117 protein-coding genes, 1 other RNA gene and 1 pseudogene (2 of these 119 cut by a window edge) are annotated in these 110,251 nt (G+C 61.3%); 58 read left to right on the top strand and 61 right to left on the bottom strand.

Annotated features, from left to right (window positions below; translation table 11 throughout):
• From crtI to fabI, 5 genes are all read right to left on the bottom strand, one after another.
• Positions 1 to 675 carry the 5' end (the start) of a phytoene desaturase family protein gene (crtI, locus tag SPICUR_RS05620; protein WP_023366944.1) on the bottom strand. The gene continues 798 nt to the left of window position 1, outside the view, so only the first 675 of its 1,473 coding nucleotides appear in the window; it begins with the start codon at positions 673 to 675; the stop codon falls past the left edge of the window.
• Positions 676 to 692: 17 nt separating this feature from the next.
• Positions 693 to 1,526, bottom strand: coding sequence for a polyprenyl synthetase family protein (locus SPICUR_RS05615; RefSeq protein ID WP_257719855.1), 834 nt, complete (start codon positions 1,524 to 1,526; stop codon positions 693 to 695).
• A gap of 234 nt (positions 1,527 to 1,760) precedes the next feature.
• Positions 1,761 to 2,585 (bottom strand): bacteriorhodopsin-like, encoded by an 825-nt coding sequence (locus tag SPICUR_RS05610; protein ID WP_023366940.1) that lies wholly within the window; start codon positions 2,583 to 2,585, stop codon positions 1,761 to 1,763.
• On the bottom strand, positions 2,548 to 3,975 hold the full coding sequence (locus SPICUR_RS05605) for a bifunctional enoyl-CoA hydratase/phosphate acetyltransferase (protein ID WP_077176388.1): 1,428 nt from the start codon (positions 3,973 to 3,975) through the stop codon (positions 2,548 to 2,550). Before SPICUR_RS05605 ends, SPICUR_RS05610 begins: the two co-directional genes overlap by 38 nt.
• Entirely contained in the window at positions 3,962 to 4,750 is a 789-nt protein-coding gene (fabI, locus tag SPICUR_RS05600) for an enoyl-ACP reductase FabI (protein ID WP_023366936.1), read from the bottom strand. The genes SPICUR_RS05605 and fabI overlap by 14 nt, the downstream gene beginning before the upstream one ends.
• A gap of 117 nt (positions 4,751 to 4,867) precedes the next feature.
• On the opposite strand from fabI, the gene ade reads away from it, so the two are divergent.
• The 3 genes from ade to SPICUR_RS09910 are packed head-to-tail and all read left to right on the top strand — an operon-like array spanning position 4,868 to position 7,403.
• Positions 4,868 to 6,526 carry an adenine deaminase gene (gene ade / locus SPICUR_RS05595; protein ID WP_041382311.1) on the top strand — a complete coding sequence of 553 codons (1,659 nt, stop codon included), beginning with the start codon at positions 4,868 to 4,870 and terminating at the stop codon, positions 6,524 to 6,526.
• A gap of 9 nt (positions 6,527 to 6,535) precedes the next feature.
• Positions 6,536 to 6,838: an alcohol dehydrogenase catalytic domain-containing protein gene (locus SPICUR_RS10125; RefSeq protein ID WP_041381742.1), complete on the top strand. Its 303-nt coding sequence runs from the start codon at positions 6,536 to 6,538 to the stop codon at positions 6,836 to 6,838.
• Positions 6,822 to 7,403: a zinc-binding dehydrogenase gene (locus SPICUR_RS09910; protein WP_041381740.1), complete on the top strand. Its 582-nt coding sequence runs from the start codon at positions 6,822 to 6,824 to the stop codon at positions 7,401 to 7,403. Before SPICUR_RS10125 ends, SPICUR_RS09910 begins: the two co-directional genes overlap by 17 nt.
• A gap of 15 nt (positions 7,404 to 7,418) precedes the next feature.
• On the opposite strand, the gene SPICUR_RS05580 is transcribed toward SPICUR_RS09910, so the two are convergent.
• Positions 7,419 to 8,072 carry a hypothetical protein gene (locus tag SPICUR_RS05580; RefSeq protein WP_023366932.1) on the bottom strand — a complete coding sequence of 218 codons (654 nt, stop codon included), beginning with the start codon at positions 8,070 to 8,072 and terminating at the stop codon, positions 7,419 to 7,421.
• An 86-nt stretch (positions 8,073 to 8,158) separates the two neighbouring features.
• Here SPICUR_RS05580 and SPICUR_RS05575 point away from each other — a divergent pair, with 86 nt between their 5' ends.
• The 4 genes from SPICUR_RS05575 to SPICUR_RS05560 all read left to right on the top strand — a co-directional run bounded on the left by SPICUR_RS05575 (position 8,159) and on the right by SPICUR_RS05560 (position 10,704).
• Positions 8,159 to 8,686: an HD domain-containing protein gene (locus SPICUR_RS05575; protein ID WP_023366930.1), complete on the top strand. Its 528-nt coding sequence runs from the start codon at positions 8,159 to 8,161 to the stop codon at positions 8,684 to 8,686.
• A gap of 32 nt (positions 8,687 to 8,718) precedes the next feature.
• Entirely contained in the window at positions 8,719 to 8,937 is a 219-nt protein-coding gene (locus SPICUR_RS05570) for a hypothetical protein (RefSeq protein ID WP_023366929.1), read from the top strand.
• Between the two features lie 142 nt (positions 8,938 to 9,079).
• Positions 9,080 to 9,922, top strand: a complete 843-nt coding sequence (locus SPICUR_RS05565) for a methyltransferase domain-containing protein (RefSeq protein WP_023366927.1) — start codon at positions 9,080 to 9,082, stop codon at positions 9,920 to 9,922.
• Between the two features lie 128 nt (positions 9,923 to 10,050).
• Positions 10,051 to 10,704: a hypothetical protein gene (locus SPICUR_RS05560; protein WP_148291323.1), complete on the top strand. Its 654-nt coding sequence runs from the start codon at positions 10,051 to 10,053 to the stop codon at positions 10,702 to 10,704.
• Between the two features lie 63 nt (positions 10,705 to 10,767).
• On the opposite strand, the gene SPICUR_RS05555 is transcribed toward SPICUR_RS05560, so the two are convergent.
• Positions 10,768 to 11,259 (bottom strand): hypothetical protein, encoded by a 492-nt coding sequence (locus SPICUR_RS05555; RefSeq protein WP_023366923.1) that lies wholly within the window; start codon positions 11,257 to 11,259, stop codon positions 10,768 to 10,770.
• Between the two features lie 98 nt (positions 11,260 to 11,357).
• Positions 11,358 to 11,696: a tRNA-binding protein gene (locus SPICUR_RS05550; protein WP_023366920.1), complete on the bottom strand. Its 339-nt coding sequence runs from the start codon at positions 11,694 to 11,696 to the stop codon at positions 11,358 to 11,360.
• 235 nt (positions 11,697 to 11,931) lie between these two features.
• Here SPICUR_RS05550 and SPICUR_RS05545 point away from each other — a divergent pair, with 235 nt between their 5' ends.
• Positions 11,932 to 12,804 (top strand): hypothetical protein, encoded by an 873-nt coding sequence (locus SPICUR_RS05545; RefSeq protein WP_023366918.1) that lies wholly within the window; start codon positions 11,932 to 11,934, stop codon positions 12,802 to 12,804.
• Here the strand turns inward: SPICUR_RS05545 and SPICUR_RS05540 are convergent.
• From SPICUR_RS05540 to SPICUR_RS05530, 3 genes are all read right to left on the bottom strand, one after another.
• Positions 12,791 to 13,186 carry a phasin family protein gene (locus SPICUR_RS05540; RefSeq protein WP_023366916.1) on the bottom strand — a complete coding sequence of 132 codons (396 nt, stop codon included), beginning with the start codon at positions 13,184 to 13,186 and terminating at the stop codon, positions 12,791 to 12,793. The two genes, SPICUR_RS05545 and SPICUR_RS05540, sit on opposite strands and share 14 nt — an antisense overlap.
• 93 nt (positions 13,187 to 13,279) lie before the next feature.
• Positions 13,280 to 15,007, bottom strand: coding sequence for a gamma-glutamyltransferase (gene ggt, locus SPICUR_RS05535; RefSeq protein WP_051373244.1), 1,728 nt, complete (start codon positions 15,005 to 15,007; stop codon positions 13,280 to 13,282).
• Positions 15,008 to 15,032: 25 nt separating this feature from the next.
• Positions 15,033 to 15,776 carry an SIMPL domain-containing protein gene (locus SPICUR_RS05530; protein WP_023366912.1) on the bottom strand — a complete coding sequence of 248 codons (744 nt, stop codon included), beginning with the start codon at positions 15,774 to 15,776 and terminating at the stop codon, positions 15,033 to 15,035.
• A gap of 198 nt (positions 15,777 to 15,974) precedes the next feature.
• On the opposite strand from SPICUR_RS05530, the gene SPICUR_RS10120 reads away from it, so the two are divergent.
• Positions 15,975 to 17,018 carry a YecA family protein gene (locus tag SPICUR_RS10120; RefSeq protein ID WP_023366910.1) on the top strand — a complete coding sequence of 348 codons (1,044 nt, stop codon included), beginning with the start codon at positions 15,975 to 15,977 and terminating at the stop codon, positions 17,016 to 17,018.
• Between the two features lie 109 nt (positions 17,019 to 17,127).
• On the opposite strand, the gene SPICUR_RS05520 is transcribed toward SPICUR_RS10120, so the two are convergent.
• Positions 17,128 to 18,006, bottom strand: a complete 879-nt coding sequence (locus SPICUR_RS05520; protein ID WP_023366908.1) for a hypothetical protein — start codon at positions 18,004 to 18,006, stop codon at positions 17,128 to 17,130.
• A 34-nt stretch (positions 18,007 to 18,040) separates the two neighbouring features.
• Entirely contained in the window at positions 18,041 to 18,592 is a 552-nt protein-coding gene (locus tag SPICUR_RS05515; protein ID WP_023366906.1) for a histidine phosphatase family protein, read from the bottom strand.
• Between the two features lie 54 nt (positions 18,593 to 18,646).
• Here SPICUR_RS05515 and SPICUR_RS05510 point away from each other — a divergent pair, with 54 nt between their 5' ends.
• The 4 genes from SPICUR_RS05510 to SPICUR_RS09740 all read left to right on the top strand — a co-directional run bounded on the left by SPICUR_RS05510 (position 18,647) and on the right by SPICUR_RS09740 (position 20,590).
• Positions 18,647 to 19,069 carry a secondary thiamine-phosphate synthase enzyme YjbQ gene (locus SPICUR_RS05510; protein ID WP_023366904.1) on the top strand — a complete coding sequence of 141 codons (423 nt, stop codon included), beginning with the start codon at positions 18,647 to 18,649 and terminating at the stop codon, positions 19,067 to 19,069.
• 98 nt (positions 19,070 to 19,167) lie between these two features.
• On the top strand, positions 19,168 to 20,031 hold the full coding sequence (locus SPICUR_RS05505) for an alpha/beta fold hydrolase (RefSeq protein WP_041382301.1): 864 nt from the start codon (positions 19,168 to 19,170) through the stop codon (positions 20,029 to 20,031).
• Positions 20,032 to 20,109: 78 nt separating this feature from the next.
• Positions 20,110 to 20,343: a glucose-6-phosphate isomerase gene (locus SPICUR_RS05500; protein ID WP_023366900.1), complete on the top strand. Its 234-nt coding sequence runs from the start codon at positions 20,110 to 20,112 to the stop codon at positions 20,341 to 20,343.
• Positions 20,330 to 20,590 (top strand): type II toxin-antitoxin system RelE family toxin, encoded by a 261-nt coding sequence (locus tag SPICUR_RS09740; RefSeq protein WP_076742139.1) that lies wholly within the window; start codon positions 20,330 to 20,332, stop codon positions 20,588 to 20,590. The genes SPICUR_RS05500 and SPICUR_RS09740 overlap by 14 nt, the downstream gene beginning before the upstream one ends.
• Before the next feature lie 107 nt (positions 20,591 to 20,697).
• Here SPICUR_RS09740 and SPICUR_RS05495 read toward each other — a convergent pair whose 3' ends face one another.
• Positions 20,698 to 21,036 (bottom strand): tRNA-binding protein, encoded by a 339-nt coding sequence (locus tag SPICUR_RS05495; protein ID WP_023366896.1) that lies wholly within the window; start codon positions 21,034 to 21,036, stop codon positions 20,698 to 20,700.
• A 34-nt stretch (positions 21,037 to 21,070) separates the two neighbouring features.
• Here SPICUR_RS05495 and SPICUR_RS05490 point away from each other — a divergent pair, with 34 nt between their 5' ends.
• From SPICUR_RS05490 to SPICUR_RS05480, 3 genes are all read left to right on the top strand, one after another.
• Complete coding sequence (locus tag SPICUR_RS05490; protein WP_023366894.1) at positions 21,071 to 21,457, top strand: gamma-glutamylcyclotransferase family protein; 387 nt, start codon at positions 21,071 to 21,073, stop codon at positions 21,455 to 21,457.
• 139 nt (positions 21,458 to 21,596) lie between these two features.
• The gene (locus tag SPICUR_RS05485; RefSeq protein WP_148291321.1) at positions 21,597 to 21,878 is read left to right on the top strand and encodes a hypothetical protein; all 282 of its coding nucleotides are present in this window, start codon (positions 21,597 to 21,599) and stop codon (positions 21,876 to 21,878) included.
• 265 nt (positions 21,879 to 22,143) lie between these two features.
• Positions 22,144 to 25,311, top strand: coding sequence for a DUF3427 domain-containing protein (locus SPICUR_RS05480; RefSeq protein WP_051373298.1), 3,168 nt, complete (start codon positions 22,144 to 22,146; stop codon positions 25,309 to 25,311).
• An 18-nt stretch (positions 25,312 to 25,329) separates the two neighbouring features.
• Here SPICUR_RS05480 and SPICUR_RS05475 read toward each other — a convergent pair whose 3' ends face one another.
• Positions 25,330 to 27,051, bottom strand: coding sequence for a class I SAM-dependent methyltransferase (locus SPICUR_RS05475; RefSeq protein ID WP_023366888.1), 1,722 nt, complete (start codon positions 27,049 to 27,051; stop codon positions 25,330 to 25,332).
• 83 nt (positions 27,052 to 27,134) lie between these two features.
• On the opposite strand from SPICUR_RS05475, the gene SPICUR_RS05470 reads away from it, so the two are divergent.
• Both SPICUR_RS05470 and SPICUR_RS05465 read left to right on the top strand, forming a co-directional pair.
• Positions 27,135 to 29,549 carry a DNA/RNA helicase domain-containing protein gene (locus tag SPICUR_RS05470; protein ID WP_023366886.1) on the top strand — a complete coding sequence of 805 codons (2,415 nt, stop codon included), beginning with the start codon at positions 27,135 to 27,137 and terminating at the stop codon, positions 29,547 to 29,549.
• A 25-nt stretch (positions 29,550 to 29,574) separates the two neighbouring features.
• A complete protein-coding gene (locus SPICUR_RS05465) occupies positions 29,575 to 29,835 on the top strand; it encodes a hypothetical protein (protein ID WP_023366884.1) in 261 nt (86 codons plus the stop codon).
• Between the two features lie 206 nt (positions 29,836 to 30,041).
• Here the strand turns inward: SPICUR_RS05465 and SPICUR_RS05460 are convergent, their stop codons facing one another.
• Genes SPICUR_RS05460 through SPICUR_RS05440 form a run of 5 tightly spaced genes read right to left on the bottom strand, consistent with a single transcriptional unit; the run spans position 30,042 to position 35,438 of the window.
• The gene (locus SPICUR_RS05460; RefSeq protein WP_041381735.1) at positions 30,042 to 31,634 is read right to left on the bottom strand and encodes a gamma-glutamyltransferase family protein; all 1,593 of its coding nucleotides are present in this window, start codon (positions 31,632 to 31,634) and stop codon (positions 30,042 to 30,044) included.
• Complete coding sequence (locus tag SPICUR_RS05455; protein WP_023366880.1) at positions 31,631 to 32,476, bottom strand: sulfite exporter TauE/SafE family protein; 846 nt, start codon at positions 32,474 to 32,476, stop codon at positions 31,631 to 31,633. Before SPICUR_RS05455 ends, SPICUR_RS05460 begins: the two co-directional genes overlap by 4 nt.
• Positions 32,477 to 32,479: 3 nt before the next feature.
• Positions 32,480 to 33,805, bottom strand: coding sequence for a TRAP transporter large permease (locus SPICUR_RS05450; RefSeq protein WP_041381733.1), 1,326 nt, complete (start codon positions 33,803 to 33,805; stop codon positions 32,480 to 32,482).
• Entirely contained in the window at positions 33,802 to 34,314 is a 513-nt protein-coding gene (locus tag SPICUR_RS05445) for a TRAP transporter small permease subunit (RefSeq protein ID WP_023366876.1), read from the bottom strand. Before SPICUR_RS05445 ends, SPICUR_RS05450 begins: the two co-directional genes overlap by 4 nt.
• Before the next feature lie 20 nt (positions 34,315 to 34,334).
• The gene (locus SPICUR_RS05440; RefSeq protein WP_023366874.1) at positions 34,335 to 35,438 is read right to left on the bottom strand and encodes a TRAP transporter substrate-binding protein; all 1,104 of its coding nucleotides are present in this window, start codon (positions 35,436 to 35,438) and stop codon (positions 34,335 to 34,337) included.
• A 358-nt stretch (positions 35,439 to 35,796) separates the two neighbouring features.
• Here SPICUR_RS05440 and SPICUR_RS05435 point away from each other — a divergent pair, with 358 nt between their 5' ends.
• Positions 35,797 to 36,243: an Lrp/AsnC family transcriptional regulator gene (locus SPICUR_RS05435; RefSeq protein ID WP_041382296.1), complete on the top strand. Its 447-nt coding sequence runs from the start codon at positions 35,797 to 35,799 to the stop codon at positions 36,241 to 36,243.
• 267 nt (positions 36,244 to 36,510) lie between these two features.
• Here the strand turns inward: SPICUR_RS05435 and SPICUR_RS05430 are convergent, their stop codons facing one another.
• From SPICUR_RS05430 to SPICUR_RS05420, 4 genes and pseudogenes are all read right to left on the bottom strand, one after another.
• On the bottom strand, positions 36,511 to 37,092 hold the full coding sequence (locus tag SPICUR_RS05430; RefSeq protein WP_023366868.1) for a Spy/CpxP family protein refolding chaperone: 582 nt from the start codon (positions 37,090 to 37,092) through the stop codon (positions 36,511 to 36,513).
• A gap of 23 nt (positions 37,093 to 37,115) precedes the next feature.
• Complete coding sequence (locus SPICUR_RS10245; protein WP_418064544.1) at positions 37,116 to 37,460, bottom strand: NAD(P)/FAD-dependent oxidoreductase; 345 nt, start codon at positions 37,458 to 37,460, stop codon at positions 37,116 to 37,118.
• Positions 37,443 to 38,493, bottom strand: a pseudogene (locus tag SPICUR_RS10240) (FAD-dependent oxidoreductase); the annotation flags it as partial. The pseudogene SPICUR_RS10240 and the gene SPICUR_RS10245, both read right to left, overlap by 18 nt.
• A gap of 5 nt (positions 38,494 to 38,498) precedes the next feature.
• Positions 38,499 to 39,596 carry an acyl-CoA dehydrogenase family protein gene (locus SPICUR_RS05420; protein ID WP_023366864.1) on the bottom strand — a complete coding sequence of 366 codons (1,098 nt, stop codon included), beginning with the start codon at positions 39,594 to 39,596 and terminating at the stop codon, positions 38,499 to 38,501.
• A 185-nt stretch (positions 39,597 to 39,781) separates the two neighbouring features.
• Between SPICUR_RS05420 and SPICUR_RS05415 the strand changes: the two genes are divergently transcribed.
• Genes SPICUR_RS05415 through SPICUR_RS05400 form a run of 4 tightly spaced genes read left to right on the top strand, consistent with a single transcriptional unit; the run spans position 39,782 to position 43,262 of the window.
• Entirely contained in the window at positions 39,782 to 40,585 is an 804-nt protein-coding gene (locus tag SPICUR_RS05415) for an ABC transporter ATP-binding protein (RefSeq protein ID WP_023366862.1), read from the top strand.
• A gap of 39 nt (positions 40,586 to 40,624) precedes the next feature.
• Complete coding sequence (locus SPICUR_RS05410; RefSeq protein WP_023366860.1) at positions 40,625 to 41,881, top strand: ABC transporter substrate-binding protein; 1,257 nt, start codon at positions 40,625 to 40,627, stop codon at positions 41,879 to 41,881.
• 47 nt (positions 41,882 to 41,928) lie between these two features.
• Positions 41,929 to 42,684 (top strand): ABC transporter permease, encoded by a 756-nt coding sequence (locus tag SPICUR_RS05405; RefSeq protein ID WP_023366858.1) that lies wholly within the window; start codon positions 41,929 to 41,931, stop codon positions 42,682 to 42,684.
• A 29-nt stretch (positions 42,685 to 42,713) separates the two neighbouring features.
• Positions 42,714 to 43,262, top strand: coding sequence for an OsmC family protein (locus tag SPICUR_RS05400; RefSeq protein ID WP_023366856.1), 549 nt, complete (start codon positions 42,714 to 42,716; stop codon positions 43,260 to 43,262).
• A gap of 64 nt (positions 43,263 to 43,326) precedes the next feature.
• Here SPICUR_RS05400 and tenA read toward each other — a convergent pair whose 3' ends face one another.
• Positions 43,327 to 44,007: a thiaminase II gene (gene tenA, locus SPICUR_RS05395; protein WP_023366854.1), complete on the bottom strand. Its 681-nt coding sequence runs from the start codon at positions 44,005 to 44,007 to the stop codon at positions 43,327 to 43,329.
• Positions 44,008 to 44,016: 9 nt separating this feature from the next.
• The gene (locus tag SPICUR_RS05390) at positions 44,017 to 44,283 is read right to left on the bottom strand and encodes a DksA/TraR family C4-type zinc finger protein (RefSeq protein WP_041382291.1); all 267 of its coding nucleotides are present in this window, start codon (positions 44,281 to 44,283) and stop codon (positions 44,017 to 44,019) included.
• Positions 44,284 to 44,460: 177 nt separating this feature from the next.
• Here SPICUR_RS05390 and SPICUR_RS05385 point away from each other — a divergent pair, with 177 nt between their 5' ends.
• The 5 genes from SPICUR_RS05385 (at position 44,461) to SPICUR_RS05365 (ending at position 47,975) form a co-directional block, all read left to right on the top strand.
• Positions 44,461 to 44,730 carry a hypothetical protein gene (locus SPICUR_RS05385; protein WP_023366850.1) on the top strand — a complete coding sequence of 90 codons (270 nt, stop codon included), beginning with the start codon at positions 44,461 to 44,463 and terminating at the stop codon, positions 44,728 to 44,730.
• 85 nt (positions 44,731 to 44,815) lie between these two features.
• Positions 44,816 to 45,724: a VOC family protein gene (locus SPICUR_RS05380; RefSeq protein WP_023366848.1), complete on the top strand. Its 909-nt coding sequence runs from the start codon at positions 44,816 to 44,818 to the stop codon at positions 45,722 to 45,724.
• A gap of 323 nt (positions 45,725 to 46,047) precedes the next feature.
• Entirely contained in the window at positions 46,048 to 46,368 is a 321-nt protein-coding gene (locus SPICUR_RS05375) for a DUF423 domain-containing protein (protein ID WP_023366844.1), read from the top strand.
• A gap of 22 nt (positions 46,369 to 46,390) precedes the next feature.
• Positions 46,391 to 47,086 (top strand): aspartate/glutamate racemase family protein, encoded by a 696-nt coding sequence (locus SPICUR_RS05370; RefSeq protein ID WP_041381728.1) that lies wholly within the window; start codon positions 46,391 to 46,393, stop codon positions 47,084 to 47,086.
• Entirely contained in the window at positions 47,079 to 47,975 is an 897-nt protein-coding gene (locus SPICUR_RS05365) for a hypothetical protein (protein WP_148291320.1), read from the top strand. Before SPICUR_RS05370 ends, SPICUR_RS05365 begins: the two co-directional genes overlap by 8 nt.
• Positions 47,976 to 48,065: 90 nt before the next feature.
• Here SPICUR_RS05365 and SPICUR_RS05360 read toward each other — a convergent pair whose 3' ends face one another.
• The 14 genes from SPICUR_RS05360 to cysG all read right to left on the bottom strand — a co-directional run bounded on the left by SPICUR_RS05360 (position 48,066) and on the right by cysG (position 63,009).
• Positions 48,066 to 48,536 (bottom strand): hypothetical protein, encoded by a 471-nt coding sequence (locus SPICUR_RS05360; protein ID WP_023366838.1) that lies wholly within the window; start codon positions 48,534 to 48,536, stop codon positions 48,066 to 48,068.
• A complete protein-coding gene (locus SPICUR_RS05355; protein ID WP_023366836.1) occupies positions 48,461 to 49,249 on the bottom strand; it encodes an ATP-binding cassette domain-containing protein in 789 nt (262 codons plus the stop codon). Before SPICUR_RS05355 ends, SPICUR_RS05360 begins: the two co-directional genes overlap by 76 nt.
• A 5-nt stretch (positions 49,250 to 49,254) precedes the next feature.
• Positions 49,255 to 50,337 carry an ABC transporter permease family protein gene (locus SPICUR_RS05350; RefSeq protein WP_023366834.1) on the bottom strand — a complete coding sequence of 361 codons (1,083 nt, stop codon included), beginning with the start codon at positions 50,335 to 50,337 and terminating at the stop codon, positions 49,255 to 49,257.
• A 165-nt stretch (positions 50,338 to 50,502) separates the two neighbouring features.
• Complete coding sequence (locus SPICUR_RS05345; RefSeq protein WP_023366832.1) at positions 50,503 to 51,711, bottom strand: ABC transporter substrate-binding protein; 1,209 nt, start codon at positions 51,709 to 51,711, stop codon at positions 50,503 to 50,505.
• Between the two features lie 5 nt (positions 51,712 to 51,716).
• Complete coding sequence (locus tag SPICUR_RS05340; RefSeq protein ID WP_023366830.1) at positions 51,717 to 52,340, bottom strand: CDP-alcohol phosphatidyltransferase family protein; 624 nt, start codon at positions 52,338 to 52,340, stop codon at positions 51,717 to 51,719.
• A 3-nt stretch (positions 52,341 to 52,343) separates the two neighbouring features.
• Positions 52,344 to 53,207, bottom strand: a complete 864-nt coding sequence (locus SPICUR_RS05335; protein WP_076742165.1) for a Brp/Blh family beta-carotene 15,15'-dioxygenase — start codon at positions 53,205 to 53,207, stop codon at positions 52,344 to 52,346.
• A 93-nt stretch (positions 53,208 to 53,300) separates the two neighbouring features.
• Positions 53,301 to 53,984, bottom strand: coding sequence for a histidine phosphatase family protein (locus SPICUR_RS09550; RefSeq protein ID WP_023366826.1), 684 nt, complete (start codon positions 53,982 to 53,984; stop codon positions 53,301 to 53,303).
• A gap of 33 nt (positions 53,985 to 54,017) precedes the next feature.
• A complete protein-coding gene (locus SPICUR_RS05325) occupies positions 54,018 to 55,730 on the bottom strand; it encodes a bifunctional protein-serine/threonine kinase/phosphatase (protein WP_023366824.1) in 1,713 nt (570 codons plus the stop codon).
• Between the two features lie 80 nt (positions 55,731 to 55,810).
• Positions 55,811 to 56,629, bottom strand: a complete 819-nt coding sequence (locus tag SPICUR_RS05320) for a formate/nitrite transporter family protein (RefSeq protein ID WP_023366822.1) — start codon at positions 56,627 to 56,629, stop codon at positions 55,811 to 55,813.
• A gap of 72 nt (positions 56,630 to 56,701) precedes the next feature.
• Positions 56,702 to 57,160, bottom strand: coding sequence for a cyanase (gene cynS / locus SPICUR_RS05315; protein WP_023366820.1), 459 nt, complete (start codon positions 57,158 to 57,160; stop codon positions 56,702 to 56,704).
• 9 nt (positions 57,161 to 57,169) lie between these two features.
• Positions 57,170 to 58,771: a sulfite reductase subunit alpha gene (locus SPICUR_RS05310; protein ID WP_023366818.1), complete on the bottom strand. Its 1,602-nt coding sequence runs from the start codon at positions 58,769 to 58,771 to the stop codon at positions 57,170 to 57,172.
• A 21-nt stretch (positions 58,772 to 58,792) separates the two neighbouring features.
• A complete protein-coding gene (locus SPICUR_RS05305) occupies positions 58,793 to 60,565 on the bottom strand; it encodes a NirA family protein (protein ID WP_076742138.1) in 1,773 nt (590 codons plus the stop codon).
• Between the two features lie 148 nt (positions 60,566 to 60,713).
• Positions 60,714 to 61,550, bottom strand: coding sequence for a uroporphyrinogen-III synthase (locus tag SPICUR_RS05300; RefSeq protein WP_041381726.1), 837 nt, complete (start codon positions 61,548 to 61,550; stop codon positions 60,714 to 60,716).
• Positions 61,519 to 63,009: a siroheme synthase CysG gene (gene cysG / locus SPICUR_RS05295; protein WP_023366812.1), complete on the bottom strand. Its 1,491-nt coding sequence runs from the start codon at positions 63,007 to 63,009 to the stop codon at positions 61,519 to 61,521. The genes SPICUR_RS05300 and cysG overlap by 32 nt, the downstream gene beginning before the upstream one ends.
• A 61-nt stretch (positions 63,010 to 63,070) precedes the next feature.
• Here cysG and SPICUR_RS05290 point away from each other — a divergent pair, with 61 nt between their 5' ends.
• Positions 63,071 to 63,832, top strand: coding sequence for an SDR family NAD(P)-dependent oxidoreductase (locus SPICUR_RS05290; protein ID WP_023366809.1), 762 nt, complete (start codon positions 63,071 to 63,073; stop codon positions 63,830 to 63,832).
• Positions 63,833 to 63,848: 16 nt separating this feature from the next.
• Here SPICUR_RS05290 and SPICUR_RS05285 read toward each other — a convergent pair whose 3' ends face one another.
• Both SPICUR_RS05285 and SPICUR_RS05280 read right to left on the bottom strand, forming a co-directional pair.
• Complete coding sequence (locus SPICUR_RS05285; RefSeq protein WP_023366807.1) at positions 63,849 to 64,286, bottom strand: SufE family protein; 438 nt, start codon at positions 64,284 to 64,286, stop codon at positions 63,849 to 63,851.
• A 91-nt stretch (positions 64,287 to 64,377) separates the two neighbouring features.
• Positions 64,378 to 65,088 carry an SDR family NAD(P)-dependent oxidoreductase gene (locus SPICUR_RS05280; protein ID WP_023366805.1) on the bottom strand — a complete coding sequence of 237 codons (711 nt, stop codon included), beginning with the start codon at positions 65,086 to 65,088 and terminating at the stop codon, positions 64,378 to 64,380.
• 170 nt (positions 65,089 to 65,258) lie between these two features.
• On the opposite strand from SPICUR_RS05280, the gene SPICUR_RS05275 reads away from it, so the two are divergent.
• Positions 65,259 to 66,203 (top strand): sulfurtransferase, encoded by a 945-nt coding sequence (locus SPICUR_RS05275; RefSeq protein WP_237220315.1) that lies wholly within the window; start codon positions 65,259 to 65,261, stop codon positions 66,201 to 66,203.
• A 2-nt stretch (positions 66,204 to 66,205) separates the two neighbouring features.
• Entirely contained in the window at positions 66,206 to 67,414 is a 1,209-nt protein-coding gene (locus tag SPICUR_RS05270; protein ID WP_051373242.1) for a YeeE/YedE family protein, read from the top strand.
• Between the two features lie 253 nt (positions 67,415 to 67,667).
• On the opposite strand, the gene gloA is transcribed toward SPICUR_RS05270, so the two are convergent.
• The 3 genes from gloA to SPICUR_RS05250 are packed head-to-tail and all read right to left on the bottom strand — an operon-like array spanning position 67,668 to position 70,389.
• The gene (gene gloA / locus SPICUR_RS05260; protein ID WP_023366797.1) at positions 67,668 to 68,207 is read right to left on the bottom strand and encodes a lactoylglutathione lyase; all 540 of its coding nucleotides are present in this window, start codon (positions 68,205 to 68,207) and stop codon (positions 67,668 to 67,670) included.
• Between the two features lie 19 nt (positions 68,208 to 68,226).
• On the bottom strand, positions 68,227 to 69,813 hold the full coding sequence (locus SPICUR_RS05255) for a GMC family oxidoreductase (RefSeq protein ID WP_023366795.1): 1,587 nt from the start codon (positions 69,811 to 69,813) through the stop codon (positions 68,227 to 68,229).
• A gap of 12 nt (positions 69,814 to 69,825) precedes the next feature.
• Complete coding sequence (locus SPICUR_RS05250) at positions 69,826 to 70,389, bottom strand: hypothetical protein (RefSeq protein WP_041381723.1); 564 nt, start codon at positions 70,387 to 70,389, stop codon at positions 69,826 to 69,828.
• Between the two features lie 165 nt (positions 70,390 to 70,554).
• Here SPICUR_RS05250 and SPICUR_RS05245 point away from each other — a divergent pair, with 165 nt between their 5' ends.
• Positions 70,555 to 70,857, top strand: a complete 303-nt coding sequence (locus SPICUR_RS05245) for a ribbon-helix-helix domain-containing protein (protein WP_023366793.1) — start codon at positions 70,555 to 70,557, stop codon at positions 70,855 to 70,857.
• 44 nt (positions 70,858 to 70,901) lie between these two features.
• On the opposite strand, the gene SPICUR_RS05240 is transcribed toward SPICUR_RS05245, so the two are convergent.
• The 8 genes from SPICUR_RS05240 to SPICUR_RS05205 all read right to left on the bottom strand — a co-directional run bounded on the left by SPICUR_RS05240 (position 70,902) and on the right by SPICUR_RS05205 (position 79,988).
• Positions 70,902 to 71,177 carry a circadian clock KaiB family protein gene (locus tag SPICUR_RS05240; RefSeq protein ID WP_023366791.1) on the bottom strand — a complete coding sequence of 92 codons (276 nt, stop codon included), beginning with the start codon at positions 71,175 to 71,177 and terminating at the stop codon, positions 70,902 to 70,904.
• A gap of 35 nt (positions 71,178 to 71,212) precedes the next feature.
• Positions 71,213 to 72,928, bottom strand: coding sequence for a DUF7125 family protein (locus SPICUR_RS05235; protein ID WP_041381721.1), 1,716 nt, complete (start codon positions 72,926 to 72,928; stop codon positions 71,213 to 71,215).
• Positions 72,929 to 72,943: 15 nt separating this feature from the next.
• Entirely contained in the window at positions 72,944 to 75,004 is a 2,061-nt protein-coding gene (locus SPICUR_RS05230) for a putative bifunctional diguanylate cyclase/phosphodiesterase (protein ID WP_023366787.1), read from the bottom strand.
• Positions 75,005 to 75,102: 98 nt separating this feature from the next.
• Positions 75,103 to 75,906, bottom strand: coding sequence for a carbohydrate ABC transporter permease (locus SPICUR_RS05225; RefSeq protein ID WP_023366785.1), 804 nt, complete (start codon positions 75,904 to 75,906; stop codon positions 75,103 to 75,105).
• Positions 75,903 to 76,793 carry a carbohydrate ABC transporter permease gene (locus tag SPICUR_RS05220; protein WP_202951822.1) on the bottom strand — a complete coding sequence of 297 codons (891 nt, stop codon included), beginning with the start codon at positions 76,791 to 76,793 and terminating at the stop codon, positions 75,903 to 75,905. Before SPICUR_RS05220 ends, SPICUR_RS05225 begins: the two co-directional genes overlap by 4 nt.
• Positions 76,794 to 76,814: 21 nt before the next feature.
• Positions 76,815 to 78,095 carry an ABC transporter substrate-binding protein gene (locus tag SPICUR_RS05215; RefSeq protein ID WP_023366781.1) on the bottom strand — a complete coding sequence of 427 codons (1,281 nt, stop codon included), beginning with the start codon at positions 78,093 to 78,095 and terminating at the stop codon, positions 76,815 to 76,817.
• A 26-nt stretch (positions 78,096 to 78,121) separates the two neighbouring features.
• Positions 78,122 to 79,231, bottom strand: coding sequence for an ABC transporter ATP-binding protein (locus SPICUR_RS05210; protein ID WP_041381719.1), 1,110 nt, complete (start codon positions 79,229 to 79,231; stop codon positions 78,122 to 78,124).
• Positions 79,224 to 79,988 (bottom strand): DeoR/GlpR family DNA-binding transcription regulator, encoded by a 765-nt coding sequence (locus tag SPICUR_RS05205; RefSeq protein WP_041381717.1) that lies wholly within the window; start codon positions 79,986 to 79,988, stop codon positions 79,224 to 79,226. Before SPICUR_RS05205 ends, SPICUR_RS05210 begins: the two co-directional genes overlap by 8 nt.
• A gap of 351 nt (positions 79,989 to 80,339) precedes the next feature.
• On the opposite strand from SPICUR_RS05205, the gene SPICUR_RS05200 reads away from it, so the two are divergent.
• Positions 80,340 to 81,302, top strand: a complete 963-nt coding sequence (locus SPICUR_RS05200; RefSeq protein ID WP_023366775.1) for a glycine betaine ABC transporter substrate-binding protein — start codon at positions 80,340 to 80,342, stop codon at positions 81,300 to 81,302.
• A gap of 57 nt (positions 81,303 to 81,359) precedes the next feature.
• Here the strand turns inward: SPICUR_RS05200 and SPICUR_RS05195 are convergent, their stop codons facing one another.
• Both SPICUR_RS05195 and SPICUR_RS05190 read right to left on the bottom strand, forming a co-directional pair.
• The gene (locus tag SPICUR_RS05195) at positions 81,360 to 82,421 is read right to left on the bottom strand and encodes an NAD(P)-dependent alcohol dehydrogenase (RefSeq protein WP_023366773.1); all 1,062 of its coding nucleotides are present in this window, start codon (positions 82,419 to 82,421) and stop codon (positions 81,360 to 81,362) included.
• A gap of 41 nt (positions 82,422 to 82,462) precedes the next feature.
• Positions 82,463 to 82,915 carry a DUF411 domain-containing protein gene (locus SPICUR_RS05190; protein WP_041381716.1) on the bottom strand — a complete coding sequence of 151 codons (453 nt, stop codon included), beginning with the start codon at positions 82,913 to 82,915 and terminating at the stop codon, positions 82,463 to 82,465.
• Positions 82,916 to 83,036: 121 nt separating this feature from the next.
• On the opposite strand from SPICUR_RS05190, the gene msrB reads away from it, so the two are divergent.
• Both msrB and SPICUR_RS05180 read left to right on the top strand, forming a co-directional pair.
• Entirely contained in the window at positions 83,037 to 84,194 is a 1,158-nt protein-coding gene (msrB, locus tag SPICUR_RS10235) for a peptide-methionine (R)-S-oxide reductase MsrB (RefSeq protein WP_041381713.1), read from the top strand.
• Complete coding sequence (locus tag SPICUR_RS05180) at positions 84,194 to 84,925, top strand: SDR family NAD(P)-dependent oxidoreductase (protein ID WP_023366767.1); 732 nt, start codon at positions 84,194 to 84,196, stop codon at positions 84,923 to 84,925. The genes msrB and SPICUR_RS05180 overlap by 1 nt, the downstream gene beginning before the upstream one ends.
• A gap of 32 nt (positions 84,926 to 84,957) precedes the next feature.
• Here SPICUR_RS05180 and SPICUR_RS05175 read toward each other — a convergent pair whose 3' ends face one another.
• Entirely contained in the window at positions 84,958 to 85,167 is a 210-nt protein-coding gene (locus SPICUR_RS05175; RefSeq protein ID WP_023366765.1) for a hypothetical protein, read from the bottom strand.
• A 69-nt stretch (positions 85,168 to 85,236) separates the two neighbouring features.
• Between SPICUR_RS05175 and SPICUR_RS05170 the strand changes: the two genes are divergently transcribed.
• Entirely contained in the window at positions 85,237 to 86,535 is a 1,299-nt protein-coding gene (locus SPICUR_RS05170) for a glycerate kinase type-2 family protein (protein ID WP_023366763.1), read from the top strand.
• A gap of 79 nt (positions 86,536 to 86,614) precedes the next feature.
• On the opposite strand, the gene SPICUR_RS05165 is transcribed toward SPICUR_RS05170, so the two are convergent.
• Positions 86,615 to 87,661, bottom strand: a complete 1,047-nt coding sequence (locus SPICUR_RS05165; RefSeq protein ID WP_023366761.1) for a LacI family DNA-binding transcriptional regulator — start codon at positions 87,659 to 87,661, stop codon at positions 86,615 to 86,617.
• A 138-nt stretch (positions 87,662 to 87,799) separates the two neighbouring features.
• On the opposite strand from SPICUR_RS05165, the gene ltnD reads away from it, so the two are divergent.
• The 10 genes from ltnD to SPICUR_RS05115 all read left to right on the top strand — a co-directional run bounded on the left by ltnD (position 87,800) and on the right by SPICUR_RS05115 (position 96,564).
• Positions 87,800 to 88,729, top strand: coding sequence for an L-threonate dehydrogenase (gene ltnD, locus SPICUR_RS05160; RefSeq protein ID WP_041381710.1), 930 nt, complete (start codon positions 87,800 to 87,802; stop codon positions 88,727 to 88,729).
• A 2-nt stretch (positions 88,730 to 88,731) separates the two neighbouring features.
• A complete protein-coding gene (otnK, locus tag SPICUR_RS05155) occupies positions 88,732 to 90,018 on the top strand; it encodes a 3-oxo-tetronate kinase (protein ID WP_023366757.1) in 1,287 nt (428 codons plus the stop codon).
• On the top strand, positions 90,015 to 90,650 hold the full coding sequence (gene otnC, locus SPICUR_RS05150; RefSeq protein ID WP_023366755.1) for a 3-oxo-tetronate 4-phosphate decarboxylase: 636 nt from the start codon (positions 90,015 to 90,017) through the stop codon (positions 90,648 to 90,650). The genes otnK and otnC overlap by 4 nt, the downstream gene beginning before the upstream one ends.
• The gene (gene otnI / locus SPICUR_RS05145) at positions 90,650 to 91,471 is read left to right on the top strand and encodes a 2-oxo-tetronate isomerase (RefSeq protein ID WP_023366753.1); all 822 of its coding nucleotides are present in this window, start codon (positions 90,650 to 90,652) and stop codon (positions 91,469 to 91,471) included. Before otnC ends, otnI begins: the two co-directional genes overlap by 1 nt.
• Entirely contained in the window at positions 91,468 to 92,466 is a 999-nt protein-coding gene (denD, locus tag SPICUR_RS05140) for a D-erythronate dehydrogenase (protein WP_023366751.1), read from the top strand. The genes otnI and denD overlap by 4 nt, the downstream gene beginning before the upstream one ends.
• Before the next feature lie 91 nt (positions 92,467 to 92,557).
• Positions 92,558 to 93,529 carry a TRAP transporter substrate-binding protein gene (locus SPICUR_RS05135; protein ID WP_041381708.1) on the top strand — a complete coding sequence of 324 codons (972 nt, stop codon included), beginning with the start codon at positions 92,558 to 92,560 and terminating at the stop codon, positions 93,527 to 93,529.
• Positions 93,530 to 93,600: 71 nt separating this feature from the next.
• Positions 93,601 to 94,119, top strand: coding sequence for a TRAP transporter small permease (locus tag SPICUR_RS05130; RefSeq protein ID WP_023366747.1), 519 nt, complete (start codon positions 93,601 to 93,603; stop codon positions 94,117 to 94,119).
• Positions 94,120 to 94,121: 2 nt separating this feature from the next.
• Positions 94,122 to 95,399, top strand: coding sequence for a TRAP transporter large permease (locus SPICUR_RS05125; RefSeq protein WP_023366745.1), 1,278 nt, complete (start codon positions 94,122 to 94,124; stop codon positions 95,397 to 95,399).
• A gap of 37 nt (positions 95,400 to 95,436) precedes the next feature.
• Entirely contained in the window at positions 95,437 to 96,183 is a 747-nt protein-coding gene (locus SPICUR_RS05120) for a glucose 1-dehydrogenase (RefSeq protein WP_023366743.1), read from the top strand.
• 6 nt (positions 96,184 to 96,189) lie between these two features.
• Positions 96,190 to 96,564 (top strand): YajD family HNH nuclease, encoded by a 375-nt coding sequence (locus SPICUR_RS05115; protein ID WP_023366741.1) that lies wholly within the window; start codon positions 96,190 to 96,192, stop codon positions 96,562 to 96,564.
• Positions 96,565 to 96,571: 7 nt separating this feature from the next.
• Here the strand turns inward: SPICUR_RS05115 and SPICUR_RS05110 are convergent, their stop codons facing one another.
• Positions 96,572 to 97,510, bottom strand: a complete 939-nt coding sequence (locus SPICUR_RS05110) for a LysR family transcriptional regulator (RefSeq protein WP_023366739.1) — start codon at positions 97,508 to 97,510, stop codon at positions 96,572 to 96,574.
• A 105-nt stretch (positions 97,511 to 97,615) separates the two neighbouring features.
• On the opposite strand from SPICUR_RS05110, the gene cuyA reads away from it, so the two are divergent.
• The 11 genes from cuyA (at position 97,616) to SPICUR_RS05055 (ending at position 108,441) form a co-directional block, all read left to right on the top strand.
• A complete protein-coding gene (cuyA, locus tag SPICUR_RS05105; RefSeq protein WP_023366737.1) occupies positions 97,616 to 98,632 on the top strand; it encodes a D-cysteate sulfo-lyase in 1,017 nt (338 codons plus the stop codon).
• Positions 98,633 to 98,639: 7 nt separating this feature from the next.
• Positions 98,640 to 99,848, top strand: coding sequence for a DegT/DnrJ/EryC1/StrS family aminotransferase (locus SPICUR_RS05100; RefSeq protein WP_023366735.1), 1,209 nt, complete (start codon positions 98,640 to 98,642; stop codon positions 99,846 to 99,848).
• A complete protein-coding gene (cuyB, locus tag SPICUR_RS05095) occupies positions 99,845 to 100,636 on the top strand; it encodes a cysteate racemase (RefSeq protein WP_023366733.1) in 792 nt (263 codons plus the stop codon). The genes SPICUR_RS05100 and cuyB overlap by 4 nt, the downstream gene beginning before the upstream one ends.
• Before the next feature lie 32 nt (positions 100,637 to 100,668).
• A complete protein-coding gene (gene tauA / locus SPICUR_RS05090; protein WP_023366731.1) occupies positions 100,669 to 101,622 on the top strand; it encodes a taurine ABC transporter substrate-binding protein in 954 nt (317 codons plus the stop codon).
• 63 nt (positions 101,623 to 101,685) lie between these two features.
• Positions 101,686 to 102,477, top strand: a complete 792-nt coding sequence (locus SPICUR_RS05085) for a taurine ABC transporter ATP-binding protein (RefSeq protein WP_023366729.1) — start codon at positions 101,686 to 101,688, stop codon at positions 102,475 to 102,477.
• Between the two features lie 83 nt (positions 102,478 to 102,560).
• Positions 102,561 to 103,373 carry an ABC transporter permease subunit gene (locus SPICUR_RS05080; RefSeq protein ID WP_023366727.1) on the top strand — a complete coding sequence of 271 codons (813 nt, stop codon included), beginning with the start codon at positions 102,561 to 102,563 and terminating at the stop codon, positions 103,371 to 103,373.
• A gap of 14 nt (positions 103,374 to 103,387) precedes the next feature.
• The gene (gene hisD / locus SPICUR_RS05075; RefSeq protein ID WP_023366725.1) at positions 103,388 to 104,710 is read left to right on the top strand and encodes a histidinol dehydrogenase; all 1,323 of its coding nucleotides are present in this window, start codon (positions 103,388 to 103,390) and stop codon (positions 104,708 to 104,710) included.
• Positions 104,707 to 105,765, top strand: a complete 1,059-nt coding sequence (locus SPICUR_RS05070) for a YeiH family protein (protein ID WP_023366723.1) — start codon at positions 104,707 to 104,709, stop codon at positions 105,763 to 105,765. Before hisD ends, SPICUR_RS05070 begins: the two co-directional genes overlap by 4 nt.
• Positions 105,766 to 105,803: 38 nt before the next feature.
• Positions 105,804 to 106,379, top strand: coding sequence for a cytochrome b (locus tag SPICUR_RS05065; RefSeq protein ID WP_041381704.1), 576 nt, complete (start codon positions 105,804 to 105,806; stop codon positions 106,377 to 106,379).
• 52 nt (positions 106,380 to 106,431) lie between these two features.
• Complete coding sequence (locus SPICUR_RS05060) at positions 106,432 to 107,676, top strand: NAD(P)-binding protein (protein WP_023366719.1); 1,245 nt, start codon at positions 106,432 to 106,434, stop codon at positions 107,674 to 107,676.
• 105 nt (positions 107,677 to 107,781) lie between these two features.
• Positions 107,782 to 108,441, top strand: coding sequence for a type 1 glutamine amidotransferase domain-containing protein (locus SPICUR_RS05055; protein WP_023366717.1), 660 nt, complete (start codon positions 107,782 to 107,784; stop codon positions 108,439 to 108,441).
• A 267-nt stretch (positions 108,442 to 108,708) separates the two neighbouring features.
• Here SPICUR_RS05055 and SPICUR_RS10205 read toward each other — a convergent pair whose 3' ends face one another.
• From SPICUR_RS10205 to smpB, 3 genes are all read right to left on the bottom strand, one after another.
• Complete coding sequence (locus SPICUR_RS10205; protein ID WP_335324067.1) at positions 108,709 to 108,888, bottom strand: HepT-like ribonuclease domain-containing protein; 180 nt, start codon at positions 108,886 to 108,888, stop codon at positions 108,709 to 108,711.
• Between the two features lie 195 nt (positions 108,889 to 109,083).
• Positions 109,084 to 109,441, bottom strand: a transfer-messenger RNA (tmRNA) gene (gene ssrA / locus SPICUR_RS09725).
• Between the two features lie 52 nt (positions 109,442 to 109,493).
• A complete protein-coding gene (gene smpB / locus SPICUR_RS05050) occupies positions 109,494 to 109,982 on the bottom strand; it encodes an SsrA-binding protein SmpB (RefSeq protein ID WP_023366715.1) in 489 nt (162 codons plus the stop codon).
• Positions 109,983 to 110,099: 117 nt separating this feature from the next.
• Here smpB and SPICUR_RS05045 point away from each other — a divergent pair, with 117 nt between their 5' ends.
• Positions 110,100 to 110,251: the 5' portion of a type II toxin-antitoxin system RatA family toxin gene (locus tag SPICUR_RS05045; RefSeq protein ID WP_041381702.1), read on the top strand. 286 nt of this gene lie beyond the right edge of the window; the window shows 152 of its 438 coding nt (coding positions 1–152); its start codon is at positions 110,100 to 110,102; the stop codon falls past the right edge of the window.

Below are 110,251 nucleotides of genomic sequence, written 5' to 3'. Positions count from 1 at the left end.
GACGTCGACCAGTGCGCCGGTCCCGCCCATCGCGAAGTGGACGCCCCACTCACGCTCGAGATAGTGGATCAGGCCGTAGATGCAGGTGGTATCAAACGGGTTGCCGCCGACCAGCAGGGGCTGTAATGACAGCGCCCGCCGGAGGTAGGGGTGCTTGATGTGCCGCGACACCATTGTCCAGACGCTGCGATCGAAGCGCAGACGCAGAAGCCGGGGGGCCTGACGCGCCATGAACGAGGCCCGGTGGAACGGCTGATCGCCGAGTTCGCGGAAACCGATCTCAAACAGCTCGCGGGACTCGGCGAGTAACCCGTGATACCCGGCGACATCATCCGGATTGAAGCGTGCGATCTCCGACTCCATCCGCTCCATGCCGGGGGCATAGTCGAACTGTGAATGGTCCGGGAAACGGAACCGGTACCACGGATCGAGCGGGCGCAGCTCGAGGTGATCATGCAGTGATTCACCGAAAAGCTCGAAGAGTTCAGCAAACAGGAACGGGGCGGTAATGACCGTCGGGCCGGCGTCGTGTCGATAGCCGTCGCGCTCGAAGACCTGAGCCCGTCCGCCCAGTCGCGGACAACGATCGATAAGCGTGACGTCGTGACCGCGTGCCCGCAGCCGCAGTGCAGCGGCGATGCCGCCGAAACCGCCGCCCATGATCAGGGAATGCATTCGGGCTTCACCCCTTTTTAGCGTGTCAGGGCTCGATCGGAGACTATCCGCGATTGGCGGGACAGTCGATGGATCAGTTGCAAAACGTCGGTTGCGAGTGGTTCGGGGAGTCGACCGGCCAGGCGTTGTGCCCGCGCCAGTGCGGCCTGGACATGCGTCAGGCAGCGCTGGCGGGTTTTCCGGTGATGCCCCTGGCGGACGAGTGGACGAGGCTGATGCTGCCACCAGGCGTGCAGTGGATGCAGGTGCTCCAGATCCTCCACCGCCTCCAGATCGTCGAGATCATCAAGAATCTGGTAGGCAAGCCCAATCGCTTCCGCGAGCTGTCGGCCCAGCGCTGCCGGGTAGGGTGCCTCAGTCGCGTTACTGATCCCGACATTCAGCGCCAGCTCGATGAGCGGTGCCGTTTTCTCGCGGGTGGCGGCAAGGTAGTCAGCAACGCCCATCCCCCGACGGTTGCTGCGAGCGTCGAGCTCAACGCTCTGCCCACCGATGACACGCGCGGCTGTGTCAGCCATGAAGCCGGTGAGTCGCTGGGCGACACCCGGTTCATGGATACCTGCGGCGGTCTGGAATGCCGCCGTGAGGAGCAGATCCCCCGCGCAGAGGGCGACATCGTCGCCATACAGGGCACGCACGGAGTGCTGGCCCCGGCGATACTGATCGTGATCGCTGATGTCGTCGTGAATAAGAGACGCGTTATGCAATAACTCGCAGGCGGCGGCCGCCGCTCTGCCGTCACCGACGTCCATCCGGCCGGCGCTACTGGCCAAGGCCAGTTTCGCACGCATCCGATGACCGCCGGTTTGAAGATGATAGATCGCAGCATCCCGAGCCGGTGTGGCTCGCATGCCGGCGAGGCAGTCGATCATGAGTTGGTCGACTGATGAGAGAGACGGGAGGGTGACCTCGGGCGCCAGACTGGCCTGCCAGGCGTTCGCGCCTGCGCTAGGTATCGGTGATTGACTGACGTCGGCTGCGGCCACGGAGTTGTTCCTCACGCTTTTCCGGTGAAGTGGATGCCGGACGGCGCCCGGCATCCACGGGTTCAGCACTGGCAATGCCAGCTGATCGGTTCAGACCGATCAGGCGCTGGCGTTGCTCTCAGCCTCTGACTTACGCATGGCGATCGTCAGGATGAGGATACCGAACACGGCCTTGGCGACGATGTCCGCGACCGTATAGCCCACCTCGACTGCCGTGACGGCGGCGCCGCCGGTCAGGCCGATGAGCGGGAACAGATAGACGATCGGGTAGAACAGCCAGGACACGACAACGAGCGTCGCCGCACCGTTGATCAGTCCGCGCACGTTTTCAGGCTGCTTGCTGATCGAGCCCTTCAGGCCCACCACGAGCTGGTAGACGATGTACACGAACGGAATCATCGACAGAACCCAGAAGAGGAAGCGCGTTGCGCCGCCTTCAGCGACCTCACCCGGATAACCGAGGATGATCATGAGGGCTGCCGCACCACCGAGCGTGACGCTCTTGGACACGGTCTCGCTCCGCGAAAGCCGCATGACGAGGATCAGCTCAACGAGCAGCAGCGGCACGGTCAGCAGCCAGTCGACGTACCGATAAGCCTGGTTGTAGGCATATCCGGTGGTCTCGATGGTGCCGTTCGTAACGGAGAAGGCCGATTCCCACGACAGCATGATCTGCAGGTAGTGGTAGCCGGCAATGGCGGTGACAAGGCCTGAGATGGTGATCGCCATCTTGTAGGCGGGAGCAACGTGGCTGCGCGAGAACCACAGGAAAATGGTCGTGGCGACCATCACTGCAAGGCCAAAGGAAAAGGCATTTGCAATGAAGTCGTACTGACCAACGCTGAGTGTCGAAAGGTCCATGGGCGCGGCCGGCGCGCCCGTGCGGTCAGCTGACCGCAGCGGCCATGGCGTCACGTCCCGCATGCTGCAGGTAGGCAAGATAGCGATGGGCAAGACGTATGCCCGTCAACCGGCTGGGGACATTGTCGTCACGACCGCTCATCACCACCGGCACCCGCAACCCGACCAATAGCCCGGAACCGCGGGCATCCGCGAGATGGCTGAGCTGCTTGACCAGCATACTCGCCGCCTCAAGATCCGGTGCGACCAGCACATCGGCCCGCCCCGCCACGGGCGATTCAAGCGCCCGAGCCCGGGCGGTGGCCGCAGAAATGGCGGCATCAAACGCCATCGGTCCATCGATGACCGCCCCTGCCACCTGCCCGCGGTCGGCCATCTTGCAGATTGCCGCGGCATCCAGCGTTGAGGAGAGCTTGGGATCGATGGATTCGGAGGATGAAAGCATCGCAACACGCGGCTCGTGGATTTTCAGTGCGTGGGCGAGCTCCACGGCGTTGCGCACGATATCGCGTTTCTCGAACAGCCCTGGGTGAATATTCACCAGCGGGTCGGAAATCATCAGCGGACGCGGGTAAGTCGGCACATCGAAGGCCATCACCTGACTGGGGATCCGCTCGGTGCGCAAGCCATTGCCCGGATCCACCAGCTTGCCGAGCAGTTCATCGGTGGACAGTCCCCCCTTGATCACCGCACCGACATCACCGGCCTCGGCCATGCCCACCGCGGTCTCGGCGGCGCCATGACTGTGGCGGACAGCGACCTGTTCGAACCCACTGATATCGACACCGGCATCGTCCGCCGCTGACTGCATGCGCGCCATCGGCCCGATCAGGATCGGCCGGATCAGCCCCCGCCCGACCGCCTGGTCGACGGCCTGGATGCTCTCGATATCCACGGGATGGACCACCGCTGCGGTCATCGGCTCAGGGTCATCCGCGGCGGCCAGCATCTCCGAGAGCTTCCCCTGTTCAGCCATCCGGATCGTTGGCATGACCGCTCGCGGACGGCTGACCTTTTCCTTAGGCGCGAGCACCCGCGCCTCACCGTCAAGCACAAGGGCATCCTCCTGATTGCGGCATTCGCAGTCGAAGACAACCTGGCCCTTACGCTCATCCTTTTCCGTCGCCGTTACCGTAATCCGGATCTGATCGCCCAGCGTGACCGGCCCGCGAAATCGCAGCGTCTGTCCCAGATAGATCGTCCCCGGCCCGGGCAGCTTTGTGCCCAGCACGGTTGAGATCAATGCCCCGCCCCACATGCCATGGGCGATCAGCTCATGGAAAAAGCTGCTGCGTGCGAATTCCTCATCGACATGGGCTGGATTGACGTCACCGGACATCACCGCGAAAAGCTTGATGTCTTCCATCGTGAGACGCTTTTCGAGCGTTGCAGAGTCACCCACCGCGATCTCGTCAAAGGTCCGGTTTTCGATTGTTGCTTCAGAACTGGACATGGTGACCTGCATCCACGTAGTGAATCCCGCCCGTAACGCCGGCGCCAGCATCAGCGATGAGGTAGGCCGCCGTGTGGCCGATGTCATCCACCGTCACAAGGCGACGAAGGGGCGAGTGGGCTTCACCATCCTGTGCCAGTGCCTCGAAATCCTTGAGCCCGGAAGCGGCCCGTGTGCGAATCGGCCCAGGCGATATGGCATTGACCCGGATCCCCCTGGGCCCAAGCTCCGCCGCCATATAGCGCGTGGATGACTCCAGCGCCGCCTTGACCGGCCCCATGAGATTGTAATTCTCAACGGCCTGATCGGCGCCGTGGTAGGTCATGCAGATCAGACTGCCGCCCTCACTCATCAGTGGCTCGGCAAGCCTCGCCATGCGCATGAATGAGTGGCAAGAGACATCCATGGCCAACGCAAACCCGTCCCGAGTTGTATCCGTGAGCCGTCCCTGCAACTCGCTGAGCGGCGCAAAGGCTATCGAGTGGATCACGAAATCGAGACGTCCCCAGCGCTGACGCGCCCGGTCGAACAGCGCCTCGAGCGATGCCGGATCCTGGACGTCCGCGAGCTGGTATTCCGGGTTACCCATGGCTGCCGCGAGCGGCATGACAAAGCGCTCGGCCTTTTCACTGGCATACGACACAATAAATTCCGCGCCTTGGGCGGAAAGCGCCCGCGCGCAGCCGAAGGCAATACTGTTTTCGTTGGCGAGGCCGGTGATGACACCCACCCGACCATTGAGCGAGAACGCGCCACCGGCGACTTGATCAGTCATGGATGACTCCCTGTTAACCAATGTTGCGCTGCACACTTAACAATAACCGCTGGTCATCCGCAATCGTGACCGGGGTATCTGTCGCCAATCCACGCGGCCTATAATCCGGGGATGACGATGGACGAAGGTATGATCCAGGCCAATCTGGTCGATCTTGAGGCGCGGCGCATCCATGCCGCGTCCATCCACTGGGCGGGCGGGCGTATCGTCGCCGTGGCCATACTCGGACCACCGGATGAGACGCTGGACTACGTCCTACCCGGGTTTGTGGATGCTCATGTACATGTCGAGAGCACTATGCTCACGCCCGCCGAGTTCGGCCGCGTTGCCAGTCGTCATGGCACTGTGGCGGCAGTGGCCGACCCCCATGAGATCGCCAATATTCTAGGCACCGAGGGCATCCATTACATGGCCTCGGATGCACGGTGGAGCCCCATCCAGATCCATTTCGGTGCCCCTGCCTGTGTACCCGCTACCGCGTATGAGACGGCTGGCGCAGAACTCAACGCGGCGCACATCAAGCGGCTGATCGGCGACGACACGACTGGGCATCTTGCAGAGGTCATGGACTTCTCCGGCGTGCTCAAGCGCGAGACCGGAGTCATGGACAAGATCGCGGTTGCCAGGCGCTTCGGTCGAACGGTTGATGGCCATGCACCGGGGCTTCGCAGCGACGCCGCGCAGTGCTATGCCGATGCGGGGATCGATAACGATCATGAGTGCGCGACCCGCGCAGAGGCTGAGGACAAGCTCGCGGCGGGGATGTGGATCAGCATTCGCGAGGGCTCTGCCGCCCGCAACTTCGAGGCGCTGCACGAACTGCTCGATACCCATCCCCAGCGGATCATGTTCTGTACCGACGACCTCCATCCCGATGATCTGGCAGCGGGGCATATCAATGTCATCGCCGCCCGTGCCATCGCCGCGGGCCACGACCGTTTCGATGTACTCCGCGCCGCCTGCAGCCATCCCGTGTCGCACTACAGCCTCCCGGTCGGCCAGCTGCGGATCGGCGATCGGATGGACGCGATTCGGGTCGACCACCCCGACCGGTTGAATGTCCTCGCGACCTGGATCGGCGGCGAAAGGGTGGCCGGGCATGGCGAGAGCCAACAGACCTATCGGCCGTCACCGACCATCAATCGCTTCAACGCGCGACCCGTGACGGCGTCGGCACTTGAAGCTGCGCTACCGGAAGGCGATCCCGACAATCCATCACTGAGACTGCGCGTGATCAACTGCCGGGACGGCGCGCTGGATACAACGGAGTCACGCCTGAAACCGACCTGGAAAGCCAACCGCCCGACGCCCGACCCGGCCAATGATGTCCTCATGCTGGCGGTCGTGAACCGCTATCGGGTCACGCCACCCGCCGTGGCGTTCATCCACGGTTTCGGTTTGCGCGATGGGGCGATCGCGGGCTCGATCGCCCATGACTCGCACAATGTCATTGCAGTCGGCAGCAGTGCGGAATGGGTGAGCGAGGCACTGAACCAGGTGATCGACATGCAGGGCGGTATCGCCGCCGTTGGGGCGGCCGGCAGCGATCAACTCGCATTACCGGTCGCTGGGTTGATGAGCAACGTCGACGGCGACACGATGGCGCATCGCCACGAGGCGCTGGTCTCACTGGCACATGCGCTCGGCACGCCGCTGTCAGCGCCTTTCATGACGCTGTCATTCATGGCACTGCTGGTCATTCCGGCACTCAAGCTCAGCGATCGCGGCCTTTTCGACGGTGAGCGATTCGAATTCGTGTCCCTGCTCACAGACTGAGCAGTGCGTATGACCCACACCACGATCTGCGGGACCGATCTGCATATCCTCAAGGGCGATGTGCCGACCTGCGAACCGGGCCGTGCACTCGGCCATGAGGGCGTGGGGATTGTCGAGTCGATCGGCGATGGGGTCTCAACCCTTCAGCCCGGTGACCGTGTGCTCATTTCCTGCATTACCTCCTGCGGACGTTGTGACTACTGCAAACAGGGCATGTACCCGCAATGCCGCGATGGGGGCTGGATTCTGGGCCATCGGATCGATGGGACGCAGGCAGAGGCGGTTCGCATTCCTCATGCCGACCGGGCATGAAATCGGTGCACTGAACGGTGAGGTCAACCTCGGTGACACCGTCGCCATCGTGGGGTCCGGACCCATCGGGCTTGCCGCACTGCTCACCGCCCGGTTCTACTCACCGGCGCGTCTGATCATGATCGATCCCGACGAAAACCGTCTTGCCACGGCCCGGTCCCTGGGTGCCACCGACACCATCAGTGGCAGTGCCGTCGAGCAGATCATGCAAATGACGGACGGAGAGGGCGTTGATGTGGCCATGGAGGCGGTCGGCATCCCCGAAACCTTCGACACCTGCCAGAGCATCGTCAAAGCCGGCGGTCACATCGCTAATATCGGGGTGCATGGCACCAGTGTGGAGTTCCACCTCGAGAATCTCTGGATCAAGAACGTCACGGTCCGGACCGGGCTGGTGAACACCAACACCATTACGGTGCTGATGCGCACCCTGCAGGCGGGAGGTGTCGATGCGAAAAGCCTCATCACTCACCACTTCCCGCTGAACGACATTGAAAAGGCCTATGACGTTTTCGGTGACGCCGCGAATGAAAAGGCCATTAAGATGATCCTGACCGCCCAATAGGTATTGCCGGCACGCTCAACCGTCCATGCGGACGAAAAATCCCGGGCCGGTGTGCTGAAAGGCACCGCCGGCCTGGCGGATTGTGATCGAGTCGTTCAACACACCGTCGTAGAGCAGATGGCTCTCACCCTCCACTGTGGCAGCCGGTGCCAGAAGCCGCGATGAGCGTCCGGTGATCTCCATGGCGGTCGGATGGAATTCGGCCAGATCCAGGGCGAAGTTAATCGATGCCAGTGTCTCCTGGAGGGCGTCGAAACGCTCCCCGGTCTCCAGCGTGACCCGATGGAACCCCCCGAAAGCAGTTGATTCGGTAAACGACACGAACAAGGCGTCGTTCGCGGTCCGCGTGGTCCGCACAGGGACCTCGCCATCAACGCTCACGCGTAGCCCACCGTCGACGTTCTCGCGCTCGAAATCCGTGATCCGGACGTATTCCTTGAGTGCACTCCACACGTCATCCACCTGGGCACTCTGCCGGGTGTTCAGTGGCCGCGGATGGGTGAAGACCACTGTGAAAGGGGCGACGACCTCGTTGCCGGCCGCCGCCGAGCGTAGCTGGGTAAGGTCGATGCGAACCTCGAGCTCATCGGCCTTGCAGCCGACGAGGACCATCGCCATCGCCGCCAGCGCGGTGATCCGCCGTGCGCGCTTGAAAAGATTCCCGAGCAATGTCTGTCTCCAATCGCTTATTGCTATACTACCATCGACAGCGCCGACTCGATTTCCACTCGCAGACAAGGCACAGGAAGTCTTCCGTGAACCAGACCACACCTCCCGTCCTGCTCTCCACCGAGGAGCGGCAGGCCGTTCTCGAACATACGACCGGCTGCTTCGCACTGCCCCCGCACAGCCCGCATGGGCCGGATCACTGGCATCGGGTCCGTCATAACGGTCTGCTGCTCGCCGAGACCACTGGCGCCAATCCGCGCGTCATCGAGCTGTTCGCGTTCTTCCACGACAGTTGTCGCGAGACCGATGGCTGGGACATTGAGCACGGGCCGCGGGGTGCCGATCTGGCGTTGGCGGCGTTCACAAAGGGCCGGCTGCCGGCCAGTCAGGCGGAGCTCGATCTGCTGGTGGTTGCGTGCCAGGGGCATACAGTCGAGCGCAGCCATGCCGATCCAACGATCGCGACCTGCTGGGATGCCGACCGGCTGGATCTGCCGCGGGTCGGAATCACCGTCAATCCCGATTATCTATGTACGACGGCCGCGCGCGATCCGCAGGTGATTGCAGCGGCGGAGGCACGGGCCAAAAGCCGGGAACCCCGGTTTCCGGAGTGATCAGCGACCTGGGGGCTGTCATGCAATCACTGATGCAAAACCGGAGTGTATGGCTGGGACTGGTGCTCGGCGCCCTGGGTGGTGTCCGTATATGGACGATGGCGGCAACGGGCGTCGCGGCCCTGCCTCATATTCTGGCGGCGCTGACGGTGCTTATCCCGTTAACGGTGTTCGGGGTGATGACCCGTAGCGCCTGGCCCGGCGCCGTTGGCCTGCTGATCGTCGTTGTCATAGAACTGTCTCTCTCCTGAAGTCGGGTATGCGGCGTCGGTCGTCATACGCCTGACAGGCCGCTGGCTCGCCGTGCTCCAAACCGATCATTCTGTAGACTGGCGTCATGGGTTTGTCGTAAGGCAGACCAATACCGAGCGATTGCTTGAGTGACAGGAGACCATGATGCACGAGAAGCCTTACAGCGCAGCGGTTCAGACCGCGCACGACTACTACGATAGTGAGGACGCCGACAATTTCTATGCGCTCGTGTGGGGCGGTGAGGATATCCATGTCGGTCTGTACGACTATCCGCAGGAGGCGATTGATACCGCAAGCCGCCGCAGCAATCAGGTCATGGCCGAGCAAACCCCCGGGCTTGATGCCAGCACCCGGGTGATCGATCTGGGGTCGGGCTATGGCGGTGCGCTGCGCTACCTCGCTCGCCATTACGGGTGCTCGGGCGTCGGCCTGAACCTCAGCGCGCGGGAAAATGCGCGTGCGCGGCGCAAGAATGTCGAACAGGGCCTCGACGAGCGCATCGAGATTGTCGGTGGCAATTTCGAAGAGGTGCCCTACGCCGATGACAGTTTTGATGTCGTGCGCTCGCAGGAGGCGTTTCTGCATAGTGGTGACCGGCGCCGCGTGATGGAGGAGGCGGTGCGTGTGCTGCGCCCGGGCGGAATCCTCATCTTCACCGACCCGATGCAGGCCGATGACCGCAGTAATGAAGGGCTGCAGCCCATCCTTGATCGCCTGCACCTTGAATCCCTCGGTTCACCGGCTTTCTATCGCGACACGCTCGAAGCCCTCGGCCTTGAAGAACTCGGCTTTGATCAGCGAGGCGACATGATCGCCGCGCATTACGGCCGGGTGCTTGAAGTGTTGATTGAGGAAGAGCAGCAGATCGCCCGGGCCGTGAGCACGGCGTACATCGAGCGTATGAAGCGCGGCCTGCAGCATTGGGTGGATGGTGGCCGTCGCGGCGACCTGACCTGGGGGATTTTCGTTTTTCGTAAGCCGTGAGGCTGCGCGGTTAATACAGCGTCCAGTTTTTAGCGCGGCATGTGAACTGCTCCGACACCAAATGCCGCGCCTCGAGGGTTCACTAGGGGTGGAGGTCGCCGATCTCCGCTAATCAAGGAGTGACCCTTATGAAAACTCAACAACGCCTTCGGCTGATTTCTACATCACTTTTTCTGGCCCTTGGTGGCGCTGACGCTGTCGCTGAGACTCCAAATTTCAATTACTCATCTTTGTCTCTGGCTGCCAACGTGGTCAGTTATGACGATGACGATGACGTCGTCGTCAGGCGCGGTGGTGGGACTGGAGAAGTGGTCCGCTTCTCCGGAGTCGCTGGCGCATCGGTGGGCGGTATCCTGCAATTCAGCGATAACCTCATTGTGAGCGTGGCGGGAAGTGCTCTGTCGGACGAGGGCTATGGCGTCGAAATCGAAGAGTCGTCAGGGTCCCTGGGGCTTGGTTATGTAACGCCCATCGGTACGCGGACGGACTTGTTGTTTGCGCTCGAGTTTGTCGATGCAGAAGTCCAAATCTGTAATCTGACTCGTTGTTCGACCGTCGAAGATTCGGGGTATGGGGCAACGGCTGGAATGCGGCGGTGGGTGTCCGAAAGTATCGAGATTAATGCCAATGTCTCATACGCGGATCTCGGTGACCTTGGCGACACGACATCGGTCGGAGCCGGTGGGGCCTACTGGTTAGATGGCCATTCGTCGATCACCACGTCACTCAGTCGCAGTTCTGACGCGACGGGATGGTCGCTCGGCTATCGCTACGCTTTCTAAGCGGCAGCGATCGCCTGACTGGGGAGCAGGGCGCTCCCCAGTGCTGATGAGTGGGAATGCGCCCTACAGCTGTCCGATATACTCCATTTTGGAGCGCATGGATGTGGGAACGTCCTTGACCAGCGCCACCTTCATGGTCCGCTTACCCGAATTGTCGAGGCTGACGTTGTCGCCGAGCGAGGTATCAATCGAGTCAGGGCTCAGGTTGTACATCGCGCCTGTCAGCGGGTCGACGACCAGCCATCCGATCAAGCCACCAAAGACCAGATTACCGGCGACATACCAGCCATTGGGCCGGGATTCGATACGAACCTCTCGGGATTCGAACCCCGCCTTGCTGACATCGACTATGTAGGTTTTGCCCCCAAAGTAGCTGCCATCAGACTTGGCCAGCTGTACCGTGATCGGTGTTCTGCCGGAGTGAATTTCCTCGCTTGTCTCGTCGGTAATGGTGATTTGCGCCTCGTCGGGGGAGCTGTTGATGGTGACGGCCTGCTCGCGCTCGCCGACGATAGATGCGCAGCCGGTGATACCAATCGCAAGAACGATGGTCATGAATGGGAGAACTCGCATTGCCTTTTCCTTGGTTCGCATATGGAACGCCGAGGGTGCGGGCGACCACCGACCACTAGTGTCGGAGCAATCCAGCGATGTCAGATCAGGCGACTGCCATTGGGGGCGGGCGCATCCGGGGCGCATAGGACGATGGCCCCGTCTTCTCCGTGAAAGCCGGTGACCAGGCATCCGGACATGAACGGGCCGATTTGTTTGGGCGGGAAATTGACCATTGCGATCACCTGTCGTCCGATCAGGTTGTCAGGGTCGTAGAGGTCGGTGATCTGGGCGCTGGACTTGCGCATGCCGAACCCCGGACCAAAGTCGATGCGCAGACGCCACGCCGGGCGGCGCGCCTCGGGAAATGCCTCGACGTCCACGACAGTGCCGACACACAGCTCGACCCGGGTGAAGTCCTCGGACTCGACGGTTTCCATGGCGGGGTCCCGAAGTGTAGTGCTTTCATTGAATACCCCAATATCAGGGCTTTCATGTCATCACTGATCAACAATCGCAACGTCTGGCCGGCTCTTCTGCTGGGGGGCTGGGGGCCGTTCGGGCCCGGGTAATGGCCGCGACCGGGGTTGCTGGTCGTGGTGGTCATCGAGCTGTCACTATCTTGAAGCGCTGTGTCTATGGCGCCGCCATTCACTAGCCTGACGGAACCATCCCTTGTCCCAGTACGAACGCCTCAGTGCCGAGGCATTGACCCTTCGCAAGCAACGAACTCTGGTGCTGGCTGTGGTGACGCTGCCCGTCGTGGTCGTCGCGTATGGTCTGGCGGAACGCGCCATGCAGGGGCGCCTCTATGGCGCTCTGGCAATCACGGTCACCCCTGTGATCGCTCACGGGGCCTTGCTGCTGGTGTCTCGGCGGTATCAGGCGGCATGGCATCGCGCATCGGTCGTCCGTGCCGAAGTCCAAAGACTTGAGGAGGCCCTCACCGCGCGCTTCGATGCCTTTCGTGGCCGGCGTAAAGGTGAAGCGTTTAAAAAGGCGTACGGGCTTGCCGGGCGGGATGTCTCGAGTCTGGAGGAGGCCCTGGCCGTGGGGATGTATCGAGAGGGCCGCGAGGTGTTTGTCACCGCGTTCGTGCGCTCAGGCGTTGTTGTCCGGGCGACGGCGTCGATCGGCTCCTTGTATCGATGCCGGCCGGCTGATGATCCAGCCAAGTGGCGCGACCACATCGATCGACTTGGCTGCGACGAGGTTCGTCAGTACCACAATCATCCCGTCCACGACGGCGGGACGGCGCCCTCGGCCGGCGATGTGCGAAGCAGCCGGCAGCTCAGGAAGTTGCTCGGGCCCCACGCGCCTACGCTGCGCTCGTTCATTATCTTCTGGAATCGTCCGGGCGAGTGGCGAGTCATTGAGTATGACCATCGAGGCGGTCACTGGAACCACTTAGAGTTTGATATCGCGTGTGCGGATTCTGGTCTGGTGATGTCAGATGACAACTGGAATCGCCGCCGCCGTATGGCGGGCAGCGATTCAGGTGCTCCGAACCCAGGGCCGGAAGGGCAGGCCGGTATCAGCCGGCCTTAGTGGCCTTCTTGGCGGCCTCGACGGTTTCCGAGGCGGTCTCCGAGGCACTCTGGGCGCTGGACTCGACCAGCTTGCGGGCCTCGTTGGCGAAGTCCTGATTCAGGGCGACAACCTTCTCACCGTCCGCCTTGACGCGCTCGCCCAGGTCCTTGGCGACCGCCTGCTGCTTCTCGGCGTACTGCTGAAGCGCGTTGGTGTCCTTGATCGCCAGCGCGGCGCGGGCCTGCTGCATGCCAAGCTCCGTATAGGTGCGCGTCGCCTCCATCTGGGCGTCAATCAGCTTCTGCGTATAGTCCATGGCCAGCTTGGCGTAGTTGCGGGTAGGGGCCATGAAAAGGTTCTCGGCCTGCTCGGTGTACTTGGCAAACATATCGTTGATCATGATGTTTTCCTCATCGGTCGTTTAGGGTATCCAACGGCTTTCCCGTTTTGTTGCAATGCAATATAGCAACTCGTATGACGCGGCGCAACATTTCTAATGATTGACGCTGTCAATCAATGATGGGCTGGTGGAACGACCGACCGAACCTTCCCGGCGCGGATCAGCAGCGCCCCGGATCACGCCATCGGGCAGACGCTCGATGCCATGGAGTCCGCTGGTCATGGATTCGATCTCGACCTCATGGCCCAGTCCTTCAAGACCGGGGGCCAGCGCTTGTGCATCGGTATCCGCCTCCACCTGCGTTCGGCTATTACGGTTGACCCGGTTCCCGGCCTCGATCGCCGCTTCAACGCCCTTGCCCCGCATCAGCACATCGGCCACGCGCTGTGCCACATAGCCAATGATGCGCGTCCCGCCCGGTGAGCCGATGATCAGCCGGGGTTGGTCGTCACTGTCGAGTGCGATAACGGGCGACATGGAGGACAGAGGCCGCTTGCCGGGCTGAACCCGGTTGGGATGCGGGCGTCCATCGGCCGCCTCGGGATCGAAACGGAAATCCGTCAGTTGATTGTTCAACATAAACCCGCCCACCATGAGTCGCGAACCGAAGGGCATCTCGATCGAGCTGGTCATCGAGACGGCGTTGCCCGCGGCGTCGAGTACGCTGAAGTGGCTGGTTGAGTGATTGATGAGTTTTGCATCACTCATGGCGGTGTCCGGATCGTTCAGGCCCGGGGTCGCCTTGCCCATGGACTGCGTCGGCGAGATCAACCCGGCGCGCCCGGTCAGATAGTCCTCACTCAACAGGGTATCCACGGGGACGTCGACGAAGTCGGTGTCACCGAGATACTCGTTGCGATCCGCAAAGCCGAGGCGTGACGCCTCGAGCAGTCGATGTGTCCAGGTCAGCTCGCTCGTCTCTTCGGTGTCAGCGTTCGCGATCTCCAGCAGGCGGAGGATCTGCAAAACGGTCATGCCGCCGCTGCTGGGTAACGGCATGCCGCAGATCGAATGGCCGGCGATGAATCGGCAGATGGGGGTCCGCTCAACCGCCCGGTAGTCCGCCATGTCTTCACGCGTGAGCTTGCCCCCGTGCGCCTGCACCCTAGTCACGATCGAATTCGCGATGGGGCCCTCGTAGAAGGCATCGGCCCCCTGGTTGGCGACCTCGGTGAGGGTATCCGCGAGGGCCGGGTTGGTCAGTGTCATACCGGCGCTGATGGGCTCGGCATCGGGGAAAAAATACCCGGCCATTGGCTCGAACGCCTCCAGTGGCAGGTCGATGCGCAGCATCTCGGCCAGGCGCGGTGTCACCTCAAAACCCCCTTCGGCAAGGCGGATGGCCGGCTGAAAGAGTGTTTTCCATGGCCGTTCGCCATGTTCCTCGTGGGCGAGCTCGAGCATGCGCAGGGTGCCGGGTACGCCAACCGCCTGCCCGCCCGGGACGGCGTCCAGAAAGTCCATCGGTGCGCCGGCCTCGGTGAGGAAGTGGTCGGCCTCGATCGCGGCGGGAGCCGTCTCGCGCCCGTCATAGGCCTGCATGTCGGTTGTTGCGCCGTCGTAGTGCAGCATAAAGGCGCCGCCGCCAATGCCGCTTGACTGCGGTTCAACCAGCGTCAGCACGGCCTGTATGGCAATCGCCGCATCAATAGCGGTGCCGCCGGCATCAAGTATGTCGACACCCGCCTGGGTTGCCAGCGGATGGGCCGCGACAACCATGCCCGACTGTGGTGGGTCATCGGCCTCTGCCGTCCCGAAGACAAGCAGCAGGCTGGCGCAGAGCAGACGGGGGCGTAAGCGGATCAAAGGCTTTGTGGACATGCGGACCACCACTGATTGGGGAGGGCTATTCGTGTGACTTAAGGGCAAAAACCGCGGTAATGCGGGCCTGTTCAACCATGGTATCCGGTTCAATGGAAGGCTCGCGTGTCGCCTCGCCTGTGCCGTTGGCGGCGAGTGTGGTGGAGCGCATCGGGCGGGGTGAGGGTGCCTCGACCTCGTGCAGGCAGAGCACCTCGCCGATCGACTGGCCGCTTGCCTCGGCCATCGCCTCTGCACGGGTGCGGGCGTCCCTGACCGCCGCGGCGAGGGCCGGGTAGGCGTCTGCGCCCGCCTCGGTTTGTGCGGTGTAGTTCTCGAGCGAGAGGGAATCGGCTTCGGCATCGGTCAGTGTCTGCATCCACGCGCCTGCCTGATCCACCGGCACGTCGGTGAGCCGGAGCGTGCGCGTTGCAGCAAAGCCGGCGAGGGTTCTGTCGCCGTCGTCATGGCGCCACCGCGGGCGGATTGCGGCGTTGGCGGCTAAAAGACGCATGGGCTTTTCCGTGCGGGCGCGCAGGCGATCGAGCAGCGGTCCAAAGCGTGTCTCGAGAGCATTGCTGGCCGCGGCGCTTGTCTCTTCCCGCGCCATAAAGCGGGCATGGATATCGACGTGGGTGGCCGGGCGTTCGATCCGTGCGTCGCCATGCACCGTTAGTGTTGTGGCGTCATCGACGCACTGCGTGGCGGGCTGGGCATGCACGGCGCCGATAAGGCTGAGTACGGCCATGAATGTGAGCGCAAACCGGGACAGGCGGGTGATGGGATGCATTGGATGGGTGCCTTTTCGTAGTCCTGATAGCCCTTATCCTCCTGCGGTGGGGTCAGAGGCGCAAGCAGGACGGGGCAACCGGCATGGTCTCTGAGGCGGACTCTTTACTGCCGATCGACCGAGTGACCGGGAATGCTAGTCTTGGCTCCGGTATTGAGATTCTGAACTCACCTGGAATGACTCGATGGGGTGGTGTCGATGCCCGCAGATAAGACCGGCCGGAACGATCCATGCCCGTGCGGCAGTGGCCGTAAGTACAAGCGATGCTGCCTGCATAGTGCCGACGCGCAGCGTGCGGAAGACCTGCACCAGTCGGTGACCGAGGAGCTTCATGAGGCCATTGGCGAGCAGGCCTTCGCTTCGATGGAAGAGGCACAGGCATTCATCAAGTCATTCCAGGTCGAACGCAATCAGCGTCCCGTCGATGACTTCCGCGGCCTGTCCCCTGAGCGGATGCACCGGCTCTTGCATGCGCCGCTGGACTCACCGGAGGTGATGCAGGTCAGTACCCTGCTTGAGAGCGAGCCCGATGCGCCCCTGGCGCAGCTGTTCGGCCTGCTCGCCGAGGCCATTGGCGGGAACGGGCTGAAACCCACCGCCAAGGGCAACTTCCCGCGCAATCCCTGCCGCGAGATTATGCAGGCCTGGCTTGGCGAGGGCGGTTACGACGATTACACACGCTTTGGGGCCATTAATCGCGAGGATGACGCGCCTGAGCTGCACGTCACCCGCGTTGTCGCCGAACTGGCCGGATTCCTGCGCAAGTATCGCGGCCGGTTCATCCTCTCCCGCCCGGCGCGCGACATGCTGGCCGCCACCGGTCAGCGGGCGCTCTATCCCCAGCTTTTCCGCACCTACGCCAGCGAGTTCAACTGGGGGTATCGGGATCGCTATCCGGAAGCGCCCATCGTCCAGCAGGGCTGGGGGTTTACCGCCTATCTGCTCTCCATCGATGGTCACCAGCCGCAACCTGCCACATTCTACGCCGATGCCTTTCACCGGGCGTTCCCGGCGATCGACCACGAACTCGAAGACGACCTCCTGTACCGCTCGCCGGAGGAGCTCCTGCGTAGCCTCTACACCACACGCGCGCGCGAGCGCTTCGCGGATTTCACCGGCATCGCCACGGTCCGGGATGATGCCGATGACATCCTAACCCGACCGCAGACAACGACTGTCCAGGCGGCGCCGTTGCTGCACAGGCTCATCAGCTTCCCTTCAGGCCAGCCGCCGTTGCGTTGACTTGATGCTGCCTGCGACACGGTCTGACGGCTCGCCCCGGTATTGTGATCTCTGCAAGTAGCCACCGGTTTTAATGCCGGGTCCGGCCAGGGAGGGCCACCAACACGTATCACTGGAGCATGCGGAGCAGGCCCTCGAGTCGGTGCATGCCTTGCCGCAGGCTCTGCTGCAGCTGGTTGCCGGAGCTTTCCGCGACGTTGAGCGACCCGGCGTTGAGCAGGCTGCGATCGGCCGTCATTTCATCGAGTGAAAGCTGCTGGTCGGCGTCATAATCAAAGCTGCGCAGGATCATGTCAGCGAGTATCGGTGCCAGGCCGATGGAAGCGGCTTGACCGCCGAGTATCTGATCGCTGTCGGCATCCCCGTCTGCAGTGCCGAGATAGGTCGCGATGCGGATCAGTCGGGAGAGATCGGCTTCATTCAGCCCTCCAGTGTCTGCCACATCGCCAACCGCCATGAGCTCATCGGCACACACGGCGGGTGAGTCTGCGCACGCAGCCTGCACAGCGGGCATTGCGAGCAGCAGCGAGGCGGCTTCTCCATGCAGCAGGCTGGTTGAGGCGGGTAGGGCGCGGCATTGCTCACCTGCGATCTGCTCCTCGGGCGGGTTACCCGGCTCCTGACCGATCCCCTGGAAGTAGAGAACGCCATCGGCTACGCGGTATTCGCCTTCGGCCTGATCCAGCCAACTGTCTTGCAATTCACTGAAAGAGACTGCTCTGCCTGTACCCGCATCCGTCAGCGTCAGGGCATGCGTGCGGTTGACGACGGTGACGTATTCACCCCCGTTCTGGCGCGAACAGTCCTTGGCCCAAATCCCAACGACGTCGCTGATCTCGCCACTGAACGCGTCGAGTGCCTGGCTAGTGGGCCAACTGTCAGGCGTCTGCGCCAGTACACCGCCGGAGAATGCCAGTGTAAGCGTAAGCGTCAGCGCCCCAGATGCCTTACCAGGCAACAGTGGGTGTTTGAGGATCCGAATAGACATCCTTGATCTCCTTTTCATTTAGACCAGACGGGCCTTACGGCGGGAAGGGCGCGACAACGCGGACTGAGCCCTCGTCATCCGGCTGTACGATCAGCCCCTCGCCCGATTGCACGCCCTGGCCCGTGATTGCCCGAATGTTCACTTGATGGGTGACGAGCACTGCGGGTGGGCCATTGGCGAGTCCGGCGAGCAGATCCCGTAATGCCGCGACGATCGCATCGCGCCGCTCGCGGTTCTGGAAAAAGCTGTTGAGCCCCAAACGGGGCTCGGCCTCGGTCAGATCCATCTCGGCGGCAGTGTCCCGGCAACGGCACCATGCGCTGGTATACACCGCGGCCTCACCCAGGCCCTCGGCACGCAGACGCTCGCCAATCGACCTCGCTTGTGCCCGACCTTCCTCGGAGAGATTGCGCTGGGTGGTGCAGTCGTCCACATCAAACCCGGCCGGGTCGCCAAAGCCCGGGGCAATGGCATGGCGAAGCATCAGGACATGTCCACCATCGCGCAGGGCGGCGAACGGCTCGTCCTGGGCAAGCGCGTTGGCAGTGGCTAGAATCAGGCCAAGGGCGATCACGAACCGCTTCATCAACTTTCCCGGTTTGCTCACTGATCATCCGACTCGTCTTGTATCCTAAGCGATATGTGGATTCAGCGGGACATTGAACTCGCCCGGCCGCGGGGCTTTCACCTCGTGACTGAGGCGGTGTGCGAGGCGATGCCCGAGATCGCTGAGCTCCGCGTCGGTCTATTGCACGTGTTCATGCGGCACACCTCGGCATCGCTGACGATCAACGAGAACGCCGACCCGTCCGTGCGCGCTGATTTTGAAACAGGCATGAACCGCTTGGTCCCCGAGGGCCCGGCCGGGTATACCCATACCATCGAGGGCCCGGATGACATGCCCGCCCACATCAAGGCGAGCCTGATGGGCGCGAGCGTGCAGATCCCGATCACCGATGGGCGGCTTAACCTCGGCACCTGGCAGGGCATCTACTTTTGCGAGCACCGCGACCGGGGCGGGCTGCGGACGCTGGTGATGACGTTGCAGGGTGAGGGTGAGTGAACCCAACGATCATGAAGCGGCGATCAATCAGCCGTCTGGCAGTCGGATTGCTCGGGGTGTTTTTGATCACGGCCTGTTCGCTCGGAATGGAGAACCGCATGGCGCACGCAGAGATGGGTCCGGAGGGCCAGTTCGTCACGCTGCCGCAGGGGCAGGTCCACGCCATTGTGAAAGGCGAGGGCCAGGATCTGGTGATGATCCATGGCGCGAATAGCAACGCGCGGGATTTCAGCTTTGATCTGATTGACCGGATGGCTGATGACTTCCGGGTGATCGCCTTCGACCGGCCGGGATTCGGGTATTCGGACAGCCTCGGCGAGCCGCTCAGCCCGATGAAGCAGGCCGAGCTCCTACGCCGCGCCGCGCAGCAGCTCGAGGTCGATCAGCCCATCGTGCTCGGCCATTCCTATGGCGGCGCCGTGGCGCTGGCCTGGGCGTTACGCGCCGGTGATGACGTGGCGGGTCTGACGCTTCTTGCGCCGGCCTCTCACCCGTGGCCGGGCGAGCTCGGGTTCTGGTACCAGCTCTCCGCCTCGGCGCTTGGGCAGCACGTAGTCCTGCCGATGATCTCGCACGTGGTTCCACGGGGCCTGGTGGAGGGATCGCTTGAGCGCGTGTTCCAGCCCAACGAGGTGCCCGACGGGTATCTCGATCACCTCGGGTTCGGTCTCACGCTCAGGACCAGTCAAATGCAGATCAATGCGCTTCAGATCGACCAGCTCGAGGGTTATCTCGAGGCAATGGTCCCGGAGTATCCCAACCTGAGCATTCCCATTGAGGTGGTGCATGGACGGGCTGATCGAACCGTCGGCCTTCAATACCACGCCGAGCGCCTCGAGGCGGAGGTCGACAGTGTCAACCTCACCCGCGTCGAGGGGATGGGGCATATGCCCCACCACGCCGATCCGGAACGGGTCGCCGACGCCATCCGCCGCACGGCCGAGCGCGCCGGGGTTCGGTAATAAATTGTAAAGGGGACATCGAGACGTCAGAACGTTTGGATGCTAGATTAACGCCTATCGTTAGGTAGGAGGTGGGTCATGACGGACTCTGCGCGGCGCTCAACCATTTATTTCGATCCACAGCTGCACGATGCCCTGCGCGTCAAGGCAGCTCATACCCGTCGAACCGTCTCCGAAATTGTTAACGAGGCCGTACGATCTTCTCTAGCGGAAGACCAGGAGGACCTCGCCGCTTTTAAGGACCGAGTCGCCGAACCGACCATGTCCTACGAAGCCCTTCTGGATGACTTGCGGACCCATGGGAAGATATAAGCTGCAGTTCAAGCGTTCAGTCGCGAAGGATCTGCGCCGAATTCCCAAGCCCGACGTCGCAAGAATCCTTGAGCGCATTAGTGCGCTAAGCAATGAACCCCGACCGCCAGGGAGTGAGAAGCTCACCGGTGAGCATCGGTATCGGATCCGGCAGGGTGTATATCGGATCCTTTATGAAGTTGCTGATGGTGCGTTGATTGTGACAGTGGTCAAAGTCGGTCATCGGAGGCGGGTCTACCGACGCTGATGGGTTAACGCGCTCAGCGCCATTCCCGAATACCACTCTCGGGTGGTTGTCGGCCAGGCCCAAGACCGGTCATCCGTGGCGGTGGAGACAAGCTGACTGGGGTGTGATTACGCCAGCCGGCTGCCGTTGGGGACGGCGCCATCAGGGGCGCACAGCACAACGGCCCCATCCGCCCGGTGAAAGCCGGTGACCAGACATTCCGACAGGAATGGTCCAATCTGCTTGGGCGGGAAGTTGATGACGGCCACCACCTGACGGCCAAGCAGGCTCTGCCGATCGTAGAGGTCAGTGATCTGCGCGCTGGACTTGCGCTCGCCGATCTCCGGGCCGAAATCAATAAGCAATCGCCAGGCGGGCTGCCGGGCTTCGGGGAATGCCTCCACCTCGATCACCGTGCCGACGCGCAGCTCAACGCGGGCGAAGTCCTCAAACTCGATGGTGTCCATGACGTCTGAATATACGCCCTATCATGAGTGATCTGTGAAACGCATTTTTGTCTACGGGCTGTTGCGACCGGGTTTTGAGGGCGCCGGGTTGCTGGGTGATGCTCGGCCGCTGGGCGCGGCGACAACATCGGGTCTGCTCTACGACCTTGGCGGCTATCCGGGCCTGGTACCCGGCGCTGGCGTTGTCCACGGCGAGATCTGCGCGGTGGACGACACCCGTCTACCCGCGCTCGACGCCTTCGAGGATTACAACCCCGCCGATCCCGCCGGCTCGCTCTATATTCGTACAGCGATGACCGCCTGGCTTGTGGCCAGTGGTGAGGCGATCCCAGTCCAGGCCTATCGCTATAACCGCCCAGTGCCGGAACATGCGTGGATACCGGACGGAGACTATGCGCGGTATGCCGCTGGACGGGGCTAGCATCACCTGCGACACAATATGACGTCTCATGCCATTAGAGTCCTCTCCGCAGGGAACGCGATCGGGCTGTGACGCCGGATTTGGCCAGGGAAGGCCACCTTCTTCTGTTCAATACGGAGTAGCAGCGCCGGAGGTCGTCGTGAGTGAAACCCACCGAAAGGGCAAAAGTAATCCGTTGCATGCGATTCTTGCTTCGGACCGGATGACACGCCTCGGATACTCGTTAGACGAGATCAACGCCTATTTGCGTGAGACCCCATTCGAGGAACTGGTGCAGGCGAATCTCGACGCGATGGAAGCGAATTTCGCCGCGGAAGGTGCGGCTGCCCTCGAAGATCTGAGGGAGCGGCGGGAACTCGCCGAGGCTACGATACGTTCAGCGGCTGGCCCAGCGTTCACGCGGCGGTCCGGGGAGGATTGAGGGAATGGAGTATGGTGCTGATCGGGCCGCCTGCTTCAGGTGGGGCAGTCTGGCACTCAGGTAACACATGGAGTAGAACGCGGTAGATCCAGAATCCAAACGCGTGACAGACCCATGGCTCAATAGATCTTGGAAATCTGACTTCGGCGGCGAGGATGCCGCTGCATACATGGAGTACCAGGCACCTCTTCAGGCGTCGAGATGATGTTTTTGTCTGCATAGCAGGCTAATTGAGGTCTTTCGGTTAGGGAATTTGAGGCTAATGATGATAAAGGACGAGGACCCCAGCTGGTACGGGCTATATGAGCGGTTATCCAGTCCCGCGTTACGCGAAGAGCTTGAGCGAGTTGGTTTGGCGGATCTCGCGAAATGGCGCGAAAAACTGGATCAAGAAGAAATCTCAGCGGCGGTCTACGCGCACCTGGGTCGTGTATTTGCGGCCGCTTTGCTCGAATTGCGCGAGCGCGACCGCCCGGCGTGGGAAGCCTCTATCGCCGATCTCAAAGATGCGCTGAATCAGGTTGGCCATCCTTTGGCCAGCTTAGTTGACGAATTGCCTGATCTGCCAATCCGGGAACTGACCGAAATCATTCGACCGGAGGAAAAGACGCTCAAGTCGCGTGCCGCAATCCGGCCCGACATGCCGCTGGCGTCATCCGGATTATTGACCGGTTCCAGGCATTCGCCAAGCCTGATTGGGCAGATTGATAAAGAACTGGCCAGCGCTGACCGGGTCGACTGGCTCGTATCCTTTATTAAGTTCAGTGGACTGCGCGCGCTGAAGTCTAGCCTACAGCGGTTTACTGAGCAGGAAAGTATGGACGGCGGTCCCCGGCTGCGAATCGCGACGACCTCCTACCTGGGCGCGACGGACCTCAAGGCCATCCAACTTCTGCTGGAGTTGCCGAATACGGAGGTGCGGGTGTCATTCGACACCCACCGAACTCGGCTACATGCCAAAGCCTACCTTTTCCACCGCAATACTGGTTTCGGTACAGCGTATGTCGGGTCGGCCAATGTTTCACGGGTGGCGTTGGACGAAGGGCTGGAGTGGACAGCGAGAATCAGTCAGCACGAATTGAGCCATGTCTGGCGTCAAGTCGTGGCCGGCTTTGAGACGCACTGGTCCGACGAGAGCGAATTTGAACCGATTGGCTTAGAGGATTTGCCTAGGCTAGAAGAGGCACTTGCATCTGAACGCCGCACTAAACCGAGCGATCGCAGTCGAAACTGGCACTTTCTCGACCTTCGGCCACACGCGTTTCAGCAAGAAATCCTGGATGCTATCTCGAAGGAGCGTGAGGCGGGTCTGCATAAACACTTGGTCATTGCAGCAACCGGTACTGGAAAAACCATGGTTGCGGCTTTTGATTATCGACGATTTTCACAGTCACCAGGTACAGGCAGTCGGCCCAGCCTGCTATTCATTGCCCACCGCGAAGAAATTCTTAATCAGGCCATGAGCACTTTTCGACATGTGCTTCGGGATGAATCCTTCGGTGACTTGTTGGTCGGCGGCCGCACACCCACCCAGACGCGGCACCTGTTTTGTTCCGTGCAGAGCTGGAATGCCCGTGAGCTATCGCAATTGTCAACAGATCATTTCGACTATGTGGTTCTTGACGAAGCCCACCACGCGGCCGCCACGTCCTATTACCGACTTCTTGCTCACGTCCGACCACAGGTCCTTCTCGGACTAACCGCAACGCCAGAGCGCGCAGATGGCCAAGATATCCGCAGCGATTTCGGTGATCGGTTTACTCATGAAATGCGCCTGGCGGATGCCGTCGAGGCTCGCCACTTGGTGCCATTCCACTACTTCGGTGTTGGTGATCACCCTGACGTCGACTTCAGCGGTCTGACATGGCCGCGTGGCGGTTACCGCACCGAAGACCTCGACCGAATTGTTGGCACAAATGAACGCAGAGCGCGCTGGGTTCTCCGCCAGCTAGACGACCATGTGGCCGATCTAGCCCGCATCCGTGCCTTGGGCTTCTGTGTCAGTCAGGCGCATGCCCGATTCATGGCCGACTACTTTAATGCCAAGGGCGTTGCGGCCGAAGTGCTGACGGCAGACTCACCGGATATGTTGCGCGGAACGGTCCGTCGCCGACTGATCAACCGGGAAATCCAGATCATCTTTACGGTTGATCTCTTTAATGAGGGGGTCGACATTCCGGAGGTGGATACTGTTTTGTTCTTACGGCCTACTGAAAGCCTTACCGTCTACCTGCAGCAGCTCGGTCGGGGCCTTCGGTTGCACGATGAGAAGGCTAATTTGACGGTGCTGGATTTCATTGCCCCACAGAACCGCCAATTTCGCTTTGCCGACCGCTTTCGTGCCCTTAGCAGCCGGAGGGATCAACGCGTAGACCGCCAACTTGAAGCTGGTTTCCCATGGCTACCTTCCGGTTGCTTAGTCCGTCTTGATGAGCATGCTTCGAAGGTGGTGCTGGCTAATATTCGTGACACGCTGACGCAACGGCGTCCTCAGATCACAAGGCAATTAGCTGAGCTACGTCAGGAGAGGGATGAGAATGTTTCGCTGGTCCAGATGCTCGATTGGCTGCACCTGGATGATCCCGACTTAGTTCTGAAACACGGGCTGCCATCCAGCCTGATTGCAGAGGGCTCTGGGAAGAAACAGTCCGGGCTAGACGAGTATGAGAAGGGATTGACTCTGGGGTTGCGGCAGCTCCTGGTTTCCGATGATCGTGACATGTTGGTTGCGTTGCAGAACGCGTTGAAATCTGAGCAGCCGATTGCTGATTCAGATAAAGAGACCGTCCTGCTTTCCCTCGCCCTGGTTTGGGGTGATCAGCGACCCGAGGGTGGTTGGCGGCAAGCGCTACAGTTTATGCGAGCACAGCCTGGTCTTAGGCGCGACCTGCTAGACATCCTCCAATGGCGTCTTGATCAATTGCTTCCGGTGCATCACCTCCGTTTCCCGGCGCTGACTGGCCAGCTTGCACTGCATGCCTGTTATTCGAGAGAGCAAATCATGCTTGCTCTGGGAAAAGGCGACTTTGCCTCTCCGTTTACTCACCGCGAAGGCGTGCTGCATGTTCCGGAGCGAAATGTCGATGCTCTCTTTGTCACGATCAATAAGTCCGACAAGGATTTTTCCGCTACCACACTGTATGAAGACTACGCGCTGAACCAGGAACTGTTTCACTGGCAAAGCCAGTCAACGACTACACCCGAGTCACCGACCGGACAGCGTTACATCAACCACGCTCAGGTTGGCTATCAGCCGGTGTTGTTCGTGCGCTCTGGGAAAAAATTGGATAACGGGCTTACTGAGCCTTTTCGGTACCTCGGGCCGATCAACTATGTACGCCACGAAGGCACTCGGCCTATGAGTATTGTTTGGCGACTGCAGCAGCCCCTCGGTGCTCGCGAGCTTCGGGCATACCGGCAAGAGGCGATTTAGGCTCTACATCAGTGATTATTACGGCCAGCGGTAGCTTGCTAAAGAGTTGGGTTTCAAACCCACCCATTCCGCAATCTGCTGATTTTGCTTCAGGCGCCTGCGCTGATGCTGCAAGCCGGCGAACACCGCCGCGGGGATACTGGCGTCTTCGACCATGGGCAGCGCGGCCTCAGCCTCGATAATGAATTGATCCCGATAGCGAGAGTTAAGGTAGGTGGACGCCCACCAGTCGACGATTCTGTCGTGGGCATCGTCTAGCAGACCGGCGGCGGGCAGGCGGTCGCGCTTCTCGCGGTTGGCTCGGCGCGTCGCCGGTAGCAGGTTCCACAAATCGTTATTGTTCCAGTGCACCCATGGCAGTGCGTGGTCGACCTCGTAGTGGTTCGCCTTCAATCGTGTGGCCGTCCATGTGCACTGGGGAGCTGGCTCAACGGCGAGCCGTGATTCGATGAGATCTCGTACCAGATGAGTGCGGCGAACCGGCGTCTGCCACCGGAGTGCCCCACGCGCCGGCCCGTCGTCATAGCGCAGCTCGTAGCCCTGCATGACATCGACCCACTCATTGATGATGGCGGGCTCCAGCCAGCAGGCATAGCGGCTCGCGCAATCCCAGATGTGGCTCGGGATGTGGAAAACACCGAATCGCAGTAGCGTCTCGCGATCCAGTCGCACGGGCACATTACGCAGACGGGTGGTAGCGGGCTCGGCGATGAACAATGGGTCAGTTGATCCCGGCCAGGTCGTGTAGCGTACTGGCATCTGGCGGATGTTCTGGCAGGCATCACGAATAGCCGCCAGCAGAAGCTTGCCGGTGTGGCTGTCAAACGCCTGGCCAACACAAAGATCAAACGCGGAAAGGTGGCGAAGCGCGTAGAAGGGGTCCTTTGCGAACCCATAACCCGTATTGCCCTGGGTCTGGGGCAGCTGACAGTCGATGACCAGCGGTTTGTAGAGCCGTAGCCAGTACAGACCAACCAGTCCCAACGGCACGGTGACATACTGATCGGTACGTCGGATCACCATGCCGGGCAGACCATCGGCAATCCGGGTGAGCACGCGCAGCAGACCAAGCTTGTAGGTCGAGGATTTCTGGTCGTTGACGATGATATGCCGCAGCACTGGCAGGGCGCCGGTGCCGTCATCAGGCAGTTGTAGACAGACCGTCTCCCACGTAACTTCGTCGCGGCCCTGGCAGTCCGGTCGGGTCCCGCCTGTGCCGCTTGGCGTGATATCAACCAACGCCCGCTGGCGGGCCAGTTGCTCAACCTCCGCCCGGCTCACCGGATGAAACGCCCGCTCGCTATCTCCCGGCCCATGGCGCAGCGTAATGCACAACCGTCCACCTGGCGCGAGCAGTTCGCTCAGCACCCGCATGGCGCGTTCACGCTCCATCGGTGGCACATGCATCCAAACCGCCGAGACGAGGATAAGGTTAAAGCGTTCTGATAGCGCTCGAACCGCGTCGAGGCCCGGCAGGCGGTCATCCATCCATTGGACTGCGTAGCCCTGCGTAAAAGCCTCTCCCAGTCCACGCAGCCGCTGCGCCGGCTCCACGGCGACAACCTCCCAGCCGCGTTTGGCCAGTGCGAGGGCATCGCGGCCCGCCCCAGCGCCGACATCCAGGGCTGCCCCGGCCACTTCGGGCAGAGAGGACAGCAAATCGGCATGCACCCCCTCGAAATCGAGCGCGTTGTAGCGCTCGAAAAGCGCGTCGGCATTATCCGAGTAATAGTCCGCCATGGCTTCTTCCCTGATTCCCGTGTGCACAGGATGTATCGTTGAGGGCGTACAGGCCAGGTCAGGCGTCGAGTCGGAGGAGCAGGATGCTCGTCTACACCAGCGATAAGCCGGGATTTCTGAGGGACGTCGGCGATAATCGGATCGCCGACCGTGTTCTCGACACAATGCAAAAGTCCGGGCAGGGCAGCGTCAGTGACAGCGAGCGCAGGTCCTGGGAGGAATCACTGCTGCGCATGAAAAACGTCCTCGAGGACAGGATCGTCCCGGATGACGCCGGCATCGCGATCGAGTATCGGATCCCGCAGACCTCCAGGCGCGTCGACCTCATTGTCTCGGGCACCGATGACAGCGGTCAGGACGTCTGCGTGATCATTGAGCTCAAGCAGTGGAGCGATGTGACGGCGACATCGAAGGATGCCATTGTCCGCACCTGGCTGGGCGGAAGCGATAGAGAGACGACGCACCCTTCCTATCAGGCCTGGAGCTATGCCTCGCTGCTGCAGGATTTCAACGCTACGGTGCAGGACGAGACGATCCGTCTGGAGGCATGCGCCTATCTGCATAACTGTGTCGATCGAACCGGGGTCTGTGACGAGCATTACCGAATGCATCTCGATCGCGCCCCGGTTTTTCTCAAGCACGATCCGCAGAAGCTCCGCGAATTCATTGCGCGGTACGTCAAAGCCGGTGATCGCAACCGCACGCTCTACCGCATCGAGCATGGCCGCATCCGGCCGTCCCGGGCTCTGGCGGCGTCGCTCTCGAATCTCATGCGTGGCAAGCGCGAGTTCCTGATGATCGATGATCAGAAGCTCGCCTATGAGACGGCCCTCGAGGTTGTGAACTTCGCCAACGCCGGGCACAAGCAGGTGCTGATCGTGGAGGGGGGTCCCGGTACGGGTAAGTCGGTGGTGGCCATCAATCTATTGATTGAGCTCATCAACCGTGGCCTCATCACCCATTACGTCACTCCCAATCGCGCGCCCCGCCAGGTCTATCAGGCCCGCCTGACAGGGACACTCAAGAAAAGCCGTTTCGATAACCTGTTCAAGGGCTCGGGCACCTATGCAGGGGCCGACGACGATGAAATGGATGCCCTGGTCGTCGACGAAGGCCACCGCATCAAGGAGCGCTCGCAGTACCAGAAAGCCGGCACCAATCAGACCCGCGACATCATCCGCGCGGCGAAGGCGAGCATTTTCTTGATCGACGAAGACCAGCAGGTCACCTGGCCGGACGCCGGGTCCATTGCCGAGATTCAGCGCTGGGCGGCGCAGGCTGACGCCACGGTGCAGCGCATGGTGCTGCAGTCACAGTTCCGCTGTAATGGCTCGGATGGGTATCTGGCCTGGCTTGATCAGCTGTTGGGGATTCGGCCGACCGCTCAGGATGATCTCGAGGGCGTGCCCTATCACTTCGAAGTGGTGGACTCCCCGGGTGAGCTACAGCGGCGGGTGGTGGAGCTGGATCGCGCCGGCAGCAAGGCGCGGGTGGTGGCCGGCTATTGCTGGGACTGGGTGAGCAGAAAGACGCCGGGCGTCGCTGATATCGAATTCCCTGAGGCCGGCTTCGCCATGGCCTGGAATCTTGATGAGGACGAGGGGCGATATCTGGAGCGGGCACACTCCATTGATCAGGTCGGCTGTATCCACACTGTGCAGGGGCTGGAGATGGACTATGTCGGGGTGATCATCGGCCCCGACCTGGTGGTGCGAAACGGTGAAATCGTCACACAACCGGCCGCGCGGGCAAAAACCGATCGCTCCCTGCGGGGTCATAAGACCCTGTTCGAAACCGATCCTGCCGAGGCGACCGCAAGGGCGGACCGCATCATCCGCAACACCTACCGCACGCTCATGAGCCGTGGAATGAAGGGTTGCCTTGTCTACTGCACCGATACCGAGACGCAGGCCTGGTTCCAGGCCCGCGCGGCGGAGGCCATTGCCGCGCCCACGAGGTCGGGAGTCCACCCTGAAGGGCCTGACACTGACAATGTGGTTTTCCTTGACGCATCGGACGTCACTCCCGCGGACAACGCCGTGCCATTCGTGGAAATGACTGCCGCGGCCGGGGCCTTTGCCGACTCACCGGTGCGCCAGAGCAGCCCAATCGACTCACAGACCTGGGTCGAATTGCCGGAGTTGTTTAACGCCCGAGCGGATCACTTCGTCATGCGCGTGGTGGGTGAGTCCATGAACCTGCGCATTCCCAATGGTTCTCTCTGCCTGTTCCGCGCCAGCCCCGGTGGCACTCGAGAGGGCAAAATCGTCCTCGTCCAGCATCGCGATATCCAGGATCCGGATACCGGTTCCGGACTGACCGTCAAGCGCTATCATAGTGAAAAGGCACCGGCTGATGACGGGGAAGGCTGGCGGCACCAGCGAATCGTCCTTGCGTGTGAGACCACCGCCCCGGGTTATGAGGACATCGTCTTCGAGTCGGCGGACGAGGTCGGAGATCTGCGGGTGCTGGCCGAGTACGTGGCGACAGTCGGTTAGACGTTTAGGAACACCCGGAGCCCCCATGAACCTGCGCCAGAAATCCCGCACCACCTCCGCGGTCCTGACATTCCTCTTTGGGCCTCTCGGCGTTTTTTACTCCAGCGCGGCAGGGGCCATCGTGCTGATTCTGGTGGCGCTTGCAAGCGCGGGCACGGTCATTGGCCCGGTGCTGTGCTGGATCGCGGCGATGATCTGGGGCGATCACACCGTCCGGCGCCACAACGAGTCCGTGGACCGGTTGCTGAATCGCTCGTCAGGTGACGATGGGGACGGCCCCCGTTAACTGCTTCGCTACACTCCCTCACCCGCCTGATCCCTACGCCCTATCTAAGTTTCCCACCATCGCATGAGCCGAGCCGTTGCCTCGGCCGCCCATACTGGCGACCAACCCGTAGCGACGGTCCCAGCCATAGTAGGCGCTCGCCACGCCGAGCCATCATTGTCTGCAGCACCGTATGGGCGAGGTCTACAGCGATCCGGGTGCTTGACCTAGACCGTGGCGACGGCGCCGTCACTGCGCGGGTCGGTCGCACCTTCGAGCAGACCGTCGGGATGCCGGACGATGGCCCCGGCATGTCCCATCATGCCGTCGAACGGCTCGACCACCTCCACTGCGTGTCCCGCCTCGGTGAGTGCCTGAATCACCGCGTCCGGAAGGCGAGATTCCACTTTCAGCCCGGTCGAGGAATCACCCCACGTCCGGCCCAGCAACCAGCGCGGCGCCGTGACGGCAGCCTGCAGAGGCATCCCAAAGCGGGCATGGCGCGTGAACACGGCGGCCTGTGTCTGCGGCTGTCCCTCACCCCCCATCGTGCCGTAGAGCATATGGCGGCCATCCGCGAAGGTGGCCATGGCGGGATTCAGGGTGTGGAAGGGGCTTCGTCCGGGTTCGAGCGCTTGCGGGTGATCCGGAGTGAGGCCGAAGCTCATCCCGCGGTTCTGCATAAGCACACCACTCTCCGGCAGAACGATGCCAGCGCCAAACTCCCAATAGATCGACTGAATAAAGCTCGTGGCTTGGCCGTTCGCATCGACTGCCCCCATCCAGACGGTATCTCCAGGGGCGGCGGGATGCGGCCAGGGCGCGGCCCGCTGCGGATCGATGGCGGCGGCAGCGGAATCCAGGTGGCGGGCGTCAAGCAGATCGACCGCCTGGGTCCGCATCCATTCGGGGTCGGTTACCTCGGCGTCCCGCACCCGGAAGGCCTGCTTGGTGGCCTCGATGAGCCCGTGGATATGGGCGAAACCCTCGCCGTCAGGGACCCGCAGGCGATCAAAAACACCCAGGATCATGAGCGATGCAAGACCCTGCGTGGGCGGTGGCATGTTGTACAGCTGGGTGTCCCGGCTGGTGATCGATAGCGGATCGACCACCTGCGCTTTGTACCCGGTGAAGTCATCAAGCCGTAGGGGGCTGCCGAGTGCTTCAAGATCGTGGGCCAGACTCTGGGCCACGTCACCTTGATAGAAATCGCCCAACCCGGCTCGACCAAGCTGCTCGAGCGTGTCTCCCAGACGCCTCTGAATGAGTCGATCCCCCCGCTGTGGGACGCTCAGATCGTCCGCGAGAAACGTCTCGGCAAACCCGGGAATATCCTGCAAGCCGTCGAGCTTCTGGCGGGTCAGGGCCTCCTGTCCCGCGGTGGTGGGCACGCCCTCCCGCGCCATCGCGACGGCGGGAGCCATCAGGCGGGCCACGGGCATCCGCCCACTCGTGGCGTTGGGTTGTGCAAGTGCGGCCATCCAGCCGCCAACCGTACCCGGGACGGTGAGCGCGGCGAGCGGCCCGCGAGCCGGAATCGTGGTTGTGCCCTGGGCCTGGTACCAGTCGCGACTGGCCAGACCCGCGGCCGGACCGCATGCATCGATGCCTGAGGGGCGTTGTCCCGCCTCGCCCACCAGCCAGAAGCCGTCGCCGCCGATGGCGTTCATGTGCGGATAGACCACTGCAATAACGGCGGCGGCCGTCACCATCGCCTCGACAGCGGTGCCGCCCTCGCGCAGGACATCCCGGCCTGCCTCCGCGGCCATGTGATGGGGCGCAGTCACCATGCCGCGATGGCCAAGAGGAGTGTTGATCATGAGCTCGATCCCAGTAGGTCAAAAAACATTCGGGCCGCAGTGAGAGCCAGAAACCCGGCAAAGGCCAGTCGGAGCCAGCGGGGATTGATCCGGTGCGCCAGCTTGGCCCCCAATGGCGCCGTTTTCATGGTCAGCGGCACGATCAACGCAAACCCGACGAGGTTGATATACCCGATACTGCCCGGCGGGCGATCCGGCAATCCCAGCCCCGCAATGAGAAAACCCAGTGCCCCGGGGACGCCGATAATCACCCCAAGGGCAGACGCCGTCCCGACGGCCCGTCGAATGGGGTAATTGAACGCGGATAGAATAGGCACGCCTAACGTGCCGCCCCCGATCCCCATCACTGCCGAGACGCTGCCAATGCCAGCTCCCAGCAGCCGTTGTAACCCGCGCGTGGGCAGGGTAGCTGCCAGTGTCGTTCCCTCAGAGCGCATGGCCATATTGGCTGCAACCGCAAGCGCCACCAGAGCGAAGATAGCACTCAAAACCGCACCCTCAAGCAGACTCCCAAACAAGCCGCCGATAACAGCACCTGCAAGAACGGCCGGGGCGAGAGTACGCAGCAGTTCAATGTCCATGGCACCTCTGCGGTGGTGCGAGCGCGCCGACACAATGGACGTCGGAATGATCGTCGCGAGCGAGGTGCCGACGGCCAGATGCATCCGCACCGCCGGGTCAATATCGAGCAGCGTGAAGAGGTGATAGAGCACGGGGACGATCACGATACCGCCTCCCACTCCAAGCAGGCCGGCCATCACGCCGGCAATGATACCCGTCGCGAGGAGCGCTAATGCCAATCCGAACAGCCAGGCAGGATGATATTGCGCCAGAAATTCCATCGCCTACCACCCTAAGGCCGCCGGCAGCCACGTTGCCATCTGGGGGAAGATGAAGAGCAGGCCGAGGCCGATGAGCTGCAGGGCGATAAATGGGAGCACACCGATATAGATATCCCGAGTCGTGATGCCAGGGGGAGAGACGCCCTTGAGAAAGAACAGCGCCCAGCCGAAGGGTGGTGTGAGGAATGAGGCCTGCAGGTTCATTGCGACCAGAATCCCGAACCAGACCATGTCCACGCCCGCGGCCTGGAAGATGGGCAGGAACATCGGTAATGCGATGTAGGAGATCTCGATCCACTCAAGGAAAAACCCCAGGATAAACAGCAGCAGCATCATGAACAGCAGCTCGGCGTTCAGCCCGCCGGGAAGGAGCGCGAATAGCGCCTCTACCAGGTGTTCCCCGCCCAGACCGCGGAAGGCGAGCGCAAACGGCTGTGCGCAGATCAGGATGAAGAACACCATGGCCGAGATGCTCACTGTACCCTTCAGGGTTGCCGCCATGATGGGCCGGTCGAGCCGTCGGCTCACGAGAGCGATGACGATACTGCCCGCGGCGCCCATGGAGGCGGCCTCGGTCGGCGCGGCTACGCCACCGATGATAGAGCCAAGAACGGCGAAGACGAGCAGAATGGTCGGCGCCACGCTTTTAACGAGGCGAAAGAGCAGATCGCTACCGGAAAGGCTGTCGCGCTCCGATTGGGGAATGGGCGGCACGGTCTCTGGCCGAACCATGCCCAGTACAAGCAGATAGATGACATAGACCGCGGCCAGCATGAGCCCCGGAAATAGCGCGGCGGCGAACAGGCTACCGACCGATTCGCCGAGGATATCCGACAGCAAGATCAACACCAGGCTTGGCGGGAGGATCTGACCCAGCGTGCCTGAGGCGCAGATCGTGCCGCAGGCAACGCTACGGCTATAGCCCCGGCGCATTAAGACAGGGAGCGTGAGCAGGCCCACCGTGACAACGGTAGCGCCAACGATGCCGGTGGCCGCGCCCATCAACACGCCCACCAGAACGATTGCGATGCCCATGCCACCACGCAGTCCACCCATCGCATGACCGAGAGTCTCGAGCAGGGCATCGGCAATTTTCGATTTCTCGAGCATTACGCCCATGAATACAAACAACGGGATCGCGAGCAGGGTGTAATTAGTCACGACGCCGTAGATGCGCGACGGAAGGAGGTCGAAGAGGGTGGACCCGAACCCGAGGAAACCGAACAAAAGCCCGGAGGTTGCCAGAGAGATGCCAACCGGGATACCGATCAAAATCATGCCCATAAAGCCCGCGAGCATGAGCAGTGCTAGGACTTCCTGAGGGCTCATTCATGGACTCCTTTGCGAGCGGTGCGGAATGTGGCCACTGCCTCGAAAAGGGCTCCGAGTGCCTGCAGGGCGAGTAGACCGAAGCCAATCGGGATAAAGGCCTTCAGGAGAAATCGGTGAGGCAGGCCACCGGGATTCGGAGAGCCCTGCCCCATCGAAAAGGACGCCTGGACGTAGGGAATCGCCACCCAGGCGAGGTAGACACCGATGGCCAGCGTTAATAGAGCGGTGAGCATGTCCACAAAGGCCTGTACTGTCGGGCGCATGTGCTCGTAGAACACATCAACGCGGACATGCTCACCATGATGGAGGGCATACGACATACCGAGCAGGGCGATGGGCGAAATCAGATGCCATTCGAGCTCCTGCAGCCCGACATTGCCGGTGCTGAATAGGTAGCGGGCGAGGACGTTGGCGGTCACCAGAATGACCAGCAACAGTGCACTCGCCTTGGCTAGCCAGCCGCTTGCATCCAATATTCGCCCGATCCACTCCGTCATGCGCGACATGTCGTTTCCCTCAACCTGGCTTAGGCGTTGTTCAGGAAGCGCTGGACTGGGCCCTCACTGAGCGCGGCCCAGGAGGCGTGCTTGTCGAGGAATGCAAAGTACGCGTCGTGCACCTTGCGGGTTTCCGCGTCCTCGGCGGCCCCTTGTTCCAGCACATCCATGGTCACTTCGCGCAGGCGGGAGACCACAGAGTCTGGGAGCGTGTCAGCCACCACTCCCTCGTTTTCAACGAGGTCCTTTAGTGCATCGGCATTGTTGGCCTCGGACCAGGCATGACTTTCGAGGTTGCAGGCCATGGCGGCAGTGCGGACGATTGCTTTTAGGTCGTCTGGGAGCTCGGCCCAGGCATCTGCGTTTATGAGCAGCTCCGTGGCGTTGCTCGGCTCGTGCCAGCCCGTGGTGTAGTAGTACTTTGCCGCCTGGTGTAGGCCGAGTCGCCGGTCCTGGTACGGACCCACAAACTCGGCGGCGTCGATCACGCCCCGCTCCAGGGCCGGGAAGATCTCACCGCCTGGGAGCAGCCGAACATTGACACCCAGCTCTGCGTACACCTTGCTCGCAAGACCTGGAATCCGCATCGTCAGCCCATCGAAGTCCTCGACCGAGGTGATCGGCTCACGGAACCAGCCGGTCATCTGTACACCGGTATTGCCCATCGGAAATGCAACCATGCCTCGGTCTGCGTACAGCTCCTGCCACAGCTCAAGACCACCCCCGTGATAAAGCCAGGCATTCATTCCCTGGAAGTTCATGCCAAAGGGCACGGTCGTGAAGTACTGTGCGGCAGGAATTTGACCCGCCCAGAAATAGGCGTTGGCCGCGTTCATCTCCACGGTGCCCGCGGACACGGCCTCATAGCCCTCGAGGGCCGGGATCAGTTCGCCGGCGGCGAAATGCTGGATCTTTAGTCGCCCCCCGGACATGGCCTCTACCTTGCGGCAGAAATCCTCCGGGCTTCCCGGACCGCTGACATAGAACGGGGACTCCGGGGGATAGGCATTGGTGATGCGCCAGTTGAAGGTCTGGGATGACTGCGCCTTAGCCACCATGGGCGCACCAATGATGCCGGACCCGGCGGCTACGCCCGCACCGGCTTTCAGGAAATCACGTCGCTTGATACTCATTGCGCTTACCTCGCGGTTGTCGAAGAGCCATTGGGCTCAGGATCCACAACATTCAGCGCAAGGCCCGTGCCAACCTCGCTTATCGGCCGCTAGAGGCCTGTGCGGCGGGTATTTGGTCCGTCTGGTGACATGCAGCGCACGGTTCCTCAATCCGGTGCGAACGCACCAAGCCGGTGCCTGTGCCGAAAAACCAGAAATGACAATCGGACGTTCGGAGCGGATTTGACGCCCGTTTGTTATTGAGCTGCGATTGTTGGAGAGCTTTTTGCATCAGATAGGTGGGCAAGCGCCGCATCCGTATGGTGAGCACCGTTTCGGACTGGATGCCCGTATAAGGAGCACGGAGGACCCGATTGTGGTGGACGCAACGGATCGAAAGATTCTTGAGCTGTTAATCGAAGACAGCCGGATGAGTTTCGCGGAAGTCGGCCGTCAGGTCGGGCTATCCCGGGCTTACACCCGGGAGCGGATACGGCACCTGGTGGATCAGGGGGTAGTCGAGAAATTCACAGCCGTAGTGAACCCCGCGAAGATGGGGCGCGCCGTCTCGGCATTTATTGATGCCCGCATACGCCCGGATAGGATTGAGGCCTACTGTGACCGGCTGGGAGCGGCTCCTGAGGTGGTTAGTCTTTACCTGATGAGCGATATGCAAAGCCTGCATATTCACACCCTCACGGATACTGAAGGCGACCTGGATGCGTTTGTCTCCCATCACTTTTTCAGCCGGGACGGTGTGATCAGCATTGAATGCAAACAACTGCTGCGCCGGATCAAGCATCGCCGAGGAGGGCCTCGAATCTAGTCGGCTCATGGCTAGCAGGTGTTTGCCAGGGGATGCGCTGCTACACCAACGAACGGCCGCATCAGCATTCCGGGCTATGCAACACCCAAGAGAGCAGAATGGTGCTCGCCCGGTATCGCTACATCCAGAACCCGGACGTCGGTACCAGAATGCTTGTCAAGCGCTATCACAGTGGGAACGCACTGACCGAAGACGGCGAGAGCTGGCGTTAACGATAACGAAGATCTGGTATCGCGCTAAGTGATCGGCCACCGCGCTTGTGGATGCTCACTCACACCCCTGATGCTGGCGCCACATCTCGGGGTCATGCCCCTCGGGCACATCATCACAATCCGAGCGGGTGCTGTAGCCGCGGGCTTCGTTGTACCGGGCGACCTGCTCATCGGTGATGATATCCAGCGTCTCCAGGTGCGCCTCCAGGTGCACGTAGCGCAGGTCGCTGCGACGCTCGGCGATGGTATCGAGGTGGTCCCGGAGCTCGTTAGGCGTTACATCGCCCGACTGAAAGGCGGACTCGAGCGCGGCCTCGGCTGCGATAAACCGCTCACCCGCGGCGATGGCCTCGGCCTGCATGGTAGTGAACAGGTTTTCGATGGCTGCCTGCTGATCGGCATCCAGATTGATTTCATCCGTAAGCTCAAGCAGGTGTGAGGGCCCTGGTACGCCGTTCAGTTCGGCAACCCGTGCCAACCCCCAGCCGCCGCCACGGCGGAGTGCTTCAATGTCGTCGGCAGACAGGCTTTTAATGGCGCGATCTTCGTCACCGCGGTATTCCGAATGCTGGGCGAGGGCGGTGCCGCTCAGACCAGCGATGGTCAGGGCAAGGATGAGAGATTTCAGTATCTGCATGTTTTCTCACCGCGGCACATTAACTATTCGACATATTCCCCCAACTCTCTCTCAACCCGTTTGGCGTCTGCAACCGCTCGGTCCATGAGAGCAAAGCCGGTGAGTCGGCCACCGCTGTAGTGGTTCCAGCGGCCGTTCTGTGCGGCAACCCACTCGCCATGGCTGGACGGTGGATGGACAGCGACTGGATACAGCGTTGTCTTGATGATGATGGTGTCCGGCTTGCCGTCGTAGACGGCGGCATCCCCGGCGAGCGTTTTCCCGAGGACGCTCGCCTGGCGGCGGAGTGCCCGCACATAAGGACGGATGACACCCCGGTGTTCCACGCAGTCCCCCAGGGCAAGGATGCACCCGTCGCTCGTGCGCATCTGGTCATCGACCACCAGGCCCTGATGGGTTTCAAGCCCTGCCTGGTTCGCCAGGTGGGTATTGGGCTGAAGACCGAGCGCCGAGATCACCAGATCACCCCGCCAAGTTTCACCCGTGGTCAGTGTGGCCGTCAGGTCCCCAGTCGGTTGAGTATTGAGTGACTGCACGCTGCGACCGGTATGGACATCAATGCCCTTCTCGATGAACCGGGCCTCAAGCGAGCGGGCGGCCGCTGCGGGAAGCAGGGCGGAGAGGAGATGCTCCGCGCGTTCCACCAGCGTGACGCGATGCCCAGCCACTGTGAGGTCATTGGCGAATTCACTGCCGATCAGTCCGCCGCCGATGATCAAGATGGAGGATTGCCCGCCATCCACTCTCGATCGAACGACTCGATAGTCCTCCAGGGAGTTGACGGTGTGGATGGTGCCATCCCCGTCGCCAGGCTGCGGCAGTCTGCGCTGCTCGGCGCCCATCGCGATCACCAGCCGATGATAGGGCACGCCGCCACGGGCGGTGATGACGCGCCGCCGGCCACGGTCGATGCTGAGTGCCCGCGTGTGCGCCAGCAGCTCGACATCATGTTTCGCCGCCTGCTCCGGCCCCTGGCGCATGATGATCTCATCGGGGGCCAACCCTTCCCCTGCGGCGCTCGAGAGCCGCGGTTTTGGATAGTGATGGCCGGCATCCGCGGTGATCAGCACGATGGCTCGGTTCGGGTCTGCCCGGCGGATGGCTTCAGCCGCTGCCCATCCGGCCATGCCGCCGCCAATAATGACCACCTGTGAGGGGTCGGCGGGCAGCGTTCGTGACGCGACTGACGGCGGCCGGTGGCGGTGTCTGTGTCGCGTCGTCGATCGGCACGAAGTCAGCCTTGCTGACCCCGCAGTCGGGGCATACCCAGTCATCGGGGATGTCCTCATAGCGGGTACCGGGCGGCAGGCCGCCGTCCGGATCGCCATTGGCTTCATCGTAGATGTAGCCGCAGACAAGGCAGATGTATTGCCGATAATCAGAAGCGCTATGGGCGGTCATTGGGTTCAGGCCGCCTCGAGCCGTGCGAGCTCTTTGCGGATATGCTTGATCGCGGGGGTGACGATCGCGACGAAATACGATTCCCGGAGTTTTCGCTGTGCCGGTGCATCCGCGAGGTAGCCGCGGGCACCGGCATGAAGCATGGCCGCCTGGGAGGCCCGCAGGCTAAGGGCCGAGCCCCGCTCGCGCACCTGCAGAACGTCACGGAAGAGGCTGTCGCTGGCGTCCCCATGCACCTCATCCGCCAGGGCGTGGACGGCGGCGCGCAGATCCGTCAGCTCCTCACGCAGCGCCTCCGGCTGCTCGTCGAGATAACCGTTGACGTGCGCGTGCGTTTTCGCCATCGACTCCATGATCTCGATGCACCCCTCGATGACGCCGAGCGGCATGCCCATCTGCAGGAGCACGAACCCGGCACGGATCCGGGGCAGAAATCCGGCGGCATCGTGGCTGATTACCTGGTCATTGGGAATGAACACATCATTGAAGTGGCATGCATAGGTCCCGCTGCCTTCCAATGCGACAAACTCGGCGCATTGCTTGAGCGCAAAACCGGGTGCTGCGCAGTCGACCAACGCCATCACCCGCCTGCCCGTGGAGGCGTTATTGAATACCGCTGCAAAGACATGACCGTCGGCCAGGTTGGAAACCCAGGGCAGGGTGCCGCTTGCGATATAACCACCCTCAGTCGGCCGGACATGAATCTTCAGCTCTTCGATGGCCGCGACGTTTTTCATACCGTTGGACAGCCCCGTGCCGCCAAGCGTTTGACCGCTGGCCACGCGGTCGAGCCATTTCTCGCGTGTCTCCGGCACCTCTGCATTGTCGAGGTACCAGGTCAGGGCGTCATGACACCAGACGCAGAACCCCGTGGACATGCAGACCCGCGACACGTCGCTCATGGCATCGATGGCGTCCGCAAAGTCATAGCCATTCTGTGATGTATGGCGGTTGTAGCGCCCGCCCTCGCCAAAGCGGCGCATGAACGACTCGGGGTAGTGGCCCGCCCGGTCGATGTCGACAACGATCGGCTCGAGTGCATGGGTCACCAGTTCTTTCGTGTCGGCGGTGGGTCGGGCAATCGCCTCGGCTACGCTCGCCATGGTCGTCTCCAGTAAGAAACATCGATCTGCGAAAGCGTATTGGGATGATTACTCGCTGAGAAATATCAATTGGGCATATCGATATTGCGGTTTCGTCTGATTATATCGATATGAAAAAAGGTTTCTTCAATCGGCTTCGATCGACTTGTACCGTTCGCTGATCAATTGAATCAGCGGAGAAAAACATGCCGGCTGGTATTCGGATCGACCATCTCAACCACTGGTTCAATCGGAATGATCCGCCCGTACTGCAGGATATTTCCGTGGCGGTACCACCCGGGCAGAGCCTTGCCCTGGTTGGCGAGAGTGGCTGTGGTAAATCCACATTGCTGAACATGATCGCGGGCATGATCCGTCCCACCGCCGGCTCCATTCATATTGGTCAGACCCGGGTGCTCGGGCCGCGCCCGGAGTGGAATATCATGTTCCAGCATGCGGCTCTCTACCCCTGGCTGAATGTGGTGGACAACGTCGCGCTGGGGCTCGAATTCGCTGGCATCGGGAAGGCGAGGCGAATAACGGCCATGGACATGCTCGATCGGGTCGGCTTGCGGGATAAAGCGCGCAGTCGTCCGCGGGATCTCTCCGGCGGTCAGCAACAGCGCGTTGCGCTCGCCCGCTCACTGGTCATGTCGCCCTCCGTGCTGTTGCTCGATGAGCCGTTTTCGGCGCTTGACACCTTCACGCGTACCGATCTTCAGGATGAGGTGCTCGGGATCGTAGCCGAGCAGGGGATAAGCCTTGTTCAGGTCACTCATGATCTGGATGAGGCGATCATCATGGGTGATCGGATTGGGGTCATGGAGCGCAGTCCCGGCCGTATACATGCCCTGGTCGATAATCGAATGACCCGACCCCGTCGTCCTGGGATGCCGGGATTTGCCGACATGCGTGACGAGCTGCTGGCCGCCTTCGGTCGGGCCCGGCGCAGTCCGTCGACACCGGTCACCAGCACAGAAGCAGCACCTTCCATGGCTGTCGGGCTCTAGCCCGCCCGCCGATCCCATCGAATTGAAGCCGGAGTACTCATGAGCAACAGGCACACATCACCGGACCAACATCACCACGCGCAGTGCGGATGCGATGAAGTCCTGTCGACCGATTACCACATTCAGGCGGACCGGCGTCGGTTTGTGCTGGATGGCATGGCAGTGATCGGCGGACTGGCCGCGGGGTTGACGCTGCCGACGGGAGCAGCGAGTGCGCAGGACGCTGAGAATCCGGTACTGAATATCGGTTATCTGCCGATCACCGATGCCACCTCGATGCTCACCGCCTACGCCATGGGGTACTTCGAGGATGAGGGGGTTACGACAGAAGCGCCGGAATTGATTCGAAGCTGGTCGGGCCTCGTCGAAGGGTTCGTCCGTGGGCGCTTCAATCTCGTCCACCTGTTAAAGCCGATACCCGTATGGATGCGCTACAACAACGACTTCCCGGTCAAGATCATGGCCTGGGCCCACATCAACGGTTCGGGATTGGTGGTCGGTGGACGTTCCGGGATTGAGTCCTTCGCCGAACTGGGTGGCACGCAGATCGCGGTTCCCTATTGGTATTCCATTCACAACACGTTGATTCAGATGGGACTGCGTAACGCGGGCCTCCGCCCCGTTATTCAGCGCCAGGAAGATCCGCTTGCCGATGATGAGGTGAACCTCCTTATCCTTCCGCCCCCGGAGATGCCCTCGAGTCTGGCGGCAGGGCAGATCGATGGATACATCGTTGCCGAGCCGTTCAATGCGGCCGGCGAGCTGCTTGCGGGCGGTCGGTTGCTGCGATTTACCGGCGATATGTGGGAGAACCATCCGTGCTGCGTTGTATGCATGAATGAAAAGCAGGTGAATGCCAGACCTGAATGGACCCAGCGGGTCATTAATGCGGTCGTGCGCGGTTCCGAATATGCGCAGCAGAATAAAGGCAAGGTCGCTGAGATGCTCTCAAGGGACGGGCAGGGCTATCTGCCCATGCCGGCAGAGGTGGTCCGCCGGGCCATGACGCATTACGACGAGCCGGAATATCGGGACAGCGGAGCGGTGAGTCACCCGGACTGGCGGGTCGGGCGGATCGATTTCTCTCCCTACCCTTACCCCTCAGCAACCAAGCGGCTCGTCGTGGAAATGAACCAGACGCTGGTCGAGGGGGATACAACCTTCCTGCAGGGCCTTGACCCGGATTTCGTCGCTGATGATCTGGTGGAGTACCGATTTGTGGAAGAGGCGCTGCGTCAGCACCCGGGCGCCAATTATCTGGATGAGTTGACCCGGAAAGAGCGCATCAAGCTGTGATGTCATCAGCAATAGCGAACGATAGCACCACGCGGTGGGCTCAACGGTTGCTCGACCGGGTCGCTTATCCGATCGCGGGCGCACTCGCCTTGTTGCTGCTTTGGTGGGCGGGTGGTCAATACATCAAGGCGCAGCCTGATTTATTCGCGTTCACGCGCTTTGCCCCGGAGGCCGCGCTGCCAGCGGCCTGGGAGCTGCTTGTCAGTGGCGCGCTGCTTGAGGCTGCCGGGGCAAGTCTCTACCGCGTCGGTTTTGGGATGGCATTGGCGGTTCTGATTGCTGTGCCGCTTGGCATTGTTGTCGGGTCGTCGGCCGTGCTTCGCCGTGTGACCGGCTTTCCGTTCCAGCTGCTGCGCATGGTGAGTCCATTGGCGTGGATGCCGATCGCGGTGATGGTTTTCGCCACTTGGAATGGGGCCATCGTCTTTCTGATTTTCATGGCAGCGGTATGGCCGGTGCTGTTCTCAACCGCATTCGCGGTGCAGCGCATCGACCCGTTGCATTCAAGAGTGGCGCGGAATCTGGGCGCACCACCCATCGGTCGGCTGTGGCGGCTGACGCTTCCGTCTATTGCCCCGGATGTGCTGGCGGGCATTCGCCTCGCTCTGGGCGTGGCCTGGGTGGTGCTTGTGCCAGCCGAATATCTGGGAGTGACGAGCGGGCTGGGTTATGCAATCAACGACGCCCGGGACATTCTCGCCTATGACCAGCTAGCGGCACTGGTGCTGTGGATCGGTGTGATTGGTTATGGGCTCGATGGCCTTGTTGTGACGCTTGCCCGTCGATTCGATTGGCAGTCTTGAGTGATTTGTAAAAAAAGGAGAACGCTGAAATGAGTGAATCCGCAGAGAAAACCGTCCGCAAACACCTCCGTCCCATCGATCGGGATGGGTTGTTGAGCTTTGCGGAAAAGGGCCGTAACAACCCGAACACTCAGGGAACCAATAAGGTTCAGACGGTGGTAGAGGGTCAGTACCGCACCGTCAGCCATGTTCGGGGTCATGAAGTGGTCGTTGATGAGCCGCTACATCTCCTTGGCCAGGATACCGCACCCGCCCCCGCTGAGGTCGTGCTGTCTGCGCTTGGCGGGTGCCTGGCGGTTGGCATCATCGCGGTCGCGACCTGGAAGCAGGTCTCGCTGAGTAATCTAGAGCTGCATCTGGAAGGGGATATCGGCAACCCCGCAGCCTGGGGAGCGGGTGGACATGAGGCCTCACCTGAGGCGATGGGCATTCAGGCCGTGCGTGTCAAAGTCGATATCGATGGCGATGCCTCGCGGGAAGTATTGGATGAGATTGTCCAGCGGGCGAATTATTTCTCACCGGTGGGTAACACCGTGCGCAATCCGATTGACTTTGAGATTGGGCTGGCCGAGGACTGACCGCCCGGCCGGTGGCGGACTTGCTCGCGCTAATGACGGTGAAATCCTGCGGCTGTTTCTTCGGCTAACCCCGCCGCTCCAGACCCATCGCCCAGAAGTCGATCTCAAGCCGCGTGGCGTCGCGGAAGACCGTCACCAGTTCCTCGAAGCGCGCGGGGGTGACGCCCCCCAGTCGGGCATCGATCCATTGCTGCTCGGCCTGCATCGCGTCCTGGAATTCCGCGCTCTCGTACATTGCGATCCAGGCGTCGTAGGGGTTATCCGCACCGCGTACGGTGCTGGAACGCTGATTGATCCAGTTGGCGACCTCGCCATAGCCAATCACGCAGGGGGCAAGTGCCACATGCAGATCCAATAGATCGCCGCGATGGCCGGTATCGAGCACATAGCGGGTATAGGCCATCGTGGCGCGGGCCTCGGGCAGTGCCTCGAGCTCGGCCTCGCTGATGCCCCATTCACGGCAGTAGTCCACATGAAGTCCCAGCTCGAGATCAACGATGGCTTTCAGCCCCTCGTGGGCCTGGCGCAAGTCGGCAAGCGTGCGGCTTTTGTAGGCAGCGAGCGCAAAGGCGCGGGCGAAGTGAATCAGGAACAGATAGTCCTGCTTGAGGTAGTGCTGGAAGGAGTCGCGGGGCAGCCTGGCATCGGCGAGCTGCGCGACGAAGTCATGCTGGATGTAGGCCTGCCAGGCCGTCTCACAGGCGGCCTTTAGATCACTGAATCGGTATTGCGTGTCGTCAGTCATGTCTCACCCTCAGCGTAGCTGGCTGTCTTTACTGCCGCGGCGGTTGTAGATGCTGTGAGCCCCCCGGGCCTGGTCGGCCTCTTCCTGGCAGCTTACGCACAGGCGGACGCCCGGCATGGCTCGGCGGCGCCCCTCGGGAATGGGCACCTCGCAGTCCTCGCAGTTCGTCAGGCTCTCGCCCTCGGGCAGGGCACTGCGTGCCCGCTGCACCGCATCGCTGACGGTGCTGTCGATTTCTTCCTGTGCGGCGTCTTCGCTGGCCCAGCCCTTTGCCATGCAGTTGCTCCTGAAACGCTTTGCGAGAGTGTACCAATGAGTCTGATCAATGGCCTTCACCCGATAACGGCGGTTGCCTTGGATTGTGCACGGGTTATTCCCGGTTAACCTTGCAAAAAGCCCGGGAAGCGCGGACGGTGAGCGGGTAACGGCTCGCTATCGATAGGAGACGCCGCCATGATGGGTCTGTTCAAGCTGATTCGTTTTCTGTTCACGCTGGTGAATCCCGCCACCAACGCCTTATCGAATGCGCCACTGGAGTGGAAGTATCTGGCGACCAATGGCCTTGCGTTTATGTGGTGTGTCGCATTTGGGCTGTATGTTGGCGAATATGTCACGATTGGTTATTCCATCGTCGGCCACATCGCGCTCATTACCATGTGCTTTGTGACGTATTACGTGCTCCGCTACAGCCGAAAGCGATTCGATCCCAGCGAGCGGCAGTAAGGCCCGCGGCAGAATAGGGGAGACGGAGAGCGTGCTTGAGACCGACGCGCTCATTGCGCCTCAAGCGCTCTGCTAAAATGGCGGGATGTGTCTGATCAACGGCCTTCACCACATAACGGCGGTTGCCGCCGACCCCCAGCGTAACCTCGATTTCTACACCGATGTGCTGGGCCTGAGGCTGGTCAAAAAGACCGTTAATCAGGACGATCCGTTCACCTACCACCTCTATTACGGCGATGCTCGGGGCGGGCCGGGATCGACGCTGACGTTCTTTCCCTTCCCCGGCGTGCCGGCGGGACAGCCCGGCCGGGGGCAGCCGATCGAGACGCGCCTCGCGGTGGCATCGATGGCCCTCGGGGAGTGGCGCGAGCATCTGATGGCTGCCGGGATAGCGGTTCGGGCTTCAACGACCGGTGATCAATTGAGCGCATTGCATTTCACCGATCCGGACGGTCTGCCGCTGGCGCTGGTGGGACAGGCGGCCGGCGCCGATGCTGAACGGACCATCCAGGGACTTGCGGGCATGTCGTTGTCCAGTCATCGGCCCGAGGCGACCGCCCGTGTGCTCACGGACCTGCTCGGTTACACCCCGATGCATGCGGATGCCAGCGGGCAGTGGTTTCAGGGCCAGGGTGAACGGACCCTCGACCAGCTACAGCTCCTCAACGACGTTGCACCGGGACAGGCGGGCTACGGCACCGTCCATCATGTCGCGTTTCGGGTCGCGGATCGTCCGGCGCTGCTCGAGATGCTGGAGCAGGTACAGGCGCGGCAGCTGCCGTGTTCCGGTGAGGTCGATCGGTACTATTTCCGCTCGGTGTACTTCCGCGAACCCGGTGGCATGCTGTTTGAGATTGCCACGGATGACCCCGGGTTTGACGTGGATGAGCCGGTGGAATCACTGGGCAGTGCCCTCAAGCTAGCGCCGGTGCATGAGCCGATGCGCGCCACCATCGAGGCGCAGTTGCCAGCGCTTGTCACTCGGCGCCTATGACAACCTTTAAGGTCGGTGAAAAGGACCGCGATGGGCGGCAGAAGCGCATTGACTACTCAGGCCGCTACCTGCGGGCGAGCCGCACCGGCGGGGGGGGGTACCCGCCCAGCGCTCGATGGCACCGTCGCTTGACGGCCTGAACACCGCATAGGCTTAATGCACTCAATCATCAATGAATGGTCTCATAATCCAGCATCACGCTCTTCATGAACACCTGATAACGGATCGGCTGCTGGTGGAGATCAACAAACAGGGCCGCTGACTTGCGTATTTTTCTCATTCTCTCTGGATTGCTGGGACTCCTCTCGGTCGGTATCGGCGCAATGTCAGAGCATCTGATTCGGCCGGACGTCGACGCCGAATATTTCCGCTATCTGATGACAGCCGTGCGCTACAACCAGGTGCATGCAGTGGCGCTGCTGGGGCTTGCGTTCGGGTTCGGGCTGCCGCTGGCCGACGCGACGCGCGGGCGTCTCCAGATCGCGGCCTGGCTGATGACCGTCGGTACGCTGCTCTTTAGTGTCAGTATCTATCTGGGCGTCTCGCTGGATATCATCGAGATCACCTATCTGACGCCGGTTGGAGGGACGCTTCTGATGTTTGCCTGGCTGGCGATCGTCTGGGCGGGGTGGAAGGCCCGATAGGCGCTGTGAACGGAAGGATGCGATGAAGACACTGGGCTTGATCGGTGGAATGAGCTGGGCGTCCACGCAGACTTACTACCGGTTGATCAATGAGGGCGTCCAACAGCAGCTCGGTGGCCTGCATTCGGCGGAAGTACTCCTCCATAGTGTTGATTTCGCCGCCATTGAGCGGATGCAGTCCAACGCTGAATGGAAACGCGCCGGTGCCCGTCTTGCCGGCATTGGTCGCCGCCTTGAGATGGCGGGTGCCGATGCACTGGTGCTCTGTACCAACACGATGCATAAAGTGGCCGACTCAATCGATCAGGCGACCTCTATTCCTTTCCTGCATATTGGCGACATCACCCGTCGGGCCATCGACGCCGGGGAGCACACGCATGTCGGTCTGCTGGGTACACGATTCACCATGGAGGAGGGGTTTCTGGCTGAGCGTATCCGTTCAGACGCAGTAACCGTCGACATACCGGATGAGGCGGATCGTATCCGGATCGACCAGGTGATCTTCAATGAACTCTGCCGCGGAGAAGTAGTGCCAGCTTCACGCGAGGTGCTCCAGCGCATCATCGCCGATCAGGAGGCCCGCGGAGTGGAAGCGGTGATTTTCGCGTGCACAGAGATTGGCCTGCTCCTCAATCCGACCGATCTCAAGCTCCCAGTGCTCGATACCACCGAGCTGCATGCCCGCGCCGCGGTCGCTTTCGCCCTCGCGGATGACTGACTCCACGGCCATGCCGCTTGACGAGCTTGCCGGCCTGATCGGGCAGGAGCCGGATACAAGCCTGACGCAAGTCGCTGAGGGATGGCGTGTGGTGCGTCCCCAGACCATCAGCGTCATAAAGCGACAGCGGCTCTCCGGGGTCGGTGTTGATGCCGGCGTACGCTATCCCGCCATCGAGATCAGTACTGGTCTTCGCGGTAACGTCAGTGCTGCCGCCAACGCGGCGATGCGGGCCTATCGGCTTAACCCCCAAAGTGCGATTGGCGCCGTGCAGTCCGCTCATTCTTCCAACCAGGCAGGACTGATGCTGGGCAGTCGGATCTGTATCGACAGCGAGGTGCCATGGCATACCACCGGGCGGCATCTCGTACGTCTGGCGGTGACCGAGGCCGGCACTCATCTTTTCACCGACCCACGGATGGGGAGTGCGCCGCTTGATCGCGCGGGCCTGGGGGTGTGGCGTAACGGATTGCAGGGCATTGCAAGCGTCGAAGCCAATGGCTGGCGTGTGCGGCGGCGCGCCGCGGATGTGCTCTGGGCAGAACCGCTGGGCTGGCCGGCGGTGCGCGGTGCAACGGTCCGGTTGGCAGTGATGGCGAACAGCCCTCGGATCGGTCGGGGGCTCGACTACGGCCTGCAGATGCCGCAGCAATATGCGCACAAGGATGAGCTTGCCGGTATCTGTGATGCGCTCAATGAGCAGGAGTGGCAGAACGCAACCGGTGCACCGCATATCGGCGCCTGGTCAGCGACGGATGACGGTCGCTGTCGCTACCAGGCCAGCATCCCGGCACGGCTGGGCCGCCGGATGCCCGATCTGCCCCGGCAGCTGCTGGCCACATCGGGGGCGCGCGCGAATGCGGCGCTCGACATGCAGATGCGGATGTGACTGGCCGCCCAGAAACATGGGCAGATAGACCACCGCGAGCAGGCCACCGATCAGACACAGCAGCCAGGGGACGACCGCCCGGGCGATGGATCAGGCAGCGGCGGTATGTCGATCAAGCTGATGGATATCATGGTCGCTCAGCTGCATCCAAAAGGCCGTGATAATCGCGTTCCGGCGTTTGAGATGACTGTCTGCTGTCATTGGGATAGGCCAGCTCAGGGCCTCGCCTGGCTGAATCTCGGCGCGCTCGATCAGCGCGCCGGTCAAGTGCGGTGTAATGGTCACTGCCTGGAATAGCGTGCAGCGCATCGGCCACTGATAATGAGCGGGTGCATGGGTCTCGGCGGCAATGCCAACCGGATCAAGCACACCGCTCTGCAGTCTTCTCCAGCTATCAAGGAGCGCTGCGGCCTCGAGCTGGCGTTCGCGTGATCGGTGCTGAACCGTATCGAGGGCGCGGACCAGATCTGACGGATCGGGGTTGATCAGCAGGTGGCGATCCTCGGTGAGCTCATCGTAGAGGGCTTCAGAGATCTCGGGACGGACATATTCGCGGGCCATCGGTCTTGCTCCTCGGCAGAATGACAGCCACAGACTGTCAGTCCCGCCCCGCACGGGATGTGATTGGACATGGCTGCCTTACCCAGCGGAATCGTCGGCCCGTCTGCTGCCTTGGCGTCACTCGGGTCGTGGGTCACAAGCAGGGCGGGAATGGACCGACCTTGGATATGGTCGAGGACAAACATCCGGATCTCGGCGCGCAGGGTTTCATCAAGCCGCGAGAAGGGTTCGTCGAGCAGGATCGCCTCCGGCTCGGCGAGCAGAGTCTGCATCAGTGCCGCGCGCGCCCGCTGACCGCCGGACAGTGTTGCTGGATCACGATCGCGCAGGCCATCCAGGCCTGCCGATTCGAGGGCCTGGTCCACCGCCGCCGTGCGGGCTCGATATCCCGTCAGTGTTGGGCGTAGGCCGAAGGCGAGATTATCGCCCACGCTCAAGTGGGGGAACAGCGTCGCCTCTTGAACCATCAGCCCGATGCGGCGGCGTTCGGCGCGAACGCGATTGAGGCGGCGACCGTTGAGATGGACGGTCCCATCCAGAATAAACGGTTCGGCGAGATGACCGGCGATGGCATGCAGCAGAGTGGTCTTGCCGACACCCGATGGTCCCATCACCGTCGTGATGGTGCCGGCGCTGATGTCGAGCGTGAGTGGTGGGAACAGCGGATCGCCGTCCGGTGCCCGGATAACCAGTGAATCGATCGCCAGCGACATAGTGGCTACTCCCTGAGAAAGGCGCGATTGCGTGCGCGGATGATCGGCGTAATGATCGCAATGGCATAAACCAGCACCGGGATCCCTGCCTGCAGGATGGCATAGACCGCGGTGATCCGGCGATCCGCGCCCGAGGCAAGGCTGACCGCCTCGGTGGTCAAGGTGCTGATGCGACCCGCGCCCATAATCAGCGTGGGCAGGTACTGGGCAATGGATACCGCAACGCCGATGGCGAGTGCGGCCAATACCGGACCCAGCAGTATGGGCAGTTTGACGCGCAGCAGACGGCGCAGCGGACCGGCACCGAGTGAGGCGGCCTGGCGCGTGAGCATCGGATCAAATCCCCGCCATGGCCCGGCCAGCACGAGGAGAACATAGGGGAAGACGAACAGCAGATGCGCCCAGCTCACCGCAAGCACGCTGGCGTCGATGCCGAGCTGCAGGAATCCGAACTGTAATCCCGGTAGAAAGCCGATCTGCGGCAGCAGGAGTGGCAGGTAGACAATGCCGGCCAGCGTTGAGGATCGCTCACGATGCTCGGTCTCCAGCCAGGCGATGGCGAGCACCAATGCGGCGGCGGTGGTGATGCTGGCAAACAACAGGCTATGGCCGAATGGTCCCATCCAGCCACTGCCGGACTGTTGCCACGCCGACAACGATAGCTGCTCGGGCCAGGGCTGCGGCCAGGGCCAGCGCCAGGTGATCGACCAGATCAGGAGGGCGGTGACTGCCATCCCACCCAGAGCGAAAATCAGCCGGGTGCCGATCCGGCCGGTCGAGAGCAGTGGCGCGGTGAGCCGGTCGCGCTTGCCCTGACGTAGCCAGAGCCGTCCCGCCAGGGCGATCAATCGCTCCAGCAGCCAGACGCCAGCGAATGCGGTGACGACTAGCCCTGCCTGCAAAAGCGCGCCAGCTCCGGCGGTCAGCAGGCTCGAGAGCGCTGGAGCCGTGTAGAGGCGCAGCACCATGACCGCCAGCACGGGTGGATTGGCAGGGCCGAGGATTAACGCCATATCCACATTCGAGAGCGCATAGCTGAGCACGATCAGCGTGGGCAGCCGGATCTGTCGCCAGCCCCGGCTGGGCAAACAGCGTAATCCAGGGGTCGATACCGATACTTCGCTCGCCCAGCGCCGGTAGCCAGCCGAACGCAGCGGTCAGTGTCTGTATCACCCCCAACAGAACGGGCCCAATCAGGACCACAAGGATCAGGGCGCGTAGACCCATGCGCGGCAGCATTCGGATACCTGAGGCTAGCGGGTGTATCGCTGTGACCAGATTTCGACCAGCTTCGTCATCCAGCTGGGATGGGGTTCTGGCAGGGTCTGTCCCAGTGCCTCGCGCGATGGTAGCGCTGGCGCCTCCGGCAGCGCCGCGAAGCGGGCGCGGGCGGCTTCATCAAGGCGATCGAAATCGAGGACCGAAAACGCGCCCAGGACCTCGATATTCTGCATCCTTGCCTGAGCGCGCGGTGATAGCAGGAAGTTGGCGACTACTCGCGCTCCAGCGATATGACGGGCGTTGTAGGGGATGGCCACGAAGCTGACATTGCCGATGCTGCCCGCGGTCGGGATCAGCACACGAGCCGTCTGCGGCAACAGACCCTGTTGGATCGCGGCGGCCGTCGAGGCCGGATCGAATGACATGCCGATATCAACGGCACCGTCATTGACCAGCTGCTGTTGCTCCGACTCGTTGGCTGGAAATGTCCGACCATCCCGCCAAAGGTAGGGACGGATTGCGTCATACCAGCGCCAGAGCGGTGCGGTGGCGGCCTCGAAATCCGCGCTCGCGACCGGCTTCTGGAGCAGCGCGGGATCGGGAGTGAGTTCGATCAGCGCCTGTTTGAGGAACGTCGCGCCCATGAAATTATCGGGATGGGGATGGGTGAACCGCCCAGGATTGTCCCGCGCCCAGTCGAGTAGCGCTGGGATGCTCCGCGGCGGATCATCGACTCGGGCGGCGTCGTAGTTGAATACGAACCGCGCCAGTCGCCACGGGCTTTCCAGCCCGTCCGTGGGAACGGTGAAATCCGTGGTGTTGGCGGACCCCGGGCTCAGATCAAGGTAACGGCTGTTGGGTAGATCACGGACGAACGGGCCATGCAGCAGATCCTGCTCTTTCATCGACAGGAAGTTCGGGCCATTGATCCACAGCAGATCCACTGATCCCGACTCATCCCGCCCCGCGGCCTTTTCCGTGACCACACGGGTGACGGCCTCGGCGGTATCCGCCAGCTTGACGTGGCGGACGGTGACGCCGAAGCGCTGTTGTGTCTGTTCACTCACCCACTGAATGAAGCGGTTCGTGCGGCTGTCGCCGCCCCAGGCGTTCCAGTAGACCGTCTGGCCCTGCGCGGCTTGCCGCGTATCCGCCCAGTTACTGCCATTCTGGGTGTCGGTTGACGCCGCTGAGCCCGTGCCTAGCGCTAAAGCACTCAGCATCATCAGGGTGAATCGCATCCCCCTCACGAGGCGACCCGGTCAGAACGGAACGTCCGCATGCCCTGCATCCAGCGTGTGAAGGTGGTGATCAGGCAAGCCACTGAAAAGGCGTAGGCGATTTCAGCGAAATAGGCAGGGAACAGGCAGATCGCAATGAAAAAGCCAATTGTTTCCGTTCCTTCCGTTAATCCGCTCAGGTAGTGGATGCCTTTCCCGGTATAGGCGGACGCCGATAACCCCTGCTTGGCGGCGATGACCGCGAAGGCCAGGAATGATGATCCTGTCCCGACAAAGGCAGTGATCACTGTGGCCGCGGCCAGCGCATTGTTCACCGGGTCCGCAACCGCGAAGCCGAGTGGCACCAGGGCATAGAAAAAGAAATCCAGGGCAATATCCAGAAACGCGCCCCGATCCGTCGTGTGGGTCAGGCGGGCAATGGCGCCATCGAGGCCATCGCAGAGACGATTTAAGAGAATAAAGCCCAATGCCAGTAAATAGAGCTCCTGGATCAGCAACTGCATGGCGACGATGCCGAGCACGAACCCCGTCAGGGTGACATTGTCGGCACGAGCGCCGCGCTCCACCATGAAGCCGGCGATCGGCGCCAGTACCCGGCGCTGGAGGGGCAGCAGGGCGGCGTCAAGCATGGTCTACTCCGCGCGGTTGGGACTGGCGATGAATTCGAGGATCATGTGTGGCACCGTCAGCGCCGCCAGTCCGATGAAGATGACCTGCATGAGGATGGCATCACTCGGCACGCCCATCAGAAACGGGATGGCCGCGGCCGCCAGCGCGTAGGTCGCCAGCGTTGTTGGCGCCACCGCTCGCAACCGCTCGCGCCAGCCCTGGAGGTTGAGATCCCGCGCCGCCAGCTCCAGATGCCGGGGGCTGTGCAGAAAGCACCAGTAGGCGATGAAATAGGCAAGCGGGTGGAGCAGTGCAGCGCCCAGTGCGAGCAGCAACGGGTCGCGCCAGTCACTCAGAGCGCGATCGGCATGCAGGGCAAGTGCCGAGAGCAGGATGACACCGCCCAGGGCGAGCCCCCACGGCGCCGCGCTGATGATCAAGCCCGTCTGATCGGCACCAAGCATCGCGAACAGCGGCTCGACGGTGCCCGGATGCAGGGTCACCGGCAGACCCAGAATCCACAGTCCGTAGCCGATGCCGCCGATACGGCCGAGCCGATGCGCCACATCGTCGCCGAAATGCACGGCTGAATAGAGCAGGAATCCAGCAAGTGCGATATTGGGTACTTGCAGCCAGATCGCGATAACCCCAGCGCTCAGTGCCATGTAACCGGCGAGGAAGGCGACCAGCCTGGGCAGGCTATTGAGGTGGAGGTAGCGCTTTGCGACGGCCGTGTCGAGACTGCCATGCGGCAGCCCGAGTACGGCAGTGCTGATGGCCAGCACGGCGTAGAGTGGCCACTGCCCGGGGAGCAGCGAGATGCCGAGCGAGAGCAGCAGCCCAATGGGAAAGAGCCAGTAGGCGGGTGGCCGGTAAGATGAATCCATGATTGCCTCCACGATCCAGTTCAATGAACCAACCTGTGTAGGTTACCAAGGAGCGGGTGAGCCGGATATGTGGTTGGGTCAAGGATCCCGCCGTTACTCCGCCGGTAGCGACTGAAGGTGCGCAGTGTCATTGAAGCGTTGGATCCGACAGCGGTAGGTGCTGAGCCCGCTGGGCGCGCTTCGGTCCTCGGCCTGCGCGGCGCGGGTAAAGCTGAACTCGAAGATCGCCGTGTTATCCGGCCGCATTCCCCAGACCCGACGGGTGCCCAGAAGTGAGGCGATCAGATACTGGATGAATCCGCCGTGCGTCACGCAGATAATGGTCTGCGCGTCGTGATGATCGGTGATCAACTCCGAAACCACGCTGTCCGCGCGGCGCGCCCGTTCAGCGAATGACTCGGCATCGGGCACCGCGTCCCAGTCGCCATCGCGTCGAAAACGGGCGGCGATCTCTGGATCTGCCGCCTCGATCTCTGCCCGGGTCCGGCCGGAGAATAGTCCAACGTCGTACTCGCGAAGTGCTTCGCGACTGTGAATCCGCAGTGCGAGTGCCTCGCTGATGCCCCGGGCGGTGGCTTCGGCCCGTCCCAGCGACGAGCTGTAGAGCACACTGTCCCGCCAGTGTTCCGGCTGTCGTTGGCATTCTTCGGCAATGGCACCGGCCAGGCATTCCACCTGAGTTTGACCGCGGACGCTGAGCGGATAGTCGGCATGCCCCTGCCAGCGTCCCTGATGATTGGCGATGGTCTGGGCATGACGGATGAGCAGAAGGCGCATAGGGGGCATCGGCCGTATCGGATGACCGTGGGATTATAGAAGGGCCCATTGAAGAATGATAATCGTGACCAGTACCGCGGCAACGGTCTGCCAGAAGGTGACCGGGTCGCGCTCGGCAATGGGCGTGGGGGCTTTTGCCTCACTGGTGGGCTCGCCATGATCGAGCGCATGGATGAATTCCGGGATGTCCTTATAGCGCGCTTCCGGTAGCGGATGACTACCGCGCGCGAGGACATCATCAAGCCATTCGGGCCAGCCATGACGCGACTTCGCAACAGGACGGTAGCGTAGCCGACGGAGGTCGCTGAAGCGCCGGACCTGAGCGGGACGCGGGCCGTAGGGCAACTCGCCAGTGATGAGCTCGTAGGTCACTACCGCGAGCGAGTAGACATCGGTACGCTCACTTGGACCAGCACCGAGGAACATCTCCGGGGCTGTATACTGTTCGGTGCCGAGGACCGGCTCCGACGTGCCGGCGTCCGGCAACCCAAGCATCTTCACCGCGCCGAGGTCGATCAGTTTGGCACTGCCGTCGCGATCGATCATGACATTTTCAGGCCGCAGATCCTGATGGATCATCTCCTGGCGATGCAGTGCGCGCACGCCAGAGCCGATCTGACGAACCACATCGCGGACGGACTGCAGATCGGGCCGAGGCTGATCGCGCATCCACTGCCGCAGGCTTCCCCCCTTGATGTACTCAAACGCCGCGTAAAGACACGTTGGCTCGACCTGCCGGGGAAAGGCCGCGACCACATGCGCACTCGTGACACGGGCGGCAATCCACTCCTCCGCGAGGAACCGCTCTATTGCCGCCGGATCCTCGCCCAGCTCCGTCGAGGGGATCTTCAGCATCGCCTGCTCGTTTGTGCTCCGGTGCCGGGCGAGGTAAGCACGGCTGCGGTGAGAGCGGTGAATCTCGCGGATGATCCGGAACTCGTCCACCATCTCGCCGGCGCGCAGTTCGGGCGGTAAAGGCAATGCCTGTGTGCGCTCGCGCCACTCGCTTGATGCCTCCTCGGGCAGCTGAATGATGCCCAGCACAACGGCGGTTAAGTCATCCGGGCTGCCATTGGCACGTGCGGTGTCACAGAGATGGCGGGCAATGCTCTGACAGTCTGTGGTGGCACTGAGATGGGCGACGAGCGTCGCCTCGTCAAGGTATTCATGGACACCGTCGCTGCTCAACAGAAGGCGGTCTCCGCGCGTAACGCGGCTCTGGGTGTACTCCTGCTCGACGGCATGATGGCTGCCGATCGCCCGGGCGAGGTGCCGGGTACCGTCCGCCCCCAAGACATGATGATCGTGAGTCAGGCACTCCAGCCCCCCGTCACTGTAGCGGTAGGCCCGCGTATCGCCCACATGGAGGCAATAGGCCATGTGGCCGCGAATGACCAGGCTCGTCAGCGTGCAGACATAGCCGCGGTCCTTGTCATAGCGCGCCCAGCTACTATCCGTACGGGCATGCAGCCATGCATTGGTGGCGCTGACGACTCGGCTGAGCGCATTTTTGATCGACCAGGCGGCGGAGGTGGAGTAAAAATCGGATACTACGCTCTGGACGGCTGTCTGACTCGCGACATCGCTCACATCGCTTGAACCGATGCCATCGGCAATGGCGGCAATGACGCCTTTGGTCTCGAGTTCCCGTCCCGAGGGGACTTTGACGGCACAGGCATCCTGGTTGATCGGCTTTGAGCCGGCCGTGCTCCATTGCCCGATCTCGACGTGGAGGGTCGCTGGCATATCGGGTCCTGCATTTGAAAGACGGGGTCCCAGTCAATGGACCAGGACCCCGCGACGACCGCAATGGTCGGGCGTTCACATCAATCCTTCGAGAAGTCCTTCTTGGGCCCCGTACGGACATGGGTCGTGTACAACACGAGTCCCACAAGCAGGAGTCCACCGAAGAGGTTACCGAGGACGGTGGGGATTTCGTTCCAGATAAGATAATCACCAAGGGTGAAATCCGCCCCCATCATCAGCCCCAGCGGAAAGAGGAACATATTGACGACTGAGTGCTCGAAGCCCAGATAGAAAAACACGATGATCGGCATCCACATGCCGAGGATTTTACCCGGCACCGTTGTGGAAATCGAAGCACCGACCACGCCCATCGAAACCATCCAGTTGCAGAACATACCGCGCATGAAAAGGTGCAGCATGCCCCAGGCACCGGCGTTCGCATACATGCTGGTCCGGCTCTCGCCAACGGCCATCATCTGCTCGCCAATCTCTCCGACTTCCGTCGAGAAACCCTGCGAGAGGTAGAGATAGGCGAAAAAGGCGATGAACAGCGAGCCGATCAGGTTGCCCAGACCCACCAACCCCCAGCATTTGAGCATGCGTGGGATGGTCACGCCGGGCCGCCCGTCGAGCCAGGCAAGCGGCACGATGGTGAATACACCGGTGAGCAGGTCATACCCCATTAGATAGAGCATCGAGAAACCGACTGGAAAGAGTAATGCGCCGATCAGGAAGTTACCGGTGTTAACGGCAATTGAAATCGCGAAAAGGACTGCCAGCGCAAGGGTGGCTCCAGCCATGATACCCCGGAGAACGGTATCCCGCTCGCTCATGTAAACCTTGGACTCACCCTGGTCCACCAATTTCGTGACAAATTCACTAGGCTGCAAATAGGACATTGTGTTTATTCCGGTCCTTTGTGCGTGTGGATTTCCAGGGCATGCCCAGGCATGCCCTGGTGATTCCGCTGATTACCAACGGCGATAGGGCAGAAACTTTCCGTTCATGGTTACCTGAATGCGATCCCCTTTTGGATCTTCGATTTTTTCAACATCCATGGTGAAATCGATTGCGCTCATAATTCCATCGCCGGCTTTCTCGTGGATCAGTTCCTTGAGCGTCTCTCCGTAGACCGCCGTGATTTCCTGAAAGCGATAGACCAGTGGGTCGTTGGCCAGCTCGTGGATACGCTGTCCCTTGGTCGGACAGCTGGTCAGCGCTGGAATATGGGCACTGTCGATTCCCAGCAGCGAGGTGACCGCACTGGCCTGATCGTCGGTCAGGCTGTTCTCGCCGAGACAGGCGGACGTAAGGAAGACCGGCGAGCAGCCAACATGGTTGGCGATCTCTTCCCAGCTCATCGCTTTGTCGGCCTTTGCACTCACGATTGCCTCGCGTACGGCGTCTTTAGCTGTCATCAATTTCTCCATCTTTCGGTTTCAGTAAATATCGCGTTGATAGCGCCCGGTTTTTGAGAGCGCAGCCAAATAATCGGATGCGTCAGCTTTTTCGTATTTGCCCTCCTTTTGAATGATATGAATGAATGCGTCGTGGACGGCAGCGGCCATCTGTGTGGCATCGCCACAGACGTAGATATGAGCGCCGGCCTCAAGCCACTGCCAGAGGTCGTGTGCCTGCTCGATGAGACGGTCCTGAACATAGACCTTTTCAGCCCCATCCCGGGAAAAGGCGGTGGTCAGTCGGGTCAGCACACCTTCATCCATGCAGGCTTCAAGTTCGTCGCGGTAAAGGAAGTCGGTGCTTTCATGTGGATTACCGAAGAATAGCCACGCCCCGCCTGTCGCCTGACGATGCACTCTCTCCTGTAGAAAAGCGCGGAACGGTGCAATGCCGGTTCCCGGACCAACCATGACGATGGGTCTCCCGTCATCATCGGGCAGGGAGAAGTCATGCGCCTTCTGAAAATATATAGGCAATGGTTTGCCGGTGGCGCGATCACTGATGAACGTCGATGCGACACCTTCACGCTGCCGTCCCTCCGCTTCATAGCGGACGGCGGCAACGGTTAGATGGACCTCGTCGCGATTCTGCCGATAGGCGGATGAAATCGAATACAGGCGTGGCCGCAGCGGATTAAGCCGATGCAAAATCTCGGCGGCGTCCGGTCGCGCGCTTGGATAGCGACTGAGGATGTCATAGAGATCCAGCGGAGAATCATCCAGGGACTCTTCGGCGATGGCCTCGAGCGCCTCCCGGTCTGCCGGACGGGTGGCCGACTGTGCGAGACACTCGAGTGCCTCGTCACTTGGGCATGTCACATCGACCAACACTGACAGGGCTTCGTGAGCGGTGTACGTGCCGTCCTTGAGCGCAATCGATGCCTGGGCGTCCAGATTGAGCGCCGAGAGGATCCCGGTCACCAGGCCGGGGCTGTTTCTCGGGTAGACACCCAAAGAGTCACCGGGGCTGTACTCGAGGCCACTGCCCTTGAGGTCGATGACCGCGTGGACGGTCTCCTTGGGCGAATCTTGTCCATTCAGTTGATGAACCGATTTCAGACGTGCCATGTAGGGGTGATTCTTTGCATACCCCATGACTGGCATTTCTGCCGCTGGGGGTGCAGTGGCGGAATTGACCGTGGCGCTGGTCTCAAGCAGTGCTTTGACCTTCTTGCGGGTCTTGGCGCTGCCAGGGACGCACAGGCCGGGGTCGGTCTCTTCGCCAGAGGAGAGCGCAGCCGAGTAACCTTTGCAGTCGTAGCCGCACTGGCCGCAGTCCTGTTGTGCCATTGCCGCCATCAGGTGGTGGTGCAGTGGGGCATCTTCGGCGACCAGGCCCATCCGGTCATCCAACGGCAGGCTCATGTCATGCCAGGCAGCTTCATCCAGATCGATGTCCTCGCCACTGCCAACCCCGTCCTGCGTGGACGGAGACGGCTGAGTGGCGACAGGCTCAGCCGATCCATCGATATCCAGCTCAAGGCCTTCACCCGTTGACACCAGACCGGCGAGATAGCCGTTGAGCCAGGCTCTGTAGGCGGGGTCGAAGGGGGCATTGTCTGGAAGTTTGGGTGCTTGCATTCGAGCGTTCCTCTCCAGCGTTTATTCAATTGCCGTTGTGAAAACCGCCGTGCCGCTGCGGCCGACAAAGTCGCGGAAAGACTCCTGAGGGCCGAGTCGGTTGTCGTGATAGACATTCAGCACTTCGGCAATCAGTGGAATGACACTGTCGGTGGTCAGTGGGCCGGTGATCTTTTCGCCCAGACCGCGTTTCTCACCCACGCCGCCGCCGACATAGAGGTGATAGCCCTCGAGCGGTTCGTCATCCTCGTCCTCGGGCTCGACCTTGGTACCCAGCAATCCGATATCCGCTACCTTGTGCTGCGCGCAGGAGTTGGGACATCCCGTCACATGGATATTGAGCGGATAGTCCAGATTCAGGTGTTTTTCGAGATAGTCGGCCAGCGCTCCTGCGTCCCTTTTGGTGTTGGTATTGGAGAACTTGCATCCGACGTTGCCAGTGCAGGCCACCATCCCGGCACGGAAGGTGGAAACGTCATACTCAAGTCCGAGCGCTGCCAGTGCTGCTTTGACGGTTTCGAGGCGCTCCCCTGGAATGCCGCCGATCATTGCGTTCTGCCACACCGTCAGCCGGACCAGTCCATCCCCGTCGGTGTCGGCAATCTGACCTAGCCCTCTCAGCTGGTCGCTGCTGCAGTAGCCGAAGGGTGTCCAGACACCAATCCAGTAGTGCGCGTCGTCATCCTGGGCGTGGATACCGACATGGGCGTCCGCGCTGGGATACGGGGGTGTCCTGAGGTCGCCCGGTGCGAACTGGTCCGGTTGGAACGCCAGCAGATCAAGCACGGCATCCATGAATGCATCGTTGCCCATCTCGTCGAGCACGTACTTCATACGTGCTTTCTTGCGATCGCTGCGGCAGCCGCGGCCGGCGTATACACGCAGGATCGCATCGGCCACCGGCACACACTGACCTGGTGTCACGACCCATGAGGTGGCCTGGGCAAAGTCATCGTGTCCGGGAATGCCGCCAATGCTGACTTGAAAACCGACTTCGCCGTCCGGCTTGATGACGGCACTGAAATCGATGTCGTTAGTGTCAGAGACCCCTCGGACCAGTCCGCCGCCATTGAAGGCGATATTGAATTTTCGCGGCAGCCCGTAGAGCGCGCGGGTGTTGATGAGGTGGTAGTGCATTTCGCGGCATAGCGGTCGCGTGTCGAAGAATGCCTGCGGGTCGATCCCGGCGAGCGGATCACCGGTGATGTTGCGGACGTTATCGGCACCGGCACCCCGCGTGATGATGCCCAGATCCTGGAGCTTCAAAAGCACCTGATCAGTGCTGTGTGGATGGATTTCACGGATCTGGAGATTGGCGCGGGTGGTGACATGGGCATAACCGCCGGCATGCTCGTCGGCGACGTCTGCGATGCCGATCGCCTGCCTGCCGGTGAAGTGCCCATTAGGCGCCCGCAAGCGGCACATAAACGCATCCTGAGTCGGCGCCGTGTAGAACAGTCCGTGATACTTATAGCGGAATACCTCGGTGCCCTTTGGCACGGTACCCTCAGCGGCATTGGCTCGAATCGTGGGCCACATATCCAGTGGCGGTGCGTCGCGCTTGGCCATCTCTTCGGGGACGAGTTTTTCGCCAGCCGCCTCGGTACGTTCCTGCGCGTCGAGCTGGAGCGCGTCCGGGTGGTTATGAACCCGCGTGGCGGACTCGTCTGCGTCTGACTCGAACAGCTTTGCCATTCCCGCCTTTTCGCGGCGAGCATCGACTCCAAAGGCAAAGCCTTTGAGGTACTCGCGCTGCTCGTCGGTCAATTGAGAGAAGAACGGCTGGTCGCTCATTGTCGACGCTCCATTACGTTGCCTTGCCCGGGAAGGGGCATGATTCATGCCAACTAGTACGTCGGATGTTGTCGCGATTGAAAACGTCGTCAGCTGACCGCTTTGACCTACGTTGGTGCAGTTGCTGCACCACGACTTCCAGATTGGTTCAACGATCGGACATCGCTCGCGCGAGCGCATCAGTGAGTGGACGCATGAAATATCGCCCGTCAGGCGCGGCATCGACATGGATCGCGAGGGAACGGAGCTTGTCCTCGACGACTGGCCCCATGGCCCCGACCGCCATTGAGGATAAGGCGTTGCGGAGGGATTGCTCCGCGCCCTGTAACTGACTGATCTGAATCAGTACGTCTACCTGGCGCTTGGTTGAGAATATGATGGCATCGACCTCGCCGGCGATAATGCGCTCGACGAGGGCCTTTGCGCGGTACTCATCATTGTAATCGGTGTAGACATAGGGCCAGACGGGAACGGGCTCGGCCCCGAGGTCTTCAATGGCATCCTGAAGCGGCTGGTTGGGTTCGGTGCCGTATAAAGCGATGCCAACGGCGTTTGATCTGACGCCCCGTGCATTGAGAGTCCGGATCACTCCATCGGTGGTCGGGGTCTCGCTACGGGTGGTTTCCGAAAGGCCCCATTGACGAAGGATACGGCCGGGCTTGGGACCCCGCGTCAGCAGACTCACTTCCGCGAGACGGTCGCGCAGCTCGGTGTCTACGCCAATTGACTGCGCGCGGTCGTGGAGTCGGCGAAGGGCTTCTCCAGTGAGGATCACCAGATCGTTGATTCTGCGATCTTCGATGAACCGTCTCAGCCATTCATCGACCGTTTCCGTATTGGGTGTTGGTTTGATGCCAATCAGCGCGCATCGCTCGACAACGGCACCGCGACGCTCAAGGAGCCCTGCCAGCTCCGTGGCCTGACGTGTTTCAAGGATGGCGATCCGATAGCCTTCAAACGGTTGTGACTGAATCTTCATCGTCATGCCGTCCAATCGTCGCCTGCGTGGGGTCGTGCGGGCCTCGGCCGTCGATGCAATAACCGGGCATGAAAGCCGATTGCTCCCGGTCGCCCGCGAACCAGGCGAAGCGTCTCGACAGACGCGCCACCTCGCCGACGATCAATAGGGCAGGAGGGCGGACGTCTGCCACCTGTTGATCAAGATCCGCCAGCGTGGCCCGGATGACTCTCTGGTTGGCTGTAGTGCCCTGCTCGACCACAACGGCAGGAGTGGTCGGCTCACGGCCGTGATCGACCAGGCCTGAGCATATTTCGGGCAGGCTTCCAAGGCCCATGTAAAAAACCAACGTGTCCGAACACCGGGCCAGATCGAACCACGGCAGTTGCAGCAGCCCGTTGTGGCGATGGCCAGTGATGAATCGGACCGAATGGGCGTGGTCGCGATGAGTGAGTGGAATGCCAGCGTAGCTTGCACAGCCGCTGGCCGCGGTCACGCCCGGAGCGATCTGGAAATCGATATCGGCTTGCACAATGGCTTCGAGCTCTTCGCCGCCACGGCCGAAAATGAACGGATCGCCGCCTTTCAAGCGGGCCACCCGGCACCCCTGCCGTGCCTTGTCGACCAGCAACTGACTGATTGCCTGCTGGTCCAGTGCATGTTGCCCGGCGGTTTTGCCCACATAGATGCGCTCAGCCTCGCGGCGGGCAAGATCGACGATCGCCGGTGAGACGAGACGGTCATAGACGACAATATCCGCGGCGCTCAAGAGACGCTGTGCCTGGTTGGTCAGCAGGTCGACGGCGCCTGGACCGGCACCAATCAAATACACCTCGCCGGTATCCGGTTCCGTGATGCGGTTTTCGAGACGCTCATCGAGCGCGGCAGCGGCCTGTTTCTCGCGGCCTGCCATCGCCATGTTCCCAATCGGGCCTTCGATAACGGCCTCCCAGAAGCGTTGCCGATTATCGACGCCCTCGATGCACCGCTTGGCCTTTTCCCGGAATCTCTCGAGCAGCGTGGTCAGACGTCCGTACGAGGGTGGGATGAGCGATTCCAGCCGCCGCCTGACCAGGCGCGCCAGAACGGGCGAGCGTGCGCCGGTAGAGACGGCGATGGTCATTGGACTGCGATCGACGATACCAGGGAGAATGAAAGTGCACATCGTCGGAACGTCCGCTACGTTGACTGGAATACCCCGCTCGATGCAGGCGTTGTAGACGCGGCGTGCTTCGTCCTCGTCGTCCGTAGTAGCGATCACCAGGCGTACGCAATCGAGGTAGCGGCGCTGGAATGTGGCGTCACGCCATTCGAGGTAGCCGTCAGCAACCATTCGATAGGCTTCGCCCTCAAGCTCTCGGGTGACCAGTGTTACGTCTGCGTTCGCTTTTTTGAGAAGCTCTGCCTTGCGGGCGGCAACGGCATTGCCGCCGACAACGAGACAATGTTCACCCTGGAGGTTCATGAAAATGGGGAGTTGGTCCATGGGATCTCCGGGCCGAATATTTACCCAAGGAGATGCAAAACTCGTGCCGTACGGAGGTTGAATGGCGACTGATACGGCTGTCATCACCGGGGCAGGCTCGGGCATCGGTGCGGCGCTGGCGAGGGAACTCGCCGAACGGGGATTCTCGGTGGCACTGATTGGTCGGCGCCGCGATGCACTCGAGCGCACATGGGCGTCACTGCCGGAGGGCGCGACGGGTTTCATCCTGCCCGGCGACATCGCCATCCGGGATGATCGCGAGCGTCTGATCAGGAAGCTGGGCGAGTGTCTTGAGCCGATCGGGGCGCGGCTGCGCTATCTGGTTCACAACGCTGGGGTGGGGGAACCGGCGACCGGCCTTGAGGATATGGATCCGGATGATCTTGCTCAGGCGCTGGCAGTCAATGTCACGGCACCGTTTGCCCTGACTCAGGGGCTTCTGCCGCTGCTGCGAGCAGCATATCCATCGCGGGTGCTCATGGTGGGTGCCGGAATAGCCGATCGGCCCCAGCCGGGCACTGGCAGTTACGGCATCAGCAAGAAGGCCCTGGCGCGTTTATTCGAGCAGATGAAGATGGAATTCGCCCACTCGGCGAAGAGTGAACCCGACGTTGCACTGTTCCAGCCAGGCCTGGTGGATACGCCGGGTATCCGCGCCCACCTAAAAGCCGCGCGTCGTTGCGGTCTGCCGCACGTCGACTACCTCGACCAGGCGCTTGCCGGTGGCCATTGTCGGTTGCCCAAGGCCGTTGCCGCCGCAATGGCCGAGGCCCTGATCAATATGTCGGGTAGGTACTTCGCGGGCGCTATCCTGCGGCCCTGAGCACGCATGCGCGCTTCTAACCCGGCGCTCCTTCGGTCTCGTCAGCCCGCACTGCCTGGGCGCGGTTGCGAACCTGCTTGACCATCGCGACGAAGCCATCGCGCCGATTGGCGGTCAGCTGTTGTGAGAGCCCCAGCTCGTCGAAGAGCGATTCGATGTCGGTGTCGAGTATCTCCTGCGGTGTCTTGCCTGAGTAGGCCTTGAGCAGAATCGCCACCAGACCCTTGACGATGAACGCATCACTGTCCGCGCTGAAAAACATACGTGGTGGTGTATCGTCACTCACCGTTGTTTCCAGCCAGACGTTGCTCGTACATCCGTCGACCCGATTCGCCTCAATACGGGCCTCCTCCGGTAGTGCCGGCAGGTCGCGCCCCATATCGATCAGCAGGCGATAGCGGTCCTCCCAACTATCGAGGAAGTTGAAAGTATCAACCAGACGCTGCAAATCCATCGAAACCTCCCAAGTGGCTACCCTTTCGACCGTAACACGAACGATTCGTCTCCGATCTGAGTCGGTTTGATATCGGCTGCCGGGTAATCACTTACCAGTCCTCGCCGAACGGGCGCGCCTCGACCTCGAAGGACCACGCGGAACGCGGTTGCTGCGTCAGCCAGTAGGCCGTCTCGGCGATATCATTCGGGTCGAGGAAAAAATCATCCGGCTTGTCCGGCAGCCGCTCCCGTGTACGCGGCAGATCAATCACGCCATCCACGATGATCAGCGAGACATGGATACCGTCGGGCCATAGATGCTTCGCGAGGGACTCGGTGAGATTCCGCTGCGCCCCCTTGGCGCTGGCGAATGCGGCGGTCTTGGCACCCCCTCGACGCGACGCGGTGGCGCCAGTCACCACGATACTGCCTTCCCCCGCCGCCCGCATGTCGGGCGCGACTGCCTGCGCGGCGGCGACAAGGGCGAGCGTGTTGATCCGCCACGACTGTTCGAAATCCGCCAGGTCGAGGGCTTCGAAATCGCCCCAAATGCCGGCGCCGGCGTTATGCATCAAAACGCTGGGCGCACCAAGCTCGGTGCGGATACGCCCAAGCGTGTCGGTGACCGCCGCGGGATCGGCGAGATCGCAGGTATAGGCGTGGCCCTGATCGCCGAGCTCGTGAGCGAGGCGCGCGGAAAAGTCCGTGCTGCGGGCGATGAGGGCGATGCGATAGCCAGCGCGGGCGAACCGGCGGGCAAACGCCGTGCCATTGCCGGGTCCAACGCCATTGATGACGCAGATGGGGCTCGAATCGGTCATGAGGTATCTCTTTATGAATGATTGGGGACAGGGTAGCAGTCGGATGAAGTAGACCAATGAGGCATTTGTATATAACAAAGAAGTATCGAAAACGCATTGATTAAAATTAATAAAGCTATTTGAATACTCGTCTTTATGGATTTGGATGGAGCTATCCCATGGATCGACGGATGACTGGCACAGCTCTCATGCTGGCCACCTTCACGACTGCCACACCAGCGCTGGCGGAGACTCCCGCGCTGATTGATCCCGCCTGGCTCGCGGACCGCCTGCAGCACGACGACATCGCCATCCTCGATGTTCGAAGCCCGATAGATGATGGCGATGCGACTCCATTCGTGGAGGGGCATATCCCGGGCGCGGTGGACGCCGGCTACCCCCGCCATTCATGGCGGAGCGAGCAATCAGGGATCATCGGCAAGATGCCGCCGGTGGATGCCCTGGAGTCACTGATCGGTGACTTCGGCGTTGGTAATGACGATACCGTCGTGATTGTACCGGCCGGGACGGGACCGACCGATTTCGGCAGCGCGGCGCGCGTTTACTGGACATTCCAGGCGCTGGGTCATGATCAGGTGACGATTCTGAACGGGGGTTACCAGGCTTGGCTCGAGGCGGAATTCGGTGTCGCAAAAGGATCAGAGACGGTCGTTTCGGACGACTTTGAGGCCGATCTCCAGACTGAAATGATAACGACGTCGGCTGATGTGGAGAATGCCGAGGAGCGGGGTGTACAACTCATCGACGCTCGCCCGTCTGAATACTACGAGGGAAATGAAAAGCATCCGGCCGCGCGGGTCGCAGGCACCATTCCAGGCGCGGAGAGCGTCCCGCATCAGCGCTTTTTCTCGAATGCCGAAACCTGGCGATTCGACTCCGAGCGTGTTGATACGGCTCTTGAGGGTCTATCGCTCAGCGATGGTCAGCGTCCGGTTTCCTTCTGCAATACCGGGCACTGGGCAACAACCACCTGGTTCGCCCTTTCGGAGGTCCGTGGAATCGATAATGTGGGCCTCTACGATGGCTCGATGGTCGAGTGGACAGCCGATGAGTCCCGGCCGGTCGCGGTGGCGAAGCAGGGGCTGGCGCGTATTCTCGATTTTCTGGGCGGCTGAGGATGGCAGGCACCGCCTCAACGGTCCCAGAAGCGCCGCGGATCGATCGATTCATCGTCATCACGGCTGTGGCTGGGCTATCCGTTATGGCCGGTCTGGTCGCGCTTGAAGCACCGACGGATCGGGTCTGGCTGCTCCTGATCGGCGCGGGGTTGGGCATCGCGCTCTATCATGCGGCATTCGGTTTCACAGCCGGTTGGCGTACCCTCGTCACAAATCAGCGCAGTGGCGGGATGCGGGCCCAGATGCTCCTTCTCGCAATCGCAACCGTTCTATTCGTACCGGTGCTCGGGTTTGCGGAATCATTCGGGCTGACCCACATCAGTGGAACGCTCGCTCCTGTTGGTGTCTCGCTGGTGATCGGCTCTTTCCTGTTCGGATTCGGGATGCAGCTCGGTGGTGGCTGCGGATCCGGGACGCTGTTCACGGTTGGAGCGGGCAACGTCCGAATGGTCGTGACACTGGTAACGTTTATTGGTGGGTCGGTGGTTGGAACGATGCATCTTCCATGGTGGCTCGAGCAGCCCGGTATTGACCCCATCAATCTGACCGCACATTTGGGTGTTGTGACGACGCTCTTCCTTCAGCTATCCGCAATCGGGTTGTTGGCCTGGGGGTTTGGTTGGTTGGAGCGCCGCCGCCACGGCACCATTGACCCGGTTATCTTCGCCCGACCTGAGCGGAGTATGGGCGCGACCCTGGTAAGGGGTGGCTGGCCGCTGCTCTGGGGGGCTATCGCTCTCGCCGTGCTCAACCTCGCGACGCTTCTGGTCGCCGGATATCCATGGGGGATTACGTTTGCGTTCGGACTGTGGGGCGCGAAAATGCTCCAGGCGATTGGCGTGGATATGGCGCAGTGGTCGTTCTGGACCTGGGACTATCCCGCGCTCGCGCTCCAGGACAGCGTGCTCGTCAACGTTGTCTCAGTCATGGACTTCGGGCTGATCCTTGGTGCCATGCTGGCGGCGGGTCTCGCGGGTCGGTTCAATCGCGCCAGTCGCAAACCGTTACCGGCACGCTCGCTATTGGCTGCCGTAATCGGGGGGCTATCCATGGGTTACGGCGCGAGACTGGGATTCGGCTGCAATATCGGCGCAATGTTCAGCGGGATAGCCTCAACGAGTCTCCATGGCTGGATCTGGTTTGTTTGTGCGTTCGGTGGCTCAGCGGTCGGGATCCGTCTGCGTCCGTGGTTTGGGCTCGGTCAATGACGAGGTCGGAATGAGTGAGGCGCGAGACTATTATAGATGGCGGGTGCTGGCAGCCCTGTTCGGGCTGCTGGTTCTGATCCTGACGGACCACTTCAACTCCGCGACATTCGCTCGAAATAGCGGCCAAGCCGGCGTAGCGACCAGTTACTCCCAGCTTGATCGCGGGGCCTGCGCACCCTGTGGCGCGCCATGCCAGTCGGAGGACTGACCCCCTGATCCCAGTCGAACCAGGGGGTGAGGGGTTGGATATCGATCAGCGTCCGAGATTGTTCAGCCGTGCCGGCTCAACCACCTCGATCCAATAGCCATCGGGATCACGGATGAAGGCGACATCGGTCAGCTTGCCTTGATCAGGACGCTTGATGAATTCGACGCCATTGTCGTCGAACCAGCGCTCCGCCGCATCAAGATCAGGCACAGAGATACAGATATGCCCGAAGCCCTGCGGCTCGGAGTTGCCATCATGGAAGCTGACCGCGGGATCATTCTCGCTACCCCAATTATGCGTGAGCTCGAGCAGACCACGCTGGGAGAATGTCCAGACGGTCCGCTCCCCCACATCGGAGGGCGGCGTTGACTGGCCCTCAGTGGGGCAGTCGAGGAAGTACAGCGAGAAATTGAGCTCAGCGAAATCCAGCCGCCGGAGTACCCGCATTCCGAGCACGCCGGTATAGAACGCCAGCGAGCGTTCCGGATCCTTGATGCGCATCATGCTGTGGTTGAGCGTGAACCCCCGCGTTGACTCGGGTCTTGCCTCGACAACGCCGGGATACTGCTCGGTGGTAAAGCTCATCCTGATCACTCCTTCGTTATCAGATGACCCGATCGGCCATCTGCTGGGCAATATAGTCCGCCTGACGGATTGCAAGGCTCACGATGGTCAGTGTTGGGTTCTCCGCCGCACTGGTCGTGAACTGACTGCCGTCAGAGATGAACAGATTATCGATGTCATGGCTCTGGCCATAGCCGTTGCAGACGCCATCACGGGCCCGGGCACTCATTCGGCAGGTGCCGAGATTATGCGTCGAGGGGTAGGGTGGTGTGCGATAGGCCTTTTTAGCCCCCGCCGCCTCATAGATGGCGATACCCTGCTGGAAGGCGTGCTGGCGCATCGCCACATCGTTGGGGTGATCGTCATAGTGGACGTTGGGCACCGGCAGACCGTAGCTGTCCTTGACATCGGTATTGAGGGTGACGCGATTGCGCTGCTGCGGCATGTCCTCTCCTACCAGCCACATGCCGGCCATGTGCGCGTACTGATCCATCGCCTCGGTGAAATCGGGTCCCCAGGCGCCGGGGTCGAAGAACGCGGCCATAAAGGGCAGACCCAACGAGACCGTTTCGATCTCGTAGCCACCCGCAAAGCCACGGGACGGATCATGATGCGCTTCGTCCTGCACGATGCCGGCCATGGTCGTGCCCTTGTACATATGCACGGGCTCCTCAAAGCTTGCATAGACCGAACCGGTCATGTGCCGCATATAGTTCCGGCCCACTTGGCCGGAGGAGTTGGCCAGACCATCCGGAAACTGACCTGTCGCCGAGTTGAGGAGCATTCGTGGTGTCTCGATGGAATTGCCGGCGACCGCCACGGCCCTGGCCCGCTGGCGCTGTTCGTTGCCATCGGCGTCGAAGTAGACCACCGCGTTTACGCGGCCCCGATCATCGTGCTCGATGGACGCGACCTGCGACTCCGGTCGCAGCTCGACATGCCCCGTCGCCAGGGCCCGGGGAATCTCCGAGAAGAGCGTCGACCACTTGGCGCCAGTCGCACAGCCCTGGAAGCAGAAGCCGCGCTGAACGCAGGCGGCTCGGCCGTCCCGCGGCTGGCTATTGATGGCCATATTGCCGGTATGGACATTCTCATAGCCGATTGCGGTCGCTCCGGCATGCATGACCTTGAAGTTATTGTTGCCAGGCAGGCCGGGGATTCCGTTGGTCCGCGTGACGCCCATTTTGTCTTCGGCGCGGTCGTAGTAGGGCGCAAGATCGTCGTATTCCAGTGGCCAGTCGAGCAGATTGGCGCCGGGAACATCGCCGTACTCACTCGCCGCACGGAACTCATGGGGCTGGAACCGCAGACTGGCACCCGCCCAGTGAACCGTGCTGCCGCCGACTGCCTTGACGATCCAGGATGGCAGGTTGGGGAAATCGCGTGCGACACGCCAAGTGCCGCTCGTGGTGCGGTTATCGAGCCAGGCAAGCTGACCGAACGAGGCCCATTCGTCGGCGATGAACTCATTGCGCGTATGCAGCTTGCCAGCCTCCAGCACGACCGCGTCGATGCCCTTTTGCGCAAGCTCGTGGGCGAGGGTTCCGCCGCCGGCGCCAGAGCCGATGATCACGACGACGTTGTCGTCATCATAGGTGAAGGTTCGCTGATTATCGTAGTTTTCCATGATTCACTCTCCTCAGCTGTTCGCCCCGGGGACCGGGCCACTTGCGCTCGCCGGCGGATCCGGCAGCCAGGTCAGGTCATTGAAGCCACGGGTGATATAGCCCGCATCGCCCTTTTCGCCGCCGTAGCCGAAATGACGGAAAGCCATTTCGTTGTCGTATAGCGACACGACCGCTGTGGACTGGACTTTACGGAAAAGATCGGATCCGGCGATGGCGCGGACGTGCATCAATTGGCGCTCATCATCAAGGCCGAGCCAGTCGCCACCGGCGCGGTCATCAAGGTGGCTGATGCCGTCGGCGAGCATGCCCTTGACCCCGCTATCGGCGGACGCACTGTCAAGGTCTTTGACCACCAGGGCATAGACTGCGTCCTCCAATGTCGAATGCGGGAAAATATGCCGGGTGAGTCTGAGAAGTACCTCTCCCTGATGGGCGTCGAGCGTTTGCAGCTCGAGCGCCCATGACCGGGAGGGGGCGAGAATAGCGATCGGCATGCTGGTCATTGCCAGCGTTCCCATCAGCGTAGAGCCGCTGCCTTTGAGGAAGCGGCGACGGTTCATTGTCTGCTCCAACATCGTTGGAATCTCCTCCTTTGTGTGCGTTGCCCATGAGCGAACGCCTTGTTGTGGACACCCCCGCTTCGAAGTGCCTGGAACGATTGTGTGAGCTGCGATTGCGTGGTTGGTAGTAGCGTGTTACTACAATGCTGCGGGGGGCAAAAAATAGTTGAGGAGAGCGAAATGTGTGAGGTTTACGCGTCGACCCCGCAGGATCGATACGACACCAGTACCCGGTCGGTCAGACTGAGCGGGTTCGTGACCAGTATCCGTCTCGAAAATGAATTCTGGTCGATCCTCGAGAGCCTGAGTGCGGAACAGCGCCGCACCGTGCCGCAGTTTATCGCCGAGATTCACGACGAGGTGGTGGCGCGCCAGGGTGAGGTCAGGAACCTGGCGTCCCTATTGCGTGTTTGCTGTGCGCGTTACCTGGCGGATTTCTCTGGAGATGTCACGTCACCAACGATTAACGCCGCGCAGGGATGACCGTGTCCATGCCCGCCGTGGCGTTCGCCATGACTGGCGTATTCTCAGGTCATCGCCAGATCGGCCAGAAAGCGGTGCAGCCGATCACTGTCGGACAGATCACCGTATAGGAGTGAGCCACCGCCCCCGTCATCGGTTTTGAGCAACGACGGTGTTGCGAATACCGAGTAGGTCAGACCTTCCTGAGGCTGTTTGAGTAGATCGATCTCATGGGGGCCCAGGTCACCGCGTCCAATCTGCTCGAGCATCTTCGCCAGGTTGGCGCGTGCCCGCTGCGTCCTCGGCGCATTGCCGGTCACGAACAGAATCAGCAGCGGCATGGGCGATTCTTGCGTGGATGAATGAGTCGTCATGATTAGTCCCTATCGCGCCGGTCTTTGGCGTCATCGTCGGGGGTTTTACTGTCAAGCTCCGGATCCCGACGCTGCTTGATCTGCTCGCGCGTCCTCTCGTCCTGGCGCTCGGATTCTTTATGCTCCTGCTCCTCGAGCTCCATCATCGCCTCGAGGCGGCGCCGTTCCTTGTCGGTCTGCGCGATTTTCTGCTCGAGGTCCTTACGGCGCTGCTGCCATTCGAGCCAGCGCCGGCGGGCGGCTGCTGCATCTTCACGCTCACGGGCGGCCCGAGCGGTTCCCATTAACACCTCGCTGCCGTTCTCATAGACGTCGGCCAGATCCAAACCCTGGTTGCCGAGCAGAAGCTCACGCTGCTGGTTGGAATGCGCCGATCCTCGGGATTTGACGATTGACAGGGAGCGGTTCCGCTCACCGGCCCGGACGTTATAGTCGAGAACAATCCAGCTGTCGGCGAGTGTCGAAACCTGACCTTGTGTGGCTTCGCCTTCCGGATCCTGCTCACCGCTCAACGAGGTCAATACGGTTGTAATGCCGCGACGCCGCACCAGATCGATCAGTTGCTCAGTCGCCATATTGGCGCCCTCGGTCGCGCTTGCTTTAAGCATTGCGGAGATCGGATCAATGACAAGACAATGCGGATCGAACGCATCAAGCAGGCGCCGAATGGCAAGGAAATGCTCGGTGACTCGGGCGGCAAATGCCGAGAGGCTCTGGAATCGCACCAGTCCGGTGTTGATCGGATCGCCCAGATTGATACCGACCGACTCAAGATTACGGACATACGGGCCTTCGAGCTCGTCAAAGCTGATGTAGAGGGTGCGCTCGCCACGCGCGGCCGCCGCTTCTGCAAATCCGCCCGCCAGAGTGCTCTTTGCCGTACCGGGCCGGCCCGAGATCAGCAGACTCGATCCGCGATAGATCCCGCCTCCGAGCAGCGCGTCCAGGCGCTCGATACCCACGCTGAGCCGTTCGTTCGTGGCCTCGACGTCGTTGTTTTCGTCGGCGTAGTGGTAGGGGAGGGTGATGCCGTGATCGTCGATCAGCATCGGCAGCTCATTGGCGATATGACCGGAGCCCCGATATTTAGCGATGCGAAGCGATCGGTTGAGCTGTTGTTTGACAATCTCCGCGGTGAGCACGATCGATGCCGAGAGCAGGAATTCGATCCCCTCGAGATGAGCCGGCGCGTCAGCATCCCGGGTCGCCTTTCCGGTCAGCAGTAATGTCCAGCCATATTGTCCGCAGGCCTCTTCCACCCGCCGGATCTGGTTGATCGCCGCCTTATGGCTGGATTGATACTGCAGTAACTGGTCGATGCCATCGAAGACGATCCAACACGCATCCAACTGGGCGGACGCGGCTGCGACGATCGAGAGCAATCCCTCGAGGTCGAAATCGCCTGCTGTCTCCGCGCTGATGCGCGGCCGTGCATCGATGATCTGCAGCCGATCAGAGGCGAGGAGCTCGGCGCCCCAGCTGAATGAGGCCGCGTCGCGTCGGACCTGTTCGGGCGACTCTTCGAAAGATACGAAGATCGCTCCTTCGCCGCCCTCAATGGCGCGGGCCAGCACTTGGAGTGCCAGCACGGTCTTACCCGCCGCGGCCTGCCCCAGGATCAGCGTCGCCTGACCGGCTGGCAGCCCGCCCTCGGTGACCCGGTCCAGATCGGCAATGCCCGTTCTGCGTTTCTCCAAACTATACTCCGTTGTGCTGATGGTTGATTGGGTGCGCTAATCAATTTCGTCGGCTGTCAGTGGCAGCCGGCTGCCGCGCTCAAGCAGCCAGCGAAAGTCCTCCGCCTCCAGCGGGTAGCTGTAATAGAAACCCTGACCAAAATGGATGCCCATCATCAGAAGTTCCCTGCGGACACTGTCCGACTCGATGCCTTCGGCCATGATCTCCGCGTCGAGCGCGTGCGCCAGCATTTTCACTGCCTCAACGATGTTGCGGCTGAAGCGATCGCTCATCAGGTGCGTTACAAAACCCTGGTCGATCTTGATTTCGTCAAATGGATACTGCTGCAGGTAGAGCAGCGACGAATAACCGGTGCCGAAGTCATCCAGCGAGAGGCGCACATTCATATCACGCAACTCACGCATCTGCCGCAACAGGGATGCGGATTCCTGAGCGAAGACGCTCTCGGTGATCTCCAGTGAGAGCTGTTCAGGGGCCGTTCCCGACTCCTCGAGAATCCGGCGAACGCTATCCGGGAAGTGACCCGTACGAAACTGAACCAAGGAGACATTAACGGCGACCCGAACCAGGTCGAGCCCCTCGTCCTGCCACGCCCGCAGATGCTCACAGGCCCGGCGGATGGCCCATTCGCCAATCGGGCCAATCAGCTGACTCTGCTCGGCGATGGGTATGAACACGCCGGGCGAGATTAGTCCCCGCTCCGGATGATTCCAGCGCAGCAGGGCCTCCGCCGACACGAGATATCCGCTCGCCAGATCCAGTTTGGGCTGGAAATGAAGCTCGAACTGGTTGTCCTGAAGGGCCGTTCGCAGTTCCCGGGTCAAATCGATGCGCGCCCGCGTCTGTTGCTCGAGCCGGTCAGTGTAGGCAATCCATGGCAGAGTCGATTCCGCGCGGTGGCGGAAAAGCGCTCGTTCCGCTTCACGGAGCAGCCGTTCCGCCGGTCGAATCCTATGGCCCATTCGGGTGTAGCCCATTCGGATAGCGATATCGATGGCAACGCCATCCAGATCGAACGGACGCGACAGGTGCTCGACGATCCTTTCGAGTCGTGCTTCGATGGCGTCGTCGGGATCGGATTCCAGAAAGAGGGTGCACTCGTCACCGCCGATCCGACCGGCCAGTCGTGGGTCGCTGGTGAGTTGCGAGAGCCTCTGGCTGAACTCGATGAGCAAGCGATCACCGCCGTCATAGCCATAGGCGTCGTTGATATCCCGCAGGCCGACGATGTCGACCATCATGACAATGGCCTCGCTCTGCCAGCCTCCCTGGTCAAGCCGACCCTGAAGCGCCTGACTGAAGCCGTTACGCGTCGACAGCCCGGTGAGCGGATCCTCGAAAGCCGACCGTGCAAGATCGTTTTCGGTCGCTCGAAGAGTGGTCGTATCCTGCTTGATCGTGGCGTAATTGACGATCGCGCCATCGTCATCCCGTAGCGGGGCGATCAGCGTGTATTCGCAGTAGAGGCTCCCGTCCTTGCGCCGGTTCTCGAACTCACCGGTCCAGGTTCGACCCGCGCTAATCGTCTCCCAGAGGTCGCGGTAGACCGCGTCGGGTGTGTTGCCACTCTTGAGCACTGCATACGTATGCCCCACCAACTCGTCGCGGGTGTACCCTGAGATCTGCTCAAGCGCTGGATTGACATACTCCATGCGGCCTTGCAGGTCAGTGATCGCGATCGGTGAGGGGTTCAGGTGCGTGATGGACATCATTTTATGGACATCGCGCTCGCACTCGCGTCGATCAGTCGTATCCGCAATCACAATGCCGATTTGACGTTCCCCGGATTGCGCACGGGTCAGGGGGTAATAACGAACCTCGAGATCACGCCTGCCAAGACTGGGGCTCGGCCGCTCGGTCGCGAAGCACTGCGGTTGACCGTCCAGACAGCTGTCGAGGTGCGGCTGTACGACATGCTCGAAGTGCGCCTCACCGACAATCTCACCGACATGCCGGTCCACAAGAGTGTCCAGGGATGGCGCATGCAGTCGCTGATAGGTCGCGTTGGTCCAACAGTAGCGGTAGTCGGAGTCGACAATCGCGCACAGGTTGTCGCTCGCATCCAATAGTGTCTGGAAGCTTTCTGCGTCAGGCATGACGTTGGCGACGGATATCCAATGTGATCACAATCCATAGCATGCGCCAATCAGGTGGCTGGCGCAAAAAGCTGGCATCCACTCCGCTACGCGTCCTGCTATCGAATCCCCGCGCGCATGAACGACTGCACGAACTGACGCTGGAACAGGAGAAATGCGATCAGCAGCGGCCCGATGCTCAGTAGTGTCGCCGCGCTGACAATCGCCCAGTTCACGCCGGTCTCGGGGGCCGAGAATATTGCGAGGCCCACGGTCAGTGGGCGTGTCTCCACCGAATTGGTGACGATCAATGGCCAGAGGAAGTTGTTCCAGTGGTGGCTCACGGACACGAGCGCATACGCCAGATAGGTGGGCCAGGCGAGTGGGACGTAGACCTTGAGCAGCACCGCCATCCAGCCATTGCCCTCGATACGCGCGGCGTCCTCTAATTCCCGGGGGACGGTCTTGAAGGTCTGACGGAGCAGGAAGATGCCAAATGCACTGGCCACGTAGGGTAGACCGATGCCAGGAATAGAATCGATCAGTCCAAGCTCGCTCGCCACGGTGTAATTCTCGACAATCAGTACCTCTGGGAAAACGAATAGCTGAAGCAGCACCAGCATGAACAGGATTTCCTTGCCGGGCAGGGGAAAGCGGGCGAAGGCGAACCCCGCCAGAGTGCATACGACGATCTGAGCGCCGAGGATGCCAGTCACCATCAGAAAGGTGTTCAGGTAATAGCGGGCGAAAGGCGCTTGTTCCCAGGCGCTGCGGAAGTTCTCGAGCGTCAGTGGTGCCAGCGGATCAAAACGCGCTACATAAGCCTCCGGGTGAAACGCTGCCCAGAATGCATAGAGCAATGGCAGCAGCCATACAAGCGCGAGCGTCCAGCCGCCAAGCGTTTCGAGGTCGAGACGTTTCATTGGTAATGCGTCCGGCGATCGACAACCGTGAACTGAACCGCGGCAAGCAGGCCGAGGAAAACCAGGATCATCATCGTAATGGCTGCGGCATAGGGCCGATCGAAGAACGAAAACGCCGTTTCGTAGACGTAATAGAGAAGCAGGTTGGTCGCGTTGTTAGGCCCGCCCTTGGTGAGAATGAACAGATGATCAACAACGCGTACGGCGTTGATCAAGGCATTGATCATGACAAACAAAGTGGTCGGCATGAGCAGTGGAAATGTCACACGCCGGAAATGCTCCCATCGTCCAGTCCCTTCCAGCGCCGATGCCTCACGGAGCTCCGGCGGGATCGTCTGTAACGCCGCCAGATAGAAGATCATGAAAAAGCCCGCTTCCTTCCAGATCGTCATGACAATGACGCTGGGCAATGCGAATGTCGGGTCGCCAAGCCAGTTCGGCCCATCGATCCCGAACCACCCAAGGAGGCCGTTGAACAGACCAATCTCCGGCGCGTAGAAGAACATCCAGATATTGGCGGCGGCGATCATCGGCAGGATGGTCGGCGTGAAGTACGCCATGCGCACAAACCCGCGACCGGGCATCCGGCTGTCCACCAGCAATGCCATGGCCAGTGCGATAGCAATCGATGCCGGGATCGTGACCAACGCGTAGATCAGGTTGTTGCGCGCCACCTTCCAGAACACGGGGTCGTCGAACAGGTAGGCGTAATTCTCCAACGCCACAAACTCGGCCGGCTGGCTGGCCGTTTCCGGCAGAAACAGGCTTCGAACCGTCGTCAGAACAATCGGCAGATAGGCGAAGGCACCCAGCAGCAGCGCCGCCGGAAGCAGAAGCAGCGCTCCGTAGATCTGCATCCGGCGGCGTTCGCTATGAGCACGCATCATCCTATCTGCCCCTATGCGGTATCAGTAACGGCGCAACACGCGATCGGCCTGACGCTGGGCGTCGGCCAGTGCGTCAGCAGGCGTCTGCTCACCGGTCAGTGCGGCCTGAATCGCGTTGTTGAGGGCCTGACGGATCTGTCCGCCCTCATAGGTCGAGAGTTCGGCCGTCGCGTGCTCCAACTGGTCCCGGGCCACGGCAGCGGGCGGGAAGTCGGCAACATACGACTCGAGCGCTTCAGTTTCATAGGCATCGGGGCTGACGCCCATATAGCCGGTCTCGATCGACCAGTTGGCGGCGCGTTCCGGTGCGGTCATGAACTGCATCAGATCCAGCGCTGCTTCGCGCTCCGCGTCGGTGGTGTCCTTGAAAATGTAGAAATTGCCGCCACCGGTGGGGCTGCCGCGCTGCTCACTCGCCGGCAGCATGGCTACACCAAAGTCGAAGTCGGCGCTTTCCTTGACCGCCGTTAGATTGCCAGTGCTGTGCCACATCATGGCCGTCTCACCCTCGAGGAAATTCTGCCGCAGCGTGCCCCACTCGATCGTGCCGTCCGGCATTGCTGCGTACTGATCGGTGAGATCAACCCAATACTCAAGCGCCTCGACTGCGGCCGGGTCGTCGAACTGGACTGCGGTGCCATCATCGCTCATCAACCGATGACCATTCTGAAAGGCCAGTGCCTGGAACATCCAATAGGGATAGCCCGTGGAGGGGATCATGGCACCCCAACGCTCGCCGTCACTGGCGCTGCGGATCTGCTGGCCCATTTCAGCCATCTCGGTCCAGTTCTGCGGTGGCTGCTCCGGATCGAGACCCGCTTCGGCGAACGCATCCTTATTCCAGTACATGACGATGGTCGAGCGCTGGAATGGAATGCCATAGGTGTCGCCCCCGGTCTGGCCGTTTTCCATGAGCCCCGGGTAGAAGCTGTCCAGCCAGTCCTGTTCGGCCTCGGTGTCGACCAGATCATCCACTGGCACGATCACATCGCGACCAAGGAGCTCGTAGAGGTCAATCGAGAACATCACCGAAAGATCCGGCGAATCACCGGCCTGAATGGCCGACAGGGCGCGGACACGGGTGTCATCGTAGTTACCCGCGTAGATCGCTTCTACTGAGACGTTCGGGTTCTCATTCTCGAAATCGGCGACCAGGCCGTCGATGACCTCGGTCAGCGGGCCACCCACGGCAATGGGGTAGTACATCGTCAACTCGACATTGTCCTGGCTCATCGCCAGGGGCGTGGTCACCAGAGCGGCGGTGCCGAGGGCACCAGCGGCGATTCGTTTCAGCATGCTCATTTTGTTTTCCTCTGCAGTGTTTGCACTCAAAGCCTGGAAACAGGATCAGCGTCTCCGCCGGAGGCGCTGATCCGCTCCCCGGTCGTGCCGGCGAATAGGTGGGCGGCATCGGTATCCCATTGAAGCCGGCAGGGCGCACCGATGGACAGATCGTTCGGCAGAGCCGATACCTTGGCAACAAGGCGTTGGTCGCCAACCTGAATGCCCACAATCACCTCCGAGCCGAGGTATTCGGTGTCGGTGATTCGGGCGGGGAGGCCGGGGGTTTCCTCCGGTGCGGCGCTCACGCGGATTGCCTCTGGCCGTACTCCCAGCGTGATCGGATCGCTGACCCGCGGTGCTGCGACGGGCTGGTCTGGAACGCCCGGAATGATCGGGCCATGAGCAGTATGCTCAAGGTCGATGAGGTTCATTGGTGGGCTGCCGATGAAGCTTGCCGCAAAGGCACTGGCCGGCTGCTGGTAGATCTGCTCCGGCGAATCATGCTGGACGATGCGGCCATGCTCGAGCAGCACGATGCGATCCCCCATGCTCATCGCCTCGATCTGATCATGTGTCACGTAGACAACGGTCATACCCAGGCGCTGCTGGAGATCGCGGATCTCCCGACGCATTTCACCGCGTAGCCGCGCGTCCAGATTTGACAGCGGCTCGTCCATTAGACACAGCGTGTGCTCAGCGACGATGGCCCGAGCCAGGGCGACGCGTTGACGTTGTCCGCCAGAGAGCTGGGCGGGTTTGCGATCCAGCAGATCATCGAGGCCAACCAGCTCGGCGACCTGCTTCAGGCGTTGCTGCCTTCTGGCCCGAGCGACACGGCGGCTTCGCAGACCGAACACGATGTTCTCGGCTACGGTCAGATGAGGAAACAGGGCGTAGGACTGGAAAACCATCGACAGTCCGCGTTGCTGCGGTGGCCGGTCGGTCACATCCTCGCCATTGATATGGATTCGACCAGCATCCGGGGACTCCAGCCCGGCGATAAGCCGCAGGGTCGTCGATTTTCCGCACCCCGAGGGCCCGAGCAGGATGACGAACTCGCCGGGATCGACCGAGAGGGACAGATCATCGACCGCTGGCTCTGCAGACCAGGCCCGGCGGACACTGTCGAGTCGCACCATGGTTGGGTCACTCATCGGTTGCGACCACATGTCTGACACCGGCGTCGGCGACCCGGGCGCTGAGAGTCGCTGGCAGATGCGTGTCGGTGACGAGATGGTCAACGGAATCGATCATGCCGCCACGAGCCGGTGCCGCGCGCCCGATTTTCGACTGATCAGCCACAAGGATGGATTCACGGCTGTTGGCTATCATCGAGCGCCGTAGATCCACTTCCTGGGAGTCGAAGTCGAGGAGCGAGCCGTCCTGATCAATGCCGCCGACGCCGAAGATCGCGAAATCGACGCGGTAATCGGCGCACTGAGCGGCTGCTCCGGCCAGATTGATGTCGCGATGCCGGTTCCGGACCTCACCGCTTGGCAGAACGATGCGGCAATCCCGGCTCTGTGCGAATGCCTCGGCGACGCGCAGATTGCAGGTGATGACGAGCAGGTCATGGTGATCGCGCAATGCCTCGGCGACGTGGCAGGGGGTGGTGCCGATGCCCATCGTCAACGCGCTGCCATCGGGGATCATGCCGGCCACGGTGGCGGCAATGCGTTTTCGCTCAACGCGATGGAGCAGCCGCCGGCGATCGAAGTCGAGATTGACCGATGCGAAGTCCATGGGGCCGACACCGCCGTAATGCCGCCGCAATAGCCCCTGATCGCAGAGCTCACGAACGTCGCGGCGAATGGTCTGCGGCGCGACACCGAAGTGCGCTGCCAGCCATTCGATGCGCACGAAATGGCGATCCCGAACCAGATCCAGGATGGCATTGTCCCGCATTGCCATGTTCCTTCGCGCTCACCCAATGTTCGTTCGAAGGTTACTGCTCGAAGATGACAGTTCGATGATGCATTGATGACGATGCGGTTATGCCCTGTCCCGATCGGCTACCGAGGCCACGCGTCGTGGGCGTGGGGTGTGAACGGTGTGACGACCGATCACCCTGCTGGTTTGCTGTCACACCGCCGGTTTGCATTGATCAAAAAAATTGGTCTACAGTTAAACGCGGCTGGATGCCTTACCTGGCAGTTTTCCTCCCGCTAGACCGCTCGTACGCCGTCCCTCGCTATGAAGGCGCCAGCCCGCGATTCACTATTGGAACGGTGCGGTCGAACGCAAGGAATAAGGAGCAAACTTATGAACAAGCGTTTTCTGTACGCTTTCGCGCTGACCGGCGCGCTGGCCCCGATGGCCGCGAACGCCGAGTGCGGCGAGATTTCTGTTGCCGAGATGAACTGGACCTCCGGTGGCATCATCACCGGCGTTACCGAGTTTCTGCTGACCCAGGGGTATGGCTGTGACGTGACCGTCGTCCCGTCGGCCACCACCACCGCCATCACATCACTCGCCGAGAACAACGAGCCGGACATCGTGCCGGAGTTCTGGCCGAACGGCGCGCCGGCATACTATGACCTCGCCGAGCAGGGCAAAGTGGTCAAGGCATCCGACGCGTTCAGCGAAGGCGCAACCGAGCACTGGCTGGTGCCGGGCTTTCTGGTCGAAGAGCATCCGGAACTCGCCACCATCGAGGGTATCCTGAACAACCCGGAGTTGGTTGGCGCCCGTTTCCACAACTGCCCGGATGGCTGGGGCTGCCGAATCGCCAATGATTCACTGGTCAAAGCCTTCGAGCTGGAGGATCACGGCATCGAGGTCTTCAATCACGGCTCGGGTGAAACCCTTCAGGCGGCACTGGTCTCAGCGGCCGAAAACGAGGAACCCTATTTCGGGTATTACTGGGGCCCCACTGCACCGCTGGGTCAGTACGACATGGTGAGCGTCGACATGGGTCCGGTGAACCAGGAGGCCTACGAGTGCAATCAGGACTCGGAGTGCAATGAAGTGGGTAAGACAGGCTGGCCGGCCGCACCCGTATTCAACGTCGTGACCACCGACCTTGCCGAGAGCGAGCCGGAGGCCTTCGAACTCATGCAGAACATGACGTTCGAGAACGACACCATGAATGGCCTGCTCGCCTGGCATGCGAACAACGATGCCACTGTCGACGAGGCGGTCGTGCAGTTCCTGCAGAACAACACCGACGTGTGGATGGACTGGCTCAGTGAAGATGCCCAGGCCAATATGCAGGGGATGTTCTAGGACCTGATTGACTGGACGATAAAAGCGCCGGGGCGATGACCGTCCCGGCGCTTTCTTTTAAGTGGCTATTTCCCGCAATGTCGCCATATCGATGACAAAGCGGTACTTCACATCCCCTCGCTTAACCCGCTCATAGGCTTCGTTGATGTTGCGGATGTCGAGCATCTCGATATCGCAGGCGATATCGTGGTCGGCGCAGAAGTCGAGGACTTCCTGTGTTTCCGGCATGCCACCGATCAGGGAACCCGCGAGCACCCGACGCCCGAAGACCAGGTTACCCGCATGTACTGTCGGCTCGATCGGCTCCACCAGCCCGACAAGGATATGCGTGCCGTCATGACGCAGCAGAGAGAGGTAGGGGTTGAGATCGTGCTGTACCGGAACGGTATCGAGCATGTAATCAAAGTAACCGGCCGCCGCCTGCATCTGCGCGTCGTCGGTGGAGACGATCACGTGGTGTGCGCCCTGCGCCTGCGCCTCCGATACCTTGGCCTCGGAGCGGGTGAAAACCGTCACCTCCGCGCCAATGGCACGGGCGAACTTGATGCCCATGTGACCCAGACCACCCATACCGATGACGCCCACCTTGTGGCCGGCCTGAACACCGTAGTGTCTCAGCGGGGAGTAGGTCGTGATGCCGGCGCAGAGCAGCGGTGCCGCTGCGGCTGGATCGAGCCTCTCAGGGATCCGCACCACGAAGTCCTTGTTGACGACAATCGCCTCCGAGTATCCACCGTAAGTCATGGATCCGTCGTGGCGATCCTGACCGTTGTAAGTCAGAACCGGCCCTTCAAGGCAGTACTGCTCGAGCCCGTGCCTGCAGGGTTCACACTCGCGGCATGAATCGACCATGCAGCCAACACCGACGATGTCGCCTTGACTGAACCCGGTCACGCCGTCACCAACGGCGGTCACACGGCCGACGATTTCGTGGCCTGGCACGACCGGATACTGGGTCATGCCCCAGTCGTTCTGCACAAAATGGATATCGGTATGGCAGACGCCACAGTAATCGATGCTGATGGCGACATCGTCCGATCGCAGCTCACGGCGCTCAAGGGTCAAGGGCGCAAGGCCGGACTGGTCTGAATGGGCGGCGTAGGCGTTGGCTTGCGTCATGGTTTAACTCTTTGCTGATCAAAAGGATCGCGACGTCGGTTTCAATGCTCGCGATAAACGCTTGTGTCGCCGTCATTGCCAACGAGTAACGTATCGTAGGCGTCCTGACGGTCTCCGACTTCCATGCCCGGTGAGCCAACGGGCATGCCGGGTACCGTGAGGCCCGCAGCCTCGGGTTGCGTCGAGATGAGGTCGCGGATCTCACTCGCGGCCACATGACCCTCAATGAAGTAGCCATCAATCATGGCCGTGTGACAGGAGGCCTGACCCGGCTCGATATCCAGTCCAACCTTGATCTCGTTGAGCTCGCGATGAGTGACGTTGTGGGTTGTCACGTCGAAGCCGTTTTCGTCGAGATGATCGATCCAGGCGCTGCAGCAGCCACAGGTCGGGGTTTTGGCGACCTCAATGGCGAGCCCATTGGCGCCGACGGCAGGACTCAGCAAGGCCAGTCCAAGGACCAGCGGCAGTTTCATGGAAGGTGAGGTTTTCATGGGGGCATCTCCGGGATTCGTCGTATGCTGATGTCTGAGGAGCGCGATGACTTCAAGTGTACCCGAACTGATCGCTCCGTCGATGAGTCGTAACGGGCAGGGAAAGGCAGGAGATTCAGTCATGAAACAGTCTTTATTACGGGGTGTGATGGGCTCGGTCCTCGCACTGACGGCTCACTCGGTCAGTGGCGCGGGAGGGGCGGATTCCGAATTCGCGCCGGATAATCCCGATCTGGCGGTCGCAACATTCGCCGGTGGCTGTTTCTGGTGCGTCGAGGCCTATTACGAGAAGAATGTTCCCGGCGTGGTCGAGGTCGTCTCCGGCTACAGCGGTGGCGAGGTGGAAAACCCCACCTACGAGCAGGTCTCCGGTGGTCAGACGGATCACACCGAGGCGGTGCAGGTCTACTACGACCCCAGTGAGATCACCTATGAAGGGCTGCTCGAGGGACTGTGGCGTACCGCTGATCCAACCGATATCAATGGTCAGTATGTCGATCGGGGGAAGCAGTATCGGCCCGCAATCTTCTATCACAACGAGGCGCAGAAGCGCACAGCGGAAGCGTCGGTAGAGGCATTGGAGGCGTCCAATCGCTACGATGATCCGGTGGCGATCGAGACCGTCGCGCTCGAGGCCTTTTACGAGGCGGAGGCGTATCATCAGGATTACTACGAGAAAAAGCCGGTCCGCTACAAGCTCTACACGTTCAACTCCGGGCGCTATCAGTTCATCGAGGATGTCTGGGGAGAGGACCAGGAGGTGGATTTCTCGCAGTACCGTCCGGATAACGAGGCGGCCGGTAAGGGAGTTGAAGCGTTTGATCCTGCGACCTTCGAGAAGCCGGCTCCTGAAGTCCTGCAGTCGCGCCTGACCGCTGAGCAATTTCAGGTGACTCAGGAGGACGGCACCGAACCGGCCTATGAGAACGACTATTACGATGAAAAACGCCCGGGAATCTATGTCGATGTGGTTTCCGGCGAGCCCCTGTTCTCATCGCGTGATAAGTATAAATCGAATACGGGCTGGCCGAGCTTCACCCGCCCGATCCACTCGGACGCGGTGGTCGAGCGTGAGGATAAGTCCTTTTTCATGACCCGTACTGAGATCCGCAGCCGCCATGCGGACTCTCATCTCGGGCATGTCTTCAAAGACGGGCCTGAACCGACAGGTCTGCGCTATTGCATGAATTCGGCGGCGATGGAGTTCGTTCCATTAGCCGAGATGGAAGCCAGGGGCTACGGCGCCTTGATCAGCGAAGTCGACGAGGGGAGTGAATAATGACAGCACCCGTTCTCATCATGGGCGCCCGGGGCGGAATCGGCGAAGCGCTCGCCCGGCGCTTGGCGGCGGAGGGGCACTCGCTTGTGCTCTCGGCCCGCGATCCGGATACGATCCAGTCACTGGCGCAGGAGACGGGCGGATCAACGCTCGCCTGTGATGTCTTCGATCCAGACTCGATCAAACGCACTGTCGAGGCGGCCCAATCTGAGGACGGCCTGGCAGGGCTTGCCTACTGTGTCGGCAGCATTCTCCTCAAGCCGCTGAAGAGCCTCACTGAGTCGGACTTGATCGACTGTTATCGTCTGAATACGGTCGGTGCGGCGCTCGCGGTCCAGGCGGCGGCGCCGGCGCTACAGCGCGCTCACGGGAGCGTGGTGATGTTCTCGACCGTGGCGGCGGGACAGGGATTCGGGAACCACGCCGTGATATCGGCCGCGAAGGGCGGTGTTGAGGCACTGACCCGGTCTTTGGCAGCGGATCTGGCACCGGCAGTGCGGGTCAATTGTATTGCGCCGAGTATCAGCCAGACGGAGATTGCCGGGCAGCTTCTGTCCAACGAGAAAATGGCTGATGCACTCGCGGCGAGCCATCCACTCAAGCGCGTCGGTGAGGCCGATGACTCGGCCGCCATGGCCGCGTTCCTGCTGGGCACCGATGCCAGCTGGATCACCGGCCAGGTGTTCCCGGTCGACGGCGGTCGGGGCGCGTTGCGTGCCAGGGGGCAGTAGCATCACGCCCATCGGCCCCGGCGGCGATCCGATTACTGGCGCAGGTATTTGATAAGCGCGAGGATCAAAAGCACCAGAACGACGATGATCAGAAGACTGATGACGATGGGGATGATCATCATTCCCGTCATCATTCCCGGTCCAGGGCCATGCATGACGCCCGACCCGTAACTGGACTGTGCAAGCGCGCTGCCGCTCCAGCTACCCAATAACGCCACTATCATGATGATCGATTGCTTCATTGCGGTTTACTCCTGAGACCGGTGACCTTGTAAGATTCAACCGATACAAGCATGAGAGTGTAGACCCGGATGATCAACGGGCCTGAGATCAGCCATCCGATAGATGCGCTCCGTCGTCTATTCGATGCGGGGGTGGCTGCCGCGCATCCAGCCCGCGTGGTCGCGCCGCATCTTCCGCCGATCAGTAAAGACGGGCAGACCCGGGTCATCGGTGCGGGGAAGGCCGCCGCGGCAATGGCGCAGGCGCTGGAGAAGGCGTGGCCACCGGAAGTGCCGGCGCCGCAAGGGCTGGTTGTCACCCGTTATGGCCATGGGTCGATGCTCGAGAGCATCGAGTGCATTGAAGCATCCCATCCGCTACCGGATGCAGCCGGCCGTGAGGCCGCTCAACGGATGGTCGACATCGCTGATGGATTGGGGGAGGGGGATCAGCTGCTGTGTCTGCTCTCCGGTGGCGGCTCTGCGCTGCTCACCCTGCCGGCCGATGGTCTGACAATGGCGGATCAGCAGGCAGTATCGTCAGCGCTCCTCAGGTCGGGTGCTGATATCGCCGATATCAACTGCGTCAGGAAGCATCTGTCGGCCGTCAAAGGCGGGCAACTCGCCGTCGCGGCCTGGCCCGCCCGCGTGACCACCCTGATGATCTCGGATGTCGCCGGCGATGATCCGGCTACGATTGCATCGGGTCCGACGGCCGCCGATCCGACCACTTTCGCCGATGCCCGAGCGATTCTGGATCGATTCGGCATCGATCCACCCACGGCCGTGCGCCATCACCTTGAGTCATCCGAGCAGGAAACGCCCAAACCCGGTGATCCGCGGCTCGATGGTGTGGAGAACATCATCGTGGCCCGCTCGCAGACATCACTGGAGGCGATGGCGTTGGTCGCGCGCGAAGCGGCGATTCAACCACTCATCCTTGGGGATGCGATCGAAGGCGAGGCCCGCGAGGTGGCTCAGGTTATGGCCGGTATTGCTCGACAGGTCGTCAAGCATGGTCAGCCGATCGCACCGCCATGTGTCCTGCTATCCGGCGGCGAGACAACCGTCACACTGCGCGGGAGCGGCCGAGGCGGTCGGAATGCGGAATTCCTGCTGGCGCTCGCCATCGCGCTTGACGGCGAACCGGGCGTCTACGCCCTGGCGGGCGACAGCGATGGCATCGACGGCAGCGAGGACAATGCCGGCGCCATCATCACGCCCGATACGCTTGCGCGTGCCGGCGCCGCCGGGATCGATGCGACAGCGCGTCTTGCGGATAACGATGGTTATGGGTTTTTCGAGGCGCTGGGTGATCGGGTAATGACTGGCCCGACCCGGACCAATGTGAATGATCTGCGGGCGATTCTGATCATGCCGCCGGCATGATGCGGTGGCCGTCGCTGGCAACGGGTCAGTCCATTCCGGTGTGCACCGGGATGCAGATCCTGGCTGTGATGTGCAAACCCTAGGTGCTCTCTTGCGGGACGAGCCGGAAGCCGATGTCCTGTGCACGCTGGGGCACCGGCTCGCCACGGATCCCGGCGAGGAGCATCTCGGCGGCGCGCCGGCCCATGCGCAGTCGCGGGGAAACAATGGTCGTGAGTCGAGGGTTGACGTGATTGCCAAGATTCAGCCCATTGAACCCGGCGACGGCCATGTCATCGGGGACGCGGATACCAAGGCGTGGGGCTTCGAGTATTGCACCCACGGCGAGGTCGTCATTGGCGAAAAACGTCGCGTCGGCGTCCGGGTGATGGGAGAAGATCCGCTTAAGGGCCTTTCCACCCAGCCCGACGGTGGAGGGCGCTTCGAGGCGCTCGACGAAGGATAGTTCAATGCCTGCCTGATCAAGGGCTGATTGAAAGCCACTCAGACGCTGCGCAGCTCGATAGTCCCACTCGAGGAGTGTTCCCACAAATCCAATGCGCCGATAGCCGCGTGCTATCAGGTGACGAGCCATCGTGGCACCGGCTGCCTCGTGCGACAGCCCCACATTCATGTCGATATTGGGCGTGCCATATTCCATGATCTCAACGCATGGCCCGTCCCATCGCCGCAGCATGGCCAATGTGCCGTCGCTATGACGCAGGCCGCTCACAATTGCGCCTGCCGGCGACCATCCCAATAGAGTCTGCATGAGTTTCTGCTCGCGCTCGACATCATAGTCGGTGTTGCCGAGTAAGAGCTCGTAGCCGACGGCCTCAAGGACGCTCTGCGCGCCGCGGATGACTTCAAGGAAGACCGTATTGGATAACGATGGGACGATCAGCGGCACCACTGGACTCATGGATGAGGCCAGGCTGCCGGCATGGCGGTTGGGTACATAGCCAAGCGCCGCAATCGCTGCATCGACGCGTCTGCGGCGTTCCGGTGAGACGCTACCCGGGTCATTGATCGCCCGTGAGACAGTGATGCGTGCAACATTGGCATGGCGCGCCACGTCGGTGATCGTCGCCCGCCCCGAGCGGCGGCGACCTTTATTGGGCGCATCCTGAGTATCGTCCGTTTCCATTTTATTCCCCATGCGCCAGGATTATCTATTAATGATGGTATCGTTACCAGAAATGCAATGGTACCGTTCCCATCAAATGGCCCTGAAGAGGCCAGCACCGGTGCAAAAGCATCGGCCATGACAACCGGAGGAGAGTTTATGAGCACTGCGTCTCAAGCGCGTGTCGCTGTCATTGGGTTGGGTGCCATGGGCATGGGTGCTGCCCGGGCATTACTCGATGCAGGCTTTGAAGTGACGGGCTGTGACACCAACACAGAGGCCGTCCAGGCGTTCGCGGCAGCCGGTGGAACCACCGCCAGCACACCGGCCGAGGCGGCCCGACACGCGAACGTTATCCTCGTGATCGTTGTGAATGCCGAGCAGGTCGAAGCAGTGCTCTTCGGCGATCAGGGTGTCATCCATGCTGACCTGGGCGCCGATCCGGTCATTCTTCAAAACGCAACAGTGCCGCCGGCGTTCGCCGAGGCATTGCCCGCCCGTTTACCCGCAGGTATCGAGCTACTGGATGCGCCGATCAGCGGTGGCGCCGTCAAGGCTCGCGACGGCGCTTTATCGGTGATGGCATCCGGCACATCGGCGGCATTCGCACGCGCCGAATCGGTACTCGAGTCCATTGCAGCCACGGTGCATCGCCTCGGTGACCAGTGCGGGCCGGGATCGAGCGTGAAACTCGTCAATCAGCTGCTCGCGGGTATCCATATTTCCGCGGCTGCCGAAGCCATGGCGCTGGGGCTTCGCATGGGGCTGGATGCGGAAACCATCTACCGAGTCATTACGGCATCCGCGGGCAATTCGTGGATGTTTGAGAATCGTATGGCACATGTGCTGGAGGGAGACTATAGCCCACGCTCCGCGGTGGAGATCTTCGTCAAGGATATGGGCATCGTCACTGAAACCGGGCGTAGCCTGCGCTTCCCCCTGCCGCTCTCGGCCGCCGCGCAACAGCAGTTCACGGCGGCCTCGGCAGCAGGCCTCGGGCGCGAGGATGACAGTGCGGTGATCAAGGTCTATGAGCGCCTCGCCGGGATTCGTCTGCCGGCTGCCGCGAACGATGGGGGAGGCGGCTGAGAATGGCCTTTCTCGGTTGCATTGCAGACGACTTCACCGGCGCGACGGACCTCGCGAACAATCTCGTGCGGGAGGGCATGCGCACCGTCCAGGTGATCGGTGTGCCAGCGGTGGCGGATCTCTCTGGCCCCCAGGCTGTTGATGGTGTCGCTGACGCTGACGCCATCGTTGTGGCGCTCAAGTCCCGAACCTCGCCAGTGGAGGAGGCAGTCAAGGGCTCCCTGACGGCGCTGAGCGCATTGAAGGCGGTGGGTTGTGAGCGGTTTTTCTTCAAATACTGCTCGACGTTCGATTCGACGCCAGCAGGCAACATCGGACCGGTTGCCGAGGCATTGAGGGGTGAGCTGGATGAACCACTCGCCATCGCCGCACCGGCTTTTCCGGCCACGGGACGGACGGTCATCCACGGCGATCTGCTCGTCAATGGCGTGCCTTTGAACGAATCCGGCATGCAGCATCACCCATTGACGCCCATGACCGATGCAAATCTGGTCCGCTGGCTCAGTGCGCAGTCTCAGGGCAATGTCGGACTGATTGATCAGGCTACGATTGATGCTGGCGTGGGTGCCATTCGCGAGCGCCGTGATGAACTCATTCACAGCGGTGTGTCGCTCGCGGTTGTCGATACCGTAGAAGACAGACATATCACCCTTCTGGGAGCAGCCTTCGCGGATGCCCGCCTCATCACGGGTGGTTCCGGCATCGCGCTTGGTCTGCCGCAGCCATGGCGGGATGCCGGGCTTATCGATGCCAATCAGCAAGCCGCCAGCCTTGGTGATTTCGGCGGTGCAAAGGCCATTGTGGCGGGGAGCTGCTCGGAGCGGACCCAGGAGCAGGTGGCGGCGTTTGCCGAACACCATCCCGCGCTGGCGCTGGATGCCGTCACGATGGCTGACGATGCGGATGCGGCAGTACGCTTTGCGATGACATGGGCCGAGGCCCGCCTGGATGATGGGCCGGTACTGATTTACTCCACGGCAACTCCGGAAGCCGTATCAACCGCACAGCAAAAGCTGGGCGCCGCCGAGGCGGGCGCGCTTGTCGAGGACGTGCTGGCGCGGATCAGTCAGGGACTGGTCGCGGCGGGCGTACGACGTCTTATCGTGGCCGGCGGTGAAACCTCGGGTGCCGTTGTGGAGGCACTGGGGATCCAGATGCTGCGTATCGGTCCGCAAATCGATCCTGGCGTGCCCTGGACAGCCGCGCGCCCGGATCTGGCGATTGCGCTTAAATCCGGTAATTTTGGCGCCGTGGATTTCTTCACCCGCGCCTTTGAGGTGTGCCCATGAATGAAACCGCCCTGCGTGAACAGATCTGCACATTGGCGCAGTCTCTTTTCGACCGGGGGCTGACCATGGGCTCCAGCGGTAATATCTCGGTACGTCTCAATGACGGCTGGCTCATGACGCCGACCAACGCCTGCCTGGGGCGCCTGGATCCGGCGCGGCTGACGCGCCTGGACGCGGCGGGCCGTCATATCGACGGTGACGCGCCGACCAAGGAATACCCCCTGCATACGGCGATGTACGCCGAACGGCCGCAGTCCGAGGCGATTGTCCATCTGCACTCCACACATTCCGTCGCTGTGTCCTGTCTGCCGGATATCGATACACATGACTGCATACCGCCGCTCACTGCCTACTACGTCATGCGGGTGGGGACGCTCCCGCTGATCCCGTATCACGAGCCGGGCGACCCGGCGATCGGTGATGCCGTTCGCGGCCTTGCCGGCCGGCATGCAGCCGTCCTGCTCGCTAATCATGGGCCGATCGTAGCGGGCAAGAATCTGGAGGCGGCCGTCTATGCAACCGAGGAGCTCGAGGAGACCGCGAAGCTGCATCTACTGCTTCGCGGTCATAACCCGCGCACACTGACCGAGGCGCAGGTTGCCTCCCTGCAATCGAATTTCGGGAGGCCGTAATGCCCCGTCTCGCCGCTAATCTCTCCTTGATGTTCACCGAGCACCCGTTCATGGATCGGTTTGCCGCTGCGGCCGAAGCCGGCTTCCGTGGCGTTGAGTATCTCTTCCCCTATGAACACGCGGCCGCGGACATCGCAGCCGCGCTCGAAACGAATGGGTTGACCCAGGTGCTGTTCAATCTACCGCCGGGTGACTGGGAAGCGGGTGACCGGGGACTCGCCTGCCTCCCTGGCCGGGAAGCTGAATTCCGCGAAAGCGTCGCGACGGGCCTGTCGTATGCCGAGCGCCTTCAATGCCGCCAGCTTCACATGATGGCAGGCATCGCGCCTGTGCACGCCGACCCTGCCCGGGTTGAGATGACGTATCTGGCGAATCTCCACTATGCCGCAACGCAGGCGGAGGCGGCCGGCGTGTCGTTGTTGATCGAACCAATCAACCCCATTGATATGCCGGGTTATTTCCTCCGCCGCGCCGGACAGGCTCTGGATCTCATTCACAGGGCACGCCGCGTCGCCGGTGAACGTGGCGCTCAGAACATTGCCCTTCAACTCGATCTCTATCACCGACAGATGCTTGAGGGGCGCTTGAGTGACGCGATTGATGAGTATCTGTCCGAAACAGCGCACATCCAGATTGCGGGCGTACCAGGCAGACAGGAGCCCGACGCCAACGGTGAGGTGAATTGGGCGTGGGTGCTCGACGTCCTCGATCGTGATGGCTATGCCGGTTGGGTGGGTTGTGAGTATCGCCCCGCTGCCACCACGCTCGAAGGATTGGATTGGGCATCGAAATGGTTGAACCATAAAGGCGTAAGTGCATGAAAGTCGTCATTACTGGCGCTGCCGGATTTCTCGGACAGAAGCTCGCCGCTCGGTTACTCACAGGCGCAACGCTGATGACGCCACTGGGGCCGCGGGCGGTGGAAGAGCTTCGGCTGTTTGACGTAGTCACGCCGGCCGTGCCCGACGTATCTGCTGTTGAGGGTGCGCAACCGGTGGTTACGACCCAACTGGGCGATATCACGGCCGGCGATGATCTGCGGGAGTTGCTCGGCGATTCCGTGGATCTTGTGATTCATCTTGCAGCCGTCGTGAGCTCAGCCGCCGAGGCCGATCTTGACCTGGGCCTGAAAGTTAATCTCGATGGAACGCGGACCCTATTGGAGGCCTGCCGAAATCTGCCCAGGCCGCCGATGGTGATCTTTGCGAGCTCCGTGGCGGTCTATGGCGGGACGCTGCCGACTATCGTCAGTGACCAAACGGCGCTCACACCGCAGAGTAGCTATGGTGCGCAGAAGGTCATCGGCGAGCAGCTCATCAATGACTTTTCCCGCCGCGGCGTGATCGACGGTCGGGTGCTCCGGCTGCCGACCATCGCGGTGCGGCCCGGCCGGCCGAACGCGGCAGCATCCAGCTTCGCGAGCAGCATCATCCGTGAGCCCCTTCAGGGGGAAACCGCCTATCTGCCGGTGCCTGAGAGCCGCTCACTCTATCTGCTATCCCCGCGTGGCGTGATCGATAACATGATCCATGCGGTGAGCATCGGTGGTGATGAATTCGGCGCCTGGCGCAGTGTGATGTTGCCGGGGTGCACGGTGCAGGTCGGTGAGATGCTCGAGGCGCTCGAGTACGTGGGCGGCTCCGAAGCACGGGCGCGGGTGGAGCCGGCGCCGGACCCACGCATTGAGGCAATCGTTGGGAGCTGGCCAGCGCGGTTCGATCATCAAAAGGCGAGGGGACTGGGATTTGCCGGCGATCCGGATATTCACTCGATCATTAAAGCATTCATGGAAGATGACTTTCTGAGCCCGCAATAAAAAAGCAAAGAGCATTGGTGATTCGTCGCTCGGACGGATCACCGGCGAAGCCACAACAAGTGGTGATACAACCAACCTTCTGGAGGAGACCATGAAGTTTAAGCATCTATCAGCCGCAGCCTGCGGATTGTTGATACTGGGCGGTGCCGCAGAGGCCCGCGAGATCCAGCTCGGTCACACGCTCTCCGATGATTCTCACTACAGCGTCGGCGCAGATGCCTTCAAAGAGACGCTGGAGGAAGTGAGCGATGGCGAGTTCACTGTGCGTGAGCATCCGGCCGGCTCCCTGGGCGGCGAGCGCGACATGATCGAGGGTCTGCAGATTGGCACCGTCGATGCCGTGATCACCTCGACCGGGCCGCTCGGCAACTTCGTGCCGGAGACCTATGTGCTTGACCTGCCTTTCCTGTTTCGTGACTACGAGCATGCGCGCTCGGTGCTCGATAGTGAGATCGGTGACGATCTGCTTGCCAAGATGGAACCGCACAACATCATTGGACTGGCCTGGTCGGAAAATGGATTCCGTCACATGACCAACTCCCGCAACGCGGTCCAGGAGCCATCAGATGTGGACGGGATGAAGATCCGCACCATGGAGAATCAGGTGCACATGAACGCCTTCGAGGAGCTGGGCGCCAGCCCGACGCCAATGGCCTTCCCCGAGCTCTTTACCGCACTGCAGCAGGGAACGGTGGACGCGCAGGAAAACCCGGTTACGGTGATTGTCGCCACCAAGTTCTGGGAGGTGCAGGACCACATCAGCTTGACGGGGCATGTCTACTCACCAGCGGCCGTGCTCGGCTCGGGCGTTCTGTGGAGCGAGCTGACGGAGCAGGAGCGGGACTGGTTCAACCAGGCCGCTCAAGCTTCAGCAGAAGCGACGCGTGAAGAGGTTTCACGCCTCGAGACCGAGGGACTGGATCTACTCCGGGAAAATGGCATGACAGTGGTCGAAGACGTCGATAAGACGCCTTTCCAGAACGCCATTGAACCGGTCTACGAGTCCTTTAAGGATGAATACGGCACCGAGATGCTCAATCGGATTCAGAACTTCGAGGACTGAGCCCGCCTGAGACACAGCGCCGGGGTCATTGAACCCCGGCGACTGATTCAGCGAATTTCCTGGAGTTGCCGATGAGCGCCCCTCTGTTCAATTCGGTTCGCAACGGCGTACTGGCCGTAGAGCGGGTGACAACCCGCGTTGCCCTGATCCTTGCCGTTTCCATGCTGGCGCTGGCAGCGACCGCTGCGTTCTACCAGGTCATTACCCGGTTCGTGTTCAACGACCCGTCGCACTTCTCGGAGGTTGCATCGCGCTCGCTGGTGATCTGGAGCGTGTTCCTGGGTGCGGCCAACGTATTCCGCCGTAATGAGATGATGCGCGTCGAAGTGATCTTCGCGGTCATACCCTCGCGTGTGCACATCGGGCTGGAGTATTTCATCACCGGCCTTTCCCTATTGTTTTTTGTTCTCCTCGCGTATTACGGCTATCAGATGGGATTGCGTGTCCAGCCACAGCGCATGGCGGGCATGGATGTTTCCATCGCATGGGCTTACTCCGCCCTGCCGGTGGGGAGCGTGTTCACAATGATCGCGCTGGTGGGCCGGTTGCTTGATCCAGCCATGCACGACGATCGCGCGGAGGCCTTGTAACTATGAATGCTGCCATTGCCACCGCGTTGATTGTTCTCTTTGTTCTGGCGGTCCCCATTGCGGTATCGATCGCACTGGCGTCGATGTTCGGCGTGCACTTTTTCTCGCCCCTTCCACTCATCGTGGCCGCACAGCGCTTGTTCGTGAGCATCGACCACTACCCGCTGATGGCGATCCCGTTTTTCATCCTCGCCGGGAACCTGATGGCCGGCGGCGGTATATCGCGCCGTCTGGTTGAACTCGCGAAATCCATCATTGGCGGCGTGCAGGGGGGGCTGGCCTGCTCCTGCGTTTTGACCTGCATGTTTTTCGCCTCCGTATCAGGCTCGAGCGTCGCGACCACCTATGCGATTGGTGCGATTCTGATTCCGGCGATGGTGCGTCACCACTATCCGCGGCCGCTGGCGGCTTCGATTCAGGCCTCTTCGGCGGAGCTTGGCGTGCTTCTGCCACCATCGATTCCGTTGATCCTCTATGGCGTCAGCACTGATACGTCCATCGGCCAGCTCTTCATCGCTGGCATCGGCCCGGGACTGCTGTTCGGCACGGCGATGATTCTGTTTCTCTACGTCGTCTGCAAGATCAAGGGGCTGGGGACTGAAGACGGCGCAGAGCGGGACTCGCTGGGCAGAGCCATCTCCCAGGCCTGGGCGGCGATACTGATGCCGGTATTGGTGATTGGTGGCATCTATGGCGGGGTCTTCACGCCAACGGAAGCGGCTGCCGTCGCGGTTTTCTATGCCCTGTTTGTCGGGCTGGTGGTTTACCGGGAACTCAGTTGGCGGGATCTCTGGCCGATTTTCGTGACGAGTGTCAAAGGCACAACGGCGATCATGCTCATCATTGCCGCGGCGGGATTGTTCAGTTTCCTGATCAGCCGTTCCGGCTTGCCCGCCGACGTAGGCGCCTGGATCAACGCCAACTTCGACAGCGTCTGGACATTCCTGCTGGCGGTCAACGTGCTGCTGTTGTTCGTCGGCATGTTTATCGAGACATCGGCTGCGATCCTGGTCCTCGCCCCCATCCTCGCCCCCGTGGCGGTCAGCTTTGGGGTGGATCCGGTGCATTTCGGCCTGATCGTGGTGGTGAACCTGGCAATCGGGATGTTTACGCCGCCGTTGGGCGTCAACCTCTTCGCCGCTTGCGCTGTGGCAGGGCTCTCTCTGGAGCGAATGATCCCTTGGTTGCTGCAGTTTGTGTTGGTGGCCATCATTTGTCTGCTACTCGTGACATTTGTCCCAGTGATCAGTCTGGGATTCGTCGATTTGATGTATCAGTAAAACCGGAAAGAAAACAGACACTAACGGAGCGGATCCGATGAGACTGGCGGGTAAGATCGCGATTGTAACGGGTGCTGCGTCTGGCTTTGGAGAGTCCATTGCCAGGCGTTTTGCCGAGCAAGGCGCCCATGTGGTGGTTGCGGATATCAACGATGCCGACGGTGAGAGCGTTGCAGATGCCATCCGCGCTGATGGGGGGACGGCCATCTACGTCCATGCCGATGTCGCCGAAGCGGGATCTGTGCAAAGCCTCGTGGATCACACTACCGAGCACTACGGGGACCTGGATATCGTGGTGAATAATGCCGGTATCACCCATCGCAACGGGCCGATGCTGGATGTCGATGAGTCGCTCTTCGATCGGGTGTATGCGATTAATGTGAAATCGCTCTATCACACCGCCCAGGCGGCGGTGCCAGTGTTCCGGGCCCGGGGGGCAGGCTGCTTCGTCAATATCGCATCGACGGCGGGACTGCGTCCGCGACCGGGGCTGACGTGGTACAACGGCAGTAAGGGAGCTGCGATCATCACGGGGAAATCAATGGCCGTCGAGCTCGCGCCGGAGAACATCCGCGTCAACACGATTAATCCGGTGATGGGCGAGACTGGGCTGATTGATGAATTCCTGGGTGACAATACCCGCGACAGGATCATCAGCGGGATCCCCATGGGGCGGCTCAGCCAGCCGCTGGATATCGCCAATGCGGCGCTTTTCCTCGCCAGTGACGAGGCCAACTTCGTGACGGGTGCCTGCCTGGAGGTCGATGGCGGGCGTTGCGTTTGAGGTGTTATGAAAAAGTTCGATACCGAAAAACTCGATCGGATTGTCGGTGATGCCAACCGCGCCGCGGATGCCCGTAGCCAGGGTTATCGCGAGCAGGCCCTGAAGCTGTTTCCCTGGGTCTGTGGTCGCTGCACCCGTGAGTTCACACGCGCGAATGTCCGGGAGCTCACCGTCCACCATCTTGATCATGACCATCACAACAATCCAGCGGACGGCAGCAACTGGGAGCTGCTCTGTGTCTACTGCCACGACAATGAACACCAGCGTGAGCTGGAGTCCCGCGATCATCCGGACACGGCCGAGACGCAGGAGCAACCCGGCAAACACGCGCCATTCGCCGATCTTAAATCGCTGCTGGATAAGGGGAGCGGGGAGCGATAGGGCGATATCACCAGGGAAAAGGCGTGTTTGGGGAAGGGCGGGCATTATTGACGGGCGGCGTGATTCGGCCAAGTTCGTACCAGGCTTTTCCCAGCGCGGCGCGGGCATTGTCGACTAACTTTAATGCGACGACGTCCAGTTCACATGTCGGTAGACGATACGACAGATCCGCCACCGAACCGGCGTCAATCTTTGATTCAGCGATGGATTGCGGAATCCAGGCGATCCCGCTGCTGTTCTCGGCGAGCTCCAGCGCCGCTAGTGTCAGGGATGTCTGAACACGCAGGTCCATTGTGTATTCGTTGCGCAGTCGGGGCAGTATTGCGCGATTGAATATCCGCCCGAGATAGACATTGCTCGGGTAATTGATGATGGGCAGGCGACCGCCATCCTCGAGCGGATTGATGCCGCTTGTGCCGAAAACCGGGATCAATCGATCGGAGCTGACCAGGCGGCTTCGGATATACCCCGCCTTGATCACGGGATCCTGGTCGCCGAGGTGGCGATAGATGAGTGCCATGTCGGTCCTGCCGGCAAGCAGCGATCCAATGCACTCGTCGAGATTCTCTGATGCAAGTCGCACACTCAGATCGCTGGCGCCTTGTTGCAGCCGCTGGATGAGCCGTGGCGCGAACACTGTGGTGAGCGAGTGCTGGCTGGCGATCGCGATCTGGTTCTGCTCCACCCGACTGCCATAGCGAAGATCCGCGATCAGTTGCTGTAGGTCGGTATCCAGCCGGGCGAATTGCTCTCGGTGTGCCATGACGCCGGGCAGGAGCTGGGTCGGCTTTTTGGTGCGATCAAGCAGTTCAACGCCAAGCACATCCTCAATGGCACGGATCCGTCGAGAGAAAGCTGATTGAGTCAGGTTGCGCCGCTCCGCCGCCTTCGACAGTGAACCGGTGTCCGCGATCGCGAGAATATCTTCGAGCCAGTTGAGTTTCATAATACTTACAACATGCTTTTATTGCATGATAGCGCATGAATTTCGCATTTGAACATGCAGGGAAGTGTGTGGACAGTGTTACAGAAACGTTAATGGAGAACTGCAATGCACCTGGCCCGTTTCCCTCGCCTGTTCCTCGCCCACCTGCCAACGCCCCTGGAGCGGTTGGACCGCCTCTCGGCCGCGCTGGGTGGACCCGAGATCTGGATTAAACGCGACGACTGCACGGGCATGTCGACCGGGGGAAATAAGACACGCAAGCTCGAGTTCCTGATGGCGGAGGCTCAGGCTGAGGGTGCTGATGTCGTGATGACCCAGGGCGCGACTCAGTCGAATCACGCTCGCCAGACAGCGGCGTTTGCCGCGAAGCTAGGTATCGACTGTCATCTTCTGCTCGAAAACCGGACTGGTTCTAAAAACCCCGATTACAACCACAACGGCAACGTCCTGCTCGATCACCTTCATGGGGCGAGCAGCGAGACACGGCCGGGCGGCGTGGATATGCATGCCGAAATGGAGGCGGTCGCTGAGCGGTATCGGGCCGAGGGCCGCAGGGTGTACGTCATCCCGGGCGGTGGCTCCAATCCCACCGGAGCGCTGGGGTATGTGGATTGCGCCTATGAACTCCTTGGTCAGGCGAACGCCCGTGGCCTGGTCATTGATCATCTGGTGACAGCGACGGGAAGTGCCGGGACGCAGGCCGGTCTGATCGCGGGTCTGAAGGCCATTAACGCACGAATCCCGTTGCTCGGTTTTGGCGTGCGGGCGCCCAAACCCAAGCAAGAGGAAAACGTCTATCAGCTTGCCCTGAAAACCGCGGAGAAACTGGGCTGTCCCGGCGTCGTCGAGCGGGAGGATGTCGTTGCCGACACGGAATATGTCGGCGAGGGGTACGGCATCCCGCGCGAGGATACGATCGAGGCGATTCGCCTGTTTGCCGAGCTGGAGGGCATCCTGCTCGATCCTGTCTATTCCGGCAAAGGGGCCGCGGGACTCATCGATTACTGCCGTAAGGGCTACTTCAAGGAAGGAGAGCGCATCGTATTCCTTCATACCGGCGGCTCTGCCGCGCTGTTCGGGTATACGCAGTCTCTGGAAGCCGACCACGATGTCATCGACTGACGCTCCCATGCCTGCATTGCCACGTTTTACCGGCGATCTGACCCGTCAGGAACCACTGCCACAGGAAGCGATCGACGCGGTCAATGCGGTGCTCGAATCGGGCCGGCTCCATCGCTACGAGCCCGTCCCGGGCGAGGAATCGGAAGCTTCAGCCCTCGAGCGGGAGTATGCCGACTGGCAGGGCAGACCTTACTGCCTGGCACTCGCTTCCGGTGGACAGGCGCTTCAGATCGCACTACGGGCAGCCGGGGTCCGGCCGGGTGATCCCGTCCTGGCCAATGCCTTCACGCTTGCCCCGGTCCCCGGTGCGATTGCGGCAGTCGGCGCCGAGGCGCGGCTCGTGGAGATCAATGAAGACCTGGTCATCGATCTGGATGACCTGGCGCGGAAGGCTGATCAGGCGAAGGTCCTGATGCTCTCTCACATGCGTGGGCATCAGTGCGATATGGACGCGTTGATGCAGCTCGCGGATGAGGCCGGGCTCACAGTGATAGAGGATTGTGCGCACACCATGGGTGCGACGTGGCGGGGAATCCGTTCCGGGAATTTTGGTCGGGCAGGGTGTTTTTCGACACAGAGTTACAAACACCTCAACTCGGGTGAAGGTGGATTGTTGACCAGCGCCGATCCCGAGTTCATGGCGCGCGCCATTCTGCTATCCGGCGCCTATATGCTCTACGAGCGCCACGGCGCGAGGCCTCCACTGGCGGTCTTCAACGACGTACGCCTGAGCACGCCGAACATGTCGGCTCGCATGGACAATGTCAGGGCCGCCATGCTGCGACCGCAGCTGCCGAGGCTCGAGTCCAACATCCGTCGCTGGAACCGGATCCACGATCGGATTGCCACGGGCATCGCGCAGTCAGCCCGCATTCACCTGCCGCGGCGCGCGCCACAAGAGGGCTATGTCGGCTCGTCGCTTCGGTTCGCGGTTCCGGGTATGACCGCGGCGCAGGGCGAGGCCTTGGTCAGTGATGCGGCTGAACGCGGCGTTGCCCTCAAGTGGTTCGGAGCCAGTGAACCGGTGGGCTATACCTCGAATTACGATAGCTGGGCATATCTGCCGCCGCAGTTGCTGCCGCAGACGCGTAATGTGCTCGATGGTTTGATCGACCTGCGTCTGCCGCTGACGCTCGATGACGATGACTGTGACCTGATTGCAGCGCACATCCGGGCCGCGGTCGAGCGTCTACCCTTCGCGGGGGCGTTGTCATGATCCCGCGGCGCATCGGCATTCTGGGTGGCATGGGACCGGCGGCGACGGTGTTGTTCATGCAACGCCTTATTGACGCCGTACCTTCCCGCGACGATGCCGGTCATGTTCCGTTGATCGTCGATCAGAATCCGCAGGTCCCCTCACGTATCGCCCATCTGATCGAGGGTCATGGTGATGATCCGGCGCCGGTGCTCGCAGTGACGGCGCAACGACTCCAGCAGGCAGGAGCCACCGCGCTGGCCATGCCCTGTAATACGGCGCATCGATATGCGGTGGCGATCCGTCGCGCGGTGGATGTGCCTTTCCTCGATATGGTGGCGCTTGCCGCCGCGCATGCCAGTGAGCTCGTGGGCGCGGGCGGAAAAGTGGGGATCCTGGCCTCGCCGGCGGTGGAGACGATCGCGCTCTACGAGGGCCCATTGCGTGAGCGCGGTCTAACGCCCGTCTACCCCGATGATCGTGAGGCGCTGCTGAATGTCATCAAGTCGGTGAAGGCGGACGGACCAACACCCTCATCACGCGCCGCATTCCAGGCACTGTCCGAGTCGCTGCTCGAGGCGGGTGCAGTCACCCAGCTCATTGCCTGTACCGAATTCTCGCTTATTGCTGATGCGGTCTCTCCCCGTGTCACTGCATTTGATGCGCTCGACTGTCTGGTCGAGGGCGTCGTCGAATTCGCGTTCCGTGGAGACGCGAATGAGCCAATGGCGGCCAATAACGAACCGCCAGTCTCAGAACATCCGCACGTTTCGGATGCAGATAATCAATCGACGGGAGAAGCCCAATGATGATGCGAGTAAGACATTCAGTTTTCACCGGGATGGCCCTTTCCGTTGCCGCTGGCGTTGCAGCGGCTGAAACCGTGACCATCGGTCACTTCGGCAATCCGACCCCCATGCAGGTGGCCCGTGCCGATGCGGCGTTCGCTGATGCGACGGGTTGGGATATCGAATGGCGGGAATTTGGCTCGGGCACCGATGTAATCGCTGCACTGGCCTCAGGAGATGTCCAGATCTCTGAACTCGGGTCAGCGCCCCTGGCGATTGCCGCCAGCCAGGGCGTGGATGTACAGCTTTTCATGATGGCGCAGGTCATTGGAGAGGCTGAGAGCCTGATTGTTCGCGATGGCACCGGCATCGAGAACCTCGCCGACCTACAGGGCCAGCGGGTTGCCGTGCCGGTCGGCTCAACCGCGCATTTCTCCCTGATGGGAGCGCTGAACGAGGCCGGCATTGACGAGAGTGATGTCAACATCATCAATATGCCGCCGGATCAGATCGCTGCGGCGTGGGAGCAGGACGCCGTTGACGCAGCTTTCATCTGGCAGCCGGTCCAGAGCCAGATCCGTGAAAGCGGCGAGTTGCTTGTCGGTGCCGATCAGACGGCTGAATGGGGCAACCCGACGTTTGATGGCTGGGTCGTCGACTCCGGGTTTGCCGCCGATAACGCCGAGAGCATGGCTGCATTCGCAGCGACGATGAATGAGGCCAATTCGGCGTACTACTCCGATCCATCCTCTTTCACCCCGGAGAGTCAGTCCGTTCAGACCATTTCCTCGTTGACGGGAGCGGCGCCTGAGCAGATCCCTGGCATTCTCGAGGGGTTCGTATTCCTACCGCTCGAGGAGCAGGCGACCGATACATGGCTGGGTAGTGCCGCGGGAACGCTGCAGGGGACATCGGAATTCCTCTCGGCGGCGGGACGAATTGATGGAGCCCGTGCCGACTACTCGCCCTTCGTCAATCTCAGCATCGTAAACGACGTTCTGGAATAAGTCGTTGCATCGGGCCGGCATGGTTGATGTCGGCCCGATGGCTCGAAAAAGAAGGATGACTGCATGGGACTGGATATCAGAAATGCTTCCATCGTTTACCCCGCGAGCGACGGTAACGCACCGGTAGAGGCGCTCAAGGATGTGGATCTCACGATGGAGAATGATGACTTCGTCGTGGCGCTCGGTTCATCCGGATGCGGGAAATCCACGCTGCTTAATGTGATTGCGGGCTTTCTGGCACCAACAGCGGGTGAGGTGCTATTGGACGGCGACCCGATATCGGGCCCTGGAGCGGATCGTTCCGTCGTCTTCCAGAAACACGCCCTGCTGCCGTGGCTCAACGTTATCGACAATGTTGCGTTCGGACTCAAGCTACAGGGATACGACGAGAAGACGCGCAACGAGGCCGCGCTTGAATTCATCAAGCTCCTCGGATTGACAGAATTCATCGAATCACCGGTCTATAAGCTCTCGGGCGGCATGCAACAGCGCGTCGGTATTGCCCGCGCATTGGCCTGTGACCCCAAGATACTGCTGATGGACGAGCCGCTCGGCGCGCTCGACGCGCTGACGCGTGAGAAAGCGCAGGAGCTGATCCTCCGGGTCTGGAACGATACCCATAAATCGGTATTCCTCATCACTCACTCGGTCGAGGAGGCGATTTTCATGGGCACCAAGTTGATTGTCATGTCACCGCGTCCCGGTCGAATCACCTACCGTTTCGACATGCCGTTCTCACGTCGGTTTCTCGCCGGGCAGAGCGCCCGCGACGTCAAGGCGTCCCAGGAATTCATCGACCTTCGTGAGAAGGTTCTGGAGATTGTTTTCGCGGACCAGGAAGAGGCCGTTTCATGATGGACGATTCCCAGAGAACCCAATCGGAGACCGACTTCCGAGTCACTCCCCCCGCCGCTAGAAGCGGTTTTTTATCCCGCCTGATGCGCAGTCGGGCGACACGGCCCGGTGAGACCTACGGCGTGCCCGGTCAGGGCGAGACACTGTGGCTGTCCATTGGGTCGGTGATGACGTTCCTGTTCTTCTGGTGGATGGTCACAACGCTTGGCTGGGTAGAGCCGCTGTTCATGCCCTCACCCCAGGCCACGGTGGCCAAGTTCTTCGAGATCATCGATCAAGGCTTTACGAATACCGCCTTCGTGCATCACGTCGCAATATCAACCGCTCGTGTCTTTGGTGCGTTCGCACTGGCGTGCGCGATCGGGATTCCGCTCGGTCTTGCCATGGGCATGAGTCCGCTGGTGCGGGGGATATTCGACCCGCCGATCGAGTTCTACCGGCCGATCCCGCCGCTGGCGTATCTGCCGTTGATGATCATCTGGTTTGGCATCGGCGAAACCTCCAAGGTGTTACTGATCTTCCTCTCCATTTTTGCCCCGGTCACGCTGGGTGCTCGCGCCGGTGTGCGCTCGGCGGCGATTGAACAGATCCACGCCGCCTATTCGTTCGGCGCCAGTCGCTGGCAGGTCATGCGCTACGTCATCCTGCCCTCCGCGTTACCGGAGATCCTCACCTCAATGCGCATTGGTGTCGGTTTCGGTTGGACAACCCTCGTGGCTGCGGAAATGGTGGCGGCAACCGAGGGGCTTGGCTATATGGTGCTATCCGCCAGTCAGTTCCTGCAGACCTCGACGGTCATTATGGGGATTGTGGTGATCGCGGCGATTGCCTACCTGTTCGATACAACGATGCGGATGACCGAAAAGAAACTAGTGCCCTGGAAAGGGCGGATGTAATAGCGAGTAGTTGGATGACAATCGAATACCTGAAAAAAGCATCGAAAAACGCGCATACCGGTGGCAGTGATGTCCGCGATACCGTCGAGCGGATGCTCAATGAGATCCGCGAAGGCGGTGAGCCAGTCGTTCAGAAGTACGCCCGTCAGCTCGATCAGTGGGAAGGGGACATACGCCTGAGCGACGAAGCGCGCCAGGCCGCGGCCGATTCCCTGCCGGAATCACTCAAGGACGAAATCCGCTTTGCTCATGCTAATATCCGCCGCTTTGCCGAGGCGCAGCTTGAGACGGTGCAGAACTGCGAGACCGAGGTTATTCCGGGTCTGCGTGCCGGTCAGAAGCAGATTCCAGTTGCGGCGGCCGGGTGCTACGTGCCGGGTGGGCGATACAGCCACATCGCGAGTGCGATCATGACCATCACCACCGCTAAGGTCGCCGGCGTCGGGCAGGTGGTCGCCTGCTCGCCACCGCGACCGGGTGAGGGGATTCCGGCCGCGATTGTATTCACCATGGATCTGTGCGGCGTTGATGACATCCTCAACCTGGGAGGCGTGCAGGGTGTCGCAGCGATGGCGAATGGTCTGTTCGGGAATCAATCGGCGGATATCCTTGTTGGGCCCGGCAATCAATACGTTGCCGAAGCGAAACGCACGCTGTATGGCGAATACGGTATCGACATGTTTGCCGGACCCACCGACAGCCTGGTGATTGCGGATGATCAGGCCGATCCCGATCTGGTCGCCTGGGATCTGGTGGGACAGGCCGAGCATGGCGTCAACTCCCCGGTCTGGCTGCTCACAACCGACCGCTCGATCGCTGAGAAGGTGATGGCGCTGGTCCCGGATAAGATCGATTCGCTGCCTGATCTCAACGGGCAGAGCGCGGCGGCCGCATGGCGGGATTATGCCGAGGTCATCCTGTGTTCCGACCGTGAAGAGCTGGCGCGATTGTCCGATCGCCTCGCGCCGGAGCATTTACATGTTCAGGCACGGGATCTCGACTGGTGGCTCGATCGGCTGACGACCTATGGGTCACTCTTTCTGGGCGAAGAAACAACAGTGGCATTCGGAGACAAATGTGCGGGTCCCAATCACGTCCTGCCCACCTCGGGGGCAGCCCGCTACACTGGCGGTCTGTCGGTGCACAAATTCATGAAGACGGTGACCTGGCAGCGAGCGACGCCGGCGGCGACGCGGCGCATTGCCCAGACAACGGCACGCATATCACGGTTGGAGGGCATGGAGGGCCATGCGCGCACGGCCGATATCCGGCTGGCGAAATACTTCCCCGATCAGTCCTTTGACCTGGGGGTTGGCGCCATGGACCCCGATGCATGAGTGACTCGGTCTCCCGTTTCCGTTCAATCCATGATGTCTACCGCGCTGCCCATCACCAAGTGGGCAGCATTGGTCGCGGGGTCGCCGTCAGTGCGCTGGTCGCAACGGCTGCCTTGTTCCTCGCCACGCACTATTCAGCGCCCGTCATGCTGTTTGCGTTGCTCCTGGGGATGGCATTCGGTTTCTTACGTGCCGAGCCGAGTTTCGAGCAAGGCATTCGCTTTAGCACTCGAACGATCCTGCGGGTCGGCGTCGCGTTGCTCGGCGCCCGGTTGACGCTGGGGGATCTGGCTGCGCTGGGGATTGCGCCGCTACTCATTACCTGCTCAGTCGTGGCGGCGACACTCCTCGTTGGTTATGGCATCTCGCGGTTATTCGGAATGCGGGGGGCGTTCAGTGTCCTTTCCGCCGGGTCGGTGAGTATCTGTGGGGCATCAGCTGCGCTCGGTATCGCCTCAACGCTGCCCCGGGATGACCGGCTCCACCTCGATACCGTCATCGTTGTCGTCAGTGTGAGTACGCTGAGCACGATTGCACTGGTGGTCTATCCGATCTTCGCGCAGCAGATGGGCATGGGTGATGTTCAGGCCGGTGTATTCCTGGGCGCGACGATTCATGATGTTGCACAGGTCGTCGGGGCCGGTTTCAGCGTCTCCGAGTCCTCCGGGGAGATCGCGACGGTGATCAAGCTGTTGCGGGTCGCGATGTTGCTCCCGCTTGTCATTGCGCTTGCCATCGCAACCCGGGCGCTGATCAAGCGTCATTTCATGGCGGGCGAGCCGGGTGGCGCGAGCCCGCCGGTTCCCTGGTTCCTGTTCGGTTTTCTCGCGCTGGTGCTGATCAATAGCCTTGGCTGGATCCCCGGATCGCTAGTGGGGCTGCTGGCCAGCGCGTCAACGGGCTGCCTGATCACCGCGGTGGCGGCCCTCGGCATCCAGAGCTCTATTGGGGAGGTGCTCAAGCGCGGTTGGCGACCGATAACTGTTATCGTGCTTCAGACGCTTTTTATGGGCGCTATGGGCGCGGCGTTGGTGACGCAGCTCGTCTCCGGCTGAACCGTCCACTCGCTCACCGCCGCTTATCTGGGGGCGCGATGACTGATTGGCCACGTTATCGGCTTATACAGCGACTGCTCCATTGGGGCGTGGCGCTGGTTGTACTGCCCATGCTTGCGGTCGGTAGCACGCTTGGGACCCTCGGGTTCGAGGGGGCGGTTGATGTTTTCGGCCCCGGTGTCACCAATACGCTATATGTCCTCCATAAAACCGGCGGTGTCCTGCTGCTTGGGTTGATGGCGGTGCGGATCGTTGCGCGATTGAAGTACGGCAGACCGCATTACGCGATACCGATCGAGCATCGGGCGCAGCGGGTGCTGAGCGAGGCTGTCCACGGCCTTCTCTACATTGGCCTCATTGCAATGCCGGTGTTGGGCTGGGCGGCAACGGCCACCGGCGGCTACCCGATCAACTTCTTCCAGTGGGTGCTGCCGCCATTAATGGGTGAAAACGAGTCGTTATCGGCGGTCCTTTTCCAGTTACACGGGCTGCTTGGCTGGGCGCTGATCGGACTGCTCATCCTGCATATCTCGGGTGGCCTGTATCACTGGCTCATCCGCAAGGACGGCGTGATGACCCGTATGAGCCTGCTGCGATCACCTCGGCGGGGTTGAGCAAAGCGCACACCCGCCATCATGATGGCGATCCATTCAAGGAGCTCTGTCTATGCCTCATTCCCCGTCCGAGCCTGATACTCCCGATGGTGTCAGCGTCGCGATCATTGGCAACGGGATTGCCGGTTCCTCGGCCGCGAGATCGCTGGCCCTGACGCTGCCGGATCATCTCAGCCGCATCACGCTCTACGAAATCGGCCGGGGAGCCGGTGGTCGAGCGGCAACACGAAAGACGCGGTCGATTCCCGAGTTCCACATCAATCACGGAACGCCCTACGCGGACATTTCCACGCAACAGGGGATGGATCTGCTGCCATCGCTTGGCGATGCCATCCAACCGTTTTTGGGGAAACGATGTGCCATCGACGCGCAAACCGGCACCCGTGCGTCCGTCGAGGCAAGCGATCGTGAGGCGCTGATCATCGGTGACAATGATGAAATGGCGAACATCGCGAACAGCATCCTGCGCGATGGCAACCAATCACTGCTGCCGCCCATCGCCACCGAATACTCAACCATGATCACAGAGATGTCCCGCGGCGGTGAGCACGGCGGGCAGTGGTGTCTGTCCGACAGGAACGCAGAGATCGTCGGCCGCGCAGACTGGCTGATCGTCGCCGGTAGCGGTGTCGCCCATCCACGATGGTCGGACACGTTCGGGGGTGAGCCACCGCTTGTCGCCGCGGCCTCGGAATTGGGCGATCCCGATCTGAACGATGCGCTGTCGGTCATCGGACAGCAGACGGCAGCGCCGGTCGTGACTGTTCTGTTCTACTGCACCGATGATGTCGCGGGTCAGTGGCAGCGCCTGGCGTTCAGCGACGGCATGATCAACAACGATAGCGTCTTATCGAGAATCTCCATACAGCCCTGCACGTCGAATAGCTGCTCGGTCGTTCTGCACTCGACGACCCGCTATGCAGTGGAGAACGCCGGTGTCCATGGGTCGTCATCAAGCGCCGCGAGAGTCGGTCATGCGTCCTCCAATGCAACCCGCGAGGAGGACATCATCGATGAGATGCTGTCCGCCCTGGACGCCATTCCGGGCATGCCCGGCATTGAAAAATCGCGCTACTCATTCGGCCCACTGCTGCATCGCTGGGGGAATGCCTATCCGAGAGGCGAACCGCTTCCCCGGTCGTCAGCCGTCTGCCCTGACTCCGCAGTGGCATTCTGCGGCGACTACGTCAGCACCGATGCGCGAATGGGGAGCTACGAGTGTGCCCTCCTGTCCGGCGTAGACCTCGCGGACAACCTCTACGGCCACATCGCGGGAGGCCCGAAGCGCGAGTCGTAGAGACAGGCGCCCAGCCTTGCCGGTCTCGGCGAGGTCAGCGCCATTGCTGATCGCTCTATCAGGCCGCACAGTGGGAAGGTTCAAATCAATGACGGAGAACGCACGATGAGTCGTATTCTTTTTATCCTCACCAATCACGATCGCATGCTGAACGGCGAGCCCACCGGCGTCTGGCTGGAAGAGTTCGCGGTGCCCTATCAGATGCTGCGCGAGGCGGGGCACGACGTGAGCGTTGCCTCCGTAGCGGGCGGTCAGGTGCCGATCGATCCGAACAGCGCGGTGGACGATGACCAGGCCAAAGCCTGGCAGGACGCGATCGAGCAGCTTGAGTCCACGCCGGCATTCGATACGTTGGATACCGACCGCTTCGATGCGGTCTACATGCCCGGTGGCCATGGGACCGTCTTTGATATGCCCTACAACGGCAAGCTGCATGCGCTGCTTTTCTCGTTCGCTGACACCGATCGCATTATCGCGAGCGTCTGTCATGCCCCGGCGGTCTTTGGCGGGATGCGCCGCGACGACGGCACCCCCTTCATTGCGGGGCGACATGTCGCCGGTTTTACCGATTCCGAGGAGCGGGCAGCCGGTGGCGAAGAGAAAGTGCCGTTCCTGCTTGAAAGTCGCCTGAAGGCGCTGGGTGCGCAGCATGAGGGCGCGGAAGACTGGCATCCACTGGCGGTCCAGGATGGCAAGCTGATCACTGGGCAGAATCCGCAGTCCTCGGCGGCAGTGGCCGAGAAGCTGATCGCCGCGCTCGGCTGACGGTGATCGCCGTGCTGAGAGATTTCCATGCGCCAACGAACGAAAGCCTGCGCCGAGTGTGAAAAACCCGGCGATGTCCTCTACCGGTGTCGCTATGGTGCACGGACCGAGTGGGCTTTTGTCTGTGGGGTCTGTCTGGCGAAGATAAAGCCGGCCCATGCCGATTCGTATCAGTATGGAGGGACCTGGAAAAGCCGGAAGCGGTGAAAATGCCTTTGGATACTCACCTGAGCGCCCCTGCATGACAGAACAGTGAGGATAAACAGCTCAGGACTCGGGCAGGCGGCCGTTGACATAACGAGGGCAAGGCGCCCGTTTTAGTCGTTGGTTTGCATCCTTCAAGACTCGCACCCGCTCTGGAATGTCATCTTGAATGATGCTCCGGAGGGTGTCGTGATCTATACCCAGATAGCCGTGTATCAGGCGGTTACGAGTGGGAATGATCATTCGCCATGGGACTTACGGGCGATCGGTGCGAATCTCATGAGGTACATGCCTGGCGGCTTTCCCAATCAGTTCGAGATTCCTCAGCGTTGCGTCATAGGTGATACCGCTAGCTGCAAATTTTCGGTTCTCCGCACATCACCCCACTGATGTGCGAAGCGCCAATAAAAAACCCCGCCGGAGCGGGGTTTCAGGTGTTGGTGGAGACGGCGGGAATCGAACCCGCGTCCGAAGGACCTCCACTACAGGGTCTACATGCTTAGCGCCGTCTTTAGTTTTAGCAGCCACCGACCCAACGGCCAGGGTCAGGTTGCCGCGATCCCGTCAGGTTTCGCCGCGCAGGTCCGGGCTCCCCGCGAGGCTAGCCTGTGTAATATGCCTGTCCGACACCCAACCACAGGCGATCGAGTGTGGACAGCTCACGGGTTTTTAGGCCGCGAGAGCGAAGTTGTCGTCGTTGGCAACTATCTTTTTTGTCACGTTATTAACGAGGTTGAGTGACGTCCCCGGCATGCACCTGGAGTTTCGCGAACTTCGTCGAAGCCATGTCGTCCCCAGACATTTCGTCTGACAGCCTAGCGCGTAGCCGGTTCCAGTGGAAGGGGTGGTTATACGCGGTGTTTGAGCAGGCGTTCGCGCTCACGCTGCCAGTCGCGTTCTTTCTTATCCGCACGCTTGTCGTGCTGCTTTTTACCCTTGGCAAGCCCGATGCTGAGCTTGGCTCTGCCCCGCGACCAGTGCATGTCCAGCGGCACCACGGTGTAGCCGCGCTGTTCAGTGGCCCCCACAAGCTTGGCGAGCTCTTTTTGATGCAGCAGCAGCTTGCGTGTGCGGGTCGGGTCAGGATGGATGTGGGTTGATGCCGTGGCCAGGGGCGGTAGGTTACAGCCGATGAGGAACGCCTCACCGTTGCGGATGAAGACATACGCCTCTGTCAGGTTGGCCCGCCCGGCTCGCAGGCTTTTGACCTCCCAGCCCTCGAGTACGAGGCCCGCCTCGAATCGCTCCTCGATAAAGAATTCAAAGCGCGCACGCCGATTGACGACGATACTCGAATCGCCGCCGCCTGTTTTCTTTTTGCCTGATTTCTTACTCACCTAGCCAGTTTAACGGCGCGGAGGCCGGGCATCCAATGCCGCAGGCCAGCGATGAGCGGATGCGCGGAGTTTGTTACCATACCGGACTGTTTTATCGGTAACGCTCGAGCTTGTCGCATGACCACAGTCTCCCGGTCCGCCATCGTCAGGTATTCCGCGCACCAGATGTTCGACCTGGTGGACGACGTCGAGCATTATGAGGACTTCCTACCCTGGGTGAAGCGGAGCCATGAGCGCGAGCGCACCGAGGATCGCGTCGTTGGTGAGCT

The sequence above is a fragment of the Spiribacter curvatus genome (assembly GCF_000485905.1).
GTDB lineage: Bacteria > Pseudomonadota > Gammaproteobacteria > Nitrococcales > Nitrococcaceae > Spiribacter > Spiribacter curvatus.
This window is presented reverse-complemented; position numbering and strand designations above follow the sequence as displayed.

Bases quoted from the DNA above. Each gene is read 5' to 3' on its own strand.
- SPICUR_RS05555 (WP_023366923.1), bottom strand. From the start codon at position 11,259: ATGACCATCGTTCTTGCGATTGGTATCACCGGCTGCGCATCTATCGTC.
- SPICUR_RS05515 (WP_023366906.1), bottom strand. From the start codon at position 18,592: ATGAAGCGGTTCGTGATCGCCCTTGGCCTGATTCTAGCCACTGCCAAC.
- SPICUR_RS05305 (WP_076742138.1), bottom strand. From the start codon at position 60,565: ATGAGCGACCAGCCGTTCTTCTCTCAATTGACCGACGAGCAGCGCGAG.
- SPICUR_RS05280 (WP_023366805.1), bottom strand. From the start codon at position 65,088: ATGACCGATTCGAGCCCCATCTGCGTCATCAATGGCGTTGGACCCGGC.
- SPICUR_RS05520 (WP_023366908.1), bottom strand. From the start codon at position 18,006: ATGTCTATTCGGATCCTCAAACACCCACTGTTGCCTGGTAAGGCATCT.
- SPICUR_RS05385 (WP_023366850.1), top strand. From the start codon at position 44,461: ATGATGGGTCTGTTCAAGCTGATTCGTTTTCTGTTCACGCTGGTGAAT.
- SPICUR_RS05370 (WP_041381728.1), top strand. From the start codon at position 46,391: ATGAAGACACTGGGCTTGATCGGTGGAATGAGCTGGGCGTCCACGCAG.
- SPICUR_RS05125 (WP_023366745.1), top strand. From the start codon at position 94,122: ATGAATGCTGCCATTGCCACCGCGTTGATTGTTCTCTTTGTTCTGGCG.
- SPICUR_RS05225 (WP_023366785.1), bottom strand. From the start codon at position 75,906: ATGAAACGTCTCGACCTCGAAACGCTTGGCGGCTGGACGCTCGCGCTT.
- ltnD (WP_041381710.1), top strand. From the start codon at position 87,800: ATGAGCACTGCGTCTCAAGCGCGTGTCGCTGTCATTGGGTTGGGTGCC.
- SPICUR_RS05450 (WP_041381733.1), bottom strand. From the start codon at position 33,805: ATGAGCCCTCAGGAAGTCCTAGCACTGCTCATGCTCGCGGGCTTTATG.
- cynS (WP_023366820.1), bottom strand. From the start codon at position 57,160: ATGGAGAAATTGATGACAGCTAAAGACGCCGTACGCGAGGCAATCGTG.
- SPICUR_RS05470 (WP_023366886.1), top strand. From the start codon at position 27,135: ATGCTCGTCTACACCAGCGATAAGCCGGGATTTCTGAGGGACGTCGGC.
- SPICUR_RS05245 (WP_023366793.1), top strand. From the start codon at position 70,555: ATGTGTGAGGTTTACGCGTCGACCCCGCAGGATCGATACGACACCAGT.
- msrB (WP_041381713.1), top strand. From the start codon at position 83,037: ATGAAACAGTCTTTATTACGGGGTGTGATGGGCTCGGTCCTCGCACTG.
- SPICUR_RS05100 (WP_023366735.1), top strand. From the start codon at position 98,640: ATGCCTGCATTGCCACGTTTTACCGGCGATCTGACCCGTCAGGAACCA.
- hisD (WP_023366725.1), top strand. From the start codon at position 103,388: ATGACAATCGAATACCTGAAAAAAGCATCGAAAAACGCGCATACCGGT.
- SPICUR_RS05465 (WP_023366884.1), top strand. From the start codon at position 29,575: ATGAACCTGCGCCAGAAATCCCGCACCACCTCCGCGGTCCTGACATTC.
- SPICUR_RS05270 (WP_051373242.1), top strand. From the start codon at position 66,206: ATGGCAGGCACCGCCTCAACGGTCCCAGAAGCGCCGCGGATCGATCGA.
- cuyB (WP_023366733.1), top strand. From the start codon at position 99,845: ATGATCCCGCGGCGCATCGGCATTCTGGGTGGCATGGGACCGGCGGCG.
- tauA (WP_023366731.1), top strand. From the start codon at position 100,669: ATGGCCCTTTCCGTTGCCGCTGGCGTTGCAGCGGCTGAAACCGTGACC.
- SPICUR_RS05085 (WP_023366729.1), top strand. From the start codon at position 101,686: ATGGGACTGGATATCAGAAATGCTTCCATCGTTTACCCCGCGAGCGAC.
- SPICUR_RS05540 (WP_023366916.1), bottom strand. From the start codon at position 13,186: ATGATCAACGATATGTTTGCCAAGTACACCGAGCAGGCCGAGAACCTT.
- SPICUR_RS05500 (WP_023366900.1), top strand. From the start codon at position 20,110: ATGACGGACTCTGCGCGGCGCTCAACCATTTATTTCGATCCACAGCTG.
- SPICUR_RS05055 (WP_023366717.1), top strand. From the start codon at position 107,782: ATGAGTCGTATTCTTTTTATCCTCACCAATCACGATCGCATGCTGAAC.
- SPICUR_RS05300 (WP_041381726.1), bottom strand. From the start codon at position 61,550: ATGACGATGAAGATTCAGTCACAACCGTTTGAAGGCTATCGGATCGCC.
- SPICUR_RS05135 (WP_041381708.1), top strand. From the start codon at position 92,558: ATGAAGTTTAAGCATCTATCAGCCGCAGCCTGCGGATTGTTGATACTG.
- SPICUR_RS05285 (WP_023366807.1), bottom strand. From the start codon at position 64,286: ATGGATTTGCAGCGTCTGGTTGATACTTTCAACTTCCTCGATAGTTGG.
- gloA (WP_023366797.1), bottom strand. From the start codon at position 68,207: ATGAGCTTTACCACCGAGCAGTATCCCGGCGTTGTCGAGGCAAGACCC.
- SPICUR_RS10125 (WP_041381742.1), top strand. From the start codon at position 6,536: ATGACCCACACCACGATCTGCGGGACCGATCTGCATATCCTCAAGGGC.
- SPICUR_RS05510 (WP_023366904.1), top strand. From the start codon at position 18,647: ATGTGGATTCAGCGGGACATTGAACTCGCCCGGCCGCGGGGCTTTCAC.
- SPICUR_RS05240 (WP_023366791.1), bottom strand. From the start codon at position 71,177: ATGCCGCTGCTGATTCTGTTCGTGACCGGCAATGCGCCGAGGACGCAG.
- SPICUR_RS05215 (WP_023366781.1), bottom strand. From the start codon at position 78,095: ATGAGCATGCTGAAACGAATCGCCGCTGGTGCCCTCGGCACCGCCGCT.
- SPICUR_RS10120 (WP_023366910.1), top strand. From the start codon at position 15,975: ATGCCCGCAGATAAGACCGGCCGGAACGATCCATGCCCGTGCGGCAGT.
- SPICUR_RS05560 (WP_148291323.1), top strand. From the start codon at position 10,051: ATGAAAACTCAACAACGCCTTCGGCTGATTTCTACATCACTTTTTCTG.
- SPICUR_RS05205 (WP_041381717.1), bottom strand. From the start codon at position 79,988: ATGGCAATGCGGGACAATGCCATCCTGGATCTGGTTCGGGATCGCCAT.
- SPICUR_RS05530 (WP_023366912.1), bottom strand. From the start codon at position 15,776: ATGCATCCCATCACCCGCCTGTCCCGGTTTGCGCTCACATTCATGGCC.
- SPICUR_RS10245 (WP_418064544.1), bottom strand. From the start codon at position 37,460: ATGCGCACGAGCGACGGGTGCATCCTTGCCCTGGGGGACTGCGTGGAA.
- cysG (WP_023366812.1), bottom strand. From the start codon at position 63,009: ATGGACCAACTCCCCATTTTCATGAACCTCCAGGGTGAACATTGTCTC.
- fabI (WP_023366936.1), bottom strand. From the start codon at position 4,750: ATGACTGATCAAGTCGCCGGTGGCGCGTTCTCGCTCAATGGTCGGGTG.
- SPICUR_RS05415 (WP_023366862.1), top strand. From the start codon at position 39,782: ATGCCGGCTGGTATTCGGATCGACCATCTCAACCACTGGTTCAATCGG.
- SPICUR_RS05325 (WP_023366824.1), bottom strand. From the start codon at position 55,730: ATGCCAGCGACCCTCCACGTCGAGATCGGGCAATGGAGCACGGCCGGC.
- SPICUR_RS05080 (WP_023366727.1), top strand. From the start codon at position 102,561: ATGCGCAGTCGGGCGACACGGCCCGGTGAGACCTACGGCGTGCCCGGT.
- SPICUR_RS05070 (WP_023366723.1), top strand. From the start codon at position 104,707: ATGAGTGACTCGGTCTCCCGTTTCCGTTCAATCCATGATGTCTACCGC.
- SPICUR_RS05345 (WP_023366832.1), bottom strand. From the start codon at position 51,711: ATGCGATTCACCCTGATGATGCTGAGTGCTTTAGCGCTAGGCACGGGC.
- SPICUR_RS05165 (WP_023366761.1), bottom strand. From the start codon at position 87,661: ATGGAAACGGACGATACTCAGGATGCGCCCAATAAAGGTCGCCGCCGC.
- SPICUR_RS05120 (WP_023366743.1), top strand. From the start codon at position 95,437: ATGAGACTGGCGGGTAAGATCGCGATTGTAACGGGTGCTGCGTCTGGC.
- SPICUR_RS09550 (WP_023366826.1), bottom strand. From the start codon at position 53,984: ATGCGCCTTCTGCTCATCCGTCATGCCCAGACCATCGCCAATCATCAG.
- SPICUR_RS05550 (WP_023366920.1), bottom strand. From the start codon at position 11,696: ATGGAAACCGTCGAGTCCGAGGACTTCACCCGGGTCGAGCTGTGTGTC.
- SPICUR_RS05275 (WP_237220315.1), top strand. From the start codon at position 65,259: ATGACTGGCACAGCTCTCATGCTGGCCACCTTCACGACTGCCACACCA.
- SPICUR_RS05200 (WP_023366775.1), top strand. From the start codon at position 80,340: ATGAACAAGCGTTTTCTGTACGCTTTCGCGCTGACCGGCGCGCTGGCC.
- SPICUR_RS09740 (WP_076742139.1), top strand. From the start codon at position 20,330: ATGGGAAGATATAAGCTGCAGTTCAAGCGTTCAGTCGCGAAGGATCTG.
- ggt (WP_051373244.1), bottom strand. From the start codon at position 15,007: ATGTCCACAAAGCCTTTGATCCGCTTACGCCCCCGTCTGCTCTGCGCC.
- ade (WP_041382311.1), top strand. From the start codon at position 4,868: ATGGACGAAGGTATGATCCAGGCCAATCTGGTCGATCTTGAGGCGCGG.
- SPICUR_RS05440 (WP_023366874.1), bottom strand. From the start codon at position 35,438: ATGAGTATCAAGCGACGTGATTTCCTGAAAGCCGGTGCGGGCGTAGCC.
- SPICUR_RS05180 (WP_023366767.1), top strand. From the start codon at position 84,194: ATGACAGCACCCGTTCTCATCATGGGCGCCCGGGGCGGAATCGGCGAA.
- SPICUR_RS05310 (WP_023366818.1), bottom strand. From the start codon at position 58,771: ATGCAAGCACCCAAACTTCCAGACAATGCCCCCTTCGACCCCGCCTAC.
- SPICUR_RS05290 (WP_023366809.1), top strand. From the start codon at position 63,071: ATGGCGACTGATACGGCTGTCATCACCGGGGCAGGCTCGGGCATCGGT.
- SPICUR_RS05475 (WP_023366888.1), bottom strand. From the start codon at position 27,051: ATGGCGGACTATTACTCGGATAATGCCGACGCGCTTTTCGAGCGCTAC.
- SPICUR_RS05320 (WP_023366822.1), bottom strand. From the start codon at position 56,629: ATGTCCTATTTGCAGCCTAGTGAATTTGTCACGAAATTGGTGGACCAG.
- SPICUR_RS05340 (WP_023366830.1), bottom strand. From the start codon at position 52,340: ATGCTTGACGCCGCCCTGCTGCCCCTCCAGCGCCGGGTACTGGCGCCG.
- SPICUR_RS05335 (WP_076742165.1), bottom strand. From the start codon at position 53,207: ATGGATTCATCTTACCGGCCACCCGCCTACTGGCTCTTTCCCATTGGG.
- SPICUR_RS05195 (WP_023366773.1), bottom strand. From the start codon at position 82,421: ATGACGCAAGCCAACGCCTACGCCGCCCATTCAGACCAGTCCGGCCTT.
- SPICUR_RS05190 (WP_041381716.1), bottom strand. From the start codon at position 82,915: ATGAAAACCTCACCTTCCATGAAACTGCCGCTGGTCCTTGGACTGGCC.
- SPICUR_RS05445 (WP_023366876.1), bottom strand. From the start codon at position 34,314: ATGTCGCGCATGACGGAGTGGATCGGGCGAATATTGGATGCAAGCGGC.
- SPICUR_RS05565 (WP_023366927.1), top strand. From the start codon at position 9,080: ATGATGCACGAGAAGCCTTACAGCGCAGCGGTTCAGACCGCGCACGAC.
- otnI (WP_023366753.1), top strand. From the start codon at position 90,650: ATGCCCCGTCTCGCCGCTAATCTCTCCTTGATGTTCACCGAGCACCCG.
- SPICUR_RS10205 (WP_335324067.1), bottom strand. From the start codon at position 108,888: ATGATCATTCCCACTCGTAACCGCCTGATACACGGCTATCTGGGTATA.
- SPICUR_RS05400 (WP_023366856.1), top strand. From the start codon at position 42,714: ATGAGTGAATCCGCAGAGAAAACCGTCCGCAAACACCTCCGTCCCATC.
- SPICUR_RS05175 (WP_023366765.1), bottom strand. From the start codon at position 85,167: ATGAAGCAATCGATCATCATGATAGTGGCGTTATTGGGTAGCTGGAGC.
- SPICUR_RS05455 (WP_023366880.1), bottom strand. From the start codon at position 32,476: ATGGAATTTCTGGCGCAATATCATCCTGCCTGGCTGTTCGGATTGGCA.
- otnC (WP_023366755.1), top strand. From the start codon at position 90,015: ATGAATGAAACCGCCCTGCGTGAACAGATCTGCACATTGGCGCAGTCT.
- SPICUR_RS05430 (WP_023366868.1), bottom strand. From the start codon at position 37,092: ATGCAGATACTGAAATCTCTCATCCTTGCCCTGACCATCGCTGGTCTG.
- tenA (WP_023366854.1), bottom strand. From the start codon at position 44,007: ATGACTGACGACACGCAATACCGATTCAGTGATCTAAAGGCCGCCTGT.
- SPICUR_RS05610 (WP_023366940.1), bottom strand. From the start codon at position 2,585: ATGCGGGACGTGACGCCATGGCCGCTGCGGTCAGCTGACCGCACGGGC.
- SPICUR_RS05360 (WP_023366838.1), bottom strand. From the start codon at position 48,536: ATGGCCCGCGAATATGTCCGTCCCGAGATCTCTGAAGCCCTCTACGAT.
- otnK (WP_023366757.1), top strand. From the start codon at position 88,732: ATGGCCTTTCTCGGTTGCATTGCAGACGACTTCACCGGCGCGACGGAC.
- SPICUR_RS05255 (WP_023366795.1), bottom strand. From the start codon at position 69,813: ATGGAAAACTACGATAATCAGCGAACCTTCACCTATGATGACGACAAC.
- SPICUR_RS05480 (WP_051373298.1), top strand. From the start codon at position 22,144: ATGATAAAGGACGAGGACCCCAGCTGGTACGGGCTATATGAGCGGTTA.
- SPICUR_RS05495 (WP_023366896.1), bottom strand. From the start codon at position 21,036: ATGGACACCATCGAGTTTGAGGACTTCGCCCGCGTTGAGCTGCGCGTC.
- SPICUR_RS05375 (WP_023366844.1), top strand. From the start codon at position 46,048: ATGTCAGAGCATCTGATTCGGCCGGACGTCGACGCCGAATATTTCCGC.
- SPICUR_RS05420 (WP_023366864.1), bottom strand. From the start codon at position 39,596: ATGGCGAGCGTAGCCGAGGCGATTGCCCGACCCACCGCCGACACGAAA.
- SPICUR_RS05130 (WP_023366747.1), top strand. From the start codon at position 93,601: ATGAGCGCCCCTCTGTTCAATTCGGTTCGCAACGGCGTACTGGCCGTA.
- SPICUR_RS05210 (WP_041381719.1), bottom strand. From the start codon at position 79,231: ATGAGTGACCCAACCATGGTGCGACTCGACAGTGTCCGCCGGGCCTGG.
- SPICUR_RS05390 (WP_041382291.1), bottom strand. From the start codon at position 44,283: ATGGCAAAGGGCTGGGCCAGCGAAGACGCCGCACAGGAAGAAATCGAC.
- cuyA (WP_023366737.1), top strand. From the start codon at position 97,616: ATGCACCTGGCCCGTTTCCCTCGCCTGTTCCTCGCCCACCTGCCAACG.
- SPICUR_RS05355 (WP_023366836.1), bottom strand. From the start codon at position 49,249: ATGTCGCTGGCGATCGATTCACTGGTTATCCGGGCACCGGACGGCGAT.
- SPICUR_RS05365 (WP_148291320.1), top strand. From the start codon at position 47,079: ATGACTGACTCCACGGCCATGCCGCTTGACGAGCTTGCCGGCCTGATC.
- SPICUR_RS05410 (WP_023366860.1), top strand. From the start codon at position 40,625: ATGAGCAACAGGCACACATCACCGGACCAACATCACCACGCGCAGTGC.
- denD (WP_023366751.1), top strand. From the start codon at position 91,468: ATGAAAGTCGTCATTACTGGCGCTGCCGGATTTCTCGGACAGAAGCTC.
- SPICUR_RS05110 (WP_023366739.1), bottom strand. From the start codon at position 97,510: ATGAAACTCAACTGGCTCGAAGATATTCTCGCGATCGCGGACACCGGT.
- SPICUR_RS09910 (WP_041381740.1), top strand. From the start codon at position 6,822: ATGCCGACCGGGCATGAAATCGGTGCACTGAACGGTGAGGTCAACCTC.
- SPICUR_RS05220 (WP_202951822.1), bottom strand. From the start codon at position 76,793: ATGATGCGTGCTCATAGCGAACGCCGCCGGATGCAGATCTACGGAGCG.
- SPICUR_RS05505 (WP_041382301.1), top strand. From the start codon at position 19,168: ATGGCGCACGCAGAGATGGGTCCGGAGGGCCAGTTCGTCACGCTGCCG.
- SPICUR_RS05380 (WP_023366848.1), top strand. From the start codon at position 44,816: ATGTGTCTGATCAACGGCCTTCACCACATAACGGCGGTTGCCGCCGAC.
- SPICUR_RS05570 (WP_023366929.1), top strand. From the start codon at position 8,719: ATGCAAAACCGGAGTGTATGGCTGGGACTGGTGCTCGGCGCCCTGGGT.
- SPICUR_RS05460 (WP_041381735.1), bottom strand. From the start codon at position 31,634: ATGATCAACACTCCTCTTGGCCATCGCGGCATGGTGACTGCGCCCCAT.
- SPICUR_RS05065 (WP_041381704.1), top strand. From the start codon at position 105,804: ATGACTGATTGGCCACGTTATCGGCTTATACAGCGACTGCTCCATTGG.
- SPICUR_RS05060 (WP_023366719.1), top strand. From the start codon at position 106,432: ATGCCTCATTCCCCGTCCGAGCCTGATACTCCCGATGGTGTCAGCGTC.
- SPICUR_RS05605 (WP_077176388.1), bottom strand. From the start codon at position 3,975: ATGTCCAGTTCTGAAGCAACAATCGAAAACCGGACCTTTGACGAGATC.
- SPICUR_RS05615 (WP_257719855.1), bottom strand. From the start codon at position 1,526: ATGCGAGCCACACCGGCTCGGGATGCTGCGATCTATCATCTTCAAACC.
- SPICUR_RS05115 (WP_023366741.1), top strand. From the start codon at position 96,190: ATGAAAAAGTTCGATACCGAAAAACTCGATCGGATTGTCGGTGATGCC.
- SPICUR_RS05230 (WP_023366787.1), bottom strand. From the start codon at position 75,004: ATGCCTGACGCAGAAAGCTTCCAGACACTATTGGATGCGAGCGACAAC.
- SPICUR_RS05170 (WP_023366763.1), top strand. From the start codon at position 85,237: ATGATCAACGGGCCTGAGATCAGCCATCCGATAGATGCGCTCCGTCGT.
- SPICUR_RS05250 (WP_041381723.1), bottom strand. From the start codon at position 70,389: ATGTTGGAGCAGACAATGAACCGTCGCCGCTTCCTCAAAGGCAGCGGC.